General features: G+C 42.0%; 103 protein-coding genes and 4 tRNA genes (1 of these 107 running past the window's edge). 43 read left to right on the top strand and 64 right to left on the bottom strand.

What is annotated here, in order from left to right:
* The 3 genes in view from CH373_RS00535 to CH373_RS00525 are tightly spaced (at most 53 nt apart) and all read left to right on the top strand, a layout consistent with a single transcriptional unit that may run on beyond the window.
* On the top strand, nucleotides 1-365 hold the 3' portion of the coding sequence (locus CH373_RS00535) for a hypothetical protein (protein WP_100712532.1). It extends 139 nt beyond the left edge of the window; only the last 365 of its 504 coding nucleotides appear in the window; its start codon lies beyond the left edge, outside the window; it ends in the stop codon at nucleotides 363-365.
* A 5-nt stretch (nucleotides 366-370) separates the two neighbouring features.
* Complete coding sequence (locus CH373_RS00530; protein WP_100711993.1) at nucleotides 371-1990, top strand: GMC family oxidoreductase; 1620 nt, start codon at nucleotides 371-373, stop codon at nucleotides 1988-1990.
* Nucleotides 1991-2043: 53 nt separating this feature from the next.
* Complete coding sequence (locus tag CH373_RS00525; protein ID WP_100711992.1) at nucleotides 2044-3630, top strand: tetratricopeptide repeat protein; 1587 nt, start codon at nucleotides 2044-2046, stop codon at nucleotides 3628-3630.
* Between the two features lie 27 nt (nucleotides 3631-3657).
* Here CH373_RS00525 and CH373_RS00520 read toward each other — a convergent pair whose 3' ends face one another.
* From CH373_RS00520 to CH373_RS00505, 4 genes are read right to left on the bottom strand one after another with little or no spacing between them, the layout of a single operon-like run.
* Nucleotides 3658-4383 carry a type I 3-dehydroquinate dehydratase gene (locus CH373_RS00520; RefSeq protein ID WP_100711991.1) on the bottom strand — a complete coding sequence of 242 codons (726 nt, stop codon included), beginning with the start codon at nucleotides 4381-4383 and terminating at the stop codon, nucleotides 3658-3660.
* Between the two features lie 10 nt (nucleotides 4384-4393).
* Complete coding sequence (locus CH373_RS00515) at nucleotides 4394-5362, bottom strand: KpsF/GutQ family sugar-phosphate isomerase (protein ID WP_100711990.1); 969 nt, start codon at nucleotides 5360-5362, stop codon at nucleotides 4394-4396.
* Between the two features lies 1 nt (nucleotide 5363).
* Nucleotides 5364-5885, bottom strand: coding sequence for a UpxY family transcription antiterminator (locus tag CH373_RS00510; protein ID WP_100711989.1), 522 nt, complete (start codon nucleotides 5883-5885; stop codon nucleotides 5364-5366).
* Nucleotides 5878-6357: an LIC_10042 family TonB-like protein gene (locus CH373_RS00505; RefSeq protein ID WP_100711988.1), complete on the bottom strand. Its 480-nt coding sequence runs from the start codon at nucleotides 6355-6357 to the stop codon at nucleotides 5878-5880. Before CH373_RS00505 ends, CH373_RS00510 begins: the two co-directional genes overlap by 8 nt.
* Before the next feature lie 182 nt (nucleotides 6358-6539).
* On the opposite strand from CH373_RS00505, the gene CH373_RS00495 reads away from it, so the two are divergent.
* From CH373_RS00495 to CH373_RS00485, 3 genes are all read left to right on the top strand, one after another.
* Nucleotides 6540-7421 (top strand): M50 family metallopeptidase, encoded by an 882-nt coding sequence (locus CH373_RS00495; protein WP_100711986.1) that lies wholly within the window; start codon nucleotides 6540-6542, stop codon nucleotides 7419-7421.
* On the top strand, nucleotides 7411-8349 hold the full coding sequence (locus CH373_RS00490; protein ID WP_100712531.1) for a UDP-glucuronic acid decarboxylase family protein: 939 nt from the start codon (nucleotides 7411-7413) through the stop codon (nucleotides 8347-8349). Before CH373_RS00495 ends, CH373_RS00490 begins: the two co-directional genes overlap by 11 nt.
* A 78-nt stretch (nucleotides 8350-8427) precedes the next feature.
* Nucleotides 8428-9591, top strand: a complete 1164-nt coding sequence (locus CH373_RS00485; RefSeq protein ID WP_100711985.1) for a Re/Si-specific NAD(P)(+) transhydrogenase subunit alpha — start codon at nucleotides 8428-8430, stop codon at nucleotides 9589-9591.
* Here CH373_RS00485 and CH373_RS00480 read toward each other — a convergent pair.
* From CH373_RS00480 to CH373_RS00465, 4 genes are read right to left on the bottom strand one after another with little or no spacing between them, the layout of a single operon-like run.
* On the bottom strand, nucleotides 9544-10086 hold the full coding sequence (locus CH373_RS00480; RefSeq protein ID WP_100711984.1) for a phosphatase PAP2 family protein: 543 nt from the start codon (nucleotides 10084-10086) through the stop codon (nucleotides 9544-9546). The two genes, CH373_RS00485 and CH373_RS00480, sit on opposite strands and share 48 nt — an antisense overlap.
* Nucleotides 10087-10100: 14 nt before the next feature.
* Nucleotides 10101-11420 (bottom strand): histidine--tRNA ligase, encoded by a 1320-nt coding sequence (gene hisS, locus CH373_RS00475; RefSeq protein WP_100711983.1) that lies wholly within the window; start codon nucleotides 11418-11420, stop codon nucleotides 10101-10103.
* A gap of 5 nt (nucleotides 11421-11425) precedes the next feature.
* Nucleotides 11426-12571 (bottom strand): DUF1577 domain-containing protein, encoded by a 1146-nt coding sequence (locus CH373_RS00470; protein WP_100712530.1) that lies wholly within the window; start codon nucleotides 12569-12571, stop codon nucleotides 11426-11428.
* A 10-nt stretch (nucleotides 12572-12581) separates the two neighbouring features.
* Nucleotides 12582-14663 carry an OmpA family protein gene (locus CH373_RS00465; RefSeq protein ID WP_100711982.1) on the bottom strand — a complete coding sequence of 694 codons (2082 nt, stop codon included), beginning with the start codon at nucleotides 14661-14663 and terminating at the stop codon, nucleotides 12582-12584.
* Nucleotides 14664-14780: 117 nt separating this feature from the next.
* On the opposite strand from CH373_RS00465, the gene folP reads away from it, so the two are divergent.
* On the top strand, nucleotides 14781-15614 hold the full coding sequence (folP, locus tag CH373_RS00460) for a dihydropteroate synthase (RefSeq protein ID WP_165778770.1): 834 nt from the start codon (nucleotides 14781-14783) through the stop codon (nucleotides 15612-15614).
* Nucleotides 15615-15662: 48 nt separating this feature from the next.
* On the opposite strand, the gene CH373_RS00455 is transcribed toward folP, so the two are convergent.
* Both CH373_RS00455 and CH373_RS00450 read right to left on the bottom strand, forming a co-directional pair.
* Nucleotides 15663-16697: a tetratricopeptide repeat protein gene (locus tag CH373_RS00455; RefSeq protein ID WP_100711981.1), complete on the bottom strand. Its 1035-nt coding sequence runs from the start codon at nucleotides 16695-16697 to the stop codon at nucleotides 15663-15665.
* The gene (locus tag CH373_RS00450; RefSeq protein ID WP_100711980.1) at nucleotides 16651-17559 is read right to left on the bottom strand and encodes a tetratricopeptide repeat protein; all 909 of its coding nucleotides are present in this window, start codon (nucleotides 17557-17559) and stop codon (nucleotides 16651-16653) included. The genes CH373_RS00455 and CH373_RS00450 overlap by 47 nt, the downstream gene beginning before the upstream one ends.
* A gap of 109 nt (nucleotides 17560-17668) precedes the next feature.
* Here CH373_RS00450 and mpl36 point away from each other — a divergent pair, with 109 nt between their 5' ends.
* The gene (gene mpl36, locus CH373_RS00445) at nucleotides 17669-18571 is read left to right on the top strand and encodes an RlpA family plasminogen-binding lipoprotein MPL36 (protein ID WP_100711979.1); all 903 of its coding nucleotides are present in this window, start codon (nucleotides 17669-17671) and stop codon (nucleotides 18569-18571) included.
* A gap of 592 nt (nucleotides 18572-19163) precedes the next feature.
* Here mpl36 and cysE read toward each other — a convergent pair.
* Nucleotides 19164-19877: a serine O-acetyltransferase gene (gene cysE, locus CH373_RS00435; protein ID WP_100712528.1), complete on the bottom strand. Its 714-nt coding sequence runs from the start codon at nucleotides 19875-19877 to the stop codon at nucleotides 19164-19166.
* A 145-nt stretch (nucleotides 19878-20022) separates the two neighbouring features.
* On the opposite strand from cysE, the gene CH373_RS00430 reads away from it, so the two are divergent.
* Entirely contained in the window at nucleotides 20023-20970 is a 948-nt protein-coding gene (locus CH373_RS00430) for a site-2 protease family protein (RefSeq protein WP_100711977.1), read from the top strand.
* Nucleotides 20937-22418: an NHL repeat-containing protein gene (locus CH373_RS00425; RefSeq protein WP_100711976.1), complete on the top strand. Its 1482-nt coding sequence runs from the start codon at nucleotides 20937-20939 to the stop codon at nucleotides 22416-22418. Before CH373_RS00430 ends, CH373_RS00425 begins: the two co-directional genes overlap by 34 nt.
* On the opposite strand, the gene CH373_RS00420 is transcribed toward CH373_RS00425, so the two are convergent.
* Together CH373_RS00420 and CH373_RS00415 are read right to left on the bottom strand one after the other, a co-directional pair.
* On the bottom strand, nucleotides 22404-23723 hold the full coding sequence (locus CH373_RS00420; protein WP_100711975.1) for an MATE family efflux transporter: 1320 nt from the start codon (nucleotides 23721-23723) through the stop codon (nucleotides 22404-22406). The two genes, CH373_RS00425 and CH373_RS00420, sit on opposite strands and share 15 nt — an antisense overlap.
* Before the next feature lie 82 nt (nucleotides 23724-23805).
* Complete coding sequence (locus CH373_RS00415) at nucleotides 23806-25104, bottom strand: dicarboxylate/amino acid:cation symporter (protein WP_100711974.1); 1299 nt, start codon at nucleotides 25102-25104, stop codon at nucleotides 23806-23808.
* A gap of 187 nt (nucleotides 25105-25291) precedes the next feature.
* Here CH373_RS00415 and CH373_RS00410 point away from each other — a divergent pair, with 187 nt between their 5' ends.
* The 3 genes from CH373_RS00410 (at nucleotide 25292) to CH373_RS00400 (ending at nucleotide 32729) form a co-directional block, all read left to right on the top strand.
* Nucleotides 25292-28462 carry a SpoIIE family protein phosphatase gene (locus tag CH373_RS00410; protein WP_100712527.1) on the top strand — a complete coding sequence of 1057 codons (3171 nt, stop codon included), beginning with the start codon at nucleotides 25292-25294 and terminating at the stop codon, nucleotides 28460-28462.
* A 5-nt stretch (nucleotides 28463-28467) separates the two neighbouring features.
* Nucleotides 28468-29397: a hypothetical protein gene (locus CH373_RS00405; protein ID WP_100711973.1), complete on the top strand. Its 930-nt coding sequence runs from the start codon at nucleotides 28468-28470 to the stop codon at nucleotides 29395-29397.
* A gap of 158 nt (nucleotides 29398-29555) precedes the next feature.
* Entirely contained in the window at nucleotides 29556-32729 is a 3174-nt protein-coding gene (locus CH373_RS00400; RefSeq protein WP_100711972.1) for a PP2C family protein-serine/threonine phosphatase, read from the top strand.
* Between the two features lie 260 nt (nucleotides 32730-32989).
* Here the strand turns inward: CH373_RS00400 and CH373_RS00395 are convergent, their stop codons facing one another.
* The 8 genes from CH373_RS00395 to CH373_RS00360 form a co-directional block, all read right to left on the bottom strand.
* Nucleotides 32990-34354: a ricin-type beta-trefoil lectin domain protein gene (locus CH373_RS00395; RefSeq protein ID WP_100711971.1), complete on the bottom strand. Its 1365-nt coding sequence runs from the start codon at nucleotides 34352-34354 to the stop codon at nucleotides 32990-32992.
* Between the two features lie 277 nt (nucleotides 34355-34631).
* A complete protein-coding gene (locus CH373_RS00390) occupies nucleotides 34632-35984 on the bottom strand; it encodes a ricin-type beta-trefoil lectin domain protein (RefSeq protein WP_100711970.1) in 1353 nt (450 codons plus the stop codon).
* Between the two features lie 54 nt (nucleotides 35985-36038).
* A complete protein-coding gene (locus tag CH373_RS00385; RefSeq protein WP_100711969.1) occupies nucleotides 36039-37385 on the bottom strand; it encodes a ricin-type beta-trefoil lectin domain protein in 1347 nt (448 codons plus the stop codon).
* Nucleotides 37386-37704: 319 nt separating this feature from the next.
* Nucleotides 37705-39039: a ricin-type beta-trefoil lectin domain protein gene (locus CH373_RS00380; protein WP_165778750.1), complete on the bottom strand. Its 1335-nt coding sequence runs from the start codon at nucleotides 39037-39039 to the stop codon at nucleotides 37705-37707.
* Nucleotides 39040-39281: 242 nt separating this feature from the next.
* Nucleotides 39282-40610: a ricin-type beta-trefoil lectin domain protein gene (locus CH373_RS00375; RefSeq protein ID WP_100711967.1), complete on the bottom strand. Its 1329-nt coding sequence runs from the start codon at nucleotides 40608-40610 to the stop codon at nucleotides 39282-39284.
* 301 nt (nucleotides 40611-40911) lie between these two features.
* Nucleotides 40912-42246 (bottom strand): ricin-type beta-trefoil lectin domain protein, encoded by a 1335-nt coding sequence (locus tag CH373_RS00370; RefSeq protein ID WP_100711966.1) that lies wholly within the window; start codon nucleotides 42244-42246, stop codon nucleotides 40912-40914.
* 262 nt (nucleotides 42247-42508) lie between these two features.
* Nucleotides 42509-43039: a dCTP deaminase gene (gene dcd, locus CH373_RS00365; RefSeq protein WP_100711965.1), complete on the bottom strand. Its 531-nt coding sequence runs from the start codon at nucleotides 43037-43039 to the stop codon at nucleotides 42509-42511.
* Nucleotides 43040-43112: 73 nt separating this feature from the next.
* A complete protein-coding gene (locus CH373_RS00360; RefSeq protein WP_100711964.1) occupies nucleotides 43113-43892 on the bottom strand; it encodes an enoyl-CoA hydratase-related protein in 780 nt (259 codons plus the stop codon).
* Between the two features lie 125 nt (nucleotides 43893-44017).
* Here CH373_RS00360 and CH373_RS00355 point away from each other — a divergent pair, with 125 nt between their 5' ends.
* Entirely contained in the window at nucleotides 44018-44758 is a 741-nt protein-coding gene (locus tag CH373_RS00355; RefSeq protein WP_243393195.1) for an LIC10067 family putative lipoprotein, read from the top strand.
* A gap of 75 nt (nucleotides 44759-44833) precedes the next feature.
* Nucleotides 44834-45034: a hypothetical protein gene (locus CH373_RS00350; protein WP_100711962.1), complete on the top strand. Its 201-nt coding sequence runs from the start codon at nucleotides 44834-44836 to the stop codon at nucleotides 45032-45034.
* Nucleotides 45035-45167: 133 nt separating this feature from the next.
* Here CH373_RS00350 and CH373_RS00345 read toward each other — a convergent pair whose 3' ends face one another.
* The 3 genes from CH373_RS00345 to CH373_RS00335 all read right to left on the bottom strand — a co-directional run bounded on the left by CH373_RS00345 (nucleotide 45168) and on the right by CH373_RS00335 (nucleotide 48604).
* The gene (locus CH373_RS00345) at nucleotides 45168-45539 is read right to left on the bottom strand and encodes a VOC family protein (RefSeq protein ID WP_100711961.1); all 372 of its coding nucleotides are present in this window, start codon (nucleotides 45537-45539) and stop codon (nucleotides 45168-45170) included.
* 315 nt (nucleotides 45540-45854) lie between these two features.
* Nucleotides 45855-46994 carry a hypothetical protein gene (locus CH373_RS00340; protein WP_243393194.1) on the bottom strand — a complete coding sequence of 380 codons (1140 nt, stop codon included), beginning with the start codon at nucleotides 46992-46994 and terminating at the stop codon, nucleotides 45855-45857.
* The gene (locus CH373_RS00335; protein WP_100711960.1) at nucleotides 46991-48604 is read right to left on the bottom strand and encodes an NAD(P)-binding protein; all 1614 of its coding nucleotides are present in this window, start codon (nucleotides 48602-48604) and stop codon (nucleotides 46991-46993) included. Before CH373_RS00335 ends, CH373_RS00340 begins: the two co-directional genes overlap by 4 nt.
* 139 nt (nucleotides 48605-48743) lie before the next feature.
* On the opposite strand from CH373_RS00335, the gene CH373_RS00330 reads away from it, so the two are divergent.
* On the top strand, nucleotides 48744-49508 hold the full coding sequence (locus tag CH373_RS00330; protein WP_100711959.1) for an HAD family hydrolase: 765 nt from the start codon (nucleotides 48744-48746) through the stop codon (nucleotides 49506-49508).
* Between the two features lie 11 nt (nucleotides 49509-49519).
* On the opposite strand, the gene CH373_RS00325 is transcribed toward CH373_RS00330, so the two are convergent.
* Nucleotides 49520-50368 (bottom strand): class I SAM-dependent methyltransferase, encoded by an 849-nt coding sequence (locus CH373_RS00325; RefSeq protein WP_100711958.1) that lies wholly within the window; start codon nucleotides 50366-50368, stop codon nucleotides 49520-49522.
* Between the two features lie 159 nt (nucleotides 50369-50527).
* Here CH373_RS00325 and dapF point away from each other — a divergent pair, with 159 nt between their 5' ends.
* On the top strand, nucleotides 50528-51376 hold the full coding sequence (gene dapF, locus CH373_RS00320; protein ID WP_100711957.1) for a diaminopimelate epimerase: 849 nt from the start codon (nucleotides 50528-50530) through the stop codon (nucleotides 51374-51376).
* A 17-nt stretch (nucleotides 51377-51393) separates the two neighbouring features.
* Here dapF and CH373_RS00315 read toward each other — a convergent pair whose 3' ends face one another.
* From CH373_RS00315 to CH373_RS00280, 9 genes are all read right to left on the bottom strand, one after another.
* The gene (locus tag CH373_RS00315) at nucleotides 51394-52104 is read right to left on the bottom strand and encodes a lysophospholipid acyltransferase family protein (RefSeq protein WP_100711956.1); all 711 of its coding nucleotides are present in this window, start codon (nucleotides 52102-52104) and stop codon (nucleotides 51394-51396) included.
* 27 nt (nucleotides 52105-52131) lie between these two features.
* The gene (locus tag CH373_RS00310) at nucleotides 52132-52431 is read right to left on the bottom strand and encodes a hypothetical protein (RefSeq protein ID WP_100711955.1); all 300 of its coding nucleotides are present in this window, start codon (nucleotides 52429-52431) and stop codon (nucleotides 52132-52134) included.
* A gap of 344 nt (nucleotides 52432-52775) precedes the next feature.
* Nucleotides 52776-53258: a WbuC family cupin fold metalloprotein gene (locus tag CH373_RS00305; RefSeq protein WP_100711954.1), complete on the bottom strand. Its 483-nt coding sequence runs from the start codon at nucleotides 53256-53258 to the stop codon at nucleotides 52776-52778.
* Nucleotides 53245-53421, bottom strand: coding sequence for a hypothetical protein (locus CH373_RS18600; protein ID WP_165778749.1), 177 nt, complete (start codon nucleotides 53419-53421; stop codon nucleotides 53245-53247). The genes CH373_RS00305 and CH373_RS18600 overlap by 14 nt, the downstream gene beginning before the upstream one ends.
* 280 nt (nucleotides 53422-53701) lie before the next feature.
* A tRNA-Arg gene (locus tag CH373_RS00300) sits at nucleotides 53702-53778 on the bottom strand.
* 11 nt (nucleotides 53779-53789) lie between these two features.
* Entirely contained in the window at nucleotides 53790-54221 is a 432-nt protein-coding gene (locus tag CH373_RS00295) for a hypothetical protein (RefSeq protein WP_100711953.1), read from the bottom strand.
* Nucleotides 54175-54621: a magnetosome magnetite crystal formation protein family gene (locus CH373_RS00290; RefSeq protein WP_100711952.1), complete on the bottom strand. Its 447-nt coding sequence runs from the start codon at nucleotides 54619-54621 to the stop codon at nucleotides 54175-54177. The genes CH373_RS00295 and CH373_RS00290 overlap by 47 nt, the downstream gene beginning before the upstream one ends.
* A 47-nt stretch (nucleotides 54622-54668) precedes the next feature.
* Nucleotides 54669-54757, bottom strand: a tRNA-Ser gene (locus tag CH373_RS00285).
* Nucleotides 54758-54770: 13 nt separating this feature from the next.
* Nucleotides 54771-54855, bottom strand: a tRNA-Ser gene (locus CH373_RS00280).
* A gap of 53 nt (nucleotides 54856-54908) precedes the next feature.
* Between CH373_RS00280 and CH373_RS00275 the strand changes: the two genes are divergently transcribed.
* Nucleotides 54909-56150, top strand: coding sequence for a class I SAM-dependent RNA methyltransferase (locus CH373_RS00275; RefSeq protein WP_100711951.1), 1242 nt, complete (start codon nucleotides 54909-54911; stop codon nucleotides 56148-56150).
* Between the two features lie 108 nt (nucleotides 56151-56258).
* On the opposite strand, the gene sph is transcribed toward CH373_RS00275, so the two are convergent.
* Nucleotides 56259-57845 carry a sphingomyelin phosphodiesterase gene (sph, locus tag CH373_RS00270; RefSeq protein WP_100711950.1) on the bottom strand — a complete coding sequence of 529 codons (1587 nt, stop codon included), beginning with the start codon at nucleotides 57843-57845 and terminating at the stop codon, nucleotides 56259-56261.
* 431 nt (nucleotides 57846-58276) lie between these two features.
* On the opposite strand from sph, the gene CH373_RS00265 reads away from it, so the two are divergent.
* The 5 genes from CH373_RS00265 (at nucleotide 58277) to CH373_RS00245 (ending at nucleotide 64123) form a co-directional block, all read left to right on the top strand.
* Nucleotides 58277-59551, top strand: a complete 1275-nt coding sequence (locus CH373_RS00265; RefSeq protein ID WP_100711949.1) for a hypothetical protein — start codon at nucleotides 58277-58279, stop codon at nucleotides 59549-59551.
* Nucleotides 59552-59691: 140 nt separating this feature from the next.
* Nucleotides 59692-60381 (top strand): hypothetical protein, encoded by a 690-nt coding sequence (locus CH373_RS00260; RefSeq protein ID WP_100711948.1) that lies wholly within the window; start codon nucleotides 59692-59694, stop codon nucleotides 60379-60381.
* Nucleotides 60382-60623: 242 nt separating this feature from the next.
* Complete coding sequence (locus tag CH373_RS00255; RefSeq protein WP_243393193.1) at nucleotides 60624-62186, top strand: HEAT repeat domain-containing protein; 1563 nt, start codon at nucleotides 60624-60626, stop codon at nucleotides 62184-62186.
* Between the two features lie 18 nt (nucleotides 62187-62204).
* Complete coding sequence (locus tag CH373_RS00250) at nucleotides 62205-63257, top strand: LIC_10091 family lipoprotein (protein WP_100711947.1); 1053 nt, start codon at nucleotides 62205-62207, stop codon at nucleotides 63255-63257.
* Nucleotides 63254-64123, top strand: a complete 870-nt coding sequence (locus CH373_RS00245; RefSeq protein WP_165778748.1) for an MBL fold metallo-hydrolase — start codon at nucleotides 63254-63256, stop codon at nucleotides 64121-64123. Before CH373_RS00250 ends, CH373_RS00245 begins: the two co-directional genes overlap by 4 nt.
* Nucleotides 64124-64234: 111 nt before the next feature.
* On the opposite strand, the gene CH373_RS00240 is transcribed toward CH373_RS00245, so the two are convergent.
* The 5 genes from CH373_RS00240 to CH373_RS00220 all read right to left on the bottom strand — a co-directional run bounded on the left by CH373_RS00240 (nucleotide 64235) and on the right by CH373_RS00220 (nucleotide 69962).
* A complete protein-coding gene (locus CH373_RS00240) occupies nucleotides 64235-66292 on the bottom strand; it encodes an AMP-dependent synthetase/ligase (RefSeq protein WP_100711945.1) in 2058 nt (685 codons plus the stop codon).
* A gap of 210 nt (nucleotides 66293-66502) precedes the next feature.
* Nucleotides 66503-66793 carry a hypothetical protein gene (locus CH373_RS00235; RefSeq protein ID WP_100711944.1) on the bottom strand — a complete coding sequence of 97 codons (291 nt, stop codon included), beginning with the start codon at nucleotides 66791-66793 and terminating at the stop codon, nucleotides 66503-66505.
* Nucleotides 66794-66875: 82 nt separating this feature from the next.
* Nucleotides 66876-67535 (bottom strand): leucyl/phenylalanyl-tRNA--protein transferase, encoded by a 660-nt coding sequence (aat, locus tag CH373_RS00230; protein ID WP_165778769.1) that lies wholly within the window; start codon nucleotides 67533-67535, stop codon nucleotides 66876-66878.
* A gap of 37 nt (nucleotides 67536-67572) precedes the next feature.
* Nucleotides 67573-68109 (bottom strand): RNA 2',3'-cyclic phosphodiesterase, encoded by a 537-nt coding sequence (thpR, locus tag CH373_RS00225; RefSeq protein WP_100711942.1) that lies wholly within the window; start codon nucleotides 68107-68109, stop codon nucleotides 67573-67575.
* Nucleotides 68106-69962, bottom strand: coding sequence for a bifunctional chorismate-binding protein/class IV aminotransferase (locus tag CH373_RS00220; RefSeq protein WP_100711941.1), 1857 nt, complete (start codon nucleotides 69960-69962; stop codon nucleotides 68106-68108). The genes thpR and CH373_RS00220 overlap by 4 nt, the downstream gene beginning before the upstream one ends.
* 54 nt (nucleotides 69963-70016) lie before the next feature.
* On the opposite strand from CH373_RS00220, the gene CH373_RS00215 reads away from it, so the two are divergent.
* From CH373_RS00215 to CH373_RS00205, 3 genes are all read left to right on the top strand, one after another.
* Complete coding sequence (locus tag CH373_RS00215; protein WP_100711940.1) at nucleotides 70017-72167, top strand: MASE1 domain-containing protein; 2151 nt, start codon at nucleotides 70017-70019, stop codon at nucleotides 72165-72167.
* Between the two features lie 55 nt (nucleotides 72168-72222).
* Nucleotides 72223-72852 carry a TetR/AcrR family transcriptional regulator gene (locus tag CH373_RS00210; protein ID WP_100712524.1) on the top strand — a complete coding sequence of 210 codons (630 nt, stop codon included), beginning with the start codon at nucleotides 72223-72225 and terminating at the stop codon, nucleotides 72850-72852.
* 83 nt (nucleotides 72853-72935) lie between these two features.
* Entirely contained in the window at nucleotides 72936-73832 is an 897-nt protein-coding gene (locus CH373_RS00205) for a hypothetical protein (protein WP_100711939.1), read from the top strand.
* A 38-nt stretch (nucleotides 73833-73870) separates the two neighbouring features.
* Here the strand turns inward: CH373_RS00205 and CH373_RS00200 are convergent, their stop codons facing one another.
* Together CH373_RS00200 and prfA are read right to left on the bottom strand one after the other, a co-directional pair.
* Complete coding sequence (locus CH373_RS00200; RefSeq protein ID WP_100712523.1) at nucleotides 73871-75370, bottom strand: PLP-dependent transferase; 1500 nt, start codon at nucleotides 75368-75370, stop codon at nucleotides 73871-73873.
* A 50-nt stretch (nucleotides 75371-75420) separates the two neighbouring features.
* On the bottom strand, nucleotides 75421-76485 hold the full coding sequence (prfA, locus tag CH373_RS00195) for a peptide chain release factor 1 (protein WP_100711938.1): 1065 nt from the start codon (nucleotides 76483-76485) through the stop codon (nucleotides 75421-75423).
* A 41-nt stretch (nucleotides 76486-76526) separates the two neighbouring features.
* Between prfA and CH373_RS00190 the strand changes: the two genes are divergently transcribed.
* Together CH373_RS00190 and CH373_RS00185 are read left to right on the top strand one after the other, a co-directional pair.
* Nucleotides 76527-77150, top strand: coding sequence for a hypothetical protein (locus CH373_RS00190; protein WP_100711937.1), 624 nt, complete (start codon nucleotides 76527-76529; stop codon nucleotides 77148-77150).
* Nucleotides 77151-77155: 5 nt separating this feature from the next.
* A complete protein-coding gene (locus tag CH373_RS00185; RefSeq protein WP_207761412.1) occupies nucleotides 77156-78283 on the top strand; it encodes a hypothetical protein in 1128 nt (375 codons plus the stop codon).
* Nucleotides 78284-78285: 2 nt separating this feature from the next.
* On the opposite strand, the gene CH373_RS00180 is transcribed toward CH373_RS00185, so the two are convergent.
* From CH373_RS00180 to CH373_RS00155, 6 genes are all read right to left on the bottom strand, one after another.
* A complete protein-coding gene (locus CH373_RS00180) occupies nucleotides 78286-79320 on the bottom strand; it encodes a hypothetical protein (RefSeq protein WP_125169840.1) in 1035 nt (344 codons plus the stop codon).
* A gap of 20 nt (nucleotides 79321-79340) precedes the next feature.
* Nucleotides 79341-79808, bottom strand: a complete 468-nt coding sequence (locus CH373_RS00175; RefSeq protein ID WP_100711935.1) for an NUDIX domain-containing protein — start codon at nucleotides 79806-79808, stop codon at nucleotides 79341-79343.
* A gap of 36 nt (nucleotides 79809-79844) precedes the next feature.
* Nucleotides 79845-81371 (bottom strand): MDR/zinc-dependent alcohol dehydrogenase-like family protein, encoded by a 1527-nt coding sequence (locus CH373_RS00170; protein WP_100711934.1) that lies wholly within the window; start codon nucleotides 81369-81371, stop codon nucleotides 79845-79847.
* The gene (locus CH373_RS00165) at nucleotides 81372-82037 is read right to left on the bottom strand and encodes a rhomboid family intramembrane serine protease (protein ID WP_100711933.1); all 666 of its coding nucleotides are present in this window, start codon (nucleotides 82035-82037) and stop codon (nucleotides 81372-81374) included.
* On the bottom strand, nucleotides 82034-82729 hold the full coding sequence (locus CH373_RS00160) for a TetR/AcrR family transcriptional regulator (RefSeq protein ID WP_100711932.1): 696 nt from the start codon (nucleotides 82727-82729) through the stop codon (nucleotides 82034-82036). Before CH373_RS00160 ends, CH373_RS00165 begins: the two co-directional genes overlap by 4 nt.
* A 71-nt stretch (nucleotides 82730-82800) precedes the next feature.
* Nucleotides 82801-83697, bottom strand: coding sequence for a fructosamine kinase family protein (locus CH373_RS00155; protein WP_100711931.1), 897 nt, complete (start codon nucleotides 83695-83697; stop codon nucleotides 82801-82803).
* Nucleotides 83698-84187: 490 nt separating this feature from the next.
* Here CH373_RS00155 and CH373_RS00150 point away from each other — a divergent pair, with 490 nt between their 5' ends.
* The 5 genes from CH373_RS00150 (at nucleotide 84188) to purT (ending at nucleotide 90680) form a co-directional block, all read left to right on the top strand.
* Nucleotides 84188-84496, top strand: a complete 309-nt coding sequence (locus CH373_RS00150; protein ID WP_100711930.1) for a hypothetical protein — start codon at nucleotides 84188-84190, stop codon at nucleotides 84494-84496.
* Nucleotides 84497-84583: 87 nt separating this feature from the next.
* Nucleotides 84584-86230, top strand: a complete 1647-nt coding sequence (locus CH373_RS00145; RefSeq protein WP_100711929.1) for a SulP family inorganic anion transporter — start codon at nucleotides 84584-84586, stop codon at nucleotides 86228-86230.
* Between the two features lie 13 nt (nucleotides 86231-86243).
* On the top strand, nucleotides 86244-88046 hold the full coding sequence (locus CH373_RS00140; RefSeq protein ID WP_100711928.1) for an alginate export family protein: 1803 nt from the start codon (nucleotides 86244-86246) through the stop codon (nucleotides 88044-88046).
* A gap of 158 nt (nucleotides 88047-88204) precedes the next feature.
* Nucleotides 88205-89431 (top strand): FecR domain-containing protein, encoded by a 1227-nt coding sequence (locus tag CH373_RS00135; protein ID WP_100711927.1) that lies wholly within the window; start codon nucleotides 88205-88207, stop codon nucleotides 89429-89431.
* 88 nt (nucleotides 89432-89519) lie between these two features.
* Nucleotides 89520-90680, top strand: a complete 1161-nt coding sequence (gene purT, locus CH373_RS00130; protein WP_100712521.1) for a formate-dependent phosphoribosylglycinamide formyltransferase — start codon at nucleotides 89520-89522, stop codon at nucleotides 90678-90680.
* A gap of 1 nt (nucleotide 90681) precedes the next feature.
* Here purT and CH373_RS00125 read toward each other — a convergent pair whose 3' ends face one another.
* Entirely contained in the window at nucleotides 90682-93099 is a 2418-nt protein-coding gene (locus CH373_RS00125) for a 1-acyl-sn-glycerol-3-phosphate acyltransferase (protein ID WP_243393236.1), read from the bottom strand.
* A 141-nt stretch (nucleotides 93100-93240) separates the two neighbouring features.
* Here CH373_RS00125 and CH373_RS00120 point away from each other — a divergent pair, with 141 nt between their 5' ends.
* Nucleotides 93241-94080, top strand: a complete 840-nt coding sequence (locus CH373_RS00120) for an LIC13411 family adhesin (RefSeq protein ID WP_165778747.1) — start codon at nucleotides 93241-93243, stop codon at nucleotides 94078-94080.
* A gap of 110 nt (nucleotides 94081-94190) precedes the next feature.
* Here CH373_RS00120 and CH373_RS00115 read toward each other — a convergent pair whose 3' ends face one another.
* The 4 genes from CH373_RS00115 to CH373_RS00100 all read right to left on the bottom strand — a co-directional run bounded on the left by CH373_RS00115 (nucleotide 94191) and on the right by CH373_RS00100 (nucleotide 96952).
* Nucleotides 94191-94556 (bottom strand): LIC13410 family lipoprotein, encoded by a 366-nt coding sequence (locus CH373_RS00115; protein WP_100711925.1) that lies wholly within the window; start codon nucleotides 94554-94556, stop codon nucleotides 94191-94193.
* A 73-nt stretch (nucleotides 94557-94629) separates the two neighbouring features.
* Complete coding sequence (locus CH373_RS00110; protein WP_100711924.1) at nucleotides 94630-95079, bottom strand: MarR family winged helix-turn-helix transcriptional regulator; 450 nt, start codon at nucleotides 95077-95079, stop codon at nucleotides 94630-94632.
* Complete coding sequence (locus CH373_RS00105) at nucleotides 95076-95561, bottom strand: glutathione peroxidase (RefSeq protein ID WP_100711923.1); 486 nt, start codon at nucleotides 95559-95561, stop codon at nucleotides 95076-95078. Before CH373_RS00105 ends, CH373_RS00110 begins: the two co-directional genes overlap by 4 nt.
* A gap of 122 nt (nucleotides 95562-95683) precedes the next feature.
* The gene (locus CH373_RS00100) at nucleotides 95684-96952 is read right to left on the bottom strand and encodes a porin (protein WP_100711922.1); all 1269 of its coding nucleotides are present in this window, start codon (nucleotides 96950-96952) and stop codon (nucleotides 95684-95686) included.
* Between the two features lie 104 nt (nucleotides 96953-97056).
* Between CH373_RS00100 and CH373_RS00095 the strand changes: the two genes are divergently transcribed.
* On the top strand, nucleotides 97057-98862 hold the full coding sequence (locus CH373_RS00095) for a monovalent cation:proton antiporter-2 (CPA2) family protein (protein ID WP_100711921.1): 1806 nt from the start codon (nucleotides 97057-97059) through the stop codon (nucleotides 98860-98862).
* A 42-nt stretch (nucleotides 98863-98904) separates the two neighbouring features.
* On the opposite strand, the gene CH373_RS00090 is transcribed toward CH373_RS00095, so the two are convergent.
* On the bottom strand, nucleotides 98905-99816 hold the full coding sequence (locus CH373_RS00090) for a VOC family protein (RefSeq protein ID WP_100711920.1): 912 nt from the start codon (nucleotides 99814-99816) through the stop codon (nucleotides 98905-98907).
* Between the two features lie 304 nt (nucleotides 99817-100120).
* Nucleotides 100121-100192, bottom strand: a tRNA-Gly gene (locus tag CH373_RS00085).
* A gap of 62 nt (nucleotides 100193-100254) precedes the next feature.
* On the opposite strand from CH373_RS00085, the gene CH373_RS00080 reads away from it, so the two are divergent.
* Together CH373_RS00080 and CH373_RS18540 are read left to right on the top strand one after the other, a co-directional pair.
* On the top strand, nucleotides 100255-101790 hold the full coding sequence (locus CH373_RS00080) for a carboxypeptidase M32 (RefSeq protein WP_125169881.1): 1536 nt from the start codon (nucleotides 100255-100257) through the stop codon (nucleotides 101788-101790).
* A complete protein-coding gene (locus CH373_RS18540) occupies nucleotides 101787-102125 on the top strand; it encodes a FliG C-terminal domain-containing protein (protein ID WP_125169838.1) in 339 nt (112 codons plus the stop codon). Before CH373_RS00080 ends, CH373_RS18540 begins: the two co-directional genes overlap by 4 nt.
* Before the next feature lie 189 nt (nucleotides 102126-102314).
* Here the strand turns inward: CH373_RS18540 and CH373_RS00075 are convergent, their stop codons facing one another.
* From CH373_RS00075 to CH373_RS00055, 5 genes are all read right to left on the bottom strand, one after another.
* The gene (locus CH373_RS00075) at nucleotides 102315-102707 is read right to left on the bottom strand and encodes a hypothetical protein (protein WP_100711919.1); all 393 of its coding nucleotides are present in this window, start codon (nucleotides 102705-102707) and stop codon (nucleotides 102315-102317) included.
* Between the two features lie 128 nt (nucleotides 102708-102835).
* Nucleotides 102836-103660 (bottom strand): hypothetical protein, encoded by an 825-nt coding sequence (locus CH373_RS00070; protein WP_100711918.1) that lies wholly within the window; start codon nucleotides 103658-103660, stop codon nucleotides 102836-102838.
* Nucleotides 103644-104075, bottom strand: a complete 432-nt coding sequence (locus tag CH373_RS00065) for an ABA4-like family protein (RefSeq protein ID WP_100711917.1) — start codon at nucleotides 104073-104075, stop codon at nucleotides 103644-103646. The genes CH373_RS00070 and CH373_RS00065 overlap by 17 nt, the downstream gene beginning before the upstream one ends.
* A gap of 206 nt (nucleotides 104076-104281) precedes the next feature.
* Nucleotides 104282-105658 (bottom strand): FG-GAP repeat protein, encoded by a 1377-nt coding sequence (locus CH373_RS00060; protein ID WP_100711916.1) that lies wholly within the window; start codon nucleotides 105656-105658, stop codon nucleotides 104282-104284.
* Between the two features lie 460 nt (nucleotides 105659-106118).
* Nucleotides 106119-107495, bottom strand: coding sequence for an FG-GAP repeat protein (locus tag CH373_RS00055; RefSeq protein WP_100711915.1), 1377 nt, complete (start codon nucleotides 107493-107495; stop codon nucleotides 106119-106121).
* Between the two features lie 923 nt (nucleotides 107496-108418).
* Here CH373_RS00055 and CH373_RS00050 point away from each other — a divergent pair.
* Nucleotides 108419-109060 (top strand): TetR/AcrR family transcriptional regulator, encoded by a 642-nt coding sequence (locus CH373_RS00050; RefSeq protein WP_100711914.1) that lies wholly within the window; start codon nucleotides 108419-108421, stop codon nucleotides 109058-109060.
* 15 nt (nucleotides 109061-109075) lie between these two features.
* Here the strand turns inward: CH373_RS00050 and CH373_RS00045 are convergent, their stop codons facing one another.
* Nucleotides 109076-109909, bottom strand: a complete 834-nt coding sequence (locus tag CH373_RS00045; RefSeq protein WP_100711913.1) for a PhzF family phenazine biosynthesis protein — start codon at nucleotides 109907-109909, stop codon at nucleotides 109076-109078.
* Nucleotides 109910-110077: 168 nt separating this feature from the next.
* Here CH373_RS00045 and CH373_RS00040 point away from each other — a divergent pair, with 168 nt between their 5' ends.
* Nucleotides 110078-110725, top strand: coding sequence for an NADPH-dependent F420 reductase (locus CH373_RS00040; RefSeq protein WP_100711912.1), 648 nt, complete (start codon nucleotides 110078-110080; stop codon nucleotides 110723-110725).
* A 67-nt stretch (nucleotides 110726-110792) separates the two neighbouring features.
* On the opposite strand, the gene CH373_RS00035 is transcribed toward CH373_RS00040, so the two are convergent.
* From CH373_RS00035 to CH373_RS00025, 3 genes are read right to left on the bottom strand one after another with little or no spacing between them, the layout of a single operon-like run.
* Nucleotides 110793-111179 (bottom strand): DUF423 domain-containing protein, encoded by a 387-nt coding sequence (locus tag CH373_RS00035; protein ID WP_100711911.1) that lies wholly within the window; start codon nucleotides 111177-111179, stop codon nucleotides 110793-110795.
* Nucleotides 111160-111762: a hypothetical protein gene (locus CH373_RS00030; RefSeq protein WP_100711910.1), complete on the bottom strand. Its 603-nt coding sequence runs from the start codon at nucleotides 111760-111762 to the stop codon at nucleotides 111160-111162. The genes CH373_RS00035 and CH373_RS00030 overlap by 20 nt, the downstream gene beginning before the upstream one ends.
* On the bottom strand, nucleotides 111759-112085 hold the full coding sequence (locus tag CH373_RS00025; RefSeq protein ID WP_243393235.1) for a TRL-like family protein: 327 nt from the start codon (nucleotides 112083-112085) through the stop codon (nucleotides 111759-111761). Before CH373_RS00025 ends, CH373_RS00030 begins: the two co-directional genes overlap by 4 nt.
* A gap of 144 nt (nucleotides 112086-112229) precedes the next feature.
* Between CH373_RS00025 and rocD the strand changes: the two genes are divergently transcribed.
* The 4 genes from rocD to CH373_RS00005 form a co-directional block, all read left to right on the top strand.
* Nucleotides 112230-113477, top strand: a complete 1248-nt coding sequence (gene rocD, locus CH373_RS00020; RefSeq protein WP_100711908.1) for an ornithine--oxo-acid transaminase — start codon at nucleotides 112230-112232, stop codon at nucleotides 113475-113477.
* Nucleotides 113478-113492: 15 nt separating this feature from the next.
* Nucleotides 113493-113819, top strand: coding sequence for a hypothetical protein (locus CH373_RS00015; RefSeq protein WP_100711907.1), 327 nt, complete (start codon nucleotides 113493-113495; stop codon nucleotides 113817-113819).
* Between the two features lie 44 nt (nucleotides 113820-113863).
* A complete protein-coding gene (locus CH373_RS00010) occupies nucleotides 113864-114736 on the top strand; it encodes a polysaccharide lyase (RefSeq protein WP_100711906.1) in 873 nt (290 codons plus the stop codon).
* 95 nt (nucleotides 114737-114831) lie between these two features.
* A partial coding sequence (locus tag CH373_RS00005) for a helix-turn-helix domain-containing protein (RefSeq protein WP_423789816.1) occupies nucleotides 114832-115343 on the top strand: 512 nt, incomplete at its 3' end.

Genomic DNA, 115343 nt, shown 5'->3' with positions numbered 1-115343 from the left:
CTGACAACTATTTGGCCTTTCGCTCTCTGCAGGAAGTTTTCCTAGAAGGGAATCCATTAGAAAATTTTGATCTAGGGATCGCCGCGGACAATTATGCGTACGGACATCCGTATCCGATAGAAACAGAGTCCACACTTTTGCTTTTGGCCTTTTTGCCAACTTCGGTTTTAGTATCCCTCTTTTTGGATTTTTCGTTCAAGCCCCTAGCAAGCTTAGATAAGGCTGCCAGGGAGGAGCGACTTCTCTCCTGGAAAAATTCCTCGATGAAATTGAAAAGAGGTGCATACACAATTATGCGCCAGATCTCGTTCTTTCTTGTGTCAATGGACAAAGATTACCAAAAACTAATAGGATACGAGGCTTAATCTGTATGGCTGGAATTCCTGCGGCAAATCAACAAATTCTAACTCCGGATAAACATTCGGATTTTATTAAAAAAGAAGGAATCAAGAACGGAACCTGGAAGACCAAGACCGAGGCAGTGGTGATCGGTTCTGGAGCTGGGGGAGCTGTGGTTGCAGCGACTCTTGCAAAGGCTGGTTGGAAAGTAATCCTGATAGAAGAAGGATCATATTTTAATCCTGCAAAATTTACAGGGGACGAATTTCTTTCTCAGGCGCGTTTGTACAGGGACGCCGGATTTATTGTTTCGGAAGAGCAGACTATCTCTATCTTACAGGGAAGGACCTTAGGTGGTTCTACGACAGTGAACTGGCAGACTTCACTTTATCCTCCTTCGTATGTAACCAACGAATGGAAATCAAGATTCGGGTTGAGCGGATACGACCTCGAAGAGATGAAATCAACGATCGAAGAAGTGCATACTAGAATCGGAGTGCATGAAGTTCCTCCGAATTTGCGAAATGCAAACAATAGTGTGCTCTTGAACGGGGGAAAAGCAATCGGGCTTCATCCGGAAGTTTTGAAGAACAATAACCAAGGATGCATAGGTTTAGGTCGTTGCGGTTTAGGCTGTCCGATCAATGCAAAGCAATCCATGTTTTTGACTTATATCCCGGATGCGATCGAAGCAGGAGCATTAGTGATTCCGAATATGAGGGCGCAATATATACAAGATGGCGCTGTCAAAAAAGTTGTCGCAGAGTTTACTCCCGATGCTTATGAAAAGGCTCCTTTGGAAGTGATCGAAAAGATTGTGATAGAAGCGCCTGTGGTGATCGTAAGCGCAGGTGCCATTGAAGGTCCAGCCTTGCTACAGAGGTCCGGACTAGGAAACGACTGGGTCGGAAGGAATTTGAAAGTACATCCTACATCTTCTAATTTTGCAATTTTCGATCAAAAGATCAATATGTTCTCAGGTCCTCCACAATCTGCAGTGATCAAGGATGGTCACAATCAAGATGGAACAGGATATGGATTTTGGCTCGAAGTAGCTCCATACAGGCCAACACTTGCGAGTTCTCTTGTGCCTTTTTACGGATCAAAGCAGTTCGAAATCATGAAAAAATATCCTAACATGAATGGAGGAATTGTATTGGTTCGCGATGGAGCGGATGGAGAAGCAAACGCCTCGGTAAAATGGTCTTTGGGCAGAAGGAAGGTTTACTTTGAGCTCACTCCTGGCGATGGAAGGAACATGCTAAAAGGAATCAAGATGCTAGCCGAAGTTCAGGCTGCAGCGGGTGCCAAGGCAATCATCTTTCCTTTTCCGGATATGAGCGAACCTATGCCAGTGGATAAGAATTCCAAGTTTGATTGGGTTCTATCCAAAAGCATCGAATCGGGAAAATTGCTCGTCGGCTCTGCCCATCCTCACGGATCTATTCAAGCGGCGAGCTCTCCTGAGTTAGGCGCAGTAGATCCGAATTTCGAGTTATACGGACACAAGAATATCTACGTAATGGATGCCTCGGTCTATCCGACAGGTTTGTCCGTGAATCCGCAAATTACTACAATGAGCATTTCTCTGAAGGCGGCTAAGTCCTTAGGGGCCAAAAAGGAAAGGATATTAAAAGATCTGAATTCTTAGATTCAAGGGCGAATTCCACTTTATTGCTTTTGGCGTAGTTTCAAACTGGGATTATGCCCTCTAAGATTCGTCTGCCTTCGCGACGATTTTTTTCCGGATTTCTGTCTGGAGTTTTAGCCAAGCTAAGACGATCTTTCGCCTTTCTATATGCTCTTTTACTTTTGGTTGGGATTTCTTTTCCTGCGTTAGCTGATTTAAAGGAAGGAAAGAAGGCTTACGCAAGAAAAGACTACGCGGAAGCCCTTAGGCAATTTCAGAAATTCAACGAATCGAACCCAAGCTCAGGCGAAGCTTGGATGTACATGGGCTACATATACGAGAGTCGGAAAGATTACACGAGATCTATCCAAGCCTTTAAGAGGGCTGTGAATCTACACTTACCCAAAAAAGATATTATCAACTGTTATCAAAAAATTATCTTATTTCACAACTATCACAGAGATTTCGGTGAAGTAATTACTTATGCAAATCGGCTTTTGAGAATTGCGCCGGATCTTACCCATATTCAAAAAATGAAAACTGCTGCCGAGGAAAGATATTCCTCAGTGAGTCATCCGCATAAACAGACTCAGACTGAAGAAAAGGAAGAACATGAGAGCATTGCTTCCTTAGAAAAAAAGTTAAGCCATGATCCTACAAATCATTCTATTAAGTGGCAATTGTCTCTCGCTTATTACCACGAAAAAGAGTTTACCAAGGCAGAAGATCTGCTGATTCAACTGATCAAATCTGAGCCGGACAATATTGAGTATGCGTATAAATACGGTGCACTTTTAGTTCGAGTCGGAAGGCACCAGGAAGCACTGGAAATTTTGAACCGCACCGAACCTAAGATACCTTCGGAGCGAGAAAAACTTTTGTACTTCACTCATTTAACGCAAGCCGCCGCATATCATAAAATGAGAAAGCTAGACGAAGCGGCCAAATATTATCGAAAGGCAATGCATAATCGAAATACGGTTGTACCATTGATCGGGTTGATCAAGATTAAATGGCAGGTCAAAGATTGCGAGAACGCATTGAAGACTGCCGAGAAAGCCTTGGAATTTGGAGAAAAGACAAGAGAGATCCGGATGTACATCGGGCTTTGCAAAATCCAAACCGGCAAATCAGAAGAAGGATATGAAATATTAAGAGAAATAGGTGCAGCTATAGAAAAGGAAAATCCGGAATTGAAGGATCTTTCCGAAGTATATAACGATGGAATCCTTAAGTTGGCTAGATATTATACAAACGCCGGAGACTATCAGAAAGCTTTAAGATACTTTAAATCGGTTCAACCTGACGAGGAGGAACTCCGCGAGTATCGTTTTTATCTAGGAAAAGCTTATTTCTATACCGGTGCCTGGGATAAGTCCATCCCGTTACTCGAAAAGATCGAAAACTCACCAAGCGCGTTTCTATTATTAGCAAAATGTTATGCAGCACAAGGCGACATGCAGAAAACGATGGAGGCGATTAAAAAAGCCACCGAATTAAAACCGTCACTATGGAATGCAATCGAGCAAGCTAAGGACTTTAAGAAATTCGAAGAGAATTCCTTTTTTAAGGCCTTTATCGAAACAAGGGCAGGTACTAAAGATCTTAAGAAACAGGATTCAAACACAAGTTTGAATGATGATCCTTCTGATTCGGAGTAAATCGCCTGCTCCTATAAATCAGAATTTTTACGAAACAGATCTTTGTTTCAGAATCTCGTTCAAGCTCACCTGTCCAGGGGCCTTCGCATTTTGCAAACAAGCATAGGTAAAGTCTGAGCCGATTTTTTCCGGAAAAATTCTGAATTCCTTTCCGAATTCTCCCATAATGATTCCGCAATAACCTAGATTAGAATCGGATTTCCGAACTCTTTTTGCGATTTCCAAACTAATTTGAGAAAAAGATTCTGCATCCGCAGGAGATGCAGGTAAAACCGCGAGCTTTAATACGCAGTCGAACGGTAAAGTTGTCTTGGCGCTTGCAAAGGATTCTTCTAAGACGTTTCGGTAATAAAAAAGACATTCGTCTAAGTTAAGAATTCCTTTAAATGAGTGAACGGATCTGATGATTCCAAATTTAGTTTCGTCTGCACTCTGGAAAATGGAGTTGTCCTTGTCTAGCTCTAGGTCTAGATAATGAATTCCTGAACGAAGTTGATCCAATAAGAAAGTAACATCGTCGCTATTCCAAACGGATCTTGATTCAAGGCTCGAATCTTCGGGTTGTCTGTAAGTAAGAACAATTCTTGCGTTTAGTTTTTCAATCTTCTCTAAAATTCTTTTTTGTGTTTCCCGTCCTTTTAGAAACAGATCTAACCTGATTTCTAAAAACTGAACGGGAGGCATTTCTTCTAAGGAGAAAAATTCCTCCTGGTCCAAAGTAAGAACTACCTGGGTTTCCCTTTCCTTTTTCATAGAGAATACTTTATAAACCTTTTTGCAAGAGATCGTGCACTGTAATGATTCCGATCAGTTTTCTATCGGAGTCTACAATCGGTGCAACAGAAATTGGCCTTTGCCTCTTTTCCATAGACTGCAAAACATCGTAAGCCATGGTTCCGCTCGGGAAACTAGACGGATTCGAATTCATCAAATTTTTGGCGATCGTGTCCTTGGAAAGTTTGCCATTATTAAGAGACTTCCTAATATCAAAATCCGTAATAAAACCGATCAGGAGTCCTTTTTCATCAACGACTGCTGTAGCTCCTACAAATTTCGCCGTGATTTCTGCGAGTATCGTTTCTAAAGTATCCTTCTCCAAAACCTTGGCGATTTGCCCGCCCTTTCTCATTACGTCGTCTATTTTGAGAGAAAGTCTTTTTCCAAGTCTTCCCGCGGGATGAAAGAGAGCAAAATCTTCCTTTTGAAAATTGCGGAGTTCCATCAAGGCCATCGCGATTGCGTCGCCGAGCATAAGTGCGATGGTGGTGCTCGATGTAGGAGCAAGTTCCAGAGGACATGCTTCCTTTAGAACTGGAGTATTGATAACGATATCGCTCTCTTGCGCGAGTCTAGAGGATGGATTTGCGGTAAGAGCTATTAGTTTTGCACCTATGTTCTTTATCGTAGGAATCAAATTTAGAAGTTCTTCGCTTTCTCCGCTTTTTCCGATCGCGATCACTGAATCGTCTTTGCTTATAATACCTGCATCACCGTGTGCAGCATCAGCAGGATGAAGAAAATAGGAAGGAGTTCCAGTGGAAGAAAGAGTAGAAGCGATTTTTTTTCCAATATCTCCAGATTTGCCTACTCCGGTTACTATGACTTTTCCAGGTGAGGAATAAATCATTTGAATCGCTTTTTCTACATTCGAGTCTAGATGGTCTATAAAGTGCTGGATCGATTCAAGTTCTATATCCAAAGCTTTTTTAACTTTATCTAATATATTCCCCAATTTAAGCCTCCTCGCAGTTTTCTAATAATTCTGGATCTAGTTCAATAGAAACTGACCCTTGAATTCCTTCAATGGAAACTACCACTTTTGTCATGTTTCCTTTTCTTAGCACCTTTGCCCTGTGACCAGCAAACGGACCTTTTGCGATCAATACCTTATTTCCCGGAGCGATTAATTCTTCTAACTCGATCTTCACCCTATCCGGATACTCTCGCACAAAAATCTGCACTAAATCGATATCTTCGTCTGGAATCTGCTTAATCTCTCCACCGATTGATAAAAAGTGATGAGCCCCGGAAGTCTGCAAAACTGCGATCTTTTCCTTGTTTAAATCGATTCTTACGAATAGATAAGAAGCGAAGATCGGTTCCTCGATCGTCTTCATTCTATCAGACCACTTCCTTCGAATCGGGATCGTAGGTAAAAATGTGATAATTCCTTTCTTTTCCAACTGTGCAGCCAATTTTTTTTCGGACCTTGGCAAAGTATAAACCGCGTACCATGATTTTTCACTTTCAATCATTTGAATCGATCCGAAACGAAATTGGGATGAGCAAAGTAGTTCCTGATTCCAAATGGAATTGCCACTGGCTCAAGGCCTTCCGGAAGTGCTTTTCGAAAATTGGATAACGACATGGTTCTACAGTTTTCACTTGGGCTGCTTTTCCTTCCGGACCTATCGTCACCTCCCATTTACACTGAGATTCCAATCTTTGTTCTAATGCTTCCGCAGGATAATGGATTTCATTTTTAAAGCGCTCAACTTCTTCCAACGGATTTCCTGCGTTTGAGGAAGAGCTCAAGGATTTTGACTCCCCTTTCCCTGTCTGTGAACTAAAAGACAAGCGAGTTTGAGGAACTCCTCCATATTGAAAAGAAAGATGAACTGAATCGTCGACCTGGCGCCCACTGCAATATTTATAAAAAGATAAATACGAAATCACCATAAGTATATGAAGTAAAAATGAGACTGCAACTCCCTGTCCCTGGTTCATATCTTAATCCATGCAATCTTAAGTAACAAAGAAATCAAGTGAATGACGCACCGAATTTCGTGATTCTTTTTTGACTTTAGAATTGGATTTCACTTTTCCCGAAGTATTTGGGAAAAATTCGTTCACTTTTATCGCGCTCAGTAAATCTTTGAAACCGGAAACTTGCCGATAAATAATGTAAGATGGAGAACCGCTTTCTTCGCTTTGCACTTATCCTTTCTATCGTCGCAACTTTAATGTCCTATTGGAACCACGGCTGGGTTTCTTACTTAAAAGATTTGGTCGTATTGATTCACGAAGCAGGTCATGCAATCGCGACTCTTCTTACGGGCGGTTCTGTGCAAACAATTGAACTGCAAAATGACGAATCAGGACAGACTACCGCTTCACTGTTAGACGGAAAAGGTCCTTTCGTATTCGTTGTGTCTGCAGGTTATCTGGGCTGCTGCTTGGTAGGGGGCCTACTTCTAAATCGCGGATTCAAGGGGAGGCTTGTAAAAACATCTCTACTCATCTTAGGGTCAGCGATTTTGCTCCTAACTTTAAAATATACTACAAGCGGCGGACTCGCGCACAGAACAGGGCTTGGCTGGGGCTTGTTTATTTTTGTCTCATCCTTTTTGCCTTTCGGTTGGAATCGCATCGTAACTGTATTTCTTGGAACTAGCATCACACTTTATAGTTTGTATGATCTCCTAGATTTTACCGAGAATGTTCATCACACAGATGCAGGCATCCTGGCATACTGGGCGACTGGAGCGGATCCAAAATTGAGCCCACCGAAATCAGTACTATTTCTGGGATATTTGATTGCCCTTCTCTGGTCATTTTTTAGCGTATCCATCGTATTCTTATCTCTGAAACGAGCAGTCTTGCCCAGTGAAAGAGATCCTAGCCCTGAGCCACTTTTGGAAGAACCAATCTTGGGAATGGGCTCTGTAGACTCTCCTTTCCCGGGAGAAGTTACGCCAGAAGTAATGGATTGGTTTCTCAGCAGAGGACTCGACTTAAACGGAAATCCATTGCAAGACCAATTTAGGGATTTTGAGAAACTTGATGGGTAAAAGAATTTTAGTTACTGGAGGAGCGGGATTTATCGGCTCTCACCTTTGCGCGAGGCTGATCGATGCGGGAAATGAAGTTGTTTGCGTAGACAACCTTCACACTGGAAGAAAACGGAATATTCAAGATTTATTGAGCAATCCCAAATTCGAATTCATCAGGCACGATATCACAGATCCTATCAAAGTAGAAGTAGATCAAATTTACAACTTTGCCTGTCCTGCGAGCCCGATCCATTATCAATCAAACGCAATCAAAACGATTAAGACAAACGTGCTCGGCACGATGAACATGCTTGGTCTAGCAAAGAGACTTAAGTCTAGAATCCTTCAAGCTTCCACAAGTGAGGTCTATGGAAATCCTTTGGAGCATCCTCAAACCGAAGAGTATTGGGGGAACGTAAATCCAATCGGGATACGCAGTTGTTATGATGAAGGAAAGAGGGTGGCAGAAACACTCTGTTTTGATTATCACCGGAGCAACCAAGTAGACATTCGCGTGATTCGGATTTTTAATACGTACGGTCCGAGAATGTTACCGGATGACGGCCGCGTAGTGAGTAATTTTGTGGTGCAGGCGATCAAAGGCGAAGACATCACAATTTACGGGGATGGGTCGCAAACTCGTTCCTTTTGCTATGTAGATGATCTGGTGGAAGGAATCATTCGGATGATGAATGTGGATGGCTTTTTAGGACCGGTAAATTTGGGGAATGATGGAGAGTTTACCGTGAAGGAATTAGCAGAACTAGTTCTTAAGGAAACTCACTCCAAATCCAAGATTGTCTATAAGGATCTCCCTAAAGACGATCCGGTTCGAAGAAAGCCAGATCTCAAACTTGCGAGACAAAAGCTAGCTTATGAGCCTAAAGTCGCTCTCCTGGATGGAATCAGGAAAACCATAGACTACTTTAAAAATCACTTGGATTAATGGTTCGCCAAGAAATCTTGGATCTACTTTTCTCACCCTAAGGGAAAAGAACCGAAAATTGTTTTTCGAGCAGGCAGTATGAATATCGGTGTACTCAAAGAAGCTAAAGAAGAAACCAGGGTATCGATTACCCCTGATGTCGTGGACGCCCTAAAGAAGTTGGGAGCAACCGTCGTCGTCGAAAAAGGAGCAGGAGAAAACTCTTATTTTTCGGATGAACAATACAAGAAAGCCGGGGCAACGATTTCAAGCCGCCCGGATGTGCTTAAGAAAGCGGACATCTTAGTAAGCATCCATTTGGCGGATGCAGGAACTCTTTCCAAGATTAAAAAAGGCGGAATTTACTTAGGGATGTTCCAGCCAGCAATGAACGCTCAAACGATTAAAAAACTGGCTTCGCAGCAAGTTACAGTGCAAAGTTTGGACGCAATCGCGAGGATTACAAGAGCTCAATCCATGGACGTTCTTTCCTCACAAGCAACAGTCGCTGGATATAAGGCTGTGCTGCTTGCCGCAACTCATTTAACCAGATTTTTCCCTATGTTAACTACTGCAGCTGGAACGATCACACCTGCTTCCATGCTAGTAATCGGAGCTGGTGTTGCAGGATTGCAAGCGATTGCTACAGCTCGCAGGCTCGGTGCAGTCGTAGATGTTTTTGACACTCGTCCAGAAGTAAAAGAGCAAGTTCAATCTCTTGGCGCAAAGTTTGTGGAAGTAGAAGGTGCAAAACATTCTGCTGCTGCAGGCGGTTATGCAATAGAGCAAACTGAAGAATATAAAAAACGCCAGCAAGAAGCCATCGATAAGTTCGCAGGTAAAGCAGATGTGATTATTACTACTGCGTTAATCCCGGGTAGAAAAGCTCCTCTTATCATTAACAAGAAGATCGTTGATGGAATGAAACCTGGTTCAGTGGTTGTAGACCTTGCTTCTAGCATGGGCGGAAATTGCGAATATACCCAACATGGAAAGACCATCATCACTAAGAATGGGGTTTCTGTGATCGGACATACAAATCTTGCAGGCTCCTTACCGGGCGATGCTTCGAGAATGTTCGCAAAGAATGTTTTGAATTTCTTAAAGCAACTAGTGAAAGAGAAAAAGGTCAATATGGACTTTAATGACGAAGTGATTGCTTCTACGACCATTACTCATGAAGGTCAAATTCGTCATAAGCTCACTTTGGATGCTTTAAATGTTAAAGTAGGCAAAAAGCCAGCTGCCAAAAAAGAGGCCTAATCCTCCGCTAAGGCATCCGATCAACCACCCACCCGCTACATCACTCGGAAAGTGATGTAGCGACAATAACCTTCCTAATCCTGCGAGAAAAGTAAATACCAAGAACCAGGGTGGAAACCCAAACAAGAACACGAGCAAAATCACTGCTGTCATGGAGTTTGCTGCATGAGCGGACGGAAACGAATGTTTCATATCCGGGTTCTCGTCTATCTTGCCTGCTACAGTTAACAAAGGTCTTTTTCGTGAGATCGCTTTCTTGAGGACTAATACAAACCGATCGTTAGCGTAAGACACTAACGCGGTGTAAAAAAAGGTGATCCACCAAGAATGAGGCAGAGTTTTGTAAATTGTTCCATAAATCAGAAAGGGAACAATGATCAAAAGCAAAGCCTCCCCGCGGTTGATTCTGGACAAAACTCTATTTAATCCGGGAGTATTGATATGCTTTCGAATAAAAAATGCGATAGAATAATCTAACTCTTTTAAAAATTCCATATTTTCGTAAAAGGTCAGACTTTCAGAGATTCTTTCAACTTGGATGAAAGATCCAATCTGGAAACCGAGACTTGTTCTCCTGTATTCAAGTCCTTTAATTGGACTGTTCGATTTGCAAGTTCGTCTGAACCAAGGAACACAACAAATCTGCATCCTTTTTTCTCAGCAGTCTGTATCTGCTTTGCGATCTTTGAGGGTTCCAACATGGTTTCCGTTTTAATCCCGGAAATTCTCAGCTCGTCCGCAAGTTTAATCACTTCCTGAAATAATCCTTCTTCCAGGATCGGAATAAAGACGGTATCATTTCTATTTAAATCGGGAATAAGTCCATGTCCTTCTAAGAAATTTTTAAAAGTAACATCACCTAATCCGAATCCGATTCCGGAAAGTTGTTCATTGGAGAAAAGTCCGATAAGATTGTCATACCTTCCTCCGCCGTAAAGAGATCTTCTGTTCTCAGGATTCGTATCAAAAACTTCGAATATACAGCCGGTATAATAATCGAAACCACGAACAATGGATGGATCAAAAACTAGTTGCTCTTTGATTCCCAGGCCATTCAGATCCGAAAACAATTTAGAAATAAATTCGATCGCATTAGGATCGATCCCTGGCATTTTAGAAATCGATTTCAGATCGCTATCTAAGTAGGAATAGATTAAAGGAAGCTGTTTTGCGGGATCAGAAAGCAAAGGGCTCATTTCTCCTTCGAATTCCTTTTGAGAGACCTTCGATTTTTTGTCCAAAACTTTGGATACAGCCTGCGCCTTCTCGGATTTTAGTTCGAGAGTATTCGAAAGAAACGAATCTAGCAGTTTTCGATGAGAAACTTTGATTTGGTAGCTGCCTTTTGGAGCGCGAAATTTCTGTAAAATTGCATCTGCGATCAGAATGATCTCAACTTCTGCAGTGTAGGATTTGACTCCGAATAGATCAACGTTCAGCTGCCAGTGTTCCCTCAGCCTTCCTTTTCCAGGTTGCTCGTATCTCCATAGATTCGGAACGGAAAACCAGCGAATCGGCTTCGCAAGATTTCTTACATTTCCCGCAACCATTCTTGCGAGAGTGGGAGTCATCTCAGGTCGGATTGCAACGCGTCTTTCTCCTTTATCAATAAAATCGTATAGTTGTCTCTGTACGATTTCTTCTCCACTCTTTGCTTTATAAAGTTCGAATGATTCTAATATTGGACCGTCGTATTCCTGGTATCCGAAAGATTGTACAGTTTCCCGCATTACGGAAAACATCCAATTTCGAAATCGCATTTCGTCCGGATAAAAGTCTCTTGTCCCCTTGTATGGGGCTGTAGGTAAAAAGGATTTTTGTTTTTCCAAAGCTCTTAAAGACTCTTGATGAAGCTGAGATTCTTCTTTAATAGAGTCATGTTAGCCTTGGCGTCGTTGGAGCCAACTATTTCTGCACCAACTAGATAAATTTCACCCACTTTTGAAATATGTCGGATTTTGAATGCGAACCTGAGGGGAGCCTGCATCTTGAAAGTCAAGTCAGCCGTAAAAAAGGGCTTATGCAGGAAGGACTCAATTAACTGAGGTTCGGTGACTTCGAGTAAGATCCCGCCTTCTGACGCATTCAAAATATTTTGGCGAATATCGATATCCAAAGTATTAGAATCATCAATTCGCTTATTAAAGGTTTCTTCCAGTTCTTTGTATCTGATAAGAACCCGAGGATCTATGCTCTCTTCTTTAGATTCTGTGTAACCAATTGCGACTAGATTTTTTCCAGAAGGGTCAGTGTAATAAATTGGGAAGACCGCGAATGATTTGATTTTTCCCAGGCGATAGGCGTTCAGTCTATCTTCCAAAATCATTTCTTCTTCCCACTCGCTTTTTAGATTCAAGAGCTCGAAACCATCTAAGGATGCTGGCTGAGAAAGGCTAACCGCATCCGTAATTAGGATTGGCTTTCCAGTTCTTTTAGCGATTTCTTGTTCTGGACTTAATTCTTTTTGAGAGGGAAAGAGCAATTTCGACGAAGGGAATTCTGCCAAAAGATTTTTGTGAAGATCCGTTAACAGGATTTGTCCGGAAGTTCCGAATACTTTGGTCGCATCTTGGTCTTTCTTTACCATATGAAAGCGATGCGCGACCACCTTGCCTGCGAGCCCATCGATTCTTGAAGTAACTCTTCCGTCTTTAGCAATTCGGATGAACTCAGGTTTGCAAACTGCAACTCCATCATTATTTACGGATTCTATTTGGAACCCGATTTCCATGTGTTTACTGAGAGTTTTGTATACGGTAATTTCGGAATTTGTGTGGGCAAAGTCCGGGTCGATTCTGAGTAGCAGCTTACCTTCGGGAGATACTTGAAGAATTTGTAATTCTTGTTTTAGCGGATTTTCCTTTAAAAACAATCCGTTGTTATGGACGTACTCTTTAAGAATATATCCAACTTTTTCTGGGTCTCGAATCGTGTCCCAGACTCTCGGAGATTGTAGAAAATTTGTGTACTCGATTTCCATCGAAACTCCTTTATAGCTTCCGGAAATCCACCCTCCGATTCTTTGCTCTACCCTCATCCGTAGAGTTATCTGCTTCCGGCCTCGAATACCAATAAGCTCTAGTTTTTAGACGCTTTGCTTGGATTCCTTTGGTTCGGAAATAATCGTAGACGTTCCGTGCTCGCTTCCCACTTAATCGTGTGTTGTATTCCTTGGAGGCAACATTATCGGTATGGCCCCCAACTTCAATTTTATCCGACGGATTCTTTTTTAGGTAGTCTACAATCGCATCAAGTTGTTTGCGGTGATCAACAGTAAGTTCTGTCTTATCGAATTCAAAAAAAAGTTTTGTACTTAGAACTACCGGAACGTCAGCTTCCTTTCGTAAAGCGATCGTTACCGTTAGACCATCTTTCGCTTCTTTCCGAATCACGTTCACGCTTTCTGAGACATACTTCGGCGCTTTTGCAAAAAGTTCAAAGTCCGTGTCGGGTATGACCATTATGTGGAAATTTCTTTCCTTGTCGTCGAATTTTAAAGATTCACCTTGGCGATTCTTAGGAGTGAATAATGTAACGGACGCTCCAGGAATTCTTTCCTTTGTTACTGCATCTATTACGATCACGTTAATTCCTTTGGCAGGACCTTCTTGTTTAAGTGAGCTAATCTTCGCTTTTTCATCTTCTCGGATCGGTAAGAGAACGTAGGTTTTGTAAATAGTCTTTTTACGTTCGATGTTTCCACGTAAGTCTAGCTTATCCTCGGTAGGATAAAACCCAGGAGAAGAAATTTCTACTTTGTAGACTCTGCCTGTTTTTAGAACTGTATTGAAGTTTGTTTGTTTGCCTTTGGACAAGTCTCCACCGATTCTTCGCGAAGTGATGACTCTAGGTGGCCCAATGCCATCGTAGATCTTAATCGTAGAATCGAGACCGATCATTGTAGGTTCGGAGCCGTCTAACACCAATCCTTCGAATCCAAGATCGTAGGAATTCCTCAAAGATTCAGGTACTTGAAAGCGATAAATATCGTACTGGCCCTGTCCACCATCTCGATTTGAGGAGATATAGGCCCAGATTCCTTCATGATCAAAAGAAATCCCTTCCGAATCGAAGTTTTCTCTCGATTCGGTATTAAAAGGAAAAGGAAGTCTTTCCAAGGAACCGGTTTCAGCTATAGGAAATGGTAACTTAGTTTTTCCGTGCGCGATTTTATCTTCTTCGTCTTCTCGATCCGGGCGGCTAGGTAAATCTAAGAAGACACGAAAGAGAGAGAATTTCTTTCTGTCGTTTTCACGATTGGTGGAGAAGTACAATTGCTCTCCATCCGGATGTATGTAAGGGAGAATTTCACTGGATTTGGAATTGATTTCAGTTCCAAGATTCAATGGGCTGGACCAGGAGCCGTTCTCCATATTCCGATAAGAAACCCACAAATCGTGCTCACCGTATCCTCCGGGTCGATCGGAAGAGAACACAAGATACCTTCCATCCGGAGAAATCGCAGGCATCTTATCATTAAAATTTGAATTTACTTCGGCAACCGATTGAGGATCTGTCCAAAGCTTTGTTTTTTCGTCCTTTTTTGTATAATAAATATCTAATCCATCAAACCCATTTCTTTCAGCGGTCGCATTTCGAATCGAAGTGAAGAAAATCTCCATTGGATTTCCCACCTCGTCGAATCGAATAGAAAGCCCGCCCTCAAAGTGATCCGTATTGAGGAGCATGGATTTTTTCTCACCCGCCGGTAGTTGCTTTCGATTTCTCTCCCATATATCTTGGTTTAGGTTGATCGGCTTCTTCCAATCAGTTTCGCCATCTCGATTTTTAAAGTTTGCGTTTTCGGAAAGCCAGAGATCCATCTCCCCTTCTCCCCCGGGGCGATTGGACTGGAATACCAGGTATCTTCCGTCCGGACTAATGATAGGGTTGTATTCGTCGTTCTGAGTGTTGAGTGGTTGTCCGAATGTGCGCTCGATCAGAGAGGGGATTGGCTGAGACAACAAGCCGGTCCCTAATAGAAATGCGACAATGAAAGCAGTTGCTTTTCGATTCTGTGTTTTTACCAAAAGGAAAATTTGGGATTTGATCGTTTGTTTTGAAAGCCGCATCTTTATATGGTTTTGGGAAATTACCTGGATTTTCCTGCCCGTGAATCTAGTATCGGAAGGAAAGCCCTCCGGATCAATATGGAAACTTCTGAGAGTAACAAAGTTGGAAAAGAATCGATGACAATGAATTTGCCTCCGAAACCCCTGATTTTCGGTATTTTGAATATTACGAGCGATTCCTTTTTCGATGGAGGGAAGTATTTACAAGAAGAGGAAGCAATTCGCAAAGCAATCGAGCTAAAAGAAGAAGGGGCTGACGTAATCGATATTGGAGCTCAGTCCTCGAATATAAAGGCGGAATGGGTTGATCCCTCAGAAGAATGGAAACGAATAGAAACCGTGATTTCGGAGCTTAAGCGAAATGGCATTTCGATTTCTGTGGACACCTACAAGCCGCTTGTGATGCGAAAGGCTCTAGAGTCGGGCGTAGATTTCATAAACAATATTCGAGGATATGTAGACTCGGAAAGCTTATCAGTTCTGAGAGAATTTTGCAATCTTCCGACTAAACATATTATCATGTACTCTCACAATCATGGAAACAGAGCCGAAGAAGAATCACATTTAACTCCGGAGAATGTAATGCCGGAAATTTTGGAATTCTTTGAAGAGAGGGTTCGAACAATGAAAGGCGTGGGAGTTCCGGAAGAGAATTTGATCTTTGATCCAGGGATGGGCTTCTTTCTAAGTAGCGATTTTCGTGTAAGCTTTTCTGTGATACGACAGATCTCGGAGCTAAGAAAGAGATTTCCAAAGCTGATGGTATCGGTGACTCGAAAATCCTTTTTAGGTAATGCGCTAGGCGGCTTGGCGGTAGAAGAAAGGGGAGTTCCAACCGCGGTATCTGAACTCTACTTATGGTCAAAAGGAGTTCCGATGATTCGAACACATTCCCCTTCCGATTTGATTAGGGCAATTGACACCTGGCGATTTTGTTCTGAAAATTCATAAGATGCAAAAACTTACTTTGAAGAGAAGTCGGAGGAAAATTTTACTAAGTTATCTTCCGATTAGTAAACGTTCTAAAGCTTCTTTGCCTTCGGGGGTTAAGGTCGGAAAAAAATCTTCTTCGGAAATTTGAAGTCCCTTGACTCTTAATTTTCTGAAATAAGACAAAAGAGGCCTGAGATCGGATTTTGGATTTTTAGACAAAAGACAGGATTTCCAAAGATGGAGTGCTGCTAGAGATTCCTTTTCCTGCTCCGGGATTTTGCCGATCCATTGTATGCATTCTGTGTATCTCTGCTTTTCATAATATGCTTGTGCCAGATAGAACTCAAGGTCTGCAATTCTTTCTTTTGTCCCAACCAAGCTTGATCCGAATACCAGAACTTCGTCCCACTTTTCCAAATGGTAGGCCATTCTCACCATCATCCCGCGAGCGTTTTTGTTATAAGGGCTAAACTGCAGAATTTTTTCCAGATAGTAGTAACTTTTGGACCAATCCTGCTTTGCAAAAAAATACTCAGCAAGCTTTTCCCAAGCATTCAGTTCCTGTCCCGGAATTTTAGAAAGGGAGTCCCAAAAGAGTACCAATTCCTCTTCTCTGTTAGAACTTTCTAATGTTTTTTCTATCTTTTCCCTTTGCAAAGTTCCCATTTTTTGCAAGTGCTTGGTAAAAGCAGCCTTTGCATCTTCGTATTCCTCGGTTAAGAAATAAAGACGGACAAGATTTAACAAGGGCTCCGGCTGATTTGGAGCGAGTTCTAGTGATTTTTCAAATTCGATTTCGGAATCATCTAACAAAGAATTTCGCGCAAAAAGAACGCCCAAATTGTTGTGCTCTTCCCAGGAAGTTGCGGTATTCCGAAGCAGTTTTGCTTTCCAAGGATTGTCGTTCGAGTTCACGAATTCTTTTGGATAACGATCGGAAACTGCGTACAGAAAAAAGGGATCCTTTTCCAGCAATTCTCCATGCTTGATCGGATAAACACAGGATTGTACGAGGAGAAAAGTAGTTCCGGTAAAAATGGATATTAAGAGAAAGTTAGGATGCTTCTTGGTTTGGATTTTCTTCCAGGTTCTTTTGAGCATACAAGAGGTACTTGAGCGCGCGCTCCGTATCTCCATGAAACAGATACATGAGCGAAAGATCAAGCGCGTCCTGAGGAGCTGGAGCTTCGAAATCTTGAGGATTTTCTTTAGAAAGCACTAGTTTATCTTTAAACTGATCCAACCGCTTACGAGTGAGTAATTCTAGATTTTCAAAAAAGATCTTCTGACCAGGATCCGGGTTTTCCTTAGCAGCTTTTACCGTATCGGAAAAATGGACGAAACCTTCGGCGGTGCTTGTTACCTGCTTTAGAACCTCGAAGGATTGCTTGTAATTACCCATCTTGGTATGGATTTCTGTTAGAAGAATCTGCATCCTGGGATCGTCAGGAGTGAGTTTGAGTGCGGCTTGAGTGGCCGTCAGCGCTTCTTCCCATCTTTCAGAATCAAAATAGATGGTTGCCATTGCAGATAGTGCAGTTCGATTCTTGGAATCTATCTTCAGCGCATTTTTGAGATAGAGTTCCGATTTGTCGGGTTTATCCAGCTGTTTGTAGCAATACGCAAGAAGCAGATGCGAGTTTACATATCGCTTATTAATTTCCAAAGAATGCTTTAGCGACTTTACCGCCGCGTCCAATGCATTCAGACGATAGAATTCTACTCCCAAATTGTAGTAGAGTTCCGGACTTTTTCCTAATTCGAGAGCTCGCTGATAAGTTTGAATTGCGGTCTGTGAATCTCCCATTCTGGAATAGAGTGCGCCCAGATTCAAATAGGCTTTTTGAAATCCGGGCTCTATTTGAATCGCTGCAGAGTAAAGCTTTGCCGCCTGAGATATTTTTCCCGCCTTTTCTAGTTTTAAAGCTTCGTTAAACTTCTTTCGTGACTCTGTCTCCGCCATAAATGAAATATCGACCGATTTATAGAGATGGCAATCGGAAAAAGTCGTTATTCGGTTCCATAAATTTGCCGAAATTATAAGTGAATCAGTCTCGATTTAGGGAGTCAGCATGAATCGATTTTCGGCAATCATAGCGCTAACCGCAATCACTGCCTGTGCGTCAGCAGAACCGCGACAAACAGTAAGTGCTTCTGGAGATCCTTCGGAGATTTTTTTTGAAAAAGAAATCGAATCCATGGATCAGGAATCTAAGCAAGATTTGAGACTTGCAAAGAGCGGAAATTCTAAAAACAGGAGCTTGGAGGAAGATCTAAGCCCGAATAAGATGGTCAAAGCCACGACACCGGCTCAAAGAGGTGGATCTGGAGATTTTGACGAAGTTGGTTATTCTTCTTGGTACGGCGCAAAGTTTCACGGAAAGCCTACTGCAAGCGGGGAGATCTTTGACAAAAATAAACTCACTGCAGCTCATCCGAGTTTGCCACTTGGCTCCGTAATTAAAGTTAAGAACTTAGAGAACGATAAAGAGATACTCGTGAAAGTGAATGACAGAGGTCCTTTTGCGAAGGATCGCATTCTAGATCTTTCCGAAAAGGCTGCAGAGTCTCTGGAATTCAAGGATGTCGGAATCGCCAGAGTCGGCCTAAAAGTAATGCGCAAAGGTGGAGGCGGCGATGAATCCGAAGATTTAGAGGGCCTCGAAGACGAAGAATCTTTATTAGAAGATTCTAAACCTGAAAAGTTGGTTCCAAAGAGACCGATTGTTCCTGCTCCGCTCGTGAAAGGTGCACCAAAAGGATATTCTGTGCAAGTAGGTGTGTTTCGTAATAACCAATTAGCTGAGAATTACAGAAAGAATCTTTCCGCAGAATATGGAGAGAAGGTGTACCTGTTTGAAAGAGAAGGAATGTTCGTGCTTCAGATGGGAGATTTTTCTGACAGGCCCAAAGCGGAAATTTTGAAAGGAAAATTGAAAGAAGAAGGAGTGGACTGTTTCATTCCACGCAAATAGGAATTAATTTAGCGTTCTGCTGATTTCTTAGGGTACTTTGAGTTTGGCCCCACCCTTTTTTGGGTGGGGGGCTGGTGGTGGGTACCCAACCTTGCCTCGTATGCCCTCATACAATAAGAATCCTATTTTTTCAAGTAGCTTTTGATCTTACTTAAATGTAGGAGCTCCTACATTTTATCGTAAAATAATCCTTGCAGATCGGGCCTAATCTCGGTATGCTCGGCAACTTTTGAATTTTATCCGGCTGTGGCAAATTTCCTTCGCGGTTTGAACAGCAGATGGGCCACAGGTATTCGGAGCTGCTACAGGAACTGACACACAATCTGGATTTGTAATTAATAATATTGTAAAGCACTCATCGTAATTTTTGAGGTCTGCCTGGCAGAGCGCCTCATTCGGAGTAATTAAATTGCAAGAAGATAGTAAGCCCGCTCCAAATAAGAAAGCGCACAAAAAAATAATTCGAATACTATGTTTCATAAGTTTTTTACCCGGTGAATCCCCGTTTAGAACTCGAAATCAATCTACCAATTATAGCCCGGAAAAGAATCTAATAGTCAAAAATTTTATATAATCTCGGTTCTTTCTCTGATTAAATTCCGCCGCCGTGGATAAACTCGTTTAGCTCATCATCATCTTTTTTGTGAGGAACGCCGTGAACTGTAAGATTTTGACGGGCACAGATTTCGTTTACTTCTTGTTGAAGTGTGTCTATCTTTTCTACGAGAATGGAGAAAACTCTCGCCACTGGATCCGGAAGTTCATTATGGTCTAACATATGCTCTCCCTGGTCGCCAAATCCTATTTTAGTTCGAACTACTTTTCCTGGAATACCGACGACAGTACAATCTGGCGGGACATTTCTCATCACAACAGATCCCGCTCCGACTCGAACATTGTGCTCGATTACTATATTTCCCAGAATTTTGGCTCCGGCACCCACAACTACATTTTCCTTTAATGTAGGATGTCTTTTGCCAGACTCTTTGCCGGTTCCCCCCAAAGTTACGCCTTGGTAAATCAGACATCCCTTTGCAATTTCTGCAGTTTCTCCGATGACAACTCCATGGCCGTGATCGATGAAAATTCCTGGTGCGATTTTAGCACCCGGATGAATGTCTACTCCGGTAATAAATCTGGCAAAAGTATTGATTAATCTAGGTAAGAGAGGGATCTTAATTTGATAGAGAAAATGAGCTATCAAATGAAACCAAAGCGCGTGGAGTCCAGGGTAGCAAAGGATAATTTCGATATAAGACTTTGCTGCCGGATCATTTCTTCGGATCATTCGTATGTTTTCAAACAACTGCTTTTCCTCTCCATTTTTAAGAGCTTGCAACGAGGGCTATATAGGAAACCTTTCGAGCAAGTACTCGGTCTGTAAAGAAGGAATCCTAAATTAGCATTTGACCTAGTAAATACTAGAGTATAACTAATTAGTAAAAATCAGTATGCAAAAATCAAAAATAGGCCTTCACGTTGCTCTTTTCCTTTTGACTTTCCTAACTCTGACTTTTCAGGACAGCACATTGGTCTTACCTTTTTTGAAATGGACCGATATTGTGCAGATTCTCTCCGTGCAGTGGATGTACTCGGTTCCACTTTTGATCATCCTGTTTTGCCATGAAATGGGCCATTACATCGCTGCGAAATATTACGGGATAAAAGCCACTCTTCCCTATTTCATACCTCTTCCTTTTTCGCCTGTTGGAACAATGGGGGCTGTGATTCGAATCCAAGAGCCGATCCGGGATAAAAAACAACTATTTGATATCGGAATCTGGGGCCCTTTGATGAGTTTATTTCTATCTGTCCCATGTTATTTGGTCGGGTTGAAGTACTCTCATCTTGTGCCTGTTTCAGAAATCGCAGAGCATCTTGCAAATAACCCACCCGGCGCCGCATCAGTAAGATTTGGAGAAAGTCTTTTCACTTTGGCTTCTGCTCAACTTGTTTTAGGACCGTTCGATGCTTCAGCGTACGAAGTGATGATTCACCCTTTGGCATTTGCTGGTTGGGTCGGTCTACTAGTGACTGCTATCAATTTACTCCCCTTTGGACAATTGGATGGCGGGCACGTTCTATACGCAGTATTTGGTGAGAAATATAGAAACTGGATCTATTTCTTATTTAGCGCCTTTTTATTTTTAGCCCTGTGGAATTACGCGTGGATTCTTTGGGGAGTTCTCATCTATTATCTTATCCGAGTGGAGCATCCCTATGTTCCTGATCCAGTTTTTCCCTTAGATAAAATTCGTAGAGTTTCGGGGATTGCTATCCTGGTAACCCTAATTTTAATCTTCGTGCCTTCCCCGATCGAACTGGTGACTGTCGCAGGAACTCAGCCTAGCCTAGGAGAAGATTTATGGAACGGAATCACATCCATTTTAAAACATTAGATTTTTATAATGTAAAAATTCTGTTTGGGCTATTGATTTTTTGTCTGCTAATCTCCAACGGTTGGGCTCAGGAAGAAAAGGATATCGATATCCAATTAACGGAAAATCCGTATGGGCTTTCCTATGACGGTACTAACTTTTGGTTTGCAGATAGTAAGCGAAGAGCTTTGATTCGAGTTGATCCTCTTGGTCGGCAAGAGGCATTTAACCTCGGAATCCCATTTATCTCGGGAGTAACGTTCGATTCTAGGGAAGGTCGGGTCTTCGTAGCGGCCAAGCGTGTGATTTTAAAGGTGGAGCCGAATACTGGAGGAGTGACTGATCGGATCCAAGTGCCGATCGATAAGATCGGAGGAGTCGCGAGCTACCAAAATTACCTTTATATTCTAGATTCAGAAACCGGAAAGATCTCCATTTACGACAAAGGCACCCAAACTATCTTGGGGGGCTTTTTGACGGACCGAGCTGAACCCAGGGACTTGTGCTTTGCGCGCGATAGTCTATGGGTTACAGATTCTTCCGACGGAAATATTTACAGATACGATCCTGCAAACGGAAGAATTACAGGATCGGTAAGAACTCCTTCAAAGGATATTCGAGGCCTTGCAATTATCGGAAGTAAAATGTATGTCATCGATCGAACTTCTAGAGAGGTCAAAAGGGTGTCTTTCGTCGAAACCGATCGCTTCTTGGCCTCTGGTGAGTCTACGTATGTAGTTCAAGTAAAGATTACATTTAGCTTAAATGAACCGAGTATTGTAGGTTCTTCTCTCGGATTATTACCTCCTCCTACCACAGAGCACCAACGAATCCGGAACTGGAAAACCAAAGATCCGAAGTTTAAGAATGACTTTGTACTCGGAGTTCGTGCGCTTTCCAAAAAACTTTCGATAGATGATCCGAGAGGAAGTCAAACGATCGATTATCACTTTGAAGCTCGGACTACAAATGTCCGTTATTATATCGGAGACGACTTTCTAAAGAAGAAAGAAGAGATTCCTGAAGATCTCGCGCCCTTCACAAAACAAAAAATTCCTGTGAAGGAAAAATCCGGAAACTACTTCATCGACAAGATATATGATGCTAGATTATTTCGAGCAGATTGGGAAGGACTGAGAAAGGCACTGCTTGATAACGGAATTCCGGTCCGACCGACAAAGACAATCTTGCTTACAAAGCCGGAGATTCCTGCATTAAAGGATACAACTGACGCCTACGTTCCGAGCTACGGCTGGGTCCCTCTTTCTACAATCAAACCGGAAACTTTCGAGTCTTCTCGCGCGTACCAAAAAGCAGAAAACTTAGTAGATTTGTACAGAAGCGAAGGCTGGGGAGAGATTCCTTCTCCTGTACTTTTTAAGGCGAAGGATTCTGATTATTGGAAACCGCTTCCGGGCCAGATAGAAATTAAGATTCTTCCAAAAGGAACCGAGCTATCTTTGCAATAAAGGAATAGAGTCTCTTATCTTTCTTGCAGCTGCGACGCCAAGAGTGAGAGCTCTTCCGAACATAAAAGAACTTAGAGAAAGCCACAGAATGTGATTGCTGCTAGCCTCTTTTCCCCAAAGAGCGAACGGCAAAAAGAAAACTAAAGTGCTAATGATCATGGCATTTCGCAATGTTTTCCCATCGGAGATTCCTAAAAAGAATCCATCGAAAATAAAAGCAATTGAACCAAAGATTAGGACCGGCCAGAGCCAGAGTCGGTAAGAAATTGCCAATTCCAAGACTGGCACGTTTCGGGTGATCATCGAAAATAGCTGAGTAGGAAAGAGCGTAAGAGCTACGCAAAAAAGAAATGCGATAATCCCTGCTGATAGAAGCGCAAGTTTCAGGAGTGACGAAAGACCTTGAAAATCGCCTTTCCCTTTTGTATCACCGGCGATTGTTTCTGTTGCAATGGCGGCACCGTCCATCCAGTAAGCGGCGACTAGGACTAACTGGTGTAAAATCGCATTTGCAGCTAAATAAGTAGATCCGAATTCAGAGCTAAAATTTCGAAACAAGCTAAACGTAGTAATCAACATTACAGTCCTAAAAAGGATGTCTCGATTGAGAGAAAGCAAATCACCGAATCCAGAAAGCGAAAAGATACTTTCGCTTAAAGAAGACCGCTTCAATCCGATTCTTCGCTTCTCTAAAAATAAAAAACAAAGGAAGAAGCCGGTCATTAAGTACTGACTAATGCTCGTGGCAAATCCTGCTCCCCAAGCCCGCCAATCCAGATACAATACAAACCAAAAATTCAATCCGATATTCACAAGGTTGGCAAGAATGGTCGCTACTAAAACTGTTCTACTTTTCGATCTTCCTAAAAACCAACCTGTTAGCACAAAATTGATAAGAGTTGCTGGAGCACTTAGTATTCTAGCTTCGTAATAATCCATCCCGGCGATCAAAACCGAAATTTCTCCGTGCAGAATTTTTAATGAAATTTGTTGAATCGGTTTTTGCAATAGCAAGATTCCAATCCCAATTCCGCAGCCTAAAATCAATGATCTATAGAATATTAGAAATGATTTATGTTCATCTTTTGCCCCGAAAGCCTGCGCGGTTAGGCCGGTAGTTCCCATTCTAAGAAAACCAAAGCTCCAGAACAAATAGTCGAAAATAATTTCGCTGAGAGCTACCCCGGCCATGTAGACGTGAGTATCCAAATGTCCCAGTACTGCTGTATCCGCTAACCCGGTTAAAGGTACGGTTAGATTTGCGAGAACGTTGTAAAAAGTTAAACGAAAGAATTTCTTTTCCAAGGTTACTTTATCTCGATAAGCCGTGAGGGTCTTTTTATCTGAAAAAGACTACTGCTTTCAGGCAACTTTCTTGGTTTATGGGTTACTTTTTCCCTTCCCAAGTTTGAAAAACATTACAAGCAACTAAGTCACCGGTAATGTTCACTGTGGTTCGACACATATCTAGTAAGCGATCCACTCCCAATATGATCCCGATTCCTTCCGTCGGGATTCCGACTCCGGTCAAGATCGTCGCCAGAATTACAATTCCGACTCCGGGTGTGCTCGGCGTACCAATCGAAGCAACTATGGTTGCGGCCAGCAAGAATAGGATCTGCACGAAAGTAAGTTCGATACCATAAACCTGAGACAGAAAAACAGTCGCGGCAGCTTGGTAAAGAGCTGTTCCGTCCATATTGATTGTGGCTCCGAGCGGGGCAATAAACTCTGCAATTCGTTTATCCACATTCATTTTTTCCATCGCAGTTTTTAGTGTAAATGGTAGCACAGCCGCTGAGCTCGAAGTAGAGAACGCAAGCAACTGTACATCTGCGGCTTTCCGGAAAAACCAAATCGGATTTTTTTTCGCCAGGAATACTAGAATGAGCGAGTACATTCCTATTACTAGAAACAATCCACCCAAAACAGTGGCAAAGTAGGCTCCCAAACTGACTAAGACCTCAATGCCGATTTTAGCTGTAATCTGAGCGATAAGACCGAAGACTGCGTAGGGAGCTAATTTCATTGCCCACTCAACGATCACCATACAAGTTTTGAACGCTGCGTTTAAAAGGTGGATCACCGGTCTCGCTTCTTCTTCCTTCATGGAAAGCACAGCGATCCCGACCAGCATTGCCAAGAGAACAACACCTAACATATCTCCGCTGAATGCGGTTTGAAACGGATTTTTCGGCAAAATGCTTATGACTATTTCGGGAATCTTTTCTAGGCTAATTGGTTCGGAAGAAGTCGTTGCACTTTGATTTGGAACCAAAGGAATTCCCTGCTTATCCAAAAATCTACCTGGTTGAGTAATGGAAGCAAGTGTTATGCCTATGACTACAGCAATAGCTGTAGTGAGAACAAAGTATACGAGAACCCGAGAACCAAATTTTCGTAAATTCTCTAATGTTTCGCCCGCGTTGATCCCGAGAAGTATAGAAGAGAATACGAGCGGGATCATAATCATCTGAAGTAGTGCAATGAATAAGTGACCTGGTAATGCAATCCAAGCAATGATCACTTTAGCAGTGTTAGCTTCCAGGCCAGAATACTTTGGACTCAAAAAAATCCCTAGTAAGGTGCCGAGGAAAAATCCAATTAACACCCTTAACCAAAGCAATTCTTTGATCAAACTAGTGAATCTTGCGTTGAGAGCTCGGAGCCCAGTAAAGACCGGCATGACCGACACTTTCGCTCCCTCACTTTATTTTTCTATTGATTTTTCCCTTTTCAAAAAGATAGTGAAGGCTTTAGTCGTTTTCAGCGCTTCCTAAATATCGAAATGAAAGGAAAACGCTCTATATAAAAGGAACCGAATGCAATCGATCCTATAGTCGGGACAGTTGTTGGAGTTTGCGGGGTTAGATATGATCTCTTGGGACTTAGTCCTATTCAATTATTATTCATTCGGAAGCTTATTAGTCACTCTGACTACTCTATTTCTTTCGATCTTTTTTCTCAGCCTAAGAAACAAAACGATAGCTACCACTCATATGGGAGTTGGGTTCCTATTGTTGGGAATTTTTGAGACTGGGTACTTTCTTGCTGCGTTCTTGTACCACCCGATTGTGTCTTACCACAGATGGATTACCGGTGGATTTATACTTCCCGCATTAACCCACCTTTCTCAATTTCTAATCCGATTTCCTGGAAACAGCAACCAGAGAATCGCGAGATGGATTCTGTTTATAGAATATGTAGTAATCGTAATTGTTGTTTCTTCCTTTGTCTACTTAACCGGAACTTCGGAACAGATCTATCACTTTACCGCGCACCACTGGGACTTTAATGCGTATGATGCGAGTAGAATTCTTGCGATCGTCATCGCGCTTTACTCCTTTGTAGGATTTCTCGCGGTTCCAATATGGAGATTAATCGTAACTAAGGATAAACGACGAATCGCCTTGTTTATGTTCACGGTTGGCTTTTTGATCGCTGCGATTTATCCGAATATCTCGAACGTAATTAGCCGCGACGGTGGGATGGAAAGATCTACGTACATGACTTCGAACGTAATCTTCTTCTTGGCAGCATACTCCGTACTCGCTCTCGCATTTATTAATAACAGTGCCGAAAGAACCACTTTTATGGTGAAGATCGTCGGTATTACCTTGTTCACCATCTGCTTGATTATGCAAGCTCTTGTATTTATCTCCAGCCAAGAAAAGGATTTGGAGTACGATAGTTTACGAATGGTGAATATTGAACGTACTTTGGAAAACGGAACAAAGTCCAAAGATATCGAATATGTAATTCGTTGGGATGATTCGAAAGATGCGTTAAATTCCGCTGAATATAATAATTCTCTAAGTTTGAATTTGCAACAAGTAGAAGTGGATTTGCAGAACGTAACGATTTATGAAGAGATTCACACAGCCAAGGAAGACGAATTTCGCAAAGTCTTGAATACTGCCCTTTCTAGATCTCACAGTTATTTCGGAGGATATCGGAGGTTCATTCAGGATTACTTAAAGAAAAACCAGAATCTCAGTGATGCCGAAATTAAAGCAGGAATTCTTTCTGGCGCGGAAAAATGGAATAAGATTGCGTTCGTCGTTACCAATCGAATGGAAGGAATTGTAGAGAAGAACTTTTGTGAAAAAGGTCGAAACTTCTTGAAGGGACAAGGTGACGCTGCAAACTTCAATGAGGAAATTTTTTCTCATTGGAAGGAAGGTTGCAGCTGGGACGGCAAAAATCTAACGGATGCCCAGGTTCGAGAAGAGGTACTAAAATACTTTAGATACTTTAAACCGAGTGAGACTCGCCACTATCGTAGAAGCAAGGATGGAATGGGTCACTATGTTGCATTCATGAAGTTTCTTCCAGAACGGGGAGAGATGAGCGAGGTCGGTTTTTCTTACCGAGCGTATCGCGACTTTATGCACCCAACTGCGGTAAAGCAGACCATTATTCTACTGATCGTTATTTTTGTGGTCTTAGTTCTTTTTCCTCTCTTCTTTAAGAATAGTTTAGTGGATCCACTCACAAGTTTATTATCTGGAGTAGAAAAGGTAAACAAAGGTGATCTGGACGTAGTTGTGCCTGTAAAGGTCAAAGATGAGATCGGATTCCTTGCGGATTCTTTTAATGCGATGGTTTCTTCTATTAAGCAAGCTCGCCGCGAGCTCCAAGATTATGCAGAAAACTTGGAAGAGAAAGTAAAGGAAAGGACGAGAGAAGTTCAGGAGAAAATGGAGGAGGTCCAACGCCTGAAGGTGCAACAGGACGGAGATTACTTCCTTACTTCTCTCCTGGCGAAGCCTCTCTTCTACAATGCCAACAAATCTAAATTGGTTTCCACTGATTTTGTAATTCGACAAAAGAAGCAATTTGAATTCAGAGGAAAGCACTCTGATTTGGGAGGCGACCTTTGCGTAACCGGGAATCTTCGTCTGGGTAAAGGAGATAGCTTTAAGCGCTTCACGGTCGCAATGAATGGAGACGCAATGGGTAAATCCATGCAGGGGGCTGGTGGGGCTCTCGTGATGGGCGTTGTAATGAATTCGATTTTGGCCAGGTCAGCCGCAAACAATCGAGTATTGGAAGCCACGCCTGAACAATGGCTCACCGATATTTATTATGAGATTCACGCAGTTTTCAAATCCTTTAACGGATCCATGGTTATTTCCGCTTCTGTCTATTTGATCGAGGACGAGACTGGAAAGTGCTGGTATTTCAACGCAGAACACCCGTTTTCCGTATTGTATCGAGACGGAAAGGCGAGCTTTATCGAAGACGGACTTACTCTTAGAAAGCTTGGGCTTGATTCGGAATTTGATTTTAAAGTAAGAAACATTCAATTAAAAAAAGGTGATGTAATCTTGCTCGGCTCGGACGGCCGCGACGATATCGATATTACTCCCGAAGAAAGTATAAGAACCATCAATGAAGATGAGATGTTGTTCTTGAGATATGTAGAAAAAGCAAAGGGAGATTTGGAACAGATCGAAATCGAAATTCGTAAAACTGGAGAGCTAACTGACGACTTATCCCTTTTGAAGATCGTGTTTCAGGGTGAGCCCAAAAAAGACGAACTCGACACTATTTTCGAAGACCAGGATCATATTGATAAAGCGTTAAATTCGGATCACGTTTACGAAGATGCTAGAAAGTTATATAAAACCGGCAAATTAGATGAAGCTTTGGAGCTCCTAAAGACCGGTTACATGCACGACAATTCCAATCAAAGGCTAAACAAGTTGCTTGGGCTGTTAAGCTTTAAGGGAAAAGATTATTCTACTGCGGTTGATGTTCTTTCGAATTACCTGGGAGCTGATCCTGATCTGCATGAGTACTGGTTCTATCTATCTATTGCAAATAAAAAAATGGGAAAATATGATCAGGCTTTATCAGCAAGTATCAAGCTGTTAGAAGTAGATCCGGAGAACATTTCCAATCTCGTAAATCTTGCGGACGTTTACCGTTTGATGGAAGATTACGACAGGGCCGAAGACTATGCCCGCAAGATACTTCAAAGAGATCCTGGAAATGAAAATGCCCAGAAACTAATTCGATTAATCGAAAGAGATCGTTAAGCGTCTTGCGTTCTTATTTTAGCGCCTCAAAAAAAGTCTTTCGACAGCTTCTTGGGCTGGTAGTCATTTGCACGATTTTGTTATCCTCTCCGGTTAATTCGGAAAAGGTAAAGAAACCCGGGGCTGCAAATTATTATTCCTTTCGACTGAAAGAAGGCGAAGTAAAAGTATTCATTCGCAATGAAACCGATAATTCCGAGTGGAATCAATATGCATTAGAAAAATCTAAAGATCTAATACGGGCTTACGAATCATTCACAGGAGTTCCTTTTCACCAAGCTACTGGCCCAGTGTATAAATCGTTACCTGTGGGTGAAAGGAATTCAATTCGACTGATTTTGAAAGATACCGTTTTTTTGAACGGTACTAGGGTTGGCGGTTACAACAACGCTTCCGGTGGATTGCCGGGAGAAGTCGGAATTTTCATGGAATTTGGTTTGGTTCCTCCAGGGTATCCTGCTTTGCTACTGCACGAACTGGGGCATTACTATTTTAGCGAGCCGAATTGGTTAGCCGAAGGGATTGTTTCCTTTCTCCCTTTCCTCTTATCCAAAAAAGGATTCTTAAAACTGGACTCGGAGGAACTTGGTTCGGTTGTAGAAGAATGGGGTTTAGAAGAAAAAGCTCCAAGTTCGGATCTTCCTCTTCCACAATCCTTTGGATCCTCTGACCCAAAACTTGGGCTATGGCCGTATGCGAAAGCAGTTCGTTTTCAGGCTGTACTGTGTAAAGAGCTAGGCTCTTATGGATACAGAATGTTGTTAAAAGAATTGTCGTTGAAAGATGTACAAGATACCAACTCTCTAATTAGGATTTTGCACTCGATCAAACCTATAGATTGGACCCAGGTTTTGAAAGGTTGGGTGATAGCAGGTTCATATGGGCCTTACAATACGAATTCTTTTTCTAAGCTGAAAGATTGGGAGGGACTTTGAATGCAGGTTAACGCTGTTTTAGTCGATGTTATTCCTAGAGCTTTCGCCAGTGATGTTTATAAAACGATCACTGTTTTTCGTTTGAAAAGAATTCAATGAAACGTAGGATAACCATCCGAATCTGAAGATGTTCTTCTTTACTTTCTAACGAGCAGGAAATGGACTTAATCTCTATTCTAAAAGAAGACATTTTACTCAATTATTACGCTTTCGGAAGCATGCTTTCATTCTTGGCGTGCTTTCTTAGCTCACTATTCTTTCTACTTTTAAAGGGAAAATCAAGTAGCACAAAGCATCTTGCACTAGGTGCACTTTATCTATCTCTATTTCAGTCTGGCTATTTCATTGCTGCCATGCTGTACCACCCGTATGCCGCTTATCATCGGTGGTTAACCGTAGGCTTTATCATGCCTGCTATCCTCCATTTAGGACAATTTATCGCGAGATATCCGGAAGATACCCATCCAAAATTTACCAGAATCCTGATGTATTCGATGTGGGCAGTCGCGATCTGTGCATCTCTATTTTTCTTTTATGTTTCTTGGAATGCACCAAAGAAGTTCCACTTTACGGCACATCACTGGGATTTTAATGCGGAGAAAGTCTCCAAAAATATCGCTCTAATCATTTCGATCTTCGTGCTCATATCCATGGTGATTCTTCCGATTTGGAAATTAATCATTACCAAAGGAAAAATCAAATTCGCTATCGCAGGGTTTATGATCGCGCTTATGACCGGCGGAATCATTCCGAATGTAACGAATATCTTAAGTAGAGATGGTGTAATCGAAAGGTCTACGTTTTTGACCTCTATCGTTCTTTTGCTTACTCTCGCACTGTTCTTATTGTTAGTTCTTTTCTTAAATTTCAGCAACGAAAAGACCACTTTCATGGTCAAGATCGTGGGCATCACCTTTGTAACTTTGATGCTGATCATCCAGGCACTTGTGTTTATTTCCAATCAGGATAAGGAGGCCGAATACGATACAAAGGGCATCGTAAAGATGGAAAGGGTCTTAGAGGGTGGAAAAGAGCCCTCCGATATGAAATACTTAGTTCTTTGGAAAGGTGAAGGAAACCAGTTCGACTATTCAAGATACGATAAAGCTCATGACTTGCGCTTGCCTCAATTAGAGATCGATTTTGAAAATACACTTTTATATGAGAAAATCATAAATCTTCCAGATGAAAATTTCCGGTCCTCGTTAGTCTCCACTATAAAAAACTCACACGAATATTTTCAGGGTTACAAAGAATCGATACTAGATCTTTTGAAACGGAAACCTCAGCTCCAAGGCGCTGAATTGAAGCGAGAGTTTATCGTGTTCGTGGACAAGTTAGACAGAAACGTATTTGTGACTGCGAACAAATTAGATTACATCTTTCCGATCGAATTTTGCGAAGGCGGAAAGAAATACCTAAAAAGTTCCGCGGGTGATGTAGCTTTCTTCAGAGATTCTATTCTCTCCAAATGGAATGATTGTACTTTGGCAGGTAAAAATCTATTAATCGGAGAGTTAAAAGCGGAGGTACTACAGTATTTCAGACCGTTTCAACCTGCACTAAGCAGGCATTATAGAAAGAGTTTGGACGAGACAAAGCATTTCGTTGTCTATATCCACTACGACCCGGTTAAGAACGAAATGGCAGAAATCGGTTATTCTTATCGGGATTATCGTGAATTCATGCATCCAACTTCAGAAAAGCAGACCGTGATTCTTGGTCTGGTGCTCTTCGTTATTTTTTTCGTATTCCCATTATTCTTCCGCCAAAGTTTGGTAACTCCTCTCAATCGATTGCTTTCCGGAGTTGAAAAAGTCAACGCGGGAAATTTGGAAGTTCAAGTAACCGCTGAAGTAAAGGACGAAATCGGTTTCCTTTCAGATTCGTTTAACAATATGGTTTCTTCGATTCGTCAGGCAAGAATCGAACTTCAGGATTATGCCGAACATTTGGCCGAGAAGGTAAAGGAAAGGACAAGAGAACTCTCCGAAAAAATGGAAGAGCTTCAAAGGTTGAAAGTGCAGCAGGATGGAGATTACTTTCTGACTTCACTTTTAGCCAAGCCGCTATTTTACAACGCGAACAAGTCGATTAAGGTTAAGACAGATTTCATTCTCCGTCAAAAGAAACAGTTTGAATTCAGAGGTAAGTCCGCGGACCTCGGCGGTGATATTTGTGTAACCGGAAATCTTCGCCTTAGAAAGGGCGATACTGTAAAGCGCTATACTCTTGCGATGAATGGAGACGCGATGGGAAAATCCATGCAGGGAGCAGGTGGAGCTCTGGTTATGGGAGTCGTAGTAAATTCTATCTTAGCTCGTTCTGCAGCGGGAGACAGGGTATTAGATACGACTCCGGAAGCTTGGCTCACTGAAACCTACAATGAGATGCAGTCGGTTTTCAAATCGTTTAACGGTTCAATGGTGATTTCTGCTACATTCTTTTTGGTCGAAGATGATTCTGGGGAGGCTTGGTATTTCAACGCGGAGCATCCGTTTTCTGTAATATACAGGGACAGGCGTGCAAGTTTTCTGGAAGCCGGTTTAACTCTTCGAAAGATTGGATTAGATTCGGAATATGAATTTAAAGTTCATAAGACCAAGCTAGAGCCTGGAGATGTTATAATTATTGGCTCTGACGGCAAGGACGATCTGGATCTTACCCCGGATGAAGATATACGTACGATCAATGAAGACGAGATGCTTTTTCTACAAATCGTAGAGAAAGCCGAGGTTGACCTCGTACGAATGGAAGAATTAGTGAGAGCGGAAGGCGAACTAACCGATGACTTGTCCATTTTGAAAATAGAATTCCAACCTAAGGCTGCCGCACCGATCGACGACGAAACAATCCATATGCCTTTTGATTGGAAGGCAATCTATAAAAAGGCAAAAGAAGATTACCAGGGCGGCAAACTTGAAGAGGCGATCCGTTCTTTAGATGCGCTTTACAATAATGATCCAGGAAATGTAAAGGTTACGAAACTTTTGGGGTTACTAAGTTTCAAAGGTAAGAATTATGCAAAGGCAGTAGAAGTCCTGAATCAATACCTTACTTCCGATCCAGATCTAGTCGAGTACTGGTATTACCTTTCTCTTGCAAATCGTAGAGTAGGACGTATGGACGAGGCGATTCTCGCCGCAAAGCGAATGGAAGAACTCCAGCCGGAAAATTCCAATAACTTAGTCAATCTTTCCGATTTGTACAGACAAACCGAACAGTTTGAATTGGCGGAAGAATATGCAAAAAAAGTAATGTCCTTGGAACCAGAAAACGAAAACGCGGCTAAGCTTCTAAGGTTGATCGAAAGAGATCGATCTTCGTCCTAATTCAATGCATATTCTTCCGTTGGATTGAGTCAGTTGCCCCAAGTCCATATTTGGCCTTCTGCATTTACGCACTGATAAAATGCAACTGGCGTATTATCAATGCGTAAACTAAGCAGAAGCTAAAAAGCAACTGAGTACTTCAAATAAAATGGAAAGGTGAAGAATGCGATTTACTAAAGAGACAACATGCTCTCTCTTCCTAATGTTCGGATCTTGAAAATTCGAAAGAGAAGTGCGTTAAATGAGACTATAGTTTTTAGTCAGTTAGTCCAAGTCCATGTTTGAGCGGGCTCCCCACTACCGAGACAAGGCTTCATTTCCACAGGAGTTCGGTCCTCTGATGAACCATTTCGTGCGGTTATGCAAAGTTTTGTCACGTCGCCGAATGGACCAGTGAGCAGACCACCGTTTAACAGTTTCTTTTGAAGCGCAAATTTATACAAAAAATTTGAATCAACGCAAGTCTGGACACTAAGTTGGAATCCTTCGGAACTACTGTTGTATAAGCAAAGGTTATTTCTGTAGTAGATCTGTCCGTTCGGAAAGATCGTCCACTTTTGTGCAACTGTTCCATTACAAGTGTAAAGTTGAACTAGTGTTCCCGGTTCGGTTTTAGCGCCATCAACATCTAAGCATTTTCCTCCTATTCCTTTGATTTCAGTGTCTACATAAGGCATTTCCTCGAAACGAGTTCGTTTCCAAGGAATTTCTTGTTCCTCTTTTCCAATACGAAACGGACTGTTCGGCTCGATGGTTTCGAAAATCCATGCGAGCTCTTCTTCACCAATTAGATTACCAATCATAGTTTCAGGTGCAGCATTGGTAAAAATTGAAGATTGTACTGCGAATATCATAGGAAAAGTTTGGCCGTTAATGAAACGAGAAAAAAGGAAAGGCATCCCAGAATCTCCTTTGCAGGGTTTTGTATCTCCAATCCCTTTGCCCTGTATAGTACCTCGATTTACAGGTAGTTGCAGCGAACCGATTCCGAAACGTTTTATCTGGTCTGTTCCTGCCATGCATGGGATTCCTGAACCTTCCTCCGAGCCTCTTCCATAACCGGAAAAGGAATATGTTTTGCTTTGAGTTGGATCATCCCAAGGAGTGCGCGGGTCTGTGAAAAAAAATGCTGTTTCCGGAAAACTTTGAATTGAGTAGAGAGCTCCGGTTAACTCGATAAGGGCTAAATCTTTTCTATTTGAGTCCTGTGTATATTGCGGGTGTATATGCATCCATCCGTTGGCGCTATGAATTTGTTGAACACTAGAACCGGTACTGGGTGTATAATATACTCTAACATATCCTCCACCGAAACGAAATGGAAAGGCACAGTGGGTAGAGGTTAAAATCCAATGTTCTGCAATCATAGCTCCTGTGCAAATGTAGTCAAGGTTGGATATCTGAATTGCTACTATAAATGGGTGCTTTCCGTCTATAATATGCCCATTCAACACAAAGTTGTCACCGCTTCTAAGTGAGTTTAGATCAGAGTTAACATTTTGAGTTTGTACTAATTCTAAAATCTCGGATTGCACTTTGTCAGCGCTTGAGCCTTCGCAGTTAAAAGTGAAACTTGCGAATCCTAAAACTGTCGTAAAGGCAAATATGTATATTCTGGTTTTCATCCTTATCTCCTTAATGTTTGGATAAATTGATGCTCCTTGCACGAATTGATTGCTAATATAACAGGTATTAGGTGATTTACTTGAGTGAAAAACCGATAGAACTAAAGAATAAGTAGAATTATTTTTGTTCGTTTAACAACAGTTATTAATACATATCGTAAAGAGGGCACTGAAAGATTGTCATATCAGTGGCACTTATCTCAAGGAGTAAGAAAGCGTGAAATCAGGAAGCTCGGAAAATTTTAGAGGAAAGAAGATTATAAGAAACTTATGCTTTTTAATTTGTCCGCCAGCTCCAAATCTGAAAAGGCCAGCCAATGCAGTTGAAAAATCCAACTGGCGTGCGATCTGTTGAGGAGCCGTCGAGGATGGACAAACAGCGCTCCGCTGCCTCTGTACGCGGTCCCGTGATCGCTCCGTTTTTATGAACTGCCAGTTTTTGCGATACGGAGTCATTACAAGGCTGGACTGTAAATGGTGTTCCTGCTTCACCGGAGCCCATGTCCAGACAAAGTCCCTCTCTATAGTAGATTACATCATTTGGAAGTAGACTCCATTGCTGCGCAACCGTTCCATTGCAGGTGTAGATTTGGACCCTTGCTCCAGGATCGGTTCTCGCACCTTCTACATCTAAGCACTTGCCATTTGCATTTCTAATTTCAGTTAAGTAAATTGGCTGCTCATGAAAGGAGGTGCGTTTCCAATAGGCATCCCATAACATTTTAGTAATCGGGTACGTACTGTTCCCGTTTATCGTGTGGAAAATCCAGGTCAGTTCCCGATCTCCAATTAAATTTCCTATCATAGCGTGGTCGCTATTCCGGATTCCGTAATAAACGGCGAAAACCAAAGAAAAATTTTCAGCACCGATATCGCGAAGAAACATAAAAGGTGCTCCTGAATCACCAGGACAAGCTTTTGCATTCGCGTTCTCCCTCCCTTTGATCATACCATCCCCTACGGACGATAAAAATAACTCTCCAGTTGCGAAGCGTTTGATTCCCAAGTTTTCTTCTTCTGTCGTGCAAGTGTGTCCTTTCAAACTAGGATCCGATCCAAAACCGTAACCAGTAAAAGTAAATGAATTCTGTTGGCTGCGGTCGTTCCATGGAACCCGTTGATCGGTGAAAAATTGAACTTTTCTCGGGAAGCCAAGAATATCGTAAATTGCACCTTTCAAATAGACCAAAGCTAAATCTTTTTTTGGCCTTCCTCCCCCGGTGTATTCCGGATGAACATAAAAGTCCGCTCCAGCGTCGTGAACAGCTATGTTCGATCCAGAAGTGTCAGTATATACGATCCAAACCGATCTTGAATTCAATCCGGACACGCAGTGAGCTGCTGTCAAAACCCAATGTTCTGTGATCATTGATCCGGTACAAGAGCTCAATGTATCCCAGTTTATAAACTGAACTACAAAAGAACGTGCATTGCTATTGTCACGCTCTGCATTCATTATGTAATTTTGACCATTCGCAAATTGGTTCAAGTAAGGATCAGAAGTGGGTGTTTGTGCTAGAGCTAATATTTCATGATCCAGTTTGCCAGAGTTTGAGTTTTCACAACTGAAAACCAAGCCGAAGCTTCCCAAAAAGGAAAGGAATAGCAATGTAAACATCTTCTTTTTCATACATAACTCCTTATTCAGAATATGTGGAGAAATTCCGAACAAGAAGGTAGCTTCTTAATTCGTCCTCCAGCTCCAAGTCTGAGCAGGTCCGCCAAAACATTGCAAAAACTCTACAGGAGTTCGATCCTCCGAAGAACCGTTGCGTGTAGTCATACAACGTTGAGTAAGCTGATCAAAGGGACCCGTAATTCCACCAGTTTTTTGGATCGCGAATTTTTGAGATAGGGAATCGTTGCAAGGTTGGACAGTAAATTGCGCTCCTATTTCACCGGAGCCCATGTCCAGACAAAGGTTATTTCTGTAACGAATTGCGCCGGATGGGGAAATGGTCCAACTTTGTGCAACGGTTCCATTGCAAGTATAGATTTGGACTTTTGTTCCGGGTTCCGTTAGTGCACCATTAACATCTAGACATTTACCATTACCTTCTTTGATCTCCGTATTTATATTAGTCATTTCTTCAATGATGGCTCGACTCCATTGTCTATTTGATTCAAATTTTTCTACGCGAAACGGGCTTTTCGATTTTACTATATTGAAAATCCAGTTGAGTTCGGCTGGTTCTATTATATTGCCTTCCATGATGGTGTCGTTTGCTCTTGTTCCATGATAGACAGCGAACATCATATAAACGAAAATATTACCAACGGAATGACCAAATAGGAAAGGCATTCCTGAGTCTCCTACGCAGGCTTTTGTATTTGGGTCTCCTTTTCCCTGGATTCTACCGTCGTCGTAAGAAAACCTAAGGATGGTTCCGAATGACCAGCGTTTTATTCCAAAGTCAGTCGCCTCTTGGCAAGTGGATTTATTCGAACCAGAATCTGAACCTTGACCATAGCCTGCAAAAAGATAAGAATCAGTCGCGTCACCGTTCCGCCAAGGAACACGCGAGTCTGTATAAAATTGTACCTTTTCGGGGAATAAGGGAATACTGTAGTTTGCTCCTCGCAAATGGATTAGGGCTAAGTCTTTTCTCGGGTAATCAAATTGAGGATGAATATAAATATCTCCCGGACCGAAATGGAATTCTAAACTCGAAGAACGGGGTGGAGTATAAAATGCCTTTACTGTTCCGCTTCTCCGGTCCGAAACGCAATGTGCAGCCGTTAAAATCCAGTGTTCCGCAACCATTGTTCCGGTACATAGCGTAGCGTGACCTTCGAGTACTTGAAATTTAATAATATAAGGAAATATGCCTGCGGCATCCCGTTCTCCGTTTAATACATAATTATCGCCGATTCGGAGCAGGTTTTGATACGGATCTGTACTTGGGGTTTGTGCAAGCGCCAATACTGCCGACTGCGCTCTTACCGAATCTGACTCGTTCTGGCACCCAAAAATTAAACCCGTAAGACCCAGAGCTGTCAGAAAAATTACTACCAGTAACCTTGTATGCATACTTCGCCTCCGATCCAATGGATTCTTCTAATTCAATGAAGCAATGAACATTTAACAAGTATTAGGTGAATAGTTTGAGCAAAAAAATATCCGCGAGAAATTTGCACTTTTGTCATGCTTTTGTTCGTTTAACATTTGTTATATGTTGGAAGATTGCGTAAAAGCTGAAAGATTGCCAGGTGTCGTTGCGAAAATCTTTGGTGTTATTTATAGGAACTCAATCTAATGAGTAGTAGATTACGTTCACACTCTACCTTTCCGTTCGGTTGAATTAATAATTCTGAAAATGAAGAGTGTGAACTAAGTTTCTATATCGTACTCAGTTACCCCAACTCCATGTTTGGAATGGTCCACCAAAGCAGGGAAGAAATTCCACAGGAGACCGATCTTCCGAAGAACCATTTCTTACACTGAGGCAGCGCTGTGCAAATGAATCAAATGGTCCCGTAATTCCACCGGTTTTTTGGATCGCAAATTTCTGTGTATTTGAGCTGTTGCAAATTTGAACAGTAAACTGAACTCCTGTTTGACCGAGGCCCATGTCCAAGCAGAGATTGTTTCGATAATAGATTCCTCCACTTGGAGAGATAGTCCACTGCTGACCAACAGTTCCGTTGCAAGTGTATATCTGTACTGGAGTTCCGGGTTCAGTTCTCGCGCCGTCTACATCCAGACATTTACCATTTCCTTCTTTAATCTCGGTGAATAAGTAAGCAGTTTCTGAAATTGAGGTTCGTTTCCACTCGTTCGTCCATTCGACTTTATCGATATGAAAAGGGCTGTTTAATCTAATCGTGTTGAAAATCCAGTTCAGTTCTTGTTTTTGCAGTAAGTTTCCTTGCATACTCTGATCGCTCGCAACGGTTGCAGTTAGAACACCAAAGAGCAGGGGCACAAATATATTGTTGATGAAACGTGGAAACAGGAAGGGCATTCCAGAATCACCTTGGCAAGCTTTTGCACCTTCGAGCCCTTTTCCTCGAATCATGCCTTCTTTGAAAGTTGAAGCAATCAACGATCCTTGGGCGATTCGTTTGATTCCATCGGTTCCCGGTGTGCAGGGAATATTGGAACCAGCCTCTGAGCCTAAGCCATAGCCACCGAAGAAAAAGATACTGCTTTGGCTTCGGTCTTGCCAAGGGACTCGAGGGTCGGTATAAAATTCTGCTTTTCTCGGGAAAACTGGAACCGAAAAAATCGCTCCTCTCAAATGGATTAACGCTAAATCTTTTTTCGGCGGCCTAGTGAATTCAGGATGAATATAAAAGTCTCCGCGAGCATCGTGAACTGTAACATTCGATCCTCCAGGGGCAGTGTAAATTACTTCAACGTTTGAACTGCTGAGTCCGACTACGCAGTGAGCCGCAGTTAAAAGCCAGTGCTCAGCAATCATTGTTCCTGTACAAGCGCTGTTATGTTCCGCTATTATCACGCGAACTATAAAAGGCTGTATACTGCTAGTGTCGTGATTTCCATTTACTACAAAGTTGTTACCAGTTCCACGTCGATTAGGGTACAGATCCGGACCAGGGGGTTGCACAAGGGCAAATGCCTCGGAGTTTACTTTTTCCGAGTTGGAATTTTCACAACTGAAGATTAGACCGAGGAGAACTAAGGACGTTAAGAAAGTCCTCACGTATACTTTTTTTCTCATACTTGACTCTTTCATTTTTTCGGATCCACCGGAATCAAATAGTTTAACAATTGTTAGCTGAATAGTTGAATAAAAATTTTAAATTGTTTTGATATTGAAAGAGCGGATGTAATCTATTTAAATTTGCTTAATATTTATTTTTAGTTAACTAAAATTGCAAATGTTTGTTCGTACTCTAAGTTTTGACACTTTTACCTCCCAAATTGAAATCGGAAGGTAAAAGCTTTTGCGGAAACTATACTTTAGAAATCATCGTGCCAGGTCCATTGTTGCGCGCCCGAGCCATCGCATGTCTGGAATTCAATTGGTGTGCCATCAGCCGAGGAGCCACCACGCGCCGTAACGCAACGATTCGCGAAAAAGCTGAAAGGTCCGGTGATCGTACCGGTTTTCTGAATCGCGAATTTCTGTACGACTTGGTTGCTACAATTTTTGACTGTAAACTGAACTCCTGTCTGACCAAGGCCCATATCTAGGCAGAGTCCGTTTCTGTAATAGATTGCACCACTCGGATCAATAATCCATTTCTGCGCAACAGTTCCGTTACATTGATACAATTGTACCGGAGTTCCTTCATCTGTCCGAGCTCCTTGCACATCCAAACATTTGCCACCTGGGCCTTGAATCTCCGCAAAGATATAAGCACCTTCCGCAAACGAAACACGTTTCCAATCGTCATTGGATTGGCTTGTAAAGATGCGATATGGGCTATTCGCTTTCATCGTATCTTGAATCCAGTTCACCTGGTTTTCGAGCAAGTTTCCGAACATGGTGTGCTCGGTAGGTGAGTTCGCTGCCAAGACTGCAAAAATCAATGATTGGACTCTCCCTTGGACAGTACGCGTAAATATAAATGGAAGTCCTGAATCGCCTTCGCAAACTTCTGAATGATCCCAGCCTTCACCTTTGACCAGGGTATCGCTTAGATAATTAAGCAGAGATGCTTGGAACCATCTTTTTATTCCATCAGTTCCAGGAGTACAGGGAATATTCGAGCCGTTATCAGATCCTTGACCATAACCTGTGAAATAATAAAGATTAGGTTCGTTACGGTTACGCCAAGGAGCGCGTGGATCAATGAAGATTTGAGCTTTTTCCGGGAAAACCGGAACGGAATAAATCGCAGCTCGTAGATGGATCAGGGCCAAATCTTTTCTTGGCGCTCTGTATCCCGGGTGAACATAGAAATCGCCTCTACCATTATGAACCGTTACGTTGGAACCTCCTTCAGGCGTGTAGGTTACCTCAACCGTCCCAGTACTCAATCCAGAAACACAATGTGCAGCGGTTAAGATCCAATGTTCCGCAATCATAGATCCGGTACATGCGCTAGAGCGCTCCGGTATTGCGAAACGTACAACAAAAGGCCATATACCGTTTTCTCGATTTCCGTTTGTAATATGAGTTGCACCAGGGATAGGTACGTTCAAGCCCGGAGTGCTACTCGGGGCTTGTGCTAATGCTAATATCTCGGAATTCTTATCACCAGAAGTTGAACTTTCGCAACCGATAGCGAAACCTGCAAGGCTCAGCAAGGATAGGAAAGCCCATATATTTACTTTTTTTCTCATTCTTAACTCTTTAAGCGATTAATTCTTCCTGTTAAAGGAAGTAACAATTTAACAGTCTGTTAGGCGAATATTTGAACGAAAAAGAATGTATGAAGATTGGAAAGATTTGGCCCCTTCAGGAAACTTTCGCTTCGCTTAACTAAATGAAATCATGGAAGCTACAAAGGGAGAATTAAGAGTGTGTAGCCCTGAAACCACACATAAATGATTCAAAATTTCCTCCCTTACGATTTTTAGTTCGTAAGAGAAGAAATTGTTAAGCGAACTTTATGCTAGAGCACGAATACCTGAGCACTGAATTTTAAAAATCGTCGTGCCAGGTCCACTGCTGTGCATACGAGCCATTACATTGTTGGAACTCAATCGGAGTGCCATCTGCTGTGGAACCGTTGCGTGCAGTAATACAAAGGTTAGCAAAATTCCCGAACGGACCTGTGATCGGACCATCTTTTTGGATCGCGAATTTTTGAATCGATAGGTTGTTGCAATTCTTGACTGTGAATTGAACGCCAGTTTGGCCAATACCCATATCTAGACAAAGCCCATCTTTATAGTAGATTGGACCTGCTGGATCAATAATCCATTTCTGGGCCGCGGATCCATTGCATGAATATAATTGAACCGGTGTTCCAGGATCGTTTCTGCCTCCGCTCACATCCAAGCATTTGCCGCCCGGGCCTTTAATTTCTGCGAAAATATAAGCGCCTTCCGCATATGAAACGCGTTTCCATTCATCAAGCAGTTCAGTTGTGTAAATTCGATATGGACTGCCGTCCTTCATTGTGTTCAAAATCCAATCCATTTGATTCTCGATCAAATTTCCAAACATGGTGTGTTCAGTCGGCGAATTTGCTGCAAGTACTGCGAAAATCAAAGGAACATCATTCCCACCGATCGAACGATGGAATATGAATGGAAGTCCGGAATCACCCGCACATACTTCTGCAGTCTCAAAGCCTCTCCCTTTGACTAGAGTATCGTTTAGATAAGAAGTATTTAATGCAGCTCCATACCAGCGCTTAACTCCATCTGTTCCTTCCTGGCAAGGAAGATTCGTGCCGTAATCCGATCCCTGTCCATATCCCGCAAAGAAATAAGAATTAGGCTGACGACGATCACGCCAAGGAGCTCGACGGTCTAGGAAAAACTGTGCTTTTTCCGGAAAGGTAGGAATGGAGTAGATCGCTGCTCTCAAATGAATTAGAGCCAAATCTTTTTTCGGAGCTCGGTAACCAGGGTGAACGTAAAAGTCTCCTCTACCGTTATGCACCATTACGTTATTTCCTCCAGCAGGAGTGTAATAGACTTCAACATTTGCGTAACTCAATCCGACTACACAATGTGCTGCGGTTAAAATCCAATGTTCTGCGATCATGGCACCGGTGCACGCACTAGAATGTTGCGGAACGATAATACGAACAACAAATGGCCAGGCGCCATTGATTTCTCGGTCCCCGTTGATTACATGATTTGTTCCGTCCGTTGGTAGATGGAAATTCGGAGCGTTGTTAGGAGTTTGTGCTAGCGCCAATATCTCGGTATTCATTTCACCAGAATTAGAACTTTCACATCCGAGAATTAAACCTGAAAGGCTCAATAAGGATAAGAAAGTCCACATACTAATTTTTCTTTTCATTCTTTAACTCTTGTAGCGGTGGATTGTCCCTATGAAAGGAACTAATCATTTAACAATAAGTTAGGTGAATAATTGAGCGAAAAATCAGAATTGTTTATCTCATTGCGTACAGAGTACGTAAATGCGATTTGTTTTTTCAGGATGGAAGGAGTTTCGATTTACAGAATCCAGCTTTTTGCGTAGGCGATGGTGTAGCTCTTAATAATGGGTGATAAGCGACTAAGGCATATTATTAGAGAGGCTTGGTTGCGTTGATGAAAACTTAATACTTTCCGTTTTCAAAATCCTTATACAACATCGAAATTTGGATCCCTTTGTTCCCTTGGTATTTTCCGGATTTGTACTCGGTGATTTCTCCCTCTACTGTATGGTAAAAAATCTGACAGATCTCTACATTCGGATAAATGTATAATGGATGTATCACCGAGATTTCCAAGGTCCAGTAGCCTTTAAAGCCAACATCTCCGAATCCCGCAGTCACATGGACGTACATTCCTAATCTTCCGATAGAAGATCTTCCTTCTAACATAGGGACTAGGTTATGAGTCTCGGTGTATTCTAATGTTCTACCTAAATAAAGTACTCCAGGCTCGAGCAATAGGCCGGAATCTGGTATCGAAAGATTCTCCGCTTGATTCGGCTTCTTCATATCCAGGGGAAGACTAGAGTAACGAAGTAGCTCATTATGCAAACGTAGGTTATACGAATTCGGATTCAATCTCTCGTCTGAATAAGGTTCAATGAGGATGTCTCTCCCAATTCGATTCTTAATTTCCTTTCCGGTCAGTATCATTCGGATCTCTTTAGCTGGCGGTTTTTTCCATAAATAGTGGGCTGCTCTGAAACAGCCTCACTTTTTTTAACCGTTACCTTCCTTTAAAGACTGGCTTTCTCTTTTCTTGGAAGGCGATCAGTGCTTCTTTGCGATCTTCCGTTTTAAGAGTTTGGTTATACATTTTTCTCTCTACTTTTAATGCGGAAGCAATGTCTTTATCTGCTCCTTCTAGTATCGCTGCTTTTGCAAGTCGGACTGCCAGAGGTGCTTTTTCCGAAATTTCTTTCGATAGTTTTAGTGCGGCGACTGTTGCAGAATCATGCTGTACGTAATTTGCCAAACCATAATTCAATGCGGTATCAGGATCAATGGTCCTGGCAAGCAGAATCATTTCCATTGCCTTAGTTACTCCGATTCGCCTCGCTAATCTCTTCGTTCCTCCTGCACCTGGGATAATTCCCAAACTTGTTTCGGGAAGGCCGACCCGAATTCCTTTATGCATGACAATGAAGGTACAACAAAGCGCTAGCTCAAGTCCTCCACCGAATGCATCTCCATCCAAAGCAGCGATTGAAGGAAAAGGTAGATTCTCCAATTCTGAAAAGAAGGATCCGATTCTGTCCAAATATGCATGTACCTGCTTTTCGGACATAGAGAGCCTTTCTTTTAAATCGGCACCAGCGCAAAAGGTCGGCCCTTCCCCCCTCACAACAAGAGCTCTTACGTCATTTTCGGAAGCAACATCCTCCAAATAAGACATAAGTATGTCTAACATCTCGGAAGAAATTGCGTTCCTCTTTTCGGGACGGTTCAGTGTAATAATGGCAGTATGTCCTTCAATGGTGTACTTCACGATTTCATTCGCAGGCATAATCTTTTCTCTCCAAAAATAATGGTTCCTAGGTGTGACAATTCGTCCGATAATACGGTAGGTTTCCCTTTTTTTAGGAGACTGCAAGCAAAAGGAAATCAATTCATTGGTTATAGGATTGGAAAATGTTAGCCCATAGAACGATGCGGACTCTATTTTCAACAACATTTGTGTTCGTGCTATTCTTGAATTGCTCGGATTCTACGAACAGTAATGACCTTTCTTCACAGCTAGGTATCGGGAACCCAGTAATCACGGAAATTGATCCTCCTTCTGGTGCTCCTCCGATCGGTACGTACGCGGCAACTACGGTCACGATTACAGGTAGACACTTTGCCCCTTCTACAACGGATTCAATCATCACATTTCATAATGGAGTTAGGGCGACGGTTTTGACCGCTACAACTACCCAATTGACTACAACTGTTCCGGCAGGCGCAACTTCTGGTTTGCTCTATGTATCCAAGACCGGAGGCTCTGTCTGTGACCCATTAAACGGTGATAGCGCATACAATTGTTATGCGAAGAAGTTTTACATTGATTGCTATAAGTCTTATAACGGAGCCTACGGGGATGAGAATGGAGTGACCTATCCGGATTCCAAGACCGTAGAGTATAAAGAGCAGGTTGCAACAAAGGCTTACCGAATCGATCTTAATACAACAGGTGCAACAAATGTGAAAATAGGCTGCGACACTTTTGTGGCTATTTCCTATTTCACCAATGCCTGCGTAGAGATTCAAAGGGCAACCCTAGGAAATCCAAGTACCTGGGAATACCAACCTACGATCACGTTTCCTAGCTATTATACGGTTCAAATGTTTATTACTGCCGGTAAGGGGAACTGTACGATTTCCTTTCCTTAATTCCGAACGGATAAGCTCGGAAAAAAGAATTGGTTTTTTTTTCGGTTCGGATAAGATTTTAGAAGGAGAAGCCAGATGAAGGTGATTAATTCCGTTCAGCTAGGTATGCAGGAAAAAACCTCCTTGGACAACCGGAAGATGCCTAAGGTGGAAGGTATTCCAAATACTCCTTATGAAAACAAACTAGCTGACACTTCCGACAAAAAGTCGATGTCTCCGGATTATATGGGTGATATGTATAAAATTCGTGGAGCCTTTGTAGACAAATTATCCTAACCGCCATTTTCTAACAGACACACAAGGACCGAAAGCAGATCGGCCAAAATTAAAAAAGCCCTCAAAATTGGAGGGCTTTCTTATATCGTACCTTATGATAAATGATCTTATCTTCTAAATTGTGTCTGAATTATCAACTTTCCTTATAGTTGATTTCGATAATGTTTCCAGAAGGATCCAGGAAGTGTAGGAATTCCCCTCCATCTCTCGACTCAGGTCCTTTTACAATTTGGATCGATTTGGACTCTAACTCTCCGATTGCTTCTGTAAAGTCGTCTACATCTAGAACAAAGCTAATAACCGGAGATTTTGTATCGTTTAAAGCACCTTTCGTGCCGGACAATTGAAGCAACTTAATGTTGACATTGTCCAATCCCATAATTGCGAATTCGCCGGATCTTTCTTCGATCGTTTCAAAATCGAATAATTCGGAATAGAACTTCACCGTGCTGTCTAAGTCGCCGGTGGGTATTACGATATAATCAATTCCTTCTACGATAATCATGGAGCCGGATCCCTAATTTCTTTTTTCGTCATTATGAGGGGAAAACCGGCCTTGTCTATCGGAAAATTCCCCCGCTATAGAATCTGGGGCTCGGAGGAATCACTCTCTTGTTTTCCCATTGTAATTCCTAGGAAAATAGGTTGGTTATCCGAAGAAAAAGACTTTGAGCAGTTTAGTTCATCTTAATTCGTTAATATCTTCTCAGCCACTTGGATAGATCTTGTGGAGCTTGAACCGATCCCGACCCGAATTCATTTCGGTGAATGATTCATCGACTTGCTAAAAATCAATTTAGAACTTTTCCAGCCAAAAGGGTCAATTATCCAAAAAGTCTCTGAGCACTGGATTTTCCTTCCCAAGCTTCCAAATAAAACCATCCAAAACATAGTGGGAAAATTGAGGTAAGAATAATAATGGAACGAGTATTGCTTCACCCGAACCGATTATATCCTTGGATGCAATCATCGAATTCCAAAAGAAAGCGGAGTGTTCCTTCCAAACGAAGCTGTCCCATAGCCATTCTTCCGTATACGCAAGAAAGAATAGGACTCCCACAAAAGTAAGTAATGCAATCGGAACCGAAGAAAAGGCCTTAAATAGAGGGGCAGGATAGAACTTGTATCGAAACCGAGAGTAGGCAAACAGTAGTGCAATATAAGGGATTCCGTGGTTCACCACGTTTGTGAACGTAAATGCAAAGTCGTTGTTTAAATAAATAATTCCCACATACCAAACAAGCGCAGTATTTAGAACTAGCAGAAATTTCGTGTAAGATACGGTTCCGATTTTTCGGTAACGATAGACCTGGAACAGAAAATACGCAGAGAACCAGATCCAAAATAGAGCGTGAATCGCGTCCGCAATCGGCTGTATTTCGAAATGAAGAAAATCTCCCTCCATAAACCATTCGAAATTTCGACCACCAGAAACTAAGTGCCAGTAAATGACAGGCAAGCCGGCCATTGCATATACCGTCCATTTTTCAAAATAAAAGAATCTTTGGTCCAAGTCTGTTTTATCTTTTCTGTGGTAGAGCGCCAGAAATCCGTACTGTTGGCGAATGAAATGGAAGACTGCAATATATGCCATTACTCTCCAAAAAAGTAATTTTCCAAAAGAATAAAGGAGTACTGCGAGGGAGAAACAGGCCAGAGGTACAAAAATAAATAATGCTTTTCTCCGCAGGAATTCCTGCCGGTCGAAGTAGCTTCGAAACAAGGTAGAATATACGTGAGAGACATCTATACAAGGAATAAGCGCAAACCAGATCCAAGGCGGTAGGCTATCTCCGTTAGTTCTAACGCTTCCACTACTTTTACTCAAAAGACTGAAAGGATCGAACCAGTGAATCACAAGCACAATGCAGACGGCAACGAATCCAGGCGCGAGCAACCAAGTTAGGTCAAACGAAGCGGAAAAAATCCAAGGATTCTTAGAAGCTTTTCTTTTTATCATGAATGTATATTCAGTTTTTGTAAAATCTTTCGAGCGGCTTCGTGTCCGCGATATAGCGCTTCCTCAAAAAGAGAAAATCCGCTTAAATCACTGTGCGCAAATATTACACCTTCCGAAGTTTGAGACAACTTCTCTCGTTTTCCTCCCCAAAGGAAACCTGGAGTAGGGCGGATCATTGCATGTGCGTGGGTCATAATGTCCATTTGAAATACTAAATTTTCGATGTTCGGGTGGGGTCTTTTTAAATCGACTAGGATCTCCTTCTTCCAATCTCTCCAAGACATTCGCATCATTTTTTGTTTAGAGGTTAAAGTGTCTTCTCCTCCGAATGCCAAGTAATAAGTAAGAACCGATTGAGGCCTTTGTGCACGCAAATCCTGGTGAGTGGAGATAATGTAACCCAAGGAAGGGCTTTTGTAAATTACGTTGTCCCATGCTGGAGCGTGCCCTTTTCCTAATGGTAACTTGTTTACGAATAAATTTGCTACGAGCCAGGGAGAATAAGTCAGGTTCTTTAAATAATCCTGATTTTCGCTTAATATGTAACGTCTAGTGAAGGAAGGAAGCGCGTAGACTAAATATTCGGATTCAAAAGCAAATTCCTTAGATGTACTTCCATTGAAACCGAAGACTTCCCAAGAGCTTCCTGATTTTCGAATTTTCCGGACCAGAGAGGAAGTTTGAATTCGATCTTTGGAGAGCTCCTTTAGTTTTTCCATTAGGAATCCGTTTCCCTCGGGCCAAGTAATTACCGCTGGATCCTCTCCTGTCTCGTCCACGTTACGAGAGGAGAAGTAATGGATTCCTGCCCACGCAGAGATTGTGGATAAGCTTCCGCCGTAATCATCTCGCATACAGTAATCGGCGTACCACAACAATTCTTCAGAATTGATCTTCTGGTTTTCGAGATATTCTCTAAACGAAATTTTATCCAGGGAAAGTATTTCGGGATCTCTAGAAGAAAGTTCCATCGGAATCGCAAAAGCTTTTCTACCGTCTCTTCCGACTTTAGTCCTCCAAAAGTCCATGAGGGACCTGAATTTCAGTTCTTGTTTGTCCGGTTCTCCCGTTCTTCGGGGAACCAGTCCGGATTGCCATCTTCCTTGGTAGAAAATTCTCTCCTCTGGATCAAAGCATAAGATTTTTTCGGAATAGATTGGATTTCCCTTTGGATCTTTTCCGATGACTAGGCCGAAGTCCTCTAACAGCTTTCGAACCAAAACAGTTTCTGAGTTCGGTTGCGGAAGATAATGCGCGCCCCAAGGAAATTTGAAACCGTTTCGATTTCCGAATTTAGAATTTCCACCTGCTTCGGTTTCAAGTTCCAGGATCAAGTAATCTTGAAATCCGGACTTAGAAAGATAATAGCCCGTTGCAAGACCGCTGATGCCTGCTCCTGCGATGATTACCTTGGCCTTTTTTGTTTTGTTCAGAATCGAAGGCGGAGAAAATGGTTCTCGAATTTTGTGTCCAAGTTCTTTGTTTGGACCTAAAATGGAGCCGGTAATTTCAGGTTTTCTGAATTTGAAAAAGGAACCTAGGCCTAGAATTCCTAAGCAGGAAATCACCGTAGATAAAAAGAATTTTCTGGAAAAACGATCTTTTTGCATGAAAGGACGAAACGAATCTTATTCGGAGCAGTCTTGCTTTCAAGGAAAAAGGTTCCTTCTAAAGAATTAACTTCTGAATTAGTAGAAAGGTCTTTGCAATCTTATTGGCAGATAATGCTAACTATTAAACGGTTTCAGAATGGCACTACTGCTTGATTTTGATAATACGCTTTTTGACTCGATCAAGATTTATGAAGATTCACTTCGGAAAATGGAAAAAGAGGCACCCAAGTACGGCTTTCGTAGCGTAAAAGAATTTCAGAAATTATACCAAGATTCTCGAGCCGAAGTTAAGTCAGAATTAAAAGGAGTTCCTACAAATAGACTTCGTCTTCTTTACTTTAAAAAAATGGTCGAAAAATCTTCCGGTAGCTGCAACCCGAAGAAGATACTAGATTTGGACCAGGCATACTTTCGCTTTTTCTTAAATGGAATTAAGGAATGGAAATCGCAGAATGCACTTTCTTTCCAAAAGATCATTCAGATCTTAAAAGAGATTCAGAATCACGAGACCATCGTTCTGCTCACAAATGAGAATCTAAGGACGCAGTTACTTAAAGCTTCCGTACTTCTTCCCAAGGAACTCGGATATCATTTGGTCACTTCAGAAGAAATCGGTGCAGAAAAACCTTCCAGTTTGATGTTCCAGAGGGCATTTTCTTTGGCCAGTTCGGATCCAGAGAATTCTTATATGATAGGCGATAGCCTGGAAGACGACATTAAAGGCGCACTAAATGCGGGGATTCGCGAAGTAATTCATATCAAATCGATTTTTGCAAAAAAGAAAACCAAAGAGCTTTCGCTAGATCGAAAAGAAACAGCCGGAAAAAACTACTGGGAAGCTCCTTGCTTAGAAGCCGCTCTGAATTATATTCTAGGAATGGAAGCTGGAAAAATTGTCTGAAGTAACGAGTCCTACTTTTTCATTAGCGCGAATAATGTAAGATTCAAGTTAATTGATTTGAAGGAAGCATACCAAAGAGCCAGAGTGAAATAATAAAATCCTTTTTTTAAAACCACGCCTATCTTCGCCTTACTTCCAGAAACGGAAGCGATTGGTTTTAGTATTGCGAATTTTGTAGAAGAGAAACCACACTGTGTGCTCAAGAGGCCTAAAGTTTTTTCCGTATAATCGTTGATATGATCTTTTGCTTCGAGATAATGTCCGTCTGCTTGCATTCCTTTGAGAAAGACTTTTAGCCTAGCTTTGAACAATTGCACCGGAAAGTTAGGGGTCTGAACGAATAAAAATCCCCCTGGCTTTAGTAGACCATAAAGATATTGTAATAAACTATGAGGCTTTGGAATGTGCTCGATCACGTCCCAAAGAGTGATAATATCAAAACTTTCTTTTGGTAGACCGCTTTCCTGTACGATTCCCGGAAAGATTGTAGTGAGTCCGTTTTTTTCCCTTCCGAATTTTACTGCTTTCTCGGAGATTTCATATCCGATCGCTTCCCAAGAAGGGCGCATTGTTTGAACCGTCTTTACAAAAAACCCGAGTCCACAACCGACATCTAAGATTCTGCCAGATTTTACTTTTAAGAATTTACCGACGAAGTCTTTGTATATTTCTCTGTGAGCCTTATCCCACCATTCCAGATCGTATCCTTGTTCATCGTCCCAGTAACCTTCGTAATGCTCTTCTTGCTCATAGGTAGAAAATGCATGGCCGCAATTTAGGCATTTTACTATCGGGATAGAGTTTTCGACAAAAACGGTTTTGTTTTGGGTGCTTCCGCAGAGGTAACAGACTTGGTTCAAAGGGAATTCCGGTCGGGAAAGATGCTGTTTATCCTTTTATTCAGGCCCGGAAATTCCAGTAAAAAACAGTTTTGGTTTTGCCCTTTTTAGATTTTACCGCCGAGAAAGGTCTAAGAACATGGAATCATAAAAGCGGTTAAAGTTGCACGGGGGATTCAATTGAGCAAAATTCAATTCACAAAGATGGAAGGAATCGGCAACGACTATGTATATATCGACGCGACCGGAAATGATATCCGTCTTACAGCACAACAGATTCAAAAAATATCAGACCGCAATTTCGGTGTCGGTAGCGATGGAGTCATTTTTATCCGAAATTCGAACAAAGGTGATTTTCAAATGGATATGTACAACTCCGATGGGAGTTCCTCGGAAATGTGCGGGAACGGGATTCGCTGCGTCGCAAAGTATATTTATGACCACGGGTTAACCTCTAAAAAAAATCCGAAGATAGAGACCGGTGCTGGCGTACTAGAGCTGGATTTGATTGTAGGAAGTGATAACAAGGTGCAGCAAGTTTCCGTGGACATGGGAAAGCCTGTTTTAGTTCCTTCCAAAATACCTGTCATCTGGAAGGATGAAAATCCGATCATCGATCAAATATTGCCTGTGCCTGGATATGATTTGAAATTCACCGCTGTGAGCATGGGAAATCCTCATTGTGTGATCTTCGTAGAAAACCCGGATGAATTTCCTGTTAGAGAAATTGGCCCGATTATTGAAAACAAAACCGAATTATTTCCTAGAAGGATCAATGTAGAATTCGTGTCGCTTCGTGGAAAAAATCATCTGTACCAACGTACTTGGGAAAGAGGCGCAGGTGAGACTTTAGCCTGCGGGACTGGAGCTTGCGCTGTAATGACCGCCGCTAATCTAACGGGTCGTACTGAAAAGGATGTGAAAATCGATCTCCGCGGAGGCTCCCTGCGGATCCAGTGGCTTGCATCCGGAAACATAATTATGACTGGTCCGGCAATCGAAGTTTATTCCGGTATAATGGAAGTGTAATATAGTTCGTTAAAAGACTATGCTTCGGCGTACTGACCGGTAAGCATCGCGGACATTCTAGATCTGACCTCATTTGATAACGCTTTCATATTTTCTTCTAGAGATCCCGAGAGATAGTTTTGGTGATCGACTTTTTCTCCGTAGATCACGCGGACTTTTTTATAAATCGCCCTCTGTTTAATATCACAGACTTCCTTTGGCATTCCCATAAAGCTGCGCACAATGGGAGGTATTGGAATATCAGAATAGCTTTCTTCTAATGGGATAATGACTGTCGGAAGTATATCTACCTTATTTCGGATCGAAAATGCTGCAAATCCCTCGTGAAATTTGACCATCGGTGCGGAGAAATCATTCTTAACCATGTAGTCATGGCCTTCGGGAAAAATTCCGAGAACGTCCCCTCGCTTAAACACCTGCTGGATCATTTTTATCGAAGCCATCGATATTTTCCCGTCGACAGACATAGGAATCCCTCCAGCGATTTTCGCCAGATCTTTGAAGAGTGGAATCCTGAACGTGTACTCTGCTGCGATCCAAGAAATAAATCTCGGAAAAGTGTAAGAAAGGATAAATGGATCCATATCGGATCGATGATTACTTACTAGGATTAACTTTCCATCGGGTACGATATTCTCCGTACCATGCGCAGTGATATTCACTGCGAGCCCTATAAACGGAGCCACAAAGTTTTTGATTCGAAGATACGCCTTCGCCTCTTTTTCCACAGTAGTTCACCTTCCTTAACTCAAAGGTTATTCACCTAAAAACACATTCCACCATTTCTTCCGAGCCTCATCCGAAGTTGGATTTCCTTCGGGGGTTCTAGAACCGGCGGTCGCTGTGTTACTTGGAGAATTGGAAGTTTGGCTCCTTCCGAATTCTCTCGTTCTTCTTCTTGCAGGTAATGCAGGAAGATTTCGTTTAATTTCTTCGTATTCCTTTTGGGCAGTCGAATTAGATTGAATATAATTTCTTATTTCGAGCCATTCCGGATCGTGTTCATTGCCGTAAACGGCGTAGTTCATTAGATCAATTTGATCGAACTCAGGCATATCAGTCCTTTATATCCAAGAGATTCAATGTTTGGATTCAGTCCGACTGCATGTTTGTCCGGGAAAATACTATGGCAACAGTTTTCGTAAATTTCAAATCGGATTTTAGTTCTGGGAAAAAGAATTTTATACGAATCTGAACTGAATTTGTGGGATCCATTTTCCGAATGTAATAATCATGGAGAGAGAGAATCTCCCTCAGAGTAACAGACATAATTCAGAGATTCGGGAAGAACAAGAGACCTCGGTTTTTGCCGATTCACAATCGGAAACTAGGATCATTCCTTTTCCTAGTAAATCAGCTCGAAAGCATTCTAAAATGAAGGAGCTGTACGACTCGATTTTTAATGAGTAAAATGCGAAAGAAGAAACTCTAAGTATTTATCCTTACTCAAATCGCTTTCCGCAGGTGCCCATTTTGCAAATTCTTTGTCTGTATTTGGATCATAAGGTCCGGACTTACCCTCAAAGCAGATGCAGGTATCCGAAATGCAGACGATCGTATGGTAAATTCCTGGTTTTAAGTCGATGCCAAAAGTCGGACCACTTGAAGAAAGCAAATGTGTCTCGGTTACTTTTCCATCCTCATCAAACAGAATAAATCCAAGAGTGCCCTGGAGTACAATAAATGTTTCTGGCTTCGGCGGATTTTTATGCCGATGCGCTTGCACATATGTGTTTTTAGTTAATACGTTTAGAAAGCGTTGATAAACTTCACTTAGCTCGTGGAAATTGTGATTGGTTCTTAAACGCGGAGATGAATCAGCTCTTTTTGCTAGCTCAGAAAAAAGCTCTTCGCTGATCAGCTGTCTATCAGTGCTGGACAAGTTGTAATTTGTTTTCGCAATAAGCTACTAGGTAATCCTTACATGCGGTGCAAGTATCTGCAGCTCCACATTCTCTTACTACTTCTCTATAATCCTTGTTCTCGGATTTTGCTGTTCTAACGATTCGCTCAAAGCTGACCTGAGCGCAATGACACTTATCCATTTAGGGTCCTACTATTACTATCGTTTTTGAGACTCAGTATAAATGTCAACAAATAGATCGGAAGAAATTTTCTGATTTTGGTCAGTTTATCTGTAATTATGTCGCTTAAGTGTAGGATCTCCCTAGTAAAACCCAAGTTTTCTAACAAATCTAGCAATGGAAACAGAAGTCCTGGAGAGAAAAACGAAGGGTGCAAAGAATCTAATGCTCTTTGAAATTCGCCTAACGGAGGAAAGCTGATTTAGAAATTTATCTTTGAAAAAGGAAAGAGAGGAAAAATTGGCGCGCCCTGAAGGATTCGAACCTCCGACCCTTTGATCCGTAGTCAAATACTCTATCCATCTGAGCTAAGGGCGCGGATCTTTTGATTAAAAGAGCTTTTTCTCCAGTAGAGCCAGATGCTCTGCAGGGAGTTTCGGGACCAGTTTTTTTCCTTTGGCATAATTGTATAGCAAGAAACCAGACAGGCCAAGGTAAAGGCAGATGGCAGACAAATGAACGAGATTTGCGAGCCAAACTCCTACTAGCGGAATCCAGGAAATAGGTAAAGAAAGAGCCAAAATACTAAGGAAGTAGATCGTGTTTAAGAAGGAAAGCTTGGAATAGAAAATTACCTCTTTTCTATCTGAATAGAATGTAAGACCGATCAACCAGTTGCCGAATAACGGAAGAGTGACTAAATAAATTAGAAATTGCTCCGATTTCAAAATAGAAATCGCCTTCTCATAATAGGGAGAGATCAAATCCCAAATTTTACTTTTGAGAGCCGCGAATTTTTCTAAGAACTTTTCTAACTTCATTTTCTATCTCGGGCAAAAGAGGCAGTGCGGAATGTTTTCCTTGCCGAGCTTGTGCTGCCCCTAATCCACAATAAAATATTAATAATATCCAGGCTACGTAGCTCAAAAAATCAGTAACGATCGGATTCGCTTTGATTACCCTGAGTAACCAACTTAAGATTGGGAATTCTCTTAGAAACCAAACAAGCAAATATAGAAATACGAATCCGATATTTACTTTTATCGCCTGCAAGGAGTGAAATCTACAGATTTCCTGTCCTTTTCGGAAAAACCAGGGTATCATCCATCCTACAAAAGGGATGTACGAAATAGCTGCAAAAGTATTGGGATACTCTTCCCCTTCGAGAAGTCTTTTGGTTTCCTCAAGGAATTCCCTGGTATTAAATCTTTGGGAAGGCATAAAATGGATGGTTTCCTGCAGGAACTAATCTAAAGAGAGGGAACTTTCGGAGACGCAGGGATTCGAACCCTGGGTACAGGTTACCCCATACGACAGTTTAGCAAACTGCTCCTTTCGACCGCTCAGGCACATCTCCATTTGTTCCAAGCCGGAGAAGGTAGGATTCGAACCCACGGTGAGTTTCCCCACGACGGTTTTCAAGACCGCTGCCTTAAACCACTCGGCCACTTCTCCAGGTGAGAATACTTTACTGACAAGAAGGGGGAGCCTGTCAAGGTGATTTACCCATGCGTGCGGAAAAGAAAGTCAGTCAGAGACTTCCGAAAAAAAGGAAAAGCGGAAGTCCTTCCAAAAGCAAAGACTCCGAAATTTTAGAACTGACCTCCGAGAGTTGGGCCAACCTAGGCACGACCGTTGCACATGCAAAAGGAAAGATCTTTTTTGTAAAGGGTGGGATTCCTGAGGAAAGATTGGAAGTTTCTATTACCAAGGAAAACTCCAAAATCGGCTGGGCTACAGTTTCCAAAGTTTTAAAAGCTTCTCCTGAAAGAATTTCTGTCGATTGCAAATCGTTTCCTGACTGCGGTGGGTGTTCCTACAGACATATTTCCTATGAAGAAGAGCTTAGAGTGAAGAGCAGACTGCTCGCGGATACTTTTCTTAGAATCGGAAGTTTTTCGAACCAAGATTTAGCCGAGATAAAAATTCTCAGTGGCCCTCCTGAAAAATATAGAAACACAGCCCAGATAAAGTTAGAGAAAGTGGGGTCGCAAATAATAGCAGGCTTTTACAAAGAAAACACGAATATTCTAGTCCCGTTTCCAGAGGAAGGCTGTAGAATCCTTCCAAGTGAGATGAACGACTGGATCCAGAGAAAAGTAACTGACCGTAAAAACTCTCCGAAAGGCTTGGAGTGGAAACTGAGGATGGACGGAGAGGAAGTGACCGAATACGAAGAGGACTCAGTCAGGATCGGACCGTTACTATCGGAAAAATTTACATGGCAAATTCCTAGCGGCGGGTTTACTCAAGTAAATCGCTTTTTACTAGAGCCCTGGTTGGAGGCAATTCGATCTTGGGTCGTGAATCCTAAGGAAACTATATTAGAATTATATTGTGGATCTGGTTTAATCAGTTTGAGTGTAGCACCGAAAGCGAAAGAGGTTTTCGGTTTTGAAATCTCTAAATCTTCGGTAGATACAGCGCGACACAATGCCTCAACCGCAGGATTGGGAAACGTAACTTTCGAAGCAATGGATCTGGAAAAAAAAGAGCCTGATCGGAATATCGCAAAGAGAGCCAGTACTTGGATCGTAAATCCTCCAAGAGCTGGCCTGTCAAAAAAAGTATTGGACTATATTTGTTCTACCCGTCCCAAATCGCTGATCTATTCAAGTTGCAATCACACTACCTTGGCAAGAGACGCAAAAGTATTGAAGGAAACTGGGTTTCGTTTGGAACAAGTTATCTTAGTGGATTTTTTTCCTAGAACTCAACATTTCGAAGTTCTGACCTTGTTCAGTAGCTGAGTTTGTTCCAATCAGTTTAAGCTGATTTGCTAGTTCCAAAGAGCGCAGTTCAGCCGAAATGTAAAAGGTTTGCTGTTCCATTAACTGCGCTCTTTGGAAGATCGACTTCTATTCGTAGATTAAATCGGCTGCCCAGTTTTTTGGAGGCTCAGAATCTAAATGCAGAATAAAAGTCTCGCGATTACCGATCGACTTCATCCATAAATAAAGGTATTCGTTCCAGCTTCCTCCGTCCCAGACCGTCAGATAATGGTATTTTCTCCAAAACGTATCATAATCCTTGAATGCAACACGAGAGCCATCTTGCAAACAGCCCCCATCTAGATTCAAAATTTCTAAACGATCTGATCCGTCATTCGACTTTGGATAGTAGGCATAGTTTCCTCCGCCTCCTCCGAGCCACCAGTTCCAAAAATAGTTAAAGTAGTTAGCTGGCTCAATTCGAATCACTCCGCTTGTAAGACAGGATGGATTCGAATCAGGATCTGACTCTCTCAAAAGATTGAAACGGGTAAAAGGTGATTCGGAGGCAGCACTAACCTTTAGCCATCCGTTTGAAGTAGATGGATCTGCTTGTATTTTCTTGCCGGTTGCTACTGAAGTAAACGAAACATTGTCGTAGGATCGTTTGTGCGCACTTGCAGTCGGTGTATTTACGTTTGCGTATACGAATCCGTACACCGGAAAATGATCCGAGTATTCGTATCCGGTATATCCTCCGGCAGACCAGTTTTTTGCTGAAATCGGGTCGTACGCAAGATTTTGCCAGAGAGCAGGCTGTCCGTGATCGGATGATACAAAGACGTAGTCCAGATATTCTGCAGGATCATTTGGATAGTTAAAAGACGCGATTCTGTTGCTCTTTGTGTCCCAGGAATTTTGAACTCCGGCATATTTGGGTTCGTTTACTCCGAGGCGGCCGATCATATCCTGGTATTCGGTCGTACCCTTAATCACATTCAAATCTCCTGCAATGAGCAAAAGTTCATCGGAAGGAATTCCTTTCGATTGTACAAAGGATCGAATATTATCAAATTGGTTTCTTCTGACTGAAACTCCTTTGTCAGAGCAGGCTGAATCCGCTGCTTGCGCATGCGTTCCAATTACATGCACTCTTGCCCCGTTTACGTTTAGTCTTACATAAGCAAAACCTTTATTAGAAAACCAATCGGATCCGCAACCTGCATCGTAAATGAACTGAATTTTTTCCTCGATCGGCCATTTGCTTACAATGGTTACTCCTCCGTTCGTAATGCTAGCCGGCCTATAATTTCCGAGAGTTGCGTCCCATCCTTCTGTTGTTCGACCGATCACATCAGTTTGGTAAGGGTATTGGCTTTGAATTCCACTCAGCAAAATGGCCCTCGCATTCGTGTCGAATGTTTCCTCAAAAACAATTACATCTTGGTTTTTGATATAATCGGCTTGAGCAATGTAGCCTGCCCTAGTTGACTGAGCCCAGTTAGAAATTGCGGAAGGTAAAAAGTACAAATTATGAGTTAAGACTTTGATTCTCTGAACTGGCTGTGATCCTTCAAGGCTTTGCAAAAGCAAATTTGAACTTTCGAATCGGGATGATCGGTTTTCTCCCGAGAGCGAAGACAAAAGCTTGGTATGACTTTCGTCAGTCTCTGATTGACATGCAACTGCGAGTAGGATTGAAACAAGTGTTACTGGAAAAAATTTTTTGCGCATTGTGTTTCCTTTTAATTAATTCAGATTAGCGATTTCACAAAAAAAGAAAAAAGATCCGAATTACGTATTACTTATTTCTGAAAAAATCGAGTAGAAGTAAAAAACAAAAATGAGTTCAAATTCACATTTTGGTTAAAATAAAACAGAGTTAGCCTTGAACAGACGTTCATCAAATGAGAGTTCATTTATTACAAAATGATAAATGAACAAGTATACTTAAATAAATTGATATCAAACTATCAGTGTTCATCGCCAAACGATAGATCTGCGAGCATATTAGAATTCTATTATAAATAACAACCGTTAGATATTAGATGATCTTATTTTTCTCAGCCAATTGACTTTCGCTTCTCATTCGATACAATTACCTGCAAGAGAATTGAAGCGTTTCCTTTGGAAACGTTACAAGACCCAGGAGAAAAAAAACATAAATGGGAAAAGTGAAGAATTGGAAAATGTTGGGAGGACTTGGAGTATTCCTTTTTGGAATTTCCATTTCGGCCCAAAGTCAAGCTCAAATGTTCGAACGTCCGGGTGTAATCGGAGATTCGTTAAGTCACGGATTTTTCGGTGCTACGGTAGAGAAGAAGACTCAGAACTGGGCCTATCCGGTCTTGGTTTCGAAGCAAGCCGGTTCAAGCGTTTCGTATAACGTTTTGAAGGGACCTTTTATCAATCTTGAGGATGTTCTCAAGGGAGATTGCGGGGTTTTCTGTATCGCCTCAACATTGATAGGTGGAAACGAATCTACAGTTTCTCTGCCGACTCATGCTGGGATTACTGGAGCAGATTACAGTTCCGTATTGAGAACTTCAGGTGAATGTGAAGACATCACTGCAACCAAATGGGCCAAAGATTGGTATTGGAAGACTTGGTATTGGTACACGTATCGTTGGGTGCAGGTGCCGGATTGCCAAGAACCTGATAAGTACCATCGATTCGGTTTGCGTAAATCAGGTACGCAGATAGAGATCATGGAAAAAGTTAAGCCTACTTTCTTTTTTGGAACTGCGGCTGCTAACCATGTTCTTTGTACTGCACTCAGCACGACGACCGACTGTTTGGATGAAGCTCGATACAAAAGAGATATTCGGGAAACCATGAGAAGGATGGCTTCGATTGGTTCCTTGAAAGGAGGGGTGTTATTCACCATTCCGAATGTGACTGCGATTGCATATTTGGAATCTTATCGAGATCCGAAAGGAAGAGCAAACTACTCTGGGCTGAAGGCTTTTTATAGATCTTCGGTTTCGGATCCGTCGCAAGTACTCGATGCGAGCGAAGTCGCAACGATCACCAACTTTTTGACAATGCTCAATAACGAGGTGAAGTCACAGGCAGCAGCGATGGGGTTTGCTGTGGCTGATCTAAAAGTTATCTTTGATGATCTCAAGGAAAATGGCAGATTAGTCCAGAGTCCTTCTGGCTGGAGTCCGGGTTATGCAAGAGCGAACTGGCCTTTACCGGGTAAACCTGGTATATTTGGTTTAGATGGCGTGCATCCGAACATGTATGGGCACTCGTTATTTGCAAATGAGTTGATTAAATCGATCAATAGCAAATACGGTTTTTCCATACCGAAAGTAAGCGAGTACAATGCGTGGTACTTCGATAGCTTAAACCGAAATCCGATCGACTTGAAAAATTTCCTTACCGAAACAATATTCGGTCAGTTTATTTCTTGGATCATCGGAATCTTCGTGTAAGAAAATTTGCAATCGCCTCTTGCTATTCGCAAGGGGTGATTGCAGTTTTGAAAAACTCCAAAGATTTCTAATATTCCGAAGCTCATAAAAGTACAGAGCCCTTTGAATCTATTTCTAACATAAGGATAAACGAGAATCGAATGACTAATATTCGGAAGCATTTCATTTGGATAGCCATCTCTATTGTTGTTTTGCTCTTAGTGTTCATCTTTTTCTGGCTTCAAAATCATTCAGAAATTCCGTCCATTTCTCAGGAATCGGAAAGTATTTTAGAGAAAGATGAAATTCATTCGGGATCTATGGAATTTCCCGAAGCCCCTCACCCTTTCCAAGAGGATCCGGATTTGGAAGGAGAAGCAAAAAGACTATGGCCGGAAGTAGTATTTTCTCAGAATAAAAAGGTCGATAGAGAAAAAATCCGGGATGAATGGAACGATTTCGCTAAAAGATATCCCAAGAATATCTATATTCCAAAAGAGTTTCGCCCCCAACTTTCCTCCGCGGAAGAGAAAGCAAGACTTGAAAAACTAGATAAAATATCTGCCGCGGAAGCTCAATTTGCGCTGGCCAAGGGCGCGGGAAGGTATTCGGAACCTGGGGCACAGCCTTCCGCAAATTCAATGGAACCAAAAGTAACCCCTTCCGAGCAAAAGGCATATTTTGAATATAAAATAGAGGAACTCGAATCCAGAATTCAATTAATTGAATATTCCATTAACGAAAGGCAGATCGATAGTTCGCAATTAGAAGAAGCAAAAAGAGATTTGCTGCTATGGAGAAAAGAGTTGGAACAAGTTAAGCAAGTGCTGGAAACCGTTCCAGCTTCTTAACAATCTTTGAAAGAAAATAGAAAGAGAGTTATATTTTCGGAATTTTGTGTAGGAGCTCCTACAGCATCTATAGGACTAAAATGACTTGTAAAAAAATGGATTTTATGAAAAAGGCGGCAAAGGGTACCACCGCTGACGCTCCGGCCCCCACCCATAAGGGTGGGGCCTTTTCACTGAAAAGTGCAAAGTCGCGATTTGGAAAAAATCGACTCGATCCGCTTTTTCTTCTGTGCAGGAATTTTTTGAAACAGGCAGCAGCCATCTCAATGCTGGGCAGCGTATTTTTTTTATCGAGTTGCGGAGGTCCTCCTAAACCTACTACAGCTCCTGAAGTGATCGAGGCAGATCCGCTTACGATCGAACAGTTGGAGACTGATCTTAGGAGCGGAATCCCGCAACAAAAGGCACAAGCAATCTTGGAACTTGCGGACCGAGGCGAAAGGAAATACATTCCGATCGCACGTAAGTTTCTCAAAGAAGAACGTGATTCCGCGGTAAAATCTTCCGCGGCAATTGCATTAGGAGTTTATAAAGATGCTATTTCCCTGTCTCCCATTTTGGATTTACTTCAGAAAGGTTCCGAAGTCGAAGTAAGTACGGTTTTGGAAGCTGTCGCAAGAATGGAAAGCCCGGGCGCAGCCTCAAGGATTCTTTTTTTGTTAAACGACGAAGACGACACCATTCGAATGTTAACTGTCGATACTTTAATTCGGATCCATGCACAATCGGTAGGATCTAAAGTTTTATCTGCGGCCAAAGAAAATAAGGACCCAAGGAAATCTAAGGACTACGTAGTCGCAATCGGTAAACTTAGAATTAAAGACGGAGAAGATTATTTGCTCGGACTGGCTTCTCTATCCGATCCAGGACCAACACTCGCCGCAATCTATCTCGCATTAGGAAGGATCGGAAGCAAAAAAGGAACTCCTCTTTTAGCTAAGGCTGTTTCTGGGGATTTTGATAAAGGAAGGGAGAATGCTGTAATCGCGCTGGTGGAAGCAAAGGATGCCAATGCGATTCCTCTTATGTTTCCGCTTTTGTCCTATAGCGATAGAGAAATTCGTTACAGGGCTGCAGATGTACTGATCGGTATTCCTTCTACACTTACAGGACCAAAACTTCTCTCGATTTTGAATTCAGAATCTCTGGAGTCCAAGGGACCTGCAGCACATGTTTTAGGGTTGATCAAATATTTACCTGCCCGGACAAGCATTGAGGCTGCGCTACTTAACTCGCTAGTCCCCGATCGGGAGATCATTGCACAAGCCCTGGGCCACCTCGGAGATAAAAGAAGTTTGGCAATTCTTTACCGAGTGATAAAGGAAAATTCGGGCGAGGCCAAATACGGCGCAGCTTGGGCGTTAGGTGGGATCGGCTCTGAAGAGGCGCTTCCAGTATTAGAGCAAGCCTTAAACTCGAATGACAGAAAATTGGCAAGAATCTCTGCCGAAAGCCTGGGTATGATTGCTTCACCAAAATCACTAAGCATGCTGGATCAAAAAACTCACGAATTTCCAGAATTGGCACCAAGTACTCTAAGCGCAATTTCATCTGTCCCCGGAGTCGAATCTCGGAGAATTTTAGAGAAGTACGCTGAAAGCGAGGATATAAATCTACACCAGTTTGCTGTTACTCAACTTGGCGCTCGGAAGGAAAGAGAAAGCTTAGAGGTTCTGATCAAACTTTTGGATGATGAAAAAGGACCGCGGAATCGGAAACTCATCACTGCCGCTTTGCGTTCTATTACTGGAAAAAGGTTTTTTTCTAAGAACGAATGGATGAACTGGTATAAAAATAGAAATTAATCTTTCTCGCTGAATCCGATGCACAATCTTATACGTTTTCTCAATTTTCCCAACCTCCTATTTTTTCTTTTTGTTTGCTCTCTTTCTTGTATTACGGCTCCGCCTAAGGACAAATCCTTCGTTTCACCTCTAGAAGAAAATGAGCTGCAAATTTTGCGCAGCGTTCCTGAAGAAAATTTTGAAGAGAAAAACTTACACGGAAGACATTATCCGGCTTCGAATGAACTTCGTATTGATCTATTTCGGGATTCGGTGCGGGATCTAAAAGGAGGATATATTGGAGTAGGGACAGATCAAAACTTCACTTTCATAGCTTGGGCAAAAAGTGATGTCGCTTGGCTCGTTGATTTTGATCCGATCGTATGTTATATAAATAGGATTCACTTATTTTTTTTGAAGAAGAGCGAAACTCCCGAGGAGTATCGAGCTCTTTGGGAAAGAAACAACTTTCGCTCCTCATTTGAACTTCTAAAATCAGAATTTGGTAAAAACAAAGATTGGAAATGGTATGAAAGTGCTTGGATAGAAGCCTTTCGCGGAAAATCCGATGTTCCAACACGTTGGATCGAGCTAGACAGACATAAAACTAAATTTGGACTAATCACTTATATCCACAATTTAGAAGAATACAAGTATATAAGAAATCTTGCATTAAACGATCGAATCCAAATCAGAAAGGCCGACTTAAATTCTATCGGTACAATCCGAGAAATTGCTGCGGCTATGTCAAAAATTGGCGTTCCCTTTCGAGTCCTTTATCTTTCTAACGCTGAAGAATACTTTGTGTACCCGGATGCATTCCGCGAGAATATGATTTCTCTTCCTTTTGACATTGGTGGTGTGCTGCTCCGGACGATCCAAAACCGAACTAAAGAAGTCTATGGATTTCCAGACGGAGAAAAGTATCCTGAAAAATATCCCTTACACTATAACGTGCAATCGGTCCAGACTTACAAGCTTTGGATGGAGTCTGATCGGAGGTTCTACGTAACGCAGATATTGGATCACAGACAATCTTTGCAAAAAGGATTTTCGACAATGACCCTGCCGCCGTGGGAAGTGTTTCCTTGAGAGAGATTTCACTGCTTATTTTACCGATCCTTTGTTTAAGTATATTCAAATTTTCTTGTGCATCTTCTTCCGTACTGCCAAAAACTGTAACTTTGCAAGGGCAGAATTCAAAACAGAAAATTTCTTTTAAAGATGGTTTATACGCGGTTCTTTACGGAAGGAAAGATTATCCAAATTCTCTTACCATTTCCGAAGAAGACGAGGGTAGATCTGAGATCGTATTTCTATTTTATCTAGTAAAATTTCAGAGTAAGATCTTATTAATCGACACTGGAATCTCTTCAAAGGAGCTCCAACAAAAGTTCGGAATGAAGGACTGGGAGGGACCGTTAACACTTTTGCATAGAATCGGTTTGGATGCAAGTGGAGTGACCGATGTGATTATTACTCATTTTCACTTTGATCATGCAGGAGGGATCGATCTTTTTCCGAAGGCTAATTTTCATATCACTCCTGAAGATTGGAAAACTTTGAAATCTGTAAATTGGTTTCCGATGCAAAAATCAAAGTTGGAAAAAATCGAAAAATCGGGCAGACTTCAACTGGTAAATCAAAGTAAAGAGGTCTTCCCTGGATTTCGAATGATCCTAACTGGTGGTCACACTTCAGGATCTCTCGCTGTAGAATGGGACAAGGGAAATAGAGAGAGAATACTGATTACAGGAGATGAATGCTACTGGATAGATCAGTGTAAAAAAGGAGCAGGTTTACCGAGTAGTGTCACATTTTCAAAAAAAAGAAATTTAGAATTTGTACATTACGCAGAGATTTTGGGTTCAGAAGGAACAAAGATTCTTACATTACACGATCCTGCGGTTCTGGAGGGTGCAGTTGAAGTTGCTCCCAGGATATTCTTTATTCCCTAAACTAAAATATTAATTCAATATTCTGAAAAATAAAAAAGCCCTCGGTTTCCCAAGGGCTTTGATAAAACACAGATAAAGTATTAATATTTACTAATATATCACCAGTAAATCTTACTTATAAGCTTTATCTATCTGCTTCTTGTATTTCTCGGTGATCACATGCCGTTTCATCTTTAGCAGGTTAGTTAACTCGTCACCCACTTCGAACGGTTTCGGGGCAATGATCACATGTTGGATCAATTCAAAAGATTTGAATCCTGTTTTTGTGCTATTGTACTCTCGAATCTCTTTTCTATAGAAATCGATTACCTTAGCTTCGTGTATAATATCCTTAATATCTTTGGCGGAAATCCCGTTTTCGGCGAGCCACGGCTTCAGCATGTCCATATCCGGAACAATAATCGCTCCCAAAACTTTCTGATCTTGTCCAAATACCATTGACTGTTTGATATAAGGTGATTCGTCCATTTTGTTTTCTATCGGTACAGGTTCTACGTTTTCTCCACCAAGAAGAACTACCGTATCTTTAGCTCTTCCTGTTAGAGTTAAGGTTTTCTTAAAGTTGATGAATCCTATATCACCCGTATTCATCCAACCGTCATGTAGTGCTTTCTTGGTAGCATCAGGGTTTTTATAGTAACCCTTCATTACTTGAGGTCCTTTTACATGTACGACACCTTTTTCACCAAGCTTTCCAGCAAGAAGTTCGCCCTTATCGTTGATATGCGTTAGAACTTTTCCGTTATCGTCTTTGATTTCAAGCTCGGACTTTGGAACCAGATAACCAACGGACCCGATAATCGGATGCGTATAGTGTCTGACGGAAATTACCGGAGCAGTTTCGGTCATCCCGTATCCTTCCAAAACCAATAAGCCGATATCGTTGAAGAAGTTATCTACATGTCGCTGGAGTGCTCCACCACCGGACAAAGTCCCGCGTAATCTACCACCTGTTGCTTGTCTAATCTTCGCTAATACAATTGCATCGAGAGTCTTGTAATTGAAAATTAGGCCTAATATCGCGATCGTCAGTAATACTTCCGAAACTACAGGAATATTGGGCATATACATCTTCAGATAACTATATCCGATAAACGAAACTGCAGAAACCGTGAACGGTCCAGTCAGGAAAAATACGAAAATCGATTTGATTGCCATTCCGAGTGACTGGAAGATATTTCTGTTTTCGTAATCTACTTCTCGGTTACTTAGAAAGCGAACAGCCGCTTTGTAATTTTTGGAGAAGAAATATGCTAGATTAAACAGAAATTTCCTGACCGCAGGGGTCTGCTTCGGATCGTTAATCCTGTTGTAGATTCCTGTATAGATACTTTCCCAAACTCTCGGAGCGGATGCCATGAAAGATGGGCGAGCTTTTGCAAGGTCATTTCTCAGGTCGGCTACTTTCGTATAGTAAGTCGCTACACCAAGTGAAATTGCAGAATACTCGCAAACTCTTTCGAATATATGCCAAATCGGTAATATAGAAAGCATCGTGTCGTTAGGACGCAATACTTGCTTTGGCAGGATAAGAGGAACCACATGCTCAACCTGGTGAGTCATGTTGGAGTGCATGAGCATTACACCCTTTGGCATTCCTGTCGTTCCGGAAGTATAGATGAGAGTGAACAAATCGTCTGGCTTGATTGCATCGATTCTTTTCTGAGCTTTATGAGAACCTTTGGCTCGTAGTTCCTTTCCTTTTTCGAGCAAGTCATAAAGGTGAAGGACGCCTTTGGTTTTTACCTTGCTGTCCTTATCCATGATAATGATTGTATCTACTTTCTTTATCTTGGATTTATTCTTATGAACCTTTTCGTACATTTTGTCGTTTTCGACAAATACGACAGAAGCTTCGGAGTGATTTAGAATATGATCCATCTCTGTGTCGGTCACATCTGTTCCTCTAGGAACGTTTGCAGCGCCTGCTAAGATCACACCTGCATCCACAATAATCCACTCGAGTCTGTTATCAGCAAGTACACCTATGTGTTCTCTTGCCTTAACGCCCAAGTCGATGAGGGCCTCTGCTAGGGAGAGTCCCATTTCAGTAAGTTGTTTAAAACTGGTGGCTTTGTATTCTTTTGACTCGTCTTTCGACCAAAAGGCTGGCCGGTCCCCATAGGCTTCTGCAGCCTTCAGGTACATGTCCGCTAAATTTTTATACATTCGATTTCTTCCTTTATGAAGAAGGATTAGGCTAAGCTTATAGAAAAAGCCGACTCACGCTATTGCAGAACGCCTTAGCGTCAAGAAAATTTTGGAGATCAAAGTAGATGGGTGCAGTGCAAAATTAAGAATGGTTACTGAATATAAACATTCTGTGAAATGAAATCCGCCCAATTGCTCAGGCGGAAGGAATGATAAGGATCAATTCGTTTATTGTTCTTCGCCTGCGCCACCTTCTTCAGAAGTGCTTGGTGCTGGTTGAGTTCCTTCAGGCTGCGTTTCCTTTTTCTCTTTTTTGCTAGATTTTTTGGACTTTTTCTTAGCTTTCTTTTTGCCCTTTTTCTTTTTCTTGCCTTTCTTCTCAGGTTTAGTATCGGATCCTGAATCCTGAGTTTGGGCCGGCTCGTCCCCGGAGGATTCTTGAGCGCTGATTCCGGTGAATCCGAAGAGAGCGATTGCGGTTACGAGTAGCGAAGCTAATATCCTTTTGAATAGGGTCATAACATTTTACCTGCGTTAAGGAGATTTTATGGCCGTAATTTATTGATCGCTAAAGGTAAATCAAATCGAATTTATGATTCGATTAAATTTCCAAAGTAGGTGCTTTCCATCGATCTGGAGAGAGCACTGCCTTAGCTAATCTGTCCAAAAACTTTTGCTTCGGAATTTCGTAAGCTCCTAGTCCAAGAGTTACAGGGTTGAGTTGCTGAGTATCGAATAAGGTGAAGCCATCTTTCCGCAAAGCTTCAAATAAATGGTGTAAGGCGATTTTTCCGAAATCAGGTAAAAAAGAGAACATTGATTCACCGGCAAAAAACTTTCCGATAGCAACTCCGTAGACGCCTCCTCCGAGTCGGCCGTTAGAATCCCAAACTTCTATACTATGCGCGTAACCATCTCTGTGAAATTTTAAAAAGCCACTTATGAACGTATCGGTAATCCAAGTTGGTTCGTTCGGTCTATATGCGCAGCATCGGACTACTTGTTCAAACGCACGATTGAAAGTGACCGTATAGCTTTGCTGCCGTATCTTTCGCTTAACCCTGGAGCTTAAATGAAGAATATTTAAATCGAAGATCGCACGAGGGTCTAAGCAAAACCAAAGAAGTGGATTATCCGCCCAAGGGAAAATTCCGTGCGTATAAGCATAGAGTAATCGGTCCGTATTTAGGTCCCCGCCTATTCCGACGACTTCATCTTTCGTAGTCCTCGGATTGGCAAAGAAATTCGAATAGTCTCGAATTACCTGAGTATATGAATCTTCCTTTCTAAACTCCATATTATGCCTTATTAGGAAACGATTCCTCGATTCTGTACATTTGACCGTTCGGGCCAGACCTACTTGAATAGACGTGAAATTCTTGTGCGGGAATTCCAATCTCTACAAAATCGCGAAATTCTTCCATATAAGATACTACTTTATCCATCGGAACGTCTTTGAATCGGCCTATAGTAATATGTGGTTTATAGTTCTTGCCTTCAATAGTAAAGCCTAGACGACGTAATCCGCTATCAATTGTTTTTTGCAGCTCCAGTAACTCAGGTGCAGGTTCCACATCTATATACAAAATCGAAGGAGATTTCTTTTTAATAAACCACTCAATGCCTTTTAAGTTAAATGAAAAAGGTCGAAACTGAATAGTGGAACAAAACTCAGATAGGGATTCTCTCCGGATTTCGGGCAGTTCACCTAAAAAGACCAGAGTCAGGTGTAAGTTCTCTGCTGGAACCCATTTGATCCCCGGAAGTCCGTAGCAAATTCCTGCGATCGACTCCCTTACTTCTTCTGGTAAAGAAATGCCTACGAATATTCTCATTCAAAATCCACTCTTGTGACCACCCGAATTCCTCTTAGAGAGTTTGTGAGAATTATCTTTTCCGCCTTTAGTAGATCGTCGACCGTAAACTCAGATTCTTTGCACTTAAGCTTCCGAATTAACCTGCTCCTAAAAATACCAGGGAGTAATCCAGCTGAGACAGGAGGAGTGATCCACTCTCCGTCTTTCCGAATAAAAATTGAATGAATGCTTCCTTCCGTAATTTTCTCGAGCTCATTCGTGTACAGAACATCCAAGTATCCTTTCTTGGTCGCGTGTCCATATTCTAGATCGAATCGACCTCGGAGAGAAGTTTTATGACGCAGAAAAAAATCAGCTGAGGATACTTTCTTTTGGGAGAAAATTGCCGGTCCCTCTTTTGGTCCTTTACTGAAAGGCAATATTTCGGATTTTAAGGTTCCGATATTGTTCAAAATTAAGCGAACTCGAAGCGCTTGGTTTGACTCGAAGTTTGCGGATTTTTGAAAGATTTCTTGTATCACTGAATTCCAAACTTTTTCGTTTATCGGAAATCCAAGCTCGATTGCAGAATCGAATATTCTCTTTTTATGATCTTTTAAAAAGTAAATAACACCGCGTTTAAACAGCATCGTCGCAAATATATAAAATTCGTTTCGTTTGGAGTTGGGTGAATCGATCAAGAATTTTGCCTTGGACCAACATTCATTCCATTCCTCCTCCGCATCTGAGTCGATTGTAATTCCGGAGCCAATTCCCATTCGGCCTTTACGCGGTCCGCAAGATTGACTGGACTCCTTGAACTCGAGCGTGCGAATCGCGATCGAAACCGTTTCGAAATCTTTGGAGAGAAAACAAATAGCACCCGTATAAACTCCTCTATCCGTCTCTAGTTGCGAAATGATTTCAGTAGCTCTTTTTTTCGGAGCTCCAGTAATCGAGCCACCGGGAAAAAGGGACTGAACAATTTCTAACCAATTTGTTTTCTCCTTTAGGACAGAGCGGACTTCGCTTATCATTTGAAATACGGTTTCGTAAGATTCTACGAAAAAAAGTCTGGGAACTTCTACGCTTCCCGGAATCGAGATTTTACCTAAATCATTTCGTAAAAGATCGGTGATCATTAGATTCTCTGCTTTATCTTTGGGAGAATTAGTAAGTTCGGATCTTAGTTGATCGTCCTCAGACTCATTCTTTCCTCTAGGTCTGGTTCCCTTCATCGGCAAAGTTCGAATTTGGTTTTTGTCTCTTTGCCAAAATAATTCCGGAGAAAAAGACATTAGGTTCCATACATTTTGATCAGAAGTTTCTGCTCCAGTTCGGATCCAAGCTTCGTAAGGAACTTTCTGGTTTTTTCTAAGTTCAAAGAAAAGACTTCCAAGAGAACCATTTTGAGTCAGCTTTATTGGAAACGTGTAATTGATCTGATAAACGTCACCTGATCTAAGATAGTCCTGAATTTTTTGAATCGAGTTTTTAAAACCGTCTTTATTCTGAATATCTTCACATTGTAAAAAATAGCCTTGGTTTTTATATAAGAACTCCCAGTTCTCCAATTCCTGGTCGCTTAACAGTTTGTATTGCGAGAATACTGCGAACCAAACGTAAGGCACTTCTGGAATCTTGTGAGATTCTTCAGTCAAACTGGCTGATCCTGCAAAAGCCTGATGCGAATCATAGGAAATCCAACCTGCCGCGAGTAGCCCCTGGTCAATTTTACTTTGAATTATTTGTAAGATATTTGGTATTTCATCCAGTCGAAAGGAACTATACACTTCTTCTGGGAAAATTAGGATCGGACGAGCTTCCTTTGAAAAACCTCTGCCTAGATACAGAAAAGGCTGGAAATGTTCGATGTCCTCCTTAGGATTCATATTCAGTTGGTTCCAATTGCACTTTTCGGAAAGTCCCCGGATTCATAAAGCGAAATGAATTTTTCTCCGACTTCCAATCCACCTAGGCTTAAATATTTAATTCGCCAATTCTCACTCTTTTTGCTGGTTGCGCTCGTCTACTTTTTACTCGGTCGAATCGGGCACTATACCGCTGCATTTTCGGGGTATGCCTCTCCTGTCTGGCCCGCCTCGGGCTGGGCTCTCGCAACAGCGATTCTCTTCGGACGGATTTCCATACCCGGAATCTTCCTTGGCTCATTTCTCTATAATATTTCGATCAAATGGGATCTGATAGAATTTAGTCCTTTTTCTCCTTATATTCAAGTCGCAACCATCATTGGTTTGGGGAGCTCCCTCCAGGCTTTGCTCGGCAGCATATTTTATCCTAAGTTAGTACCGAACCTGGATCCCTCGGAAAAAACCTCCTACGTAGTTCGGTTTCTTTGGTTGGAAACCATCATTTGCACAACAAGTCCTAGTGTGGCAAACTGTGGGCTCTACGGATTAGGCGTTATTCCTTTTGAAATGGTCGGGAGTACTTGGACCTTTTGGTGGTTAGGAGATGTGCTGGGAGTAATCTTATATTTCCCTTTCTTTCTCTCCTGGATGAAGCCGGACTTATCAAAGTCTTACGATCATCATTGGAAAGAGAGCTTACCCGTAATTTTACTTCTTTTGCTTTTTTCCGGAGTGATCTTCAATATTTTCCGATGGAATTCGGTTCGAGTCGAGTATCCGATTACGTATCTGCTCATGACTTTGGTTATTTGGGCTTCTTTGCGATTTAATATCCGAGAATCTTCACTGGCACTTATGTTGATCGCATCAATTGCAATCGTAGATGCTATTCAGGGTTCGAGTCAATTCAGAGCTCCTTCTAAAGAACTTTCTTTGTTACTTCTGCAAAGTTTCTTATCCGCAATCTCCATCACTTCTTTGCTGGTTCTTTCCGTCGTGAGAGAGAGAAAAGGAGCTGAAGAAAGATTGAAAGCTTCTCATAAAGAATTGGAAGAGATGGTAGCAGAGAGAACTACAGAGTTGACTCTATCTAACAATTCTCTCGGAACCAGCGAGGCGCGTTACCGCGGATTATTTGAGAACGTCCCGACCGCAATCTTTGAATGCAATTATACAAAAGTAAAGAAGCTCTTGGATCGGGTTCCCGATATGGGAAAAAAGGAATTCTATAAGTATCTTAGAGAAAATCCGGATTTTATAAACGAGTGTTATCGTGCAATCCAAGTAGTAGACGCGAATAGAGAGTCTTTGCGGCTTTTCCGCGCACCATCCAAGGAAGTTGTCTTAAAATTGTCTCGAGAGCTGTTTAGTCTTGGAAACATGGATGACTTTAAGGAAGTTTTATATGCGGTAAGATTCGGTGCAACAATATTAGAAAAAGATGCTACAATCACCGCCTTAGATGGAAGCCGTCCAGAGGTTACGATTAGATGGTGTCTGCCTCCGGAATTTTCGGAGACCTTCTCTTCGGTTATCATTTCTGCGGTAGAAATCACAGAAAAGAAAAACACTGAAAGGCAGTTAAAAGCTTCCCTTAAAGAAAAGGAAGTTATGTTGAAAGAGATTCACCATAGGGTAAAAAATAATCTCCAGGTAATCTCAAGTCTGTTTAGTTTGCAGTCAGAGTATGTGAATGATCCGGATATACATGACGCTTTTGTTGAGAGCCAAAGTAGAATACAGACTATGGCTTTGATACACGATGAGTTGTACCAGTCCAAAGATTTGGGACAGATCGAATTTTTGGGTTACGCAAACCGACTTATCGAAAAAATCAAAACCGCTTATTCGATCGGAGAAGAGATATTTATTTCTTTGGAAGGAGATAAGGTCGAAATGGAAGTCAACCAAGCGATTCCGTTAGGTTTGGCACTCAACGAGTTACTATCCAATTGTTTTAAGTATGCATTTCCGCCAAACTTCAAGCCGGTTCGGGAGCATTCTAGAATTACGGTAGGAATTCACGAAACAGGAAATTCCATTTTGGTCGAGGTTGCAGATAACGGAATCGGTCTCTCAAACGATTTAGATCCTTTGGAAACTCCTTCTTTTGGGCTTACGCTCGTACAGGTCCTCACAAAGCAGTTAAAAGGCAGACTTGATTTCTCTAGCATGGAAGGCCGAGGAACCAGTTTCAAAATTAGATTTCCGAAAGTTCCCCCCTGATAAATTAAAAATTTCTTGCGTTTGAAGAAAGGATTTTATCTCAATGAAAGCGCAAATGAAAGTAAAGGCACCAAGTCCCTTAGCAAACAGAGCAGAAGCTAGAAGAGAACAAATTTTGGAAGCTGCACTAGATGTTTTTTCCGAAAAAGGATTTCATGATGCCGGCATTGCGGACATTGCTGGGAAACTGAACATCGGACACGGAACCTGCTATCGGTACTTTAAAAACAAGTTGGATATCCTACACGCACTAGTGGATAAAATTTTGGCAGGCCTAATCGCACTAGTCAGAGAAGAAAACCCGGATAAATCAAACTCGCTGGAAGAGTACAGACAGCAAATTGTTCGCATAGGTGAAAAACTTTTCATTCTATTCGGAAAAGATCCTAGGCAGGGTAAAATTGTTTTTTTCGAAGCGATGAGCCTGGATGATGCGGTTCAGAGGAAAATTCGACTGGCAATCGACAGAAGCGCCAAGCTTACGGAGCTTTATCTCAAGAACGGAGTGACGAAAGGGTTTTTGAGATCAGATCTAGATACTCGCGTTGCCTCCCAGGCAATCAATGCAGTCATGTTTGAAGGAATCCGAATCGGCCTTGCATCGAGTTTGGATGAGAAATTTGCCAGAAGATGGATGGAGGAAGTACCTAAGCTAATGCTGCAGGGAATGGGTACAAAAAAGTAGTTTCTTGGGATTTTTTTGTTGCATAAAACTGAATGACGTGTCATTCTTTATATAGGTAGTTCGATTCGGAGGTTAGATTCGAAATGGTACAAGTGGACGTATTCTGGTCATATGGCTTGGGAGCCGGCTATGCGATGGCAGCTGCCCGCCAAATTCGTAAATTACAAGAGGACGGAAAGGGATCTGGTTCGATTCAATCCGTTTCAAAAGAAAAGGGCGATGTTCCTTTTTGGAAAAATACTTACTTCATTACAAATTTGTTATATTTGGCCCTACTATTCGCGCCATCCGGTTTATACCTGGTCTGGCAATTTACTAGTTGGGAAACAATGCATGTTGGAGACAAAGGAATGCCTGGTTGGCTGGTTGCTCTTTTCGGAATGACCAATGTCTCTCAAGGTATTTTAGGTTTTTGGGTAGTCTGGAAGCTATTGAAGGCCGGAAAGTCTTATTTAGCTTATTTGCAAGTGCCTCTGGCTTACTTTGGAATGTTTTTTATACTGGTTCATGGCTGGGATGGAACTGGTTACCAAAGATTCTTTTCGCCGACTGCAGAAGATTTTCAGAATAATTGGACCTGGGCAACCGCGGGTAAATGGTTTTCCTCTGACGTTGCAATTACCCTTGATGCGATGGGCGTGATTCTGATTCCTACTTTGATCGTGTCGATGTTGAAATTCTTACAAGAAGGTTGGAGCACTTCCTCTTCCAAAGAGTTTCCAACCGTTTCAAATCCTTCTAGCGCAACCGCTGTAATCGCTTTCTTGGCTACGGTGTTTGTAGGAACTCTCGGATTAGTAATCGTTTCAAGCGTTGTAATTCATCAAACAGGATGGATTTTAGGCTCGATCGTTTCTATAGGTATTATATATCTGTTCGGCGTAAGTAAGTTCGGTATCTTTCCGGTACTTTATAAAAAAATAATGCAAATTCCCGCCGAATCCGCCGCTCCTGCCGGCAAAATACGCACTTCTCCCTGAACCGGAGGAGCATCCGATCCAAATTTTTTGGCTCTGGCTTAACCCAGAGCCTTTTTGTATTCTTCGATTAACAATTCAGAATCTTCGCAACCGACCGAAATTCGAACAAGATTCGGGTCCAATCCAAGTTCCGATAGCATTCCGCGACCAGATTCAGTGGAAACCAACTCGTAATGCGCCAAATACATATAGAGCATATTCAGCGTAAATTCGGTGCCAAAGCTAGGTCCTTTAAGAAGGGCAAGCGAGTCATAGAATTGTTCTATTGGCACGCCTGGTTCGATAGTGATTACCCCACAATGTAGATTCGGATCTCGGGCTATTTTCGAAAAGTTGCCATGATTTTCTTCGGATCCACTCCAATGTACCGCATTGATCTTGGGATGAGAATCAAAGAATTTCGCTAAAACCGCTGCATTTCTACCGATTCTTTGCACTCTTTCTTTATAGCCGTCGATTTCGAAAGCCATTCTTTCTAAATCTCTAATATAAGGTTTCTCTAAAAATTCGGCACTTTGATTCTTTAGATCAGCAAAATAAGGGGAGGATGGATTCAGGATTAACGCACCCATCATCGTGTCCGCATTTCCTGATGCGAATTTGGTTAGACTCTCTACGATTACGTCCGCAAAAGGCGACAAATCCACGACTGCCGAGCCGGCTACAGAAACATCCGCGATCAATGGAATTCCGTACTTTCCTAGTATCTTCTTTAGCTCAGGATAGTCGGGAACTTGTATCAATGGATTCGTAGGGGACTCAGTAAGAATCGCAGCGACTCTATCTCCGTTTTCCTCGAGAAATTTTGAGAGTTCTTGGAGATCGACCACGTCATGAAAAATGTGAGAGCCCTGGGAGTATTTTTCTAAGATTCGGATATTGTCCACATAGAGCCAACCGAGTCTGAGCCAAATATCTTTGCCCTTTTTTCTCCGAACTTGGTCGAGCACACGAAAAGATGCGTAAACTGCATTCATACCGGAGGTACTAAGGGATACTTCTACCCCTTTGCCTTCATAAAGATCGCTTAATATTTTTATAATATGCGACTCTGCTCCCTGATGGATGGCTTCTTCTTTATAGATGGAGGGAACCAATCCTTTCTTGAATAGAAAATCCTCAGCTTTCCTGGAAGAAACCAAGCAACCTGTATGCTGAATAAAGCTGAGTACTTTAGATTCCTTTTCAGGATCTCGATCGAATACTAGAGTTACTATGCCTTCGTCTTCTAGGATCTGGGACCCGCGAAGTTCAAAAAGTTCTATGATTTGATTCGCTACTTTTTGAGAATTTACGATTACCTGAGGGCCTTCGATTCCTTTTTGCTCTCGGTTGTAATCTAAGATTTTTTCTACAAATGCATGTGCTATAAAACGAGGATATCCTGCTTTTAATCGAGAGAGAGTTTCGACTCTTTTTTCCTCGTAGCCGATTACGTCTTGGACTTTTGGCAGGCTCATGGAAACCGCGTGTACGTTTGAGTAAGGAATTCGTTCGCCGCAAATTGTGCGAAATGGCTCTGCTACCTCTTTTAGAATTTTGCTCATTATTTTAAGCCACCCATGTTTCTCTGTTCATCTTCCCGGAATTAGACGGTCTGTGCGTTAGCCAATCTTTGTATCCTATCTTCTTCCGTCAATGCACCGATTAAATCGTCTAGATCGCCTTCCATTATTCCAGAAAGATTATGGCTTGTGAAACCGATCCGGTGATCTGTGCATCTTCCCTGGGGAAAATTATAAGTCCGAATTCTTTCGGACCTGTCTCCGGAGCCTACCATCTGTTTTTTTAGTGCATCTGAAGCAACTTTCTTTTCTTCTACTTGTTTTTCTAATATACGAGCTCTCAGAATTCTAAGTGCCTTGGCTTTATTTTTATGTTGTGACTTTTCATCCTGACACGCGACTACGATTCCAGACGGAATATGAGTAATTCTCACTGCAGAGTCAGTCGTATTTACGTGCTGTCCACCTGCACCCGAAGATCGGTACACGTCCACGCGTAGATCACTCTCATTTACTTCTACTTCCGTTTCCTCCGCTTCGGGAAGAACTGCAACTGTTACTGCAGAAGTGTGAATTCGGCCTCCGGATTCAGTGGCTGGTATTCTTTGGACCCTATGAGTCCCTGCTTCGAATTTAAATAAATCATAGGATCTTTCATCTTCGAGTGCAAAAACGATTTCCTTGAACCCGCCGATACCCGTCGGAGAAGTATCGATTATCTCGTACTTAATTCCTCGCTTGTCTGCATACTTCGTATACATGCGGAAAAGGTCCGCTACGAAAAGTCCGGCTTCTTCTCCGCCAGTGCCTGCACGGATTTCTACTAATATGTTTTTTCCAGAATTTGGATCCGGAGGAAGCAGCATAATCTCGAGTTCTTTCGCTAGGGACTCGATTTTTTCGGAGCCTGCTTTTTTCTCATCTTCGTACATACTTCTCATTTCTCCGTCTTTTTCAGTTTTGAGAAGTTCTTCGGCGTCCTTTACATCCTGGATCAGCTTAGTGTACTCTTCGATTTTTTCGTACAGAGGAGTCAGCTGCGACCTCTCTTTGTAGAGTTTCTTCAAAGATTCCGGATCGGAGGTTCTAGTTAGTTCATCCGAGATTTTCAGGTATTTTTGTTGTATTTTTTCAAGTCTGTCTAACATGGAATCCGTATCCCCATTGCCTTAGTACTTCGCTCCCCTACATGGAAAACTACAATTCGATTCTTTTAGACGTTTCCGATAAGATCTTATCTGTTTTATCGGGATTATCATCCTATCGAAGTCCTTATGCAAGGACAATAGGAGATCCTACAGAAATCCTAAATACCTTAGCGACCAAAGCCGCAATTCAAGCAGCCGCCTCTAGCTCGGTTCTTTCTTTTCCCGGCGGAGTTTGGGGCACGGTGGCGCTTGCTCCGGAAGTGTTTTTGACCATGCGAATCCAGGGAAAGTTAGTGAAAGATATCGCAGCACTGTATGGAAAAGAAGCCAGGGTCACCGAGGAAATGATGGCTTATTGTCTTTTCGGAGACCGCACTTCGTTTTTCAAAAACTTACTCCGAGAAACTGGTACAAGAGTTCTAGTTAGACCTTCGACTTGGGAGCTCCTCGGAACCTGTATCCGTAAAATAGCTGAGTCTATGACCGGTTCTGGCCGAAGTGGAAGAAATAGCCGAAAAAGATTTTTTCCGTTCTTGGGGGCGCTTGTCTCAGGTGGTCTGACTTTTACTGAAACCAGGCGTATTGCGGAACGAGCTAAAGCTCTATTTTCAAAAGAAATCTTAGAAATTACAGAAGGGGAAGTTTGGTCTCAGGAATTAGCCTAATCTCAATGCATACAAATCATATTTTTAGAACCATTTTCCAAGTTATTTATCTCATTTTTCTAATCTCCATACTGGGTTCCTGCAAATCAAAACAGGAAAGCTTAATAGAAGAAATCCAGGAACTTTTGGAGGAAGAGAATTACGAGACCGCTGCAGAGACTCTCAAAGGCTACCTCGTAAAGCCTAAATCAGACGATGAGGTGCTTGCCTCAGATAAGCCGGATAGTCCTAGAATCGTAGAACTTTCTCATGATCGAAAAAGGTTGGTTTGGGTTGATGATAGTAAGCTCACGCTCAAGGACATGATGGACGGAAATACGGACAGCACTAATCTGGACGAGGTTCCTGCTTCTGTTGCTGTTTCTCTTAATGCAAATTTTGCACTCGCAGAATATCCGATGCAAAACGGTTGTAGACTGTTCGCGATTTCTTTGAAAGACGGCTCTTTGCACTATGAGTCCGGAGCTCAGATTTCTTGCCGCAACAGAGGCGGAATTCTAGATAACGGTTCTAAAATATTCTATTTTGTTGATAATCAATTGTATGAGGAGAAAACTGAGGAACCGCGAAATCCAAAGTTGTTATTATCCAAGGAAAAAATCGCTCCTCCCTTTCCTAACTTGAAGTCTAGATATTTTCTGTATCCAGTGGGAAGAGATTTCCTACTTTTTTCCGGCAACGGCGGCTCGTATAACATGTACTACTTTCAACCTGAGAAAAAGCAGGTAGAAAAGTTGGACCAAGAGGCAATTAGTCCGCTCCTTTATTATGGGCCGGGAGACACCGCTTTCTATATCGGAGGAAGTATAGGACGATTGCATTTGAGAAGAGTGCACTATGGCAAAGGAAAGCCAACGGTTTCAAAGTTGTTTACTATCAGTCGAAAGGAAATTAACCCTTGGAAGCTTGCTGCTAAGAACGAATTCTTTTCGAACTATTCTGGAAGAGTTCATTTGTGGGGTCCGATGCGTAAAAGCCAAGTTCTTCCTTTGCTTTGCGAACGGACTTGGGTTGTAGAGCCAGAGAGAATTTTATGTGAAAATGAAAATGGAGAACTCTTCCTTTCCGGATTCGAATTCTCAGAAGAAGATTGGACTCTGATGAAGTTGTACGAAGAAGTCCGCAGCAAGTAGATTTACAGATACAGATTGATTAGATAAGGTCCTTTGGCTTCCGGTTTTGGTTCAGGAACGCCGTATCTGGATTTTACAAAACTATTTCCCGGAAAATCGGTTTTGAATCCGGTCCCGGAAAATATTACTTGGGCAGTAGTCTCTAGGTTTGATTGCTTGGCCCAATCTTGAAACAGTCCGTCGTCTTGGACGGATCCTAAAGCGATCCAGCGGGAAACAAAAGTCTTTCGAATCGCTTCGCTTAACGAAGGATCTTTAAAATCTTCCTTAAATAGAAAGCCGAATCTTGCAAAAGGAAATTGGACGATTCCTAGCTTTTCAGTCACCGGAGATACATTTCTAGAAACGCCTTGATTTAGATACTCTCCGAGAGAATTGCTTCGATAATTATCCTTTTTGATTTGAACCAATGAAAAAGTGCCGTCCGGTTTAAATAGAAAGACTTTTTCTTCCCATTTTCCTTCACTCAGTTTTATTTCGGTGCCTTGAATTTCTAAAGGCGGTAATAAGATGGAACCGCCAATGATAAACGCATTATATAATCTTGATAAATTAGAAAAGATTCGAACATAAGTGTCGAACATTTCTTTCGCGATAGAATGCTCTACTTGAACTTTTGTAAAGGAACCATTGCTTAGTTCCCTCCAAGAAATAGAGCGATAAAAACTGACTTTTTCCCAGGCTTCGATTTCGTTCGGAGAGAAAAAGACTTCTCGTCTCTGATCATGCAGGAAGAAATAATTTCCGATTTCGGGAGGATAGACTACGAGCGTGGATTTTTCTATCCAACCCTTTCCCTTTGCGAGTCTCAAGAAAGACTCGATCCAAGCCTCGAATCGATCTTCTCTAGAGTAATACTCAGGATGAAATTCTGGTTGTACCAGGAGTACGTTGCCACCTTTTCGATTAAAACCTACACTCAGGGTCTTTGTTTCCTCGGGATGTCCGATCGACTGAAAGTCGAGATCATTCAAGGGAGATTCGGTTATGTACCAACCGATTCCGAGAAAGATCGGAAAAAGGAAGAGTGAGAGCAAGATATTCCTGCGGAAAGGATTCATAAAATATGCAGTCCTTGTTTTAGAATTCCGTTTTTAATCAAGGGCGCATATTCGGTTTGATACAAACGGACCGCGTCCAACATATAATCGAAGAATAATCCGTGCGGATCATACGTTTGAACGTCAACCCAAGAGATAAAATCGTGTTCTTCTGAAAGTTCGATTTCCCCCTCGATAAACTCTGCATGGTAAGCGATGATGATGCAGGGATGGTCCCCTTCGCTCACTCTGTGCTTGTGCACGAATAAACTTTGTGGATGAACATTGATTTTGCAGCGGTTTCCGAGTTCTTCCAACAGTTCTCTATTTAAACTTTCAATCCAATCACCGAAGAACTCGTCTTCGTTCATACGTCCGCCTGGCAAATCACCATATCCAGATTTGCGATCTCTTAAGATCAAAAACTCAGATCCTTTCCGTAAAAAGACTTTTTGGGTAATTTGAAAAAAGCCGTGATTGTTCAAGGGGAGAATGCTCCAAAAATCTAAACTAGTCCGTCATTATATCTCGGACCTGACAATCACTTTTATCTGCTCCGGTTTTCGCGCTTCTAAATAAGCCTGAGGGAGATCCTTCATTTTAAACTCTGCGCTGATCAATCGCTCGGAAATCGATTTTAAAAAACCCGGACTGGATTTTAGGGCAGCCATTGTTTTTTGAAAATCTCCGCAGCGACTAGAACTTAGGACCCTATCTTTGGAGATCCATTGCAAGAAGGGATGCCCAAAATCAGAAGGAGCTAGATCGGTTACAAAAATGATTCCTCTAGGTCGCAACAAGGAAGGATGATCCTTTTGGTCCGGGCGAATTATCTGATCCAAAAGTGAGATTTGATCTACGATGGAAAAATCGAACCCTCGAACTGGACCGGTAAATTCATTAGAATCCAAAAAATCTTTCGCTTCCGGAACACTTCCCTCATAAACGCGCAGTCCATTCTCTCGCGCTGACTGGATCCAATTTTTTGAAGGTTCGGTTAGCTTTACTTGTTTCGGGAGGAACAGCCATTGATTTGAGCTTTGGTTAACCCCCCAACTTTTCTTCTGGAAATCGGGCGAAAGCTTTGCGATCGAAAATTCATCCACTACGAGTTCCGTCAAATTTTGAATTCCCAGAGATTCTTTTCCGTTCGTAGTCTTTCTATGAATTTGTGAAGAAGAAAGTTGAATGCAATTCTCTAAACCGCTACTTGCACCTGTGGTATCAAAGACTATTTCAGCGAATTCGCTGAGCTCGCCCCAAGTGATTTTCTCGGAAATTTCAGGAGCTTTTGCTGACGAGAATTCACCTAACATGGATTTATCGCTTTCGGTTTTTCCTAAATCCGGAAATGAATAAACTTCGTCTGCCCCCATCGCAAACAGGTGCTCCGTTAATTCTCGGTTTTTGACAATTCCGGCGATTCGAAAATTCAGATTTCTTTGTTTTCGAATGAGATGCAAAGCAGCTATTACCAAGGATCCCAATCTTCTCGGGCCTAATACTGCGATTCTTTTGAGAGGCTTTCTTTCGATGTCGATTGCGACCTCGACTCCGTGATATGAAGCTGCAAACGGTTCCATCAAAACTGCTTCTTTATCTGTAAGCGATTCTACCTCTATTAAAGTTCCAATTGGCGCCAAAAGGTAAGGTCCAAATCCTCCAGGTAACCTGTCAATTCCGAGGACCATCCGATCCGGGCTATGCGTAGGAATCCCGAATCGACTGTATTTGTCTGGAATTCCGCTCCTAGTCGTTGGTGTATCATTTATTTCTAATACATACTTTTTGTTGGTATTCGGGTCCTTTGCAAGTACTTCATGACCTAGGATTTGGGGTAAAGGAAAAGGCAAGAATCTTCGGTCCAGATCTGTTGAACAGATTCCGCAAAGTTCCGTTCTAAGCAATCTGTATCCGGCTCCAAGTTCGAGGTACAACTGGCCGTTTCTGTAGACTTTCCATCCTGTGCTTTCGGATCCTTCTAAAGAGTATTCGCTTAATTGAAAACTATCATCAGCGAAGTAATCGTAGGCTTGGAACTGAATCAATTATCTGGCCCCGACAAAAAATCCAAGTATTAGTAATAATACAACGAAGACCAGGTTCAGGATAAATCCTGTGTGCAATTGTTTGCGCTCTTTATTGTTCAAAAAATACGCCGCAAAAATGACGCTCATGAAACCGCCGATATGCGCCCAATGAGCGACTCTATCTTTTGCAAACAAGTTTACAATATCTGAATACACCATGACCCAAGCTAGACCGAAAACAGGGAAAGGATAATTCTTTTTCTTAATTCGTATCGTAAATGGTGACAATAATGCTGCGACCGCTGCCAACCCAGAAATCGCGCCTGAAGCACCGATCGTTGGCTCTTTATCGCTGAGTATCACTCCTCTGACTAACGAATCTAAGAATCCGGAGATAAGGGCTCCCATGAAAAAGAACAAAAGCCATTTTCCTTTTCCAACTCTGTACTCTACGATACGACCCAAGAAAAAAAGGAAAATCATATTCCAGAAAAGGTGAGTCAAGTCCGCATGAAGGAAGGCCATCCCAATCCAATTCCATGGATAAAATTCGCCCGGACGACTAACAAAAAAAGCTTCTACGACTTCCGGAGAAATGCTTCCCATCGTAAGAAAGAACTGGGAAGCAATGATGATAATTACAAAGCTTAGAGTTAAAGGAAACTCTGTAAGAAAAGATTTCATTCAGAAGTGATTCCCGTGTCTATATACTGTCTTAGGTATGCCTTTAGCATCACTTTCAATTCTAAAAGAATTCTGTCTGCGAGCACTTTATCGGTTTTCTCTCGCATCCAACGGATTAAGACTGCGTCAGTCACCTCTACCATGATTCTAGAAATGATTTCTGCTTCTGCTCGTTCCTTTAAGCCGGGGATCGTGCTCGCAAAAAGCTCAGCCACATTACCAGCGATATAACGATTGTTCTCCCGATCGATTTCTACCAATTCGGGATCCATTTTGATATTCGACCAGAGAGGAACAAATCCCGGCTCATTCAAGTAAAGCTCGGCGAAAGCGTCGATCACGTTGTCAACTAGCTGCTCCCAATCGGATACGAACTTCTCCACATTCAGGAATCCGGAGAACATATCATTCACTCTTTGTAGATGTCTCCTACCCACCGCATTTAAGATGGCGTGCTTGTTTGGATAATATTGGTACAAAGAGCCAATGGGTATTTCTGCCTTTTGCGCGATTAGATTCGTAGTAATTGCATCGGCGCCTACTTCGTCTAACAACGAAGCGACCACATCTAGGATTCTCTGCACACGATCAATCGCCCTCTTTTGTAAGGGAGTTTTTCTTGGTTCCAAGATGGAGGATTTCGATTTTTGAGGAGATTCTATTGCATCCTCTGGTTTGCTTGCTTTAGACAAACGGATCTTCTCCGAGAAACGATATGATATCTACTAGTGAAGAGGATAGGGTGAATCTATCAAGAAAACAATTATACGGATTTATAGTATCTTAAAATATGACGAAGACTTGAAAGGTAGGATGCTCCGAACAAATTGATATGAACTAAAACTGGATAGAGCTGCCAAAACTGGATTCGATCTTTCAAATGATCCGGGTCTTCGATTCCAACTACTGAAAGTATTTCTTGCATTTCCTCCAGATTGATCGGACTTCCAAAAAGTTGCAACATCGCCAAATCCTGCTCGGGATGTGAATATGCCACCGCGGGATCTATCAAATACGCAAAGCCGTTTTTTCCCTGGAGAACGTTTCCCGACCATAGATCTCCATGAACCAATCTAGGTTGTACCCGATTCAGATTCCAATCTTCTGAAAACTTAACGAAAATCTGTCGGATCATTTCCGAATCTTTTTCTGTGATTAATTTTCTAGAGAAAGCCAGCTCGATCTGGCGTTTTAGGCGGTCGTTCCAAAAGAAATCCGTAAATAAACTATGCCAGCTATTCTTTTGGGGCAGTGATCCTATAAAGTTATCTCTCTTCCAGCCCCAGGAGCCAAACTCGACGCGGTACATTAACTTTAAACTTGCGATCAAATCTTGCCGGAAGCCTGCGGAAGAACCCGTTTCTATAAACTCCATTGCGAGTATTGCAAATTTTCCTAGATCTACCGTTCCAAAACATTCAGGGACTCTTACGCCTAACCGATTGAGTTGCAAAAGACCTTCTTCCTCTGCGGAGGCCGCCTCTTTTTGGGGAATCAATTTGACCGCTAATTTTGAATTGTCCTGAAGTCGGACAGAATATAGATCGAATAAACTAGAGGAGTGAAACTGAATGAAAGCTTTTTTCGTAGGCGAGAGAATGCCGAGCCTTTCCAACCCTTCTCGGATGGATTCCTCTATTCCGGCATTCATTAGGGTCATAGACTTCATCCTTCCCTAAATATCTTTTCAGGATTCTATTTTAGAAAATCCGAATTTGCTTCCTATGTATTTCATCGGTTTTAGAAATCCGCACTTTGAGATTTCAGGACGAATAAATAACAATTGCTACACAAGTCCAACCTATTAATCGGACCAGTTTTCTAGCCTCTATGTCTCTTTAAATTATCCAATTCAAGGTCGATTTGGTCATTTTGTTCTGCTAAAATAGGCGCACTTATTTTTGTTTTTTGCAAACTGTGAAACCTTCGTTTCGGAAGATTGGGTCAGATGGGCGACCGAGAGGATTCATAAAAACCCGGTTTTTAATCTTTCGGTTCTTCTTTTTTCGTAAATCGCTTCACAATCAATATTATATTTCATTTCCGCCTTGACTGAGCTGATTGCTCTAAGGACCGTTATCATTGCGAGAGCGGTTTCCCTACCTGTGAATATTCTATTTTGTCTGAGAAAATCGAGGGTGTTTTTGACAATGATTGCTGCAATCATTTCAATTGCTCTACTTTTCGTTTCAACTAGTCATTCCTCCGCAAACTATATCAGCGGATTTCCTTCTGAGACAGAAACTGAAAACGCTTGGAACGAGGCTGAATCCTCTTTTCCTGAATGGGCATTATTTCAAATTATTGATCAGATCGCGTACTGGATCAATCCCAAGGAGCTACTTGATTTACAATTCGGTAAGGTCCACCTATCGAATCGATTGGGATTACCCGATTTTACAAATCTAGTACTAATATCCGCAAAATACATCAATCTACCACCGCCTTCCTTCTCCTAATTTAGAGAATTTTAATCTAAACCCTTTTCAAGTGAAAAAGGGAGTTCAAGCTTCCGCAGCTGGTTTGCGGGAAAATTAGGAGAAAAAATGAGCTCGAGTACTCAACATCAAACAAAGAATATTGTTCGCCCTAAGGATTGGATCCAAGGGCTAAGGGAAAACTGGAAGTCAGATATTATTTCAGGATTTGTAATATTCCTGATTGCACTTCCACTATGTATCGGAATTGCAATTGCTTCAGGTGCTCCACCGATGGCCGGAATTCTATCCGGCATCGTGGGGGGGATGATTGTTTCTCTAATAAGTGGGTCCTACGTAACAATTAACGGACCTGCTGCTGGCCTAATCGTCATCGTTCTTGGATCGATAGAAGCATTAGGTAAAGGTGATATGGCCGCGGGATTTAAATATACTCTCGCTGCCACCGTAATCGCAGGTTTATTCCAAATCGGTCTGTCTTTTTTGAGAGCCGGAACCTTAGCAAACCTGTTTCCCTCTGCAGTAATTCACGGAATGTTGGCTGCAATCGGAGTGATTATCTTTATTAAACAATTCAGTGTGGCTTTAGGCGCAGCTGTTGTTTCAAAGTCGATTCCCGGTTTAATTTCAGAAATGCCATCTAACATATTGAACTTGAATCCTGAGGTCGCCCTAATTGGGATCTTGAGCATTATTATTGTGTTTGGCCTTCCTGCATTACCTTGGGCGGTTACCAAGAAAATTCCAGCTCCCCTTTTAGTTGTTACTATCGCGATGATATTCGCTTGGTTTTTCGGCTTTGCGCAAGAACACCAGTATGAATTTTTCGGAAAACAATACTCGGTAGGTCCTAAGAGCCTTGTAAATATTCCTTCCGGATTCATCGAAGGATTGACTGCGCCGGACTTTGGAATCATTGGAACTTTTGATTTTTGGAAACAAGTCTTTGCAATTACTCTAGTCGCGAGTCTTGAGTCCCAATTGACGGTTACCGCTATTGACAAGCTGGATCCTTATCGTAGGCAATCCAACTTGAACCTTGAATTGTTCGCTAAAGGTGTTGGTAATTCCATTCTCGGTATGATCGGGGGATTGCCAATTATTGCAGAGGTCGTTCGTTCTTCTGCGAATATCAATAACGGAGCCAAAACTCGTTGGTCGAATTTCTTCCACGGATTCTTCCTTTTCAGCTTTATTCTGCTTATCCCCGGGGTAGTCAGAATGATTCCTTTGGCTGCGCTGGCCGCCATTCTGATTGTAACTGGGTATAGACTCTCTATCCCTGAGTTGAAAAAAACTTGGAAAGTAGGAATCGATCAAGTATTGATCTTCTTTATTACGATTATCTTTACCGTATCTGTGGATCTTTTAGTAGGTATCGGAGTCGGTGTACTCGCAAAAATTGCATTCCATTTTGTGAATGTTCTGTTACCGAAAAATATAACAATCAACGACTTCTTTACTGCTCGATATTCGCTCGAAACCAAAGGTGATAAAACCAAGGTTAGCGTAGAAGGATTGGCCGTATTCTTTAACTTTCTGAGCTTGAGAACCGCCCTATACAACTTGGAGAAGAAAAAGGAAGTAGAGATCGATATCTCTGGGCTCCTTTTCTTGGATCATACAGTGATGGAGAATTTACTCTCCTTTTGCGAAAGATACCAAGAGGACGGCGGAAAAGCAAAGATCGTAGGTATGGAAGCATCCAAACCGCTTTGGCACCATCCGGCAGCCGGTCGTAAAAAAGTTTCTTAATTCGGTATCAACCATGAAGACAATTCAATTGTTGCGGAAAGAGCTAAATGCTCTTTCCGTAAAATCGATTCAGATAGTTTGCACGGGTGCTTTGCTTCTACTGATTCCGAATCTTTTTCAGATTTCGGTTGCGCAAGAAAAGAATACGAGCCCTGAAAAAGTTGCGCCTTCTGAAAAGGGAACGGCGGCTGCCACCGCGCCGGCAGCGACGCCTGAGGAGCAACCTTACCAAAGTCCCTGGAAGAAAGACGGAATCCCTACAGACTATTTAAAGAACATACTGCTTCCCGCAGAACAGACGAAGGCAGTTTCTAAAAATCAGAAAGCTTGGGTGACAGACTATCTCAGAGTTGGTCTGCTCGTCCGACCAAGATTTGAAGCAAAGGATAACGGAGACTTTAATAAGAAGACTGACGATTCTTATCAGTTTACTGGTCAGACTTCTCAAGTTTGGTTTTTACTCGATCCATCACCGTATTACACGATCAAAGTTACGATTCAGGATATGCGGGTATGGGGAGGAACTCAGTCTGCTTCCGTAGGGGATAACAGGCGTTATGCGTTTGCAGAAGCTGGTACACAATTTGGAAATCCTGGCGACAAAGGTGTTGCTCAGAATAATACCTTCCTCCGTGAAGGCTGGGTACTTTTGAAGAATCTGCCTGTTCCTGTGAACGTACAAATCGGAAGGATGGCGTTCACTTATGGAGACCAAAGGATGATCGGAGTGGCCAACTGGTTGCACAATGCTCTTTCCTTTGATGGTGTCAGATTCATTTATGAGAGCGATTTACTTTCGTTGCACGCCTTCGCCACCCAAATCACGGAACAAACCAACGGTCCAAACGGGTTGTTGACTGCGAACGGAACCAAGAATGGGTCGATTAACGATTCTTATTTCTACGGAACCTACAACAGCATTAAGACAAAACCAATTTGGATTGATCTCTATGCTATCTCCTATTCCAAAAAATGGCTTCCGGCTCCGGGGGCTGTCACTACCCAAGATAGACTCCGTCAGCAAGACAACATTAATATCGCGGGATTTCGTATAACAAATCGTACTGTTAATGGACAAACCATCGCGAAAGAAGACAGATGGGATTGGACTTTCGAGTCTGCATGGCAGTACGGAAGCACTGGATTACGGACCACCGATGATTGGTATTTCCAAGGTGTGAAATCCGGCGGAAAAGATGTCGGAACAAAAAACCAATATTACTCCGGACAGTTTCACTACTTCTCAACCGGATATAAAGTGTTGGATTCACTGCGTTTAGGCGTTCAGTATTCTTACGCCTCTGGTGATAGAAATAGAACGGACGCGAGCGCCTCAGGCTGGAATAATTTATTTATGCCGAGACATTCTACCTTTAACCCTTGGAATAATATCAACGGGCAAGCGGAAATGGTAGGATGGTCGAACGCCCGATCTTATTCCTTTCACATAAACTACAAAACGGAAAAAATGGGAGAGTTTATGTTTGTTGCTTGGGATCACTACAAAGCCGCAGCACAAGACGCTTGGTATTCCGCTGGGGGAGGACAACAAAAGGGGTTAAGTACTGAAGATCCTTCGAACAATCCTTGGAACCGAAAGACTACTTTGGGAAGACGATTGCTATTGGAGTATGATTTCACTTGGATCTACACATGGCACGATAACGTTTCCATTTGGGCAGGCTTTTCTCTCATGAAGGCGCAAGACGCGATTAGAAATATCCGTAATAACGCTTCAGACCCAAATCCGGACAATCGTTATACCTTTGATGGAACAGCCAAATTCTATTATTTAATGGTCGCGGCTTCGTTTTAGCGATTACCGGTTCAATAAACGTTAGTGTTATTTAAGCCCGGATTTTCCGGGCTTTTTTATTGCTAAGTGTAAAAATAATCGTATCAGCTTGTTCTTTTTCATATAACATTCCCTCAAATTTAAATACATGATTCTATGAAAGTTAGGCGGCACAACTTATGAAACGGATGATACAATTACAGTTTGTGAAAAGGAAGTACGCTGCGTTTGCAGTTTTTACTTTAGTCGCGTTTTGCATTTCTTCCTGTTCGTTCTTCTCAATTTTATTCTCGAAATACGACTCAAATCAATCCGTAGGTATGGTCGTGATCTTTCACGCGGGGCCTGTGCAAATTCTTCGTTCCGGAAAAAAATTACAGATACAAACAGGAACGGTGCTCAAGGAAAACGACGAGATCTCTACTCAGAGCGGCACCATGGACCTTCAATCGGTAGAAGGTCATATACTTAGAATCAAATCATTTACAAAGTTATCGCTTAACAAAATTGCTCATCAGCAAAATTCGGAAACTTCTTTGGCTCTCAAGATAGGAAGTGTTTTAGTCAAAGCCAATAAACTAGACTCAAAGGAATCGTTTAAAGTTTCGGGACCTACTGCGATCGCTGCGGTCAGAGGAACTTCTTTTTCCTTTGATGTAGTCGAAGGAGAGTTACCTAAAATAAAGGTGTACGAAGGCTTGGTCGCTATGACTTTGAAATTTCCTTCTGATAAGGAAATTTCCTCAGAATCGATCGCTCAAAAGCCCTTGTACCAAAAATTCACGAAGCTATTGGAAAATTACGAAGTCGTAATTTCAGAAAACGAATCTGCTGAAGTAAAACCGGAGTTTGACGAATTAGTTCAACTGATTTTGACCAGACTTGAATCGAAGAATCTAAAGGAAGACGAAGTTCACTTGAGTGAGGAAGCGCTTGGAAATTCATTCGCGAAAGCGAGTTTTAAGCCGGCTCCTCAGGAGAAAGCAGAATTAGAAACAATCGTACAACTGGAGCAAAAGCATATAGATCAAGCTCTGGAATTGGACCAAAAGGCTCTGAAATCCGAAGAAGCATCTGCTGCACAAGGCGAAGCGACTGAACTAACCAAAAAATTGGAAGCAGATTACAACGATAGAATCGATCAGTCTTTGACTAGAATTGAAGAAGACGCAAAAAGCCAAAAGCTCGATTCAGAAGAAGATATACGAGAATTTTATAATGTGTTAGAGATCATTCATAAATCGGATAACACTTTGATTAGCGGAGCAATCGTAACTCAAGTGGGAGATACTTTGATTGTGCATTCGCCGAAGGGAGTATTTCGATTAGATAAGAATTTAGTCGATTTTGTGGATTATAAAAATTTCAATATAGTCACCAAGAAGAAACAGAAATCCGAGAAGTAAATTCTCAGAAAGGCGGGTATCCGTTTGTTTGCCCGCCGTTTTTTCCTTCCCTTCTATCCTAGCAGTAGAATTCTTTTCCCATAGGTTTATGAAGAAAAAGATCCTACTCTTGGGCTCAGGCGAGCTCGGAAAAGAATTTGTAATCGCTGCGCAAAGATTGGGCCAGCACGTAGTGGCCGTGGACAGTTACGAAGGAGCTCCTGCAATGCAAGTAGCCCACGAATTCGAAGTAATTGATATGTTAAACGGCGATGCTTTGGACAAAATAGTCACAAAACATCGACCGGATATAATCGTTCCGGAAATCGAAGCGATACGAACGGAAAGATTCTACGAGTATGAAAAGCAAGGCTACCAAGTAGTGCCGAGTGCAAAGGCGGCAAATTACACGATGAATCGAAAATCGATTCGTGATCTTGCAGCCAAGGAGATTGGAGTCAAAACAGCCAAATATCTTTACGCGAACAGTCTGCCCGAATTGCAAAATGCGGTCACTCAGTTGGGATTGCCTTGTGTTGTAAAACCTCTCATGTCTTCTTCTGGAAAAGGGCAGTCGGTAATCCGGACGGAACAAGAAATCGAGACAGCTTGGATTGCATCTCAGACCAAGGGAAGAACCGGAGCCTCGGAAATTATTGTCGAGGAATTCATCCCTTTTGATTCGGAGATCACTCTTTTGACCGTGACTCAGAAATCCGGAAAGACGCTCTTCTGTCCTCCTATCGGTCACCGTCAAGAAAGAGGTGATTATCAAGAGAGTTGGCAACCAGCAGAGATCACAGACCAGCAGTTAAACCAAGCCCAGGATATGGCAGCGCGAGTTACAAAGGAATTGGGTGGAACCGGAATCTGGGGAGTGGAATTTTTTCTGACAAAGGATGAGGTCTATTTCTCTGAGCTTTCTCCCAGACCTCACGATACCGGCATGGTCACACTTGCAGGAACTCAAACTTTCAGTGAGTTTGAACTGCACCTACGAGCAATTCTCGGATTACCAATCCCTGAAATCCAGCTTGTTCGTAAAGGAGCCAGCGCTGTAATCTTATCTGATTCAGAAGGAAAAGTGCCTGAAGTACGCGGTCTTGATATCGCAGCAGAAATGCCCGAATCCGATTTCCGAATTTTCGGAAAACCGGTCACTCGAAAATACCGACGAATGGGAGTCGCGCTCGCTTATTCTGACTCAGGGGAATCGATTAGCTCTTTGAGAAAGAGAGCAGTGCTAGTGGCCTCAAAGGTTAAGGTGTAGTCTAGGTCGGGTCTGGAACCATATTCCCGTAATAGGTTAGAAGTTCCCAGTCTACTGCTTTCAAAAAATCTGATTCTACTTTCACGAAGGATCTGGATTTCAGAACTCTAATTCCTCGCTCGAAAATTTCCTCTGTATCTCGAGTGAGGTAATTTCCTTTTCGGGAAAGTATGGTTTCCGCAATCAGTGATTTGAGATCTTCCAGGGAAATATCTCCACCGGATTCCAATAGCAGTTTTGCGATTAATTGATTGGGCAGAATACGATGGTGTGCCTGCCAAGACCTAGTAATTTCGAGTGAGATCGAAAGAGTTGGATCATCTTCGTGAATATAACGAGAGACTGGAATTGGTTCACACAAATCCATGAATACTTCGGTTCTTTTAAACAAGAAGTCCCTAAAAGAAAGATGATCTTCTTTTCCAGTGAATTCTAAGTCTTCAGGCACATTTTCGTACGAAAGAACAATTGGAACCACAAGTACTTCGCTGCCAGTGTGTTTATAGGCTTCGACCGATGTGGAGAGGATTCCTGTCTTGATAGGTATGATTCCGCCGGTTCTAGACCTTGTTCCTTCCGGATAGACCAAAGTAGGAATTCCAGCTTCTAACATTAAAGTTGAATATTGTGTCAAACACTCGAGATAGAGCAAGTTTCTGTTTCTCTTACGATCCACCATGTAAGCTCCCAGAGCTTTTAGCACTCTCGCCAAACCCGGACTCGCCATTACCTTTTTGTCAGCCGCATATCTTGGCACAGGAAGACCGAGCCATCTGAGTCCAAAAGCGACTTCGATGGAATCTAAATGAGATCTGTGAGTCGGTGTATATAAAATATCGTACCTAGTTGCTAGAGATTTGATTTCCTTTACAAAACCTCCGATTTTAGGAAGTCCACCGCCTGGCTTAAATCCGCTAATCGCAAATCTGGTAGGTGCTACCAAATGTATGAGCATTTCCCTAAAGAATGGATTGTAAGCGTCTGCAATTTCGTGGACATAAAACTCGACGATTTTTTCCAAATCCCGTACATTCAATTTTTCGAATGAATAGTCTGCTTCTTCCCAGAGCTGAATTTCTCTTGGCAAAAGCGCGAGATCAGTACTCGAGTTCTCTTCTTTTGCTTCTTCGTATCTTTTGTTCAAAGATTTTACGATTAGCTTTGCTTGCCTCAGGATCCTCTCAGTCATGCCTGGCTGAGAGTTGATATGTCTGAGTACTCTTTGGCAGAGAGCCTGTTGGAATTCGTTTCCGGAAGCTAAGGAGAGCCCAGCTCTCTTTCCTGCTACTTTCGAAATATGTCTTACATCGTTAGTGGTCGACTTAGAAACAAATCGTATCAACTCGGCGGGGGAAACTTTTCGAGTGAGTATCTCAAACAGTACCGTAAATAATGGCAACTCTATCCCTTTTTCCTGCGCTAAGTCCAGAATAGTAGAAAGGGAATATGCTCCTTCCACATGAGATTCGCTCTGACTCACTTCTTTTTGGATGAATTCTCTGGGATTAAAAAAGAGTTCTATTCGTTCTAGTAGGTTTGGTTGGTCTTCACCAGAAATCAACTTTCTAACAAATCTTTGGCCGTATGCTCTATTTCGACTAGAGTGAGAAGTAGATGTGGTAATTAAATCTGCGAGTCCGAATTCCAGAATAGATTCTGCGGATAAATTCAATGCGTTCAGAAGATTTAGTATTTCAGAAAAACCTAAACTGATTAGCTCTCCTTCGAAATTGCTCCCGCATTCCGGAATTCCACTTGCAATTCCGCACGCAATTGCGATCGGATTTTTCATTACACCGGATAATTCCAGACATTTCACATCCTCGAAAGTCTTGGAGTGACATCTTGAAGCAGAAAAAAATTCCTCCACGATGGACGAGGCTGCCTCTCCAGTCGATGCTACGGAAAAAAAACTATGCTGATTCTGCCTCATTTCCAGCAATAGATTCGGTCCAGCGATTGCTGCGTATTCTATCTGCAAATCCGAATCTTCAGTGGCTCTGGCTACATAGTCTGAAAAAGTAATGCATCCGGTTTTCTTTCGCGTCGAAGTAGAAACTACTCCTTTAGTGAATGAAAGCACAATATGAGATTCTTCGGGAGAGACAGTAGTGCAGATTCTATCGATGACATTTTCCATCAGTCTAGAAGGAACGGCCAAGACGATGATCCAAGGCCCTGCACTCAAAAAATCAAAATCATAGACTACTTCAATGTTGGGAGGTAGCGGAACTGTTTCATCTAGGAGAGCTGCCGATCTTTCTCTTTGCATGCGTTCCGCTTTTTTGCGATCTGCATACCATAAATATATTTGCTCGGATTTATCTGAGAGAAAGGTAGATAGATGGATCCCCATAGGACCTCCACCTAAGACTGCAATCCTGCCTTTGAAAGTTGATTCTAAGAAAGAAGCATTCATCTCAGTTTCCATTTTCCATCGGCTTTCTATTTCGGATACTATTCTGCATTTCCCTGAAAAAAACCAATAAATCTACTTTTGCAGTTTTGCAGTTGCGTCTAGCTGAAGCAAGGAGACTCTAGTGCGAAACCGAAGTTTGAGATGAAATTTGCCTGTAACAAGTCAAACCAGAAGATTTCCGGTTCGAGAATCTTTTCGATTCGATCTACAATTTCTATTCTTATTTTCCTTTTTTTCTGCAATTGTGCGACATACTGGTCCCAGAGAAAAAACGATTTAGGCGACGTTTTTACAGTTGGAGTTGAAAACCCGGGCTACGGTCTAGGACTTAGGCTTGGTCCACTTGCGGCAGGATTTGTTTTTCAAGGTGGTGAAACTCAACCGGGAAAAAAAGATCTGGGAAAGGGTTTCGGACTAAGAGGAGGTACAGTCGGTCGCTATCGATCTCAACAACTGATCTTTGGAATTCTCGGGAGCGAGAAATTTCATCCGATGCCCAAGGATCTAAACGAAGCAACACCCAGTATTTCTTCCCCTAAAAAAGAAGAGGCGCACGAAAATCAAGTAGGCGAAGGATCCAAGTCCGAGGCAGGACTTTTATTTCCGGAACTTCCTGATTCTGGTGAACTCGAAGCAATTGATCCGACCGAAGGCTTAGACGAAAGAAAAAGAGCCAAAAGCTATGATCTGCGTTATTTAAGATTTTATCATATTCCAGTTGCAGAACGCAGGCGAAAGAAAAAGGAAGAATTCTTCAGAAGATACGTCGAGAATTTGGATCCTGAACAGAGAAATCCAGCGATCCAGGCGTTTTTGGCTCAGAATCGGAACAACAAGGATGACTATCCCAAGGCATTCTTATACGAAATCGAACTCTATGTTGGACTCTATGTTGGACTTCGAGTAGGTTTCAATCCGGCCGAGCTACTGGATTTTTTATTCGGAATTTTCGGCTTGGATCTATTGGAAGACGATCTCTGAATTAAATGTGCTGACATTTAATTCAGTATTTACTCTGCAGAAACAAAAAAGCCACTGTTAAGCACAGCGGCTTTTTTAGATTACTTTCCTATTTTAAGAATTCTAAATTCTTAAAGTTTGTATTCGTACTTCTTAATCACTCCCTTTTTGTCGACGGTGACTCGAATAAATTTCGTATCATCATTCACGCTGGAAGGTTTTTCGGCTAAGGTTTTATAAGAATTCTTTTGGTAATTCGTGGATTCGAAGTACCATTCTAAAACCGCACCATCTTGGGTGTTCACTTCTACAGTCGGAGTTCCAAGAACTGCTTCTGCCTTGATCCGCTTGTCTCCCTCTTTTACCATGGAAGCCTCTACAACTCGGATGTCTGAATTTGGTAGATAAGCTGGCTCTGATTTTTTTGAATCCGAGGAACAGGCTCCTAAGTAGAGGATCGAACCAATTAAAAGAGATGCGGAAAGAAATTTTTTCATTCTAAGCTCCTTGGTGTCTGAATCGAGACACAATTTGAAAAGCCGGTCTATTCTCTTGAAGCAAAAAGATTTGTCACGCCGAATTTCCGACTCGACTTCTCAGCAATTCCAGGAGTTCGTCCAGGCCTTTTTTCAATCGAATAATTCTTTCTTCCGTTAGACCGGATTCTTGCAGCAAACGTTCCGGAACGCAAGAAGCTCTTTTTTCTAATTCCTTTCCTTTATCTGTTAGCTTTACCACCAGAGACCGTTCGTCAAAGGTGGATCTGCTCCTGGTCAAAAGACCTTCTAATTCCATTTTTTTTAATAAAGGGGTGAGAGTACCCGAATCAAGGATCAATCTTTCTCCGATGTCCTTTAGAGGAATACTGTCTTGTTCCCAAAGCACCAGTAGCACCAAATATTGGGGATAAGTAAGTCCTAACTCCTCTAAGAGTGGTCTGTATAAACTAGTAACCACTCTAGAGGAAGCATACAAAGGAAAGCAGATTTGCTTGTCCAGGCGTAGTACGTTTTCTTTCACTTTAATAAAAGCTCTTTGATTTCTTTATCAATTTTTTCCGGAGTCGTAGTCGGAGCGAATCTTTTGACCACTTTTCCTTGCTTATCGATCAAGAATTTTGTAAAGTTCCAACGGATTGATTTTCCTAAAATCCCAGGTGCTTGGTTTTTCAAAAATTGAAATACTGGATGAGTTTTATCCCCATTGACTTCTATCTTTTTGAAGAGTGGAAAATTTACTCCGTAGTTCACCTGGCAGAAAGATTGGATTTCTTTATCTGATCCTGGTTCTTGGTGACCAAATTGGTCACAAGGAAATCCTAACACTTCCAGACCGGATGCTTTGTGTTTATCATAAATTTCTTGTAAACCTTTGTACTGTGGTGTGAATGCGCACTCACTTGCGGTATTTACAATCAATAGCACTTTGCCTTTGTAATCTGAGAGATACTTCTCTTTTCCATTGTTTAGTGTTGCAGTAAGTTCATATAAGCTTTCGGACATGCTTGTTTCTCCTTTCCGCATAAAGATTGTATACAATTTAATTTTGTCAAATCTTTTTGCTCCCAAATTGGGAAAAAGATACTTATTATGGGGAATGAAAACTTAAAATGGATACTTAAGTGCTAAATTTTCAGAGATAGGGAGAAAATGAGGAGCCTCTCTTCTCTAGAATGTCCTGAGGAATACGCGAAAATCGGGTCCATCGATCTTCTATATTGGTAGGTAAGCCTAGCTAAAATTGCGGGATCAGGGTTATAGTCCAGGGTCACAGTTCCTCCCCCCGTTTGGAATCCATCCCTAGTGCCGGTAGAAGCGACGACTTGTTCTCTATCGACAAAGCGTTCTATCCGAGTGCCAATTCTCCAATCCTGCAAGAAACGGTAACCTATCCAAAGATTACCGCTGTACCATTGCCTGAACGCGTTACTGTCTTTTTGGATGTAAGTAGGTCCGCTCGGTAGATAAATCAAATCTTTCTCGTAGGCTCTTTCCTGATAGCCCACATCAAAGGAGGCAGCCAAGGTCAAAGAGTCCGAAGGTTTCCATTCGGTGACGAAGTTGTTGTAGTACCTCATCTCCTTTGCAACTTGGCTCGGGTTTTCATTTCCCATGAAAGTATTCCATCTCAGAAAAAAGGTATTCGTAGGCTTCCATTCTATCCTAAAGCCACCGGATACATCTCTGTTGTTGTCAGTGACGATTTGCCACCCGTTGATTACGTGCAATTCAAAGGAAAATTTTTGACCGAGGTCATGATGCAAACGAACACCGCTGATATAGTAGGGCACGTAATCCAGAGAAAGGGATCTAGTGTAAACGAAGTTATCATGGGAAATCCAGGATTCGTATCCTATATGACTTAGATAGATTCCTGCGTCTACCCAGGTAGATTTGCCAAACTTTAAACCGCCGTAGGTTTCTTGCATATTGCGCACCGAAAACTGATTCGAAGTCTTTTCGGTGGTGCTTTCCGCTGCATAATTCGCGTTCACTGAGGTTCCGAACTGTATGGCAACTCTCCCTCTAAATCTTTCCGAAGTGATTGTTCCTTCCAGATGGGCTAGATTGATATTGAACTCGTTGTTCCGGACTGCCTGTGTAGTGAAGTCCCTCTCTCTCGTGTTTCTGGGACGGTTTAGGTTATTATTATAGTATGTATCTATAAAAAAACCAAACTTCGCTTCATAGGGTCCGCTTAATAACTTCCCCTTTTCCTTTTGGTTCGGATTCTCAATTGGTTCGATAGATTTCTTTTCTTTGTCCTGGCTAGACAGTAATTCTTTTTCCGACTCTGAATTCTGGTTCGGACGAGGTATGTCCTTGGTCTGACCGAACAACGAACTACTCAGAATTAGTGAAGTTAAAGCAACGGTGCGGATTAGGAGCTTCATTTTGCGGTCTTCCAGATTGCTAGAATAATTTTGAGTTTGAGTCTAAATTATTCACTTGCGAGATTCTGGAATCGGTCGAATAAATATTCGTTTTCGGTAAGCTCATGCAAGAACAAAATTTAATCTCTACTGCCATTATCTTATTAGGGACAGCTGTTCTGTGCGTTCCTATTTTTAAGAAGTTAGGAATTGGTTCCATCATTGGTTATGTAATTGGAGGAGTACTGATCGGTCCGTTCGGTTTCAGGTTTATTGCGAGCGTAGACCAAATTTTGCATTTTGCAGAATTCGGAGTCGTCCTCCTTCTATTTTTGATCGGATTGGAACTTAGGCCCCAAACTTTGTGGGTGCTTCGAAAACCGGTGTTCGGACTAGGCTCCGCGCAGGTAGGTATGACAGGAGCACTGTTCGCATTTCTTCTAGTTGCAGTCTTTCATTTGTCCTGGGTTCAAGCTCTGATTCTTGGAATTAGTTTGTCACTTTCTTCTACTGCCTTCGCGTTACAGTCTCTTGCTGAGAAAAACCAACTGAATACTTCCTATGGAAGATCCGCTTTTGCTATATTACTTTTTCAGGATTTAGCTGTGATTCCAATCATGGCAGTATTGCCTCTCGCTGCATACACTCCTGAAACAAGCGGACACCATCCAGGTTTCGATTTGGAAAAACTAAGTATTGCGATTGTTGCGATTCTGTTTGTAATCTTGGGTGGAAGATACCTGACACGCCCTCTATTTAGAATCATCGCCTCTTCTAAGAACCACGAAATCTTTGTAGCCTTATCTCTTTTGATTGTGATCGGAATCGCCTTATTGATGGAAAAGGTGGGCTTGTCGATGGCACTCGGTTCTTTTCTGGGCGGAGTTCTTTTGGCCGATTCGGAATACAGACACGAATTGGAAGCAAATTTGGAGCCTTTTAAAGGACTGCTTCTGGGATTATTCTTCTTGGGTGTGGGAATGTCCATGGATTTGGAATTAGTTATACGAAATCCTCTTTTGGTATTTGCACTCGCGGTATCTCTGATCGTGCTTAAGGGGATTATTTTATTTACACTGGGAAGATTCGCGAAACTTGGAAATGAATCTTCGGTGAACCTCTCCATTCATATTTCTCAAGGTGGAGAATTCGCCTTCGTAATCTTAGGAGTAACAGTAAGTTTGCATATTCTGGAACAGAATATTGCGAATTTCGCAATTGTTGTCGTGACGTCTTCAATGGTTTTAACTCCCTTTGTCGCTATACTTAAGGAAAAGTTAATAGATCCATACTTGAGCAATGGTGAGTCCATGGCCCCTGACAAAATCGAAGAGAGAAACAGGGTAATAATAGCCGGATTCGGTAGATTCGGACAAATCATTGCGAGGATGTTGTTTGTTCATAAAATCGGATTTACGGCTTTAGAGCACAATGCAGAGCAAGTGAATATCGCAAGAAAATTCGGTTATAAGATCTATTACGGCGATGCAAGCAGGCTTGATTTGCTGATTTCCGCAGGTGCAGAACAAGCCGACTTTTTTGTGCTAGCAATCCAAGATATGGAGCTTTCACTCAAAGTGGCCGACTTAGTCAGAAAAAATTTTCCCCATTTGAAAATTTTAGCAAGAGCCAGAAATCGGGAGCATTACTTTAATCTGTTGGATTTGGGAATCGAAACGATACGAAGGGATACATTTGCCTCTGCTCTAGAACTTGCCGGAGAGACCTTGGTAGAACTTGGATTTATCCCGTCTATTGTGCAGAGAATTACTGCGAAATTTAGAAAGCATGACGAAGAAACTTTGGCGGGACAGTACAAAGTTAGACACAATGAAAAAGAATTTATTGCATTTTCAAAGAATGCCATTAGGCAGTTGGAGGCCGCGTTTACCGCTGATAATGCGGACGACTTCGAAAAAGAGGCTACTTAAAGTAAGGATTTTATTAAGCGAAGTTATAGTTGGGAATTATGCTCACTTACCATCATAAGCTTTTTGTAAAGCAGCTAGGTCAAATTTTTTCATCGGCAGAAACGCTTGCGTCACTCGGTCCATTTGTTCTCGAGTACCGCCTTCCATCATCTTGGCCATGAGAACCGGCCAAACCTGCCATGATACTCCGTATTTATCTTTTAACCATCCGCACTGTTCTGAATTTGGATCCGCCGAAAGTTTTTCCCAAAAATAATCTATTTCTTTTTGAGTTTCGCAAGGAACTACTAGAGAGATTGCCTCGTTAAAATTGAATTGATGATCGTGAGCACTGTCCATTGCGGCAAACCATTGCTTTAGAATCTGAAAATCGGTAAACATGATTGTTCCTTCTTTGTCAGGTTCCATCCCCTGTGGATAACGAGCGACTAAACCTCGCTTTGAATTTTGGAATAAAGACATATAGAAATTTGTGGCTTCTTCCGCTTTGCCGCATGCCTCCTTTACAAACAGTAATGAAGGAACGATGAACGGCCTTTCTTCTCCATCTGGCTTGGACAAAATCAGCTGCCAGGATACTCCGTATTTGTCCTGGATCCATCCGTACCAGTCACTAAAAGGATATTTGTCCAAAGGCATAAGCGCTGTACCGCCTTTGGATAATTTTTCCCAAAGTGCATCAAGATTGCTCTTTGCATTTTTGTCCTTTGATGGATCGAAGTTGAGAATAAAGGAGATAGAGGGATTGAATTTGAATAAGGGCCCTGCGTTGATCGCCATAAACTGCTGACCAGAAAGTTCGAACGAAATAATATCACAATCACCTGTTGGTGTGGGAACATTATGAATCGCTGAAACATGAGTAATTTTTGAATTTGGAAATAAGGAAGTATAAAATTCCGCTGCCTCTTTGGCTTCTTTATCAAACCATAAATGTATGATGATCTGTTCCATGGGTTGGATTCTAAGCTATTTTAGGTAAACCATCCAACTGTTTTTCTTAGTAAAACCGGACTCGGAAATCGCAACCCTCGCCCTCCGCTGATACATCATTTTGCGGGCAGAGGGACTCGCCCGCTTCGCAATTCGTCTTCGTGACGAATTAAGCTTCGCGGCGTCTCGGCATCGCCTCGCTACATCGTGTAGCTCGATCGGATCGTTTTACGCTCCCTATGGGTCGCTAACGATCCTCACGATACCGATCGTTCGAGTCGTTTGATTTTGCAAATTGGATTTGGGTATCGGAAAAGCAGAATTTTGCGGGCAGAGGGACTCGAACCCTCACTAGAAGCTTGGAAGGCTACTGTGCTAGCCATTACACCATGCCCGCGGATGGATACGGATAGTTTTTTGATGGTGGGGAGGATGTCAATCGAAAAGGATGATTTTTATATGTGGGAAACCGAACTAGGTCAGTGGCAAAAAGAAATGCCTGCTTTTGCAAAGTATCGCCAGGAATTCAACAGAATCCATCAGCTACGAAACGTACTCGGATTGCTTCATTGGGATATGGAGGTCACATTGCCCGCAGATGGCCAGGCAGAACGCGGAGAACAAATTGGCAATCTAGCTGGAATCACCCACGAATCCTTCACGTCAGATCGTTTTAAATCTCTGGTTGAAAAAGCAAAAGAAGAGAACGAAAAGAAAAGTTTTCCCGGAAGCGAAATTAGAAATAAAGAGTTGGAAGTCCTACAAAAAGATCTGGATCGAGCATATCGATTGCCCGCGTCGTGGGTGGAAGAGTTTACAAAAGTCTCAAGCAATGCTCATTCGATTTGGGCGGAGGCTAGAAATAAAAACGATGCATCTTCCTTTTTGCCCGTGCTAGAACGAATCTTAGGACTGGTCTTTCAAAAGACTGAATATTTAGGATACGATACTGAACCTTACGATGCTTTACTCGAAGAGTACGAACCGGGCGCTAGAGCAAAAGATTTGGATGCTTTGTTCGGTGAACTCAGATCTTCGCTGGTTCCTCTGATTCAAAAAGGAAAGGATGTCTCGAGTCCGTTCCATGGAAACTTTCCAAAAGAAAATCAGATTCCTTTCAACAAATCTCTACCAGTTCTATTAGGACTTTCTAAATCGATGCACAGGCTTGATTCGAGCGAGCATCCATTTTCCACTTCTTTAGGATCCAAAGATAAAAGAATTACAACAAGATACGATGAATCTGATCCGATCTCGTCCGTTTTTTCAGTTCTTCATGAGACGGGTCACGCAATGTATGAGGCAGGGATTTCAGAGATGGGAGGAAGTCCTTCTCCGATAAAGGATTCGGTTTCTCTCGGAGTTCACGAATCTCAAAGCAGACTCTGGGAAAATCAGGTTGGAAGATCGAAGGAGTTTTGGGAAGCGATCTATCCGAATTTTTTGACGGCGACAAATCTCTCTGAAAAGTCGCTTCCTTTTTCAAGATTGTTTTCGTACGTAAACAAGTCTGTGCCTTCCTTAATACGGGTGGAAGCAGATCAACTTACTTACAATCTGCATATTATTCTAAGATTTAGAATTGAAACCGCACTCTTCAGAAAAGAGATAAACATCAAAGATATATCTTCTATTTGGAAAGTAGAAATGCGGGAATTATTAGGAGTAACAGTACCTGATGACTCACAAGGTTTTCTCCAAGATGTGCACTGGAGCGGTGGAGCATTCGGCTATTTTCCTACCTATACTCTCGGAAATATTTTTGCGGCACAATTGTTTTCCGCTTTTTTAAAGCAAAGTCCGGAATTTACAAATCAACTTAAGTCTTCGAACGCTTCCCTTCTTGTTTCTTGGCTCCGAGAGAACGTGCATTCTAAGGGTAGATTATTAACAGTGAACGAACTTATCGAGAAAGCGACCGGAGAAAAGCCGAGTTCTAAATACTTGGTCGAATATCTTTCTAACAAAATTAAAGAACAGGATGAATTGAAATGAGTCACGGTGATAAGGAAGATCTGACACTCAAGACTTTTGAAGAAATCTCGTACTTCGATAACCTAGCACTTTATTATTTATGTAACGAAACGCCTCCACAGACTTTGGCATTGGCTTTTTTGATAGCGGATAAGAAAGTATGCGGCTCTATGTTAGGTGTAATGGAACCTAAGAGAAGAGAGTTTGTTCATGAACTCATGGCAAAGCAGAAAGATGCACCTGAAGAAAAAAAGACTGCAGCGGCTCAAGGGTTACTGATCATCGCGGAAAATTTATTAACCAGAAATTTAGTACGCAAGCAAGGTAAATACTATTACGGAGTGAAAAAGGACTAAGAGTCGCAAACCGATCGACAGTATCGATTCAAGCTTGCTCCTTCGATTTTCCGTTCCCGACTTAACTGGAATCTAAAACAATATCTGCTAATACATTAGAAAATCATTTCGTTAGTATCGTTGGAGATAGAAATCCAGAAGTTACGCTTCCCGGGCTAAACATTAAATCAGCATCCCAGCAATTCGCATTCACTGTATCAAATCGAACGTAAAGTATGTAGGCTTCCGCTCCGGAAAATGTAGGTTCTCCCCAAAGGTGTTTTCCATTCCTAAAGTATTTACCTTGGAACCAAGGTTGATCGGTTCAGACCAGTCAAATCCGTTCCATTCCACGTAATACAGATCGGTGTTCCATTCCAAACCAGGATCGCTAGTGTGGCCCGGTAGTATTCTTCCAGTAGAACAAGCAGAAGGGTTCGGAGATCCTCCAAGCAGCACTAAGGGTGCAAAATGGCTGTGCAAAAAGTAAATTCTATCTCCGGCCTTATTTATAAATACGCTGTCAGTGTAACCTGGTTTAAGGTCTTCGATTATGCTAGGTCGAAATCGTTCCGATGCGGCGTACAAGAATTCTAATACCATCTCCTGATTTTATTTTTCCCTGGTACTGCAGGATGTAATAAAAAACAAAATTAATAATATTTTATAAAAACGCAATGCGTAGCGAAGCATCTTATAAAAAATATATCACTTATCTGTAAGTCAAGACATTACATTTTATAAAATATCGACACACCTAACAGTGCTAACACGAACATGCTAACGTTTAAGCTGCCGAAAAGGATGGCAAAAATAGTCACCGACTTATTTCCAAGGTTCCATTTTTTTGCTACTAATGAAAAGATTGGAATAATTTGAAGTGAATGAATTCCGAAAAAGTGTGCGATTCTAAGGTCACCACCGTTTACGCTCCAGTTCATAAACGGAATTCCAGGGCCTCCGTCGGGTACTCCAACGGAATGCGCCTCTCTGCCAGACATGGTTCCGCCTACAATACATGCAAAAACGAATAACCAAAGTGCAATTCGAATCGCAGTTCTTAAATCAGAAGAAATATCATTTGCGGAAGTTTTGAATTTCTTCTGGATCAAAATCGCAACAGGAATTTGTGCAAATGCAAAGACCCCCATGGCTTTATAGATACCCGAGTCTAGTAAAGTGGATTCGTTATAGTGAGAGTGGACTCCCCGTCCCGCCTGAATAGAAATTAGTACCAGTTCCATAATCATGGAAATTACTACGACTATCTCGGCTCTATTTACGAATTTAGTTTCGGATTTTAGAAGATTTAGAATAATTCCCATCGTCCAGAGATAGATCCAAATCGAGATGGAGAACTTCGTGGGCTTGATCCAAGTATTGACCCCGCCTACGATTCTATCATCGACACTTAGCAAGACGAGGAATATTGGAAAGGTAAGAACGGAAAAGAGTCCAAGATAAAAAGATACAGGTCGATCTATCCTGAATGTATTCAGGAATTCTAAAATACTTTGAAATGGAGATTGTTCGGCTGAATTAGATGCCGTCGTCATATCGCTTTCCTTTTGTTAGGCGGACAATATAAAACAGCAAAAATCCTATTGGACCGAGCATGAATGTTAAGAACAGGCAAGGGATCAGCACCCATCTTGGAATTCCTAAAGCTTCCGCTTCTTTTGTTTCCCAAATACCGAGAAACAAATCGAATGCAAGATAATGAATCCAGCCTGCAAGCAAAACCCACTGATTCTGAAAGAGTAGAGCAACTCCAGGAAGGGAAGAGAATCCTCCTTCACTTCTACCGAAGTTAAATAGAATAATAAAAAGGTAGATTACGGAAAGAGCTCCAGACCATAGACCGCTCCGCACCAATAACTTTGTAATTTTTGTATTGGGAAGGATGGCTAGTAATAACCAGCCGATTGCTGCGAATGGATTTGCGATGGAAAAAACGATTTCTGGTGTCATATATTTCCTCAAATTTTGTCAGTCGCTTAATCTTCACGACTTGCATGTACTTTGATGTTTCAGTTGGTAACATATAGTGTTACCACTGTCAACATTTTTGCAAAAATTCTAGGAATAAAAATGGCCCGTCTTGGTGAAAGGACCCTTTGCACCATAGACGGCCGTGATAAAGGAAATGAGAAATCTAGTGATTTAGATGCAATTGATTACTCTGTGCGCTCCACCACAAAAACAGCCCCGCTTGCGGATTTGCTATTGTCGGTAGGATCTCCGTTGATTTCGGTTGAGCCACCATCTTCACCAGGTGCACCGACAACTATTGTATTTCCACTGATTGCTACTGAATTGCCGTACATGTCTGCAGTTTCGATTACGGTTCCTTTTAGCATGTGGTCTAAATCCCAGCTAACTGAGCCATCGCTTCCTTCTTTACGCTCAAAGATAAACGCAGCACCACTGTCAAGTGCGTTATTGTTATCCTGGCTCGAATCTTCCACAGCACTGTCTTCAAATGGGGCACCTATTGTTACAAGATTTCCTGAAATTGCGACGGTGACCCCAAATAGGTCATTTGTGTCAGGATATACTGCGTTGAGCGTCTTTTCGTTTATCCAATTATTGTTGATGAATCTATAAACAAAAGCAGCTCCGGCACTCTGCACAGTGCTATCCCCGCGGGGTGCGTTGTAATAAGGAGCTCCTACAACGATCGAATTTCCGTCAATTCCTACGGAACTTCCGAAAAAACCACCTTGAGGTGACATTAGAGAGAATGCAAGATTCCAAGTGCCTGCATCATTCCTTTCAAAAATGTGAGCAGATGCTTTGTCTCCGAGTGGAGATCCGATTACTAATCTATTTCCACTCATACTGACCGAAGTTCCAAACCATTTTGCCTCAGCTAAGAATGGTGACTTCAAAGCAATTCGATGAGCAAACGTTGGAGAGGTTGGCCCTTTCTCCATTAAGTAGGTGCGACCTGCAGACAAAATACTGGAATCGTTCACTAGGATTTCCTCGTTCGGAGAACCGATCGCTACCCAGGTTCCAAATATTGCAATGGAATTTCCGAAATGAGTGTTTGCCTTGGGTTCTGTAGCGTGAACTACCTGAACTAAATCTAGTGTTCTTGATTGCTGATCGTAACTATAAACATAGACAGTTCCACTTCCAGTGACAGAGCTTGAATAATTTTCAAAAGGTGCTCCAATCAGGATGTAATTTCCGTAAATCGCTACGCTTGCACCAAAAGCTGCATTTGCCTGTGGACTTGGGGTTTTGATGAATTGACCTTCCTGCCAGATCCCATCAGCATTCTTAAAAAATAAGTAAGCCGCACCTGATCCGGGAGCTTCATTATCAGAACCCGAATTCGGTGGATTAATTCCTCCTTTGGAGCTCGACTCGAAAGGGCTTCCTGCCACCATTAATCCTCCCTGTACCGCGATACCTCCTCCTCCAAAACGATCATTCGCATCCGAGTTATGAACTTTGACGTAAAAGCGAAGCGCGTATCGCAACGAGTCATCGCAGGCAAATAGCGCGAGCAACGCTACCAACATAAAATATTTCGAAAATTTCATTCCGAGACCTCTTTAAATTATTTGTAATATTCTTCCCTCGGTAAATTCCGAGAGTTAAACTTAGAACAGATTTACTCTTGTTAATTTGATCAAAAAATTTCTTATGTAGAAATTTTTGTTAAAATAAGTAATGAAACTTTAATTAATGAATTAATAAATTATAATGTATCTATGCACCTAATTCATATTAGGTTATATTGTGATTATCTTAGGATAGGATTGGGTCGAGCAGAGAAAAAAAATTTCATTTTGCGATTTTTAATTTGTGACGCAGGTTACTTTTTGATTTTGTAAATTTCTGATCCATCCGTATTGTGATCGGAATTTGCATAAAGGCAAACACGCCCACGAAATTGTAACTCAAGGGATGAAAAAAGGCCGCCTTGGTGAAAGTACCCTTAGCACCATAGACGGCGTCTGATAAAGAAAATGAGAAATCTAGTGATTTAGATGCAATTGATTACTGTGTGCGCTCCACAACAAAAGCTGCTCCACTACCACTTTTGCTATTATCGGCAGGGTCACCGTTGATGCCTGTTCCACCACCGTCTTCACCAGATGCACCGATTGCTATCGTGCTTCCGCTGATTCCTACGGATGACCCATACAGGTCTCCGGCCTCTATTACAGTTCCTTTTAACATATAATCAAGATCCCAAGTAACTGTTCCGTTAGATTCTTTGCGCTCGAAGATGAATACGGCTCCACTGTTTGGCGCATTATTGTTATCTTGATAACCATAATCTTCTACTGCGCTGTCTTCAAGGAGGGCTCCTACTGCTATAAGATTTCCCGAAATAGCAACCTTGCCTCCGAAGTTATCGTCTGTATCCGGGTAAACGGGGTAAACCATAGCCTCTCTTTGCCAATCTCCGTTGGTGAACTTATAAGTGAAAGCGACTCCTGCTCCAGGAGCAGTTCCACTCCCGCGCGGGGCATCATAATTAGGAGCTCCGACAACTATTATATCCCCGTCGATAGCAACCGAAGATCCAAAGTGACCACCGTATTGATTGATAAGGGAACGCTTGAGAGACCAAGCACCTGCATCATCACGCTCATAGATATGGATCGCAGCATAGTCTCCAATTGGAGATCCTACTACCAATCGTCTGCCGCTCATTGAAACAGAGTTACCAAAATATTTGGATTGGTCAATGTAAGGAGAATCTAAAGTTGCGCGGTGAGTAAACCAGCGAGCGGTCGGCCACTTTTCAAACAAGTAAGTACGACCCGAATCGAAAATCGTATAGTTGTTCACAACGATGTCGTGCTGTGGGGCTCCGATTGCAAGCCAGGTATCATATACTGTAATTGAAGAACCAAAGTGTGCGTTTGCTTGTGGCTCGACGGGTATGATTGTGTGAACCCAATCAAGCACTCTTGTTTGCGGATCGTAATAATAAACGTAAACGGCACCAGCTCCTGGAACTGAGGACGAATAATTTTCGTACGGTGCACCGACCAGGATGTAGTTTCCTTGGATCGCTACGCTAGCTCCAAAGTTCGCACCCTGCATAGGGATCCCGGCTTTCATGAACGCTCCTTGCTGCCAGTATCCTGATTCGTTTTTGAAGAATAGGTACGCAGCTCCGGAATTTCTGGTATTGTTATCAGAGCCTGAATTCGGAGGGTTAACTCCTCCTTTAGAGCTTGCTTCGTGTGGACTACCTACAACCATCAAGCCTCCCTGGATCGCGATGCCTCCTTCACCAAGACCATCACCAGCATCAGAATTATGAACTTTGATGTAATCACGCCGAGTATATCTTTGCGAGTCATCACATGTGATCAGTGCAAAAAGCACGAACACGAGAAAAAATTTTGAGAATTTCATTCAGAGACCTCTTTTCAATCATTCGTTTTCTTTTTCCGTCGGTAGATTCCGAGGGTTAAACTTAGAACAAATTCACCTTTGTTAATTTGATTAAAAAATATCTTAGGCAGAAATTTTTGTTAAAAGAAGTAACGTAACTCTAATTAATGAATTTAAAAATTAGAATTTAGATATTCACCTAATATCTGTTAGTTGGATATTGTAACTATTTTGAAATAGAATGTGGTCGGGCAAAGAAAAGAATGTCCTCCTAGTCAAATGATTTCATTCGACCAGGAGGACAAAAGCGATCGGTTTTTGAAAACAAATGTGTGCCAGCTCAAAGGAGCTAATTATGGGTTCGCTCTATAATGTAAACGGCCAATTTTCTAAAATTGTTTCCCCTTCGGAGACCCCATGGATACGTTTTTAGAAACAGTTCCCATGCTATTTATTTGATTATTTTTTTCGAAAATTTTATTTTGTTAAAAGAATTAAGGGTTCTAGAGGTAAATAGTTTAAAAAAATTAAGCAGCTAATATATGTTAGCTGGTAGGGAGCTTTCCCCTAAGAATTACCTTGAGAAAATAGACAATTTTCGAAAAACGGGCCGGAGAGAAGGTCTGGATACTAGAAAGTTGATCGTTTTCAACTAACGTATTGGTGTCGATGTTATATTTTCATTTGCTCAATATTTAATGAATTTGCAATCAGGGAGGTCTGCCCAAAGGCTGCACTCCAATCTAACGTATAGAGTCCTCCTTGGTCTTCCTTCAATTTTGAGAAGATTCGTATTTTTTCTGTCTGAATTCGGCAAAAAGCTCAAAGCGACGTCCTACAATGGCTAAGGACCCTGAAAATTTGCCTTGCTTGATTTAGAGCACCAATCAATGTTACTATTGGTAACACTGGCACTAAGCCTCAGGCTTAGCTTTCGAATTAAGATGGCTGTTAAGAAAAAGGGAAAGAAAGTTCAAGGATCTTACCACCACGGCAGCCTGGCAGAGACTCTAAAGTCTCTTGCTCTCAAAAGATTAGGGGAGAGCAAAGATTCTGATTTTACGATTCGAGAAATCGCCAGAAAGGCTCAGGTTAGCCATGCGGCAGCTTATAGGCATTTTCCGTCCAGACGGGACTTACTGGCTGAGCTTTCAAAAGACGGCTTTATCGCGATCACAAAGTCGTTTGAGGAAGCCGAAAGGAGCGCGAACCCAGATGACGCCATTGACCAACTAAAAAAAATTGGCGTCGCCTACGTGACGTTTTGCGTAAGGAATCCGGGTTACTATCGTGCAATGTGGCATACTGACTTGGGTCCGAAAGATGATCTTCCGGATTTGATGGAAGCTGGAAAAAATTCCTTTTTAAAACTTTGGGATACAGTTCTCAAATGTAAAGAAGAGGGAAGAACAGATTTGGAAGCGCAGGATTTGTCCGCAGCGTGTTGGTCCCTAGTACACGGGTTATCCGTATTATTAAATGAAAACCTCCTGTCTAATCCTTTGATTCAATTCGATAAAAGCAACGCGGAGCAAATCGCAGAAAGAATTATCTCTATTCATATGCATGGAATTGCTAAACGTTAAGTGCTTTGCTCAATCTTAGAGGTAGAATTCTCCCTTTAAATAAAATGCGCAACTCCCGCCGATACTGACTCTTTCTCCCAAATCCTCGCAGATCAATAACCCTCCTCTTTCAGAAGCCTGAAACGCGAGTAGTTTACTTTTTCCTAATCTTTTGGACCAGAGCGGAATCAAAGTGCAATGGGCGGATCCTGTTACTGGGTCTTCAGGAATTCCTTTTGCGGGCGCAAAATATCTGGAGACGAAATCGTATTCGTTTTTCGAGTCTGCGGGAGCAGTAGCGATGATTGAAGGGAAAGGAATATTCTTTATGGCTTCGAAATTCGGCTTTAAGTTTCGAAGCTCCGTTTCGTCCTTAAAGATAAAGACAGCACTCCGAGATTCGAGGACTTCTCTAGGCCTTGACTCAAAGCAGTCTAGCATTAAGTCGCTGATTTGCATTTCTTGAGTTTTATAAGATGGGAAATCAAGATAGAGCATTTCTCCTTTTTGCCGAACCTGCATAATTCCACTTTTCGTGAAAAAACGAAGTGTATCTATCTGAGAGACAAAGTCTTGACCTTCTTGGTCGGCGCCGCATTCGAAAATAGAATACGCTGTTGCCAAGGTTGCGTGTCCGCAAAGATCTACTTCCACTTTAGGAGTGAACCATCGCAGGTCGTATTCTCCAGGTAACGCCCTTGGTCTGAAAAAAGCGGTTTCGGCGAGATTGTTCTCCGCCGCGATTTGAATCAGAATTTTATCGGGCAGCCATTCTCCGGACCAAGGTACTACCGCGGCAGGATTTCCTTTGAAAAGTACATCGGTAAATGCATCGATTTGAAATATGCGATAAGACTTTCTTGTGTGCACTAAAACCTTCCTTTTATCAGGTAAAAGAATAACTTTTTTTCTTTAGTGAAGGAACATACAGATTCAAAAAGATTTTCCGATACAATATTTGGCTTTATAACTAAATTATTCTTCCATAAAATAAGATTTTCTATTCTCTTTAATCGCTACCGAGGAGTGTGCTTGTCTATGAAATTCGGAATTATTGGAACAGGTTCGGTTGGTCAGACGATTGGGACCAGGCTTGTAAAAAATGGGCATGAAGTTAAAATGGGCTCCCGAGCTGCAGGAAATGAGAAGGCGGTCGAATGGATTCGGGAGGTAGGAGGAAAATCTAGCGAAGGCAGTTTCAAAGATTGTGCGCAGTTCGGAGAAATTTTATTTAACTGTACGAAAGGCGAACATTCGGTCGAGGCACTTACCGCCGCAGGTTCGGATTCCTTGTCTGGAAAAATTCTGATCGATGTCTCGAACCCTTTAGATTTCTCCAAGGGATTTCCACCTTCTTTGCTTATTTCAAATACAAATTCGCTCGGTGAAACAATTCAGGATGAATTTCCCGGAACATTTGTCGTAAAAACTTTGCACACGGTTAATGCATCTTTAATGGTCAATCCATCCTTGCTGCCTGGAGAGCATGACTTGTTTATATGCGGAAATAGTGATTCAGCAAAGGGCCGCGTAAAGGAACTCCTTCAAAAAGAGTTTGGTTGGAAGAACATTTTGGATCTAGGAAATATTACAAACGCTAGAGCTACGGAGATGCTGTTACCTCTTTGGGTAAGGCTTTACGGGGTATTCCAAAATCCGTTGTTCAATTTGCATATCGTAAAGTGAATTCGAATCAGCCGAACGATTTGATATTCTGAAAGATCGCTTTCTTTAGATTACTGGTTTTCGATTGCTATTTGCTGCGAGAAAATGCAACGACGGAAATGGAAATCCATCCGGCGAGAAAACAGAGTCCGCCAATCGGGGTAATTGCTCCCAAGATTTTTACTCCGGTAATTGAAAGAATATAAAGAGACCCGGAAAAGAATATGATTCCGGTTGAAATTAACCAAAATCCCAAGCGAATCCAAAATGATTCACGATATTTATCCGAGATTGCGATCACGAACATTACGATTGCATGAAGTAGATGATATTTAGTCCCCGTTTCGAAAACCGACATTAATTCTGGAGAAATTACCGATTTCAGGCCATGAGCTCCAAATGCTCCAATTGCTACTCCTAAAAATCCAAATATTCCTGCGAGAAAGAGTGGTAGATTAAAATTTTTGGATTCCATAACTCCTAAACCGAATGCATTTTTTTCTGAAAATACCGAGCACGTAAGAGGTATTTTCGATATCTAATCGACTGTCAAAAAGAGCTTGGATATCGTGCGCCTCCATTTGCTCTTTCAATTCTTCATAAAAACTTTTTGGACCGAAAACAAAACTGATCGGAACATAGGCGTCTCTACTACCTTGTTTTAGAGGTAGAACGATGGAGACGCCTGACTGGCAACCTTTACTATCTCCTGCAAATCGAACGATGCGATATTTCGACCAATCCCAGCCATCTAAGGTAGCATGGAACATATCTTTAAAAGGTAAAGAAGTAGTGGATCGAATCCAACCATCGAATCCAAAAGTCTTCAGTTTTGTGGAACTTGCTCCATAGTGAATAGATGGATCCCGAAAATTTGCCCCATTTACGTGAACATCATTCTCCAAGGAAAGTCCGATACCTGCAGGATAAGGCTCGGGGTTTCTACGCACGAGAGCTCGATTTCCGCCAGTGCTAGTATTACAAAAAGATAAAGAACAAATTTCTATTGAGAAAAACAATAGTAATAGAACTTTACTTTTCTTAAATGAAAGGTTCATTCTTTTTTAAGTAATCTTTGAGGAAGTTTTACTCCCATGCCCGAAACTCTCGTACATTTTTCGAAATAGAGTCCGAATAGGAAAGATTTCAGAAAGTAGTCTGTTTGAACATCGTAAAGTAGATCGGCCTTGTCCTTGATCGCGTTTTGAACGGCAGCCTCGTAACTTTCATCCCCGGTATAGACTAGCCATAAATAGCTGGTTCCACAGGATTGTCCTTCTAGTCTGCCCACCGGGTCCATTCCACGGATGTCGGAATAACTCTGAGAGTAGTACCAACCCGGCGATTTCAAGTTAGTGTACAAACAGGAAGAAAGGAACATAACACAAATGAATGCGAAGAGAATTCTCGCTTTCCAGTTGGAAACTTTTATCATCCCTTAATTTTCATGAAGTTATAACACAAAAGTCAAGGGAAAATCAGAAATCTCCTTGTAGGTATGCTTCTACGTTAAAAACAGGTATCGATGTCTAAACAATCGACTCATTCGTACTTTGATTTAGAAAAAACTTACGGAGCATTTAATTACGAACCTTTGCCGGTCGTGCTCGAACGGGGTAGCGGGATTTTTCTTTGGGACACTGACGGAAGAAAATATTTTGATTTCTTGTCTGCTTACAGCGCCGTAAACCAAGGTCACTGCCATCCTAGAATTATTGAAACTTTACGAACTCAGTCGGAAAGATTGACTTTGACATCCAGAGCTTTTCATAACGATCAACTTGGTCCTTATGAAAAATTTATGTGCGAAACCTTTTCTTATGACCGTATCCTCCCGATGAACACTGGGGTCGAGGCATCGGAGACTTCGGTAAAGCTGACTCGTAAATGGGGTTACAAAGTTAAGGGAATTGAAAAGGATAAAGCAAAGATTGTTTTTGCCGCCGGAAATTTTTGGGGAAGATCAATCGGAGCAATCTCTGCATCTACTGATCCCCTGAGTCGTAACGATTTCGGCCCGTTTGTTCCGGGTTTTGTAATTATTCCTTTTAATGATACCGAAGCCTTGTCCAAGGCACTCGAAGATCCGGACGTTGTAGGTTTTATGGTTGAGCCGATCCAAGGTGAAGCTGGCGTCATCGTCCCGGACGAAGGTTATCTAAAAAAAGTCAGAAAGATTTGCACGGAAAAAAACGTATTATTAATTTTTGATGAAGTTCAAACTGGACTCGGAAGGACTGGTAAGCTGTTAGCGTGCGATCATGAAAACGTAAAGCCAGACATATTGGTGTTAGGGAAAGCTTTATCCGGCGGGACGATACCAGTCTCTGCTGTGTTGGCTTCTAACGAAGTAATGCTTACTCTGAAACCTGGAGAACACGGTTCCACATTCGGCGGAAATCCTTTAGGCTGTGCTGTGGCAAAAACAGCGATCAGCGTTTTGCTCGAGGAAAGACTGCCAGAGAATGCAATGGAAAGAGGCTCAGAATTTAGAGCTCATATGCATCAGTTGCAAAAGTCTTATTCGAATCAAATAAGAGAAGTAAGAGGAAAAGGACTCTTGAATGCAGTAGAGTTTTTTCCAGGAAAAGAAGGTCCAGTAGCAAAGAAAATCTGTTTAGACTTAATCAAAGTCGGAGTACTTGCAAAGCAGACCCATGATCATACTGTCAGGTTTGCACCGCCTCTCTGCATTTCGAAATCGGAAATGCAGGAAGCTTGCGGGCTAATCCTAGAATCGATCAGTAAAAATCTTGACGATTCTGCGAAATAGAGACTTTTAATTTGCATGCAGGCAGATGACAAATACATACGTGTCTGGAAAAAACTGAGTGTAAGCCAAGTTTCTTCTCAACTAATGATCATTGATGATCTGTACGGAACTTGCGCAAACTGCAAGCATTTGGGCCTCAATTATGTTAAAGATAAAAGCTGTCCAAATTGCGGAGCTAAGTTTAAATATTTAGCGACAAACTTAAAAGCTCCTGGAGACATCGCAAAAGTTCTAGCTCGAATCGAAAAAGAAGGACTAGACTTTATCTTAATCGATCGCGAAGATTATAATCTTTCAAAAGCAAAAGACGCCGTTAAGGACTTATTCAAATCTAGCGAATAAATAATTTACTAAATCTTTCGATTCTATGCTATACTAATGATCTCATGTTTTCTCGTACGAAGATTGCGGGAATTGCAATCGTTGCAGTTTTATTTTTTTCGATTTCTTGCGTAACTAAAATAAATGAAAAAGAAGATAGGACATCCTTTTGGGAAGGAGTATCCTCCTACTTAATCGCAGCGGACTGTTCAGCAAAACTTGCAAAGCCTCAAGCGGGAAGAGTTTATACGACTGGCTTTGAGTCAGTATCTGAGTTTTCACAGTTCTATATAGTACCGCAAAATTATCAAAATGCAGCCAGCCATGAATTAAGCTCTTCGGTGGCAAGATCCGGGAACGCTCATCATTCCTGGATTTATGCAAACGGACCTTCTTGCCCTCCTTGGATCAATTGTAATCACAGAGGATATCCTACGATCCAACTTCATAAAACTGCACAAGGTGGATTTAGGACTCCTATTTATTTGGAGCTTTATGCCTATATAGATGCAACGATTAGTGCAGGAGAGTGGTTCAGTTTTGCCACATTAACTCCCGATGCGTCTGATGCCTGGGCAAGAACTGTTTTAGTCAATTTAGGAAATCTTAATTTAGGCGGCGGAAATTTTATGCATTTAATGCATGTTCCGGTGCAAGGAAGGAGCGACTGGGACTTTCAAACTTCTCCTACAAATTCTCCTACGCCTTTTCCTTTTCAGCAGTGGGTTAGATTGGAGGTCTGTCTGGATTTAGATCCGACTGCAGGTTTTGCAAAAGTAAGACAAGACGGCGTTAAGGTATCCGAGGCGAAAGTGCAGGGTGGTTGTGGAATCTTAGAACAAGCACACTTCGGATTGTACGCACCTCCGAATCTTTCTTCTGGCAATTTCTATAATGACGACCTGACGATTTCTGAAGTAGCGAGTTGTCCATTTTGAGTTTGGCCCCACCCTGGGTATGAACCGGAGACATGGGTAACAGAATAGACCGGGAACATAGGTAACACTAAACAAACGCAAAGGAGGACAAGCCTTTGCCGTGGAAAGAGGTGCGACCGATGGACGAGAAGGTTAAGTTTATTGCTGCCGTGGTAGATGGAATGATTTCCATGAGCAGCTTGTGCGAGACATTTGGAATCAGTAGAAAAACCGGTTACAAATGGATCAATAGGTATAGAGAAGAAGGTCCCGAGGGCTTGCTAGATCGAAGTAAGACCCCTCATTCAAATCCCAACAGCATAAGTTTTGCGAAAGAAAGAATGATTCTTACGGTTCGCAAAAAACATCCCACATGGGGCCCAAAAAAGATCCTGGCTGTATTAGAAAATCATCATCCTGAGTTGGAATGGCCGGCTGCCAGCACAATAGGAAGCCTGCTTAAGAGAAGAGGATTGGTTTCTCCCAAGAGAAGGAAGTCCTACATGAACCCATATTCGGAACCTTTCAGGGGCTATGATTTTCCCAATGCTGTTTGGTGTGCTGATTTCAAAGGGGATTTCAAGACACGTGATGGCATTCGATGTTACCCACTGACAATCACAGACGG

It is taken from the genome of Leptospira perolatii (genome assembly GCF_002811875.1).
GTDB classification, from domain to species: Bacteria; Spirochaetota; Leptospiria; order Leptospirales; family Leptospiraceae; genus Leptospira_B; species Leptospira_B perolatii.
This window is presented reverse-complemented; position numbering and strand designations above follow the sequence as displayed.

Excerpts from the sequence above, each read along its gene's own strand:
- CH373_RS00060 (WP_100711916.1), bottom strand. The coding sequence starts at position 105,658 with ATGAAATTTTCGAAATATTTTATGTTGGTAGCGTTGCTCGCGCTATTT.
- CH373_RS00125 (WP_243393236.1), bottom strand. The coding sequence starts at position 93,099 with ATGAATGCTTCTTTCTTAGAATCAACTTTCAAAGGCAGGATTGCAGTC.
- CH373_RS00530 (WP_100711993.1), top strand. The coding sequence starts at position 371 with ATGGCTGGAATTCCTGCGGCAAATCAACAAATTCTAACTCCGGATAAA.
- dcd (WP_100711965.1), bottom strand. The coding sequence starts at position 43,039 with ATGATACTGACCGGAAAGGAAATTAAGAATCGAATTGGGAGAGACATC.
- CH373_RS00465 (WP_100711982.1), bottom strand. The coding sequence starts at position 14,663 with ATGCGGCTTTCAAAACAAACGATCAAATCCCAAATTTTCCTTTTGGTA.
- CH373_RS00415 (WP_100711974.1), bottom strand. The coding sequence starts at position 25,104 with ATGCCGGTCTTTACTGGGCTCCGAGCTCTCAACGCAAGATTCACTAGT.
- CH373_RS00040 (WP_100711912.1), top strand. The coding sequence starts at position 110,078 with ATGAAATTCGGAATTATTGGAACAGGTTCGGTTGGTCAGACGATTGGG.
- CH373_RS00450 (WP_100711980.1), bottom strand. The coding sequence starts at position 17,559 with ATGGCGGAGACAGAGTCACGAAAGAAGTTTAACGAAGCTTTAAAACTA.
- CH373_RS00425 (WP_100711976.1), top strand. The coding sequence starts at position 20,937 with ATGGAACGGAATCACATCCATTTTAAAACATTAGATTTTTATAATGTA.
- CH373_RS00355 (WP_243393195.1), top strand. The coding sequence starts at position 44,018 with ATGTTAGCCCATAGAACGATGCGGACTCTATTTTCAACAACATTTGTG.
- CH373_RS00480 (WP_100711984.1), bottom strand. The coding sequence starts at position 10,086 with ATGGAATTTTTAAAAGAGTTAGATTATTCTATCGCATTTTTTATTCGA.
- CH373_RS00185 (WP_207761412.1), top strand. The coding sequence starts at position 77,156 with ATGCATACAAATCATATTTTTAGAACCATTTTCCAAGTTATTTATCTC.
- CH373_RS00070 (WP_100711918.1), bottom strand. The coding sequence starts at position 103,660 with ATGACGACGGCATCTAATTCAGCCGAACAATCTCCATTTCAAAGTATT.
- CH373_RS00135 (WP_100711927.1), top strand. The coding sequence starts at position 88,205 with ATGAAACGGATGATACAATTACAGTTTGTGAAAAGGAAGTACGCTGCG.
- CH373_RS00050 (WP_100711914.1), top strand. The coding sequence starts at position 108,419 with ATGGCTGTTAAGAAAAAGGGAAAGAAAGTTCAAGGATCTTACCACCAC.
- CH373_RS00295 (WP_100711953.1), bottom strand. The coding sequence starts at position 54,221 with ATGAAGTTAGAAAAGTTCTTAGAAAAATTCGCGGCTCTCAAAAGTAAA.
- CH373_RS00510 (WP_100711989.1), bottom strand. The coding sequence starts at position 5,885 with ATGATTGAAAGTGAAAAATCATGGTACGCGGTTTATACTTTGCCAAGG.
- CH373_RS00065 (WP_100711917.1), bottom strand. The coding sequence starts at position 104,075 with ATGACACCAGAAATCGTTTTTTCCATCGCAAATCCATTCGCAGCAATC.
- CH373_RS00240 (WP_100711945.1), bottom strand. The coding sequence starts at position 66,292 with ATGTATAAAAATTTAGCGGACATGTACCTGAAGGCTGCAGAAGCCTAT.
- CH373_RS00345 (WP_100711961.1), bottom strand. The coding sequence starts at position 45,539 with ATGATTATCGTAGAAGGAATTGATTATATCGTAATACCCACCGGCGAC.
- CH373_RS00275 (WP_100711951.1), top strand. The coding sequence starts at position 54,909 with ATGCGTGCGGAAAAGAAAGTCAGTCAGAGACTTCCGAAAAAAAGGAAA.
- CH373_RS00400 (WP_100711972.1), top strand. The coding sequence starts at position 29,556 with ATGGACTTAATCTCTATTCTAAAAGAAGACATTTTACTCAATTATTAC.
- CH373_RS00120 (WP_165778747.1), top strand. The coding sequence starts at position 93,241 with ATGAAATTTGCCTGTAACAAGTCAAACCAGAAGATTTCCGGTTCGAGA.
- CH373_RS00100 (WP_100711922.1), bottom strand. The coding sequence starts at position 96,952 with ATGAAGCTCCTAATCCGCACCGTTGCTTTAACTTCACTAATTCTGAGT.
- CH373_RS00455 (WP_100711981.1), bottom strand. The coding sequence starts at position 16,697 with ATGCTCAAAAGAACCTGGAAGAAAATCCAAACCAAGAAGCATCCTAAC.
- CH373_RS00520 (WP_100711991.1), bottom strand. The coding sequence starts at position 4,383 with ATGAAAAAGGAAAGGGAAACCCAGGTAGTTCTTACTTTGGACCAGGAG.
- CH373_RS00090 (WP_100711920.1), bottom strand. The coding sequence starts at position 99,816 with ATGGAACAGATCATCATACATTTATGGTTTGATAAAGAAGCCAAAGAG.
- CH373_RS00235 (WP_100711944.1), bottom strand. The coding sequence starts at position 66,793 with ATGACCCTATTCAAAAGGATATTAGCTTCGCTACTCGTAACCGCAATC.
- CH373_RS18600 (WP_165778749.1), bottom strand. The coding sequence starts at position 53,421 with ATGGATAAGTGTCATTGCGCTCAGGTCAGCTTTGAGCGAATCGTTAGA.
- CH373_RS00385 (WP_100711969.1), bottom strand. The coding sequence starts at position 37,385 with ATGCATACAAGGTTACTGGTAGTAATTTTTCTGACAGCTCTGGGTCTT.
- CH373_RS00215 (WP_100711940.1), top strand. The coding sequence starts at position 70,017 with ATGAATTTTTCTCCGACTTCCAATCCACCTAGGCTTAAATATTTAATT.
- CH373_RS00485 (WP_100711985.1), top strand. The coding sequence starts at position 8,428 with ATGAATATCGGTGTACTCAAAGAAGCTAAAGAAGAAACCAGGGTATCG.
- CH373_RS00035 (WP_100711911.1), bottom strand. The coding sequence starts at position 111,179 with ATGGAATCCAAAAATTTTAATCTACCACTCTTTCTCGCAGGAATATTT.
- rocD (WP_100711908.1), top strand. The coding sequence starts at position 112,230 with ATGTCTAAACAATCGACTCATTCGTACTTTGATTTAGAAAAAACTTAC.
- CH373_RS00150 (WP_100711930.1), top strand. The coding sequence starts at position 84,188 with ATGATTGCTGCAATCATTTCAATTGCTCTACTTTTCGTTTCAACTAGT.
- CH373_RS00390 (WP_100711970.1), bottom strand. The coding sequence starts at position 35,984 with ATGAAAAAGAAGATGTTTACATTGCTATTCCTTTCCTTTTTGGGAAGC.
- CH373_RS00370 (WP_100711966.1), bottom strand. The coding sequence starts at position 42,246 with ATGAAAAGAAAAATTAGTATGTGGACTTTCTTATCCTTATTGAGCCTT.
- CH373_RS00290 (WP_100711952.1), bottom strand. The coding sequence starts at position 54,621 with ATGCCTTCCCAAAGATTTAATACCAGGGAATTCCTTGAGGAAACCAAA.
- CH373_RS00410 (WP_100712527.1), top strand. The coding sequence starts at position 25,292 with ATGATCTCTTGGGACTTAGTCCTATTCAATTATTATTCATTCGGAAGC.
- CH373_RS00335 (WP_100711960.1), bottom strand. The coding sequence starts at position 48,604 with ATGCAAAAAGATCGTTTTTCCAGAAAATTCTTTTTATCTACGGTGATT.
- CH373_RS18540 (WP_125169838.1), top strand. The coding sequence starts at position 101,787 with ATGAGTCACGGTGATAAGGAAGATCTGACACTCAAGACTTTTGAAGAA.
- CH373_RS00145 (WP_100711929.1), top strand. The coding sequence starts at position 84,584 with ATGAGCTCGAGTACTCAACATCAAACAAAGAATATTGTTCGCCCTAAG.
- CH373_RS00055 (WP_100711915.1), bottom strand. The coding sequence starts at position 107,495 with ATGAAATTCTCAAAATTTTTTCTCGTGTTCGTGCTTTTTGCACTGATC.
- CH373_RS00525 (WP_100711992.1), top strand. The coding sequence starts at position 2,044 with ATGCCCTCTAAGATTCGTCTGCCTTCGCGACGATTTTTTTCCGGATTT.
- CH373_RS00265 (WP_100711949.1), top strand. The coding sequence starts at position 58,277 with ATGGGAAAAGTGAAGAATTGGAAAATGTTGGGAGGACTTGGAGTATTC.
- CH373_RS00010 (WP_100711906.1), top strand. The coding sequence starts at position 113,864 with ATGTTTTCTCGTACGAAGATTGCGGGAATTGCAATCGTTGCAGTTTTA.
- CH373_RS00470 (WP_100712530.1), bottom strand. The coding sequence starts at position 12,571 with ATGGAAATCGAGTACACAAATTTTCTACAATCTCCGAGAGTCTGGGAC.
- mpl36 (WP_100711979.1), top strand. The coding sequence starts at position 17,669 with ATGAATCGATTTTCGGCAATCATAGCGCTAACCGCAATCACTGCCTGT.
- CH373_RS00220 (WP_100711941.1), bottom strand. The coding sequence starts at position 69,962 with ATGAATCCTAAGGAGGACATCGAACATTTCCAGCCTTTTCTGTATCTA.
- CH373_RS00095 (WP_100711921.1), top strand. The coding sequence starts at position 97,057 with ATGCAAGAACAAAATTTAATCTCTACTGCCATTATCTTATTAGGGACA.
- CH373_RS00015 (WP_100711907.1), top strand. The coding sequence starts at position 113,493 with ATGCAGGCAGATGACAAATACATACGTGTCTGGAAAAAACTGAGTGTA.
- CH373_RS00380 (WP_165778750.1), bottom strand. The coding sequence starts at position 39,039 with ATGAGAAAAAAAGTATACGTGAGGACTTTCTTAACGTCCTTAGTTCTC.
- CH373_RS00310 (WP_100711955.1), bottom strand. The coding sequence starts at position 52,431 with ATGCCTGAGTTCGATCAAATTGATCTAATGAACTACGCCGTTTACGGC.
- CH373_RS00080 (WP_125169881.1), top strand. The coding sequence starts at position 100,255 with ATGTGGGAAACCGAACTAGGTCAGTGGCAAAAAGAAATGCCTGCTTTT.
- CH373_RS00205 (WP_100711939.1), top strand. The coding sequence starts at position 72,936 with ATGGTACAAGTGGACGTATTCTGGTCATATGGCTTGGGAGCCGGCTAT.
- CH373_RS00495 (WP_100711986.1), top strand. The coding sequence starts at position 6,540 with ATGGAGAACCGCTTTCTTCGCTTTGCACTTATCCTTTCTATCGTCGCA.
- CH373_RS00340 (WP_243393194.1), bottom strand. The coding sequence starts at position 46,994 with ATGATAAAAAGAAAAGCTTCTAAGAATCCTTGGATTTTTTCCGCTTCG.
- purT (WP_100712521.1), top strand. The coding sequence starts at position 89,520 with ATGAAGAAAAAGATCCTACTCTTGGGCTCAGGCGAGCTCGGAAAAGAA.
- CH373_RS00165 (WP_100711933.1), bottom strand. The coding sequence starts at position 82,037 with ATGAAATCTTTTCTTACAGAGTTTCCTTTAACTCTAAGCTTTGTAATT.
- CH373_RS00395 (WP_100711971.1), bottom strand. The coding sequence starts at position 34,354 with ATGAAAACCAGAATATACATATTTGCCTTTACGACAGTTTTAGGATTC.
- CH373_RS00210 (WP_100712524.1), top strand. The coding sequence starts at position 72,223 with ATGAAAGTAAAGGCACCAAGTCCCTTAGCAAACAGAGCAGAAGCTAGA.
- folP (WP_165778770.1), top strand. The coding sequence starts at position 14,781 with ATGACAATGAATTTGCCTCCGAAACCCCTGATTTTCGGTATTTTGAAT.
- CH373_RS00330 (WP_100711959.1), top strand. The coding sequence starts at position 48,744 with ATGGCACTACTGCTTGATTTTGATAATACGCTTTTTGACTCGATCAAG.
- CH373_RS00025 (WP_243393235.1), bottom strand. The coding sequence starts at position 112,085 with ATGTTCCTTTCTTCCTGTTTGTACACTAACTTGAAATCGCCGGGTTGG.
- prfA (WP_100711938.1), bottom strand. The coding sequence starts at position 76,485 with ATGTTAGACAGACTTGAAAAAATACAACAAAAATACCTGAAAATCTCG.
- CH373_RS00105 (WP_100711923.1), bottom strand. The coding sequence starts at position 95,561 with ATGTCCGAAAGCTTATATGAACTTACTGCAACACTAAACAATGGAAAA.
- CH373_RS00260 (WP_100711948.1), top strand. The coding sequence starts at position 59,692 with ATGACTAATATTCGGAAGCATTTCATTTGGATAGCCATCTCTATTGTT.
- CH373_RS00030 (WP_100711910.1), bottom strand. The coding sequence starts at position 111,762 with ATGAACCTTTCATTTAAGAAAAGTAAAGTTCTATTACTATTGTTTTTC.
- sph (WP_100711950.1), bottom strand. The coding sequence starts at position 57,845 with ATGCGCAAAAAATTTTTTCCAGTAACACTTGTTTCAATCCTACTCGCA.
- CH373_RS00190 (WP_100711937.1), top strand. The coding sequence starts at position 76,527 with ATGGAAAACTACAATTCGATTCTTTTAGACGTTTCCGATAAGATCTTA.
- CH373_RS00155 (WP_100711931.1), bottom strand. The coding sequence starts at position 83,697 with ATGACCCTAATGAATGCCGGAATAGAGGAATCCATCCGAGAAGGGTTG.
- CH373_RS00250 (WP_100711947.1), top strand. The coding sequence starts at position 62,205 with ATGCACAATCTTATACGTTTTCTCAATTTTCCCAACCTCCTATTTTTT.
- thpR (WP_100711942.1), bottom strand. The coding sequence starts at position 68,109 with ATGAGAATATTCGTAGGCATTTCTTTACCAGAAGAAGTAAGGGAGTCG.
- CH373_RS00115 (WP_100711925.1), bottom strand. The coding sequence starts at position 94,556 with ATGAAAAAATTTCTTTCCGCATCTCTTTTAATTGGTTCGATCCTCTAC.
- CH373_RS00430 (WP_100711977.1), top strand. The coding sequence starts at position 20,023 with ATGCAAAAATCAAAAATAGGCCTTCACGTTGCTCTTTTCCTTTTGACT.
- CH373_RS00140 (WP_100711928.1), top strand. The coding sequence starts at position 86,244 with ATGAAGACAATTCAATTGTTGCGGAAAGAGCTAAATGCTCTTTCCGTA.
- CH373_RS00360 (WP_100711964.1), bottom strand. The coding sequence starts at position 43,892 with ATGCCTGCGAATGAAATCGTGAAGTACACCATTGAAGGACATACTGCC.
- CH373_RS00075 (WP_100711919.1), bottom strand. The coding sequence starts at position 102,707 with ATGGTATTAGAATTCTTGTACGCCGCATCGGAACGATTTCGACCTAGC.
- CH373_RS00375 (WP_100711967.1), bottom strand. The coding sequence starts at position 40,610 with ATGAGAAAAAAAGTAAATATATGGGCTTTCCTATCCTTGCTGAGCCTT.
- CH373_RS00350 (WP_100711962.1), top strand. The coding sequence starts at position 44,834 with ATGAAGGTGATTAATTCCGTTCAGCTAGGTATGCAGGAAAAAACCTCC.
- CH373_RS00505 (WP_100711988.1), bottom strand. The coding sequence starts at position 6,357 with ATGAACCAGGGACAGGGAGTTGCAGTCTCATTTTTACTTCATATACTT.